This window comes from Streptomyces sp. NBC_01537 (genome assembly GCF_045040445.1).
Taxonomy (GTDB): Bacteria; Actinomycetota; Actinomycetes; order Streptomycetales; family Streptomycetaceae; genus Actinacidiphila.
Genome location: NZ_CP109392.1, coordinates 4,713,138 through 4,825,538, shown reverse-complemented (window position 1 = coordinate 4,825,538; position 112,401 = coordinate 4,713,138). Strand labels below are relative to the sequence as shown.

At 70.9% G+C, this 112,401-nt stretch carries 98 protein-coding genes and 4 pseudogenes (1 of these 102 cut by a window edge); 55 read left to right on the top strand and 47 right to left on the bottom strand.

Translation table 11 applies throughout. From position 1 onward, the window contains the following. The first annotated feature begins 118 nt into the window (after window positions 1-118). The 12 genes from pdhA (OG607_RS22185) (at window position 119) to OG607_RS22130 (ending at window position 13,488) form a co-directional block, all read left to right on the top strand. Window positions 119-1,231 (top strand): pyruvate dehydrogenase (acetyl-transferring) E1 component subunit alpha, encoded by a 1,113-nt coding sequence (gene pdhA / locus OG607_RS22185; RefSeq protein ID WP_405726091.1) that lies wholly within the window; start codon window positions 119-121, stop codon window positions 1,229-1,231. Beyond that, complete coding sequence (locus OG607_RS22180) at window positions 1,228-2,253, top strand: alpha-ketoacid dehydrogenase subunit beta (RefSeq protein WP_405726088.1); 1,026 nt, start codon at window positions 1,228-1,230, stop codon at window positions 2,251-2,253. Before pdhA (OG607_RS22185) ends, OG607_RS22180 begins: the two co-directional genes overlap by 4 nt. Further along, entirely contained in the window at window positions 2,253-3,491 is a 1,239-nt protein-coding gene (locus OG607_RS22175) for a dihydrolipoamide acetyltransferase family protein (protein ID WP_405736965.1), read from the top strand. Before OG607_RS22180 ends, OG607_RS22175 begins: the two co-directional genes overlap by 1 nt. 351 nt (window positions 3,492-3,842) lie before the next feature. Further along, complete coding sequence (locus OG607_RS22170) at window positions 3,843-4,730, top strand: NTP transferase domain-containing protein (protein WP_405726085.1); 888 nt, start codon at window positions 3,843-3,845, stop codon at window positions 4,728-4,730. After that, on the top strand, window positions 4,727-5,908 hold the full coding sequence (locus tag OG607_RS22165; protein ID WP_405726082.1) for a molybdopterin molybdotransferase MoeA: 1,182 nt from the start codon (window positions 4,727-4,729) through the stop codon (window positions 5,906-5,908). The genes OG607_RS22170 and OG607_RS22165 overlap by 4 nt, the downstream gene beginning before the upstream one ends. Next, on the top strand, window positions 5,890-6,915 hold the full coding sequence (locus OG607_RS22160; RefSeq protein ID WP_405726079.1) for a potassium channel family protein: 1,026 nt from the start codon (window positions 5,890-5,892) through the stop codon (window positions 6,913-6,915). Before OG607_RS22165 ends, OG607_RS22160 begins: the two co-directional genes overlap by 19 nt. A 177-nt stretch (window positions 6,916-7,092) precedes the next feature. Next, complete coding sequence (locus OG607_RS22155) at window positions 7,093-8,064, top strand: NAD(P)H-quinone oxidoreductase (RefSeq protein WP_405736963.1); 972 nt, start codon at window positions 7,093-7,095, stop codon at window positions 8,062-8,064. A gap of 80 nt (window positions 8,065-8,144) precedes the next feature. Further along, window positions 8,145-8,459 carry a hypothetical protein gene (locus OG607_RS22150; protein WP_405726076.1) on the top strand — a complete coding sequence of 105 codons (315 nt, stop codon included), beginning with the start codon at window positions 8,145-8,147 and terminating at the stop codon, window positions 8,457-8,459. Between the two features lie 40 nt (window positions 8,460-8,499). Next, the gene (locus OG607_RS22145) at window positions 8,500-9,117 is read left to right on the top strand and encodes a PadR family transcriptional regulator (RefSeq protein ID WP_405726073.1); all 618 of its coding nucleotides are present in this window, start codon (window positions 8,500-8,502) and stop codon (window positions 9,115-9,117) included. 34 nt (window positions 9,118-9,151) lie between these two features. After that, entirely contained in the window at window positions 9,152-9,886 is a 735-nt protein-coding gene (locus OG607_RS22140) for an ABC transporter ATP-binding protein (RefSeq protein WP_405726070.1), read from the top strand. An 86-nt stretch (window positions 9,887-9,972) separates the two neighbouring features. Beyond that, entirely contained in the window at window positions 9,973-12,711 is a 2,739-nt protein-coding gene (locus OG607_RS22135) for an FtsX-like permease family protein (RefSeq protein WP_405736960.1), read from the top strand. 237 nt (window positions 12,712-12,948) lie between these two features. Beyond that, window positions 12,949-13,488, top strand: a complete 540-nt coding sequence (locus OG607_RS22130; protein WP_405726067.1) for a bacterial proteasome activator family protein — start codon at window positions 12,949-12,951, stop codon at window positions 13,486-13,488. A 30-nt stretch (window positions 13,489-13,518) separates the two neighbouring features. Here OG607_RS22130 and OG607_RS22125 read toward each other — a convergent pair whose 3' ends face one another. After that, window positions 13,519-15,246: a protein kinase domain-containing protein gene (locus tag OG607_RS22125; protein WP_405726065.1), complete on the bottom strand. Its 1,728-nt coding sequence runs from the start codon at window positions 15,244-15,246 to the stop codon at window positions 13,519-13,521. Between the two features lie 191 nt (window positions 15,247-15,437). Here OG607_RS22125 and OG607_RS22120 point away from each other — a divergent pair, with 191 nt between their 5' ends. Then, window positions 15,438-17,048, top strand: coding sequence for a protein kinase domain-containing protein (locus OG607_RS22120; protein WP_405726062.1), 1,611 nt, complete (start codon window positions 15,438-15,440; stop codon window positions 17,046-17,048). A gap of 22 nt (window positions 17,049-17,070) precedes the next feature. Here the strand turns inward: OG607_RS22120 and OG607_RS22115 are convergent, their stop codons facing one another. The 3 genes from OG607_RS22115 to OG607_RS22105 all read right to left on the bottom strand — a co-directional run bounded on the left by OG607_RS22115 (window position 17,071) and on the right by OG607_RS22105 (window position 19,285). Then, window positions 17,071-18,114: a phosphotransferase gene (locus tag OG607_RS22115; protein ID WP_405726059.1), complete on the bottom strand. Its 1,044-nt coding sequence runs from the start codon at window positions 18,112-18,114 to the stop codon at window positions 17,071-17,073. 15 nt (window positions 18,115-18,129) lie between these two features. Further along, window positions 18,130-18,537: a pyridoxamine 5'-phosphate oxidase family protein gene (locus tag OG607_RS22110; protein ID WP_405726056.1), complete on the bottom strand. Its 408-nt coding sequence runs from the start codon at window positions 18,535-18,537 to the stop codon at window positions 18,130-18,132. A 73-nt stretch (window positions 18,538-18,610) separates the two neighbouring features. Next, window positions 18,611-19,285 (bottom strand): response regulator, encoded by a 675-nt coding sequence (locus OG607_RS22105; RefSeq protein ID WP_405726053.1) that lies wholly within the window; start codon window positions 19,283-19,285, stop codon window positions 18,611-18,613. Between the two features lie 327 nt (window positions 19,286-19,612). On the opposite strand from OG607_RS22105, the gene pdhA (OG607_RS22100) reads away from it, so the two are divergent. The 8 genes from pdhA (OG607_RS22100) to OG607_RS22065 all read left to right on the top strand — a co-directional run bounded on the left by pdhA (OG607_RS22100) (window position 19,613) and on the right by OG607_RS22065 (window position 28,335). Then, window positions 19,613-20,767, top strand: a complete 1,155-nt coding sequence (pdhA, locus tag OG607_RS22100) for a pyruvate dehydrogenase (acetyl-transferring) E1 component subunit alpha (RefSeq protein WP_405726050.1) — start codon at window positions 19,613-19,615, stop codon at window positions 20,765-20,767. 10 nt (window positions 20,768-20,777) lie between these two features. Beyond that, window positions 20,778-21,752, top strand: coding sequence for an alpha-ketoacid dehydrogenase subunit beta (locus tag OG607_RS22095; protein WP_405736957.1), 975 nt, complete (start codon window positions 20,778-20,780; stop codon window positions 21,750-21,752). Window positions 21,753-21,802: 50 nt separating this feature from the next. Beyond that, the gene (locus OG607_RS22090; protein WP_405736954.1) at window positions 21,803-23,131 is read left to right on the top strand and encodes a dihydrolipoamide acetyltransferase family protein; all 1,329 of its coding nucleotides are present in this window, start codon (window positions 21,803-21,805) and stop codon (window positions 23,129-23,131) included. A 126-nt stretch (window positions 23,132-23,257) separates the two neighbouring features. Then, complete coding sequence (locus OG607_RS22085; protein ID WP_405726047.1) at window positions 23,258-23,452, top strand: hypothetical protein; 195 nt, start codon at window positions 23,258-23,260, stop codon at window positions 23,450-23,452. Between the two features lie 57 nt (window positions 23,453-23,509). After that, complete coding sequence (locus OG607_RS22080; protein ID WP_405726044.1) at window positions 23,510-24,463, top strand: MerR family transcriptional regulator; 954 nt, start codon at window positions 23,510-23,512, stop codon at window positions 24,461-24,463. A 231-nt stretch (window positions 24,464-24,694) separates the two neighbouring features. Beyond that, window positions 24,695-26,317 carry a hypothetical protein gene (locus OG607_RS22075; RefSeq protein ID WP_405726041.1) on the top strand — a complete coding sequence of 541 codons (1,623 nt, stop codon included), beginning with the start codon at window positions 24,695-24,697 and terminating at the stop codon, window positions 26,315-26,317. 78 nt (window positions 26,318-26,395) lie between these two features. Beyond that, window positions 26,396-27,052, top strand: a complete 657-nt coding sequence (locus OG607_RS22070; protein WP_405726038.1) for a GntR family transcriptional regulator — start codon at window positions 26,396-26,398, stop codon at window positions 27,050-27,052. Beyond that, window positions 27,049-28,335 carry a nitrate/nitrite transporter gene (locus OG607_RS22065; RefSeq protein WP_405726035.1) on the top strand — a complete coding sequence of 429 codons (1,287 nt, stop codon included), beginning with the start codon at window positions 27,049-27,051 and terminating at the stop codon, window positions 28,333-28,335. The genes OG607_RS22070 and OG607_RS22065 overlap by 4 nt, the downstream gene beginning before the upstream one ends. 29 nt (window positions 28,336-28,364) lie before the next feature. Here the strand turns inward: OG607_RS22065 and OG607_RS22060 are convergent, their stop codons facing one another. Next, window positions 28,365-29,189: a maleylpyruvate isomerase family mycothiol-dependent enzyme gene (locus OG607_RS22060; protein WP_405726032.1), complete on the bottom strand. Its 825-nt coding sequence runs from the start codon at window positions 29,187-29,189 to the stop codon at window positions 28,365-28,367. A gap of 133 nt (window positions 29,190-29,322) precedes the next feature. Here OG607_RS22060 and OG607_RS22055 point away from each other — a divergent pair, with 133 nt between their 5' ends. Then, a complete protein-coding gene (locus OG607_RS22055; protein WP_405726029.1) occupies window positions 29,323-30,156 on the top strand; it encodes a carbon-nitrogen family hydrolase in 834 nt (277 codons plus the stop codon). Between the two features lie 22 nt (window positions 30,157-30,178). On the opposite strand, the gene OG607_RS22050 is transcribed toward OG607_RS22055, so the two are convergent. The 4 genes from OG607_RS22050 to OG607_RS22035 all read right to left on the bottom strand — a co-directional run bounded on the left by OG607_RS22050 (window position 30,179) and on the right by OG607_RS22035 (window position 34,517). Next, the gene (locus OG607_RS22050) at window positions 30,179-30,829 is read right to left on the bottom strand and encodes a DUF4232 domain-containing protein (RefSeq protein ID WP_405726026.1); all 651 of its coding nucleotides are present in this window, start codon (window positions 30,827-30,829) and stop codon (window positions 30,179-30,181) included. A 119-nt stretch (window positions 30,830-30,948) separates the two neighbouring features. Next, complete coding sequence (locus OG607_RS22045; protein WP_329315280.1) at window positions 30,949-31,170, bottom strand: hypothetical protein; 222 nt, start codon at window positions 31,168-31,170, stop codon at window positions 30,949-30,951. Window positions 31,171-31,272: 102 nt separating this feature from the next. After that, complete coding sequence (locus OG607_RS22040; protein WP_405726023.1) at window positions 31,273-32,565, bottom strand: M18 family aminopeptidase; 1,293 nt, start codon at window positions 32,563-32,565, stop codon at window positions 31,273-31,275. A gap of 116 nt (window positions 32,566-32,681) precedes the next feature. Beyond that, window positions 32,682-34,517, bottom strand: a complete 1,836-nt coding sequence (locus OG607_RS22035) for an acyl-CoA dehydrogenase (RefSeq protein ID WP_405726020.1) — start codon at window positions 34,515-34,517, stop codon at window positions 32,682-32,684. Window positions 34,518-34,725: 208 nt separating this feature from the next. Here OG607_RS22035 and OG607_RS22030 point away from each other — a divergent pair, with 208 nt between their 5' ends. After that, the gene (locus OG607_RS22030; RefSeq protein WP_405726017.1) at window positions 34,726-36,060 is read left to right on the top strand and encodes a glycosyltransferase 87 family protein; all 1,335 of its coding nucleotides are present in this window, start codon (window positions 34,726-34,728) and stop codon (window positions 36,058-36,060) included. A gap of 9 nt (window positions 36,061-36,069) precedes the next feature. Here OG607_RS22030 and OG607_RS22025 read toward each other — a convergent pair whose 3' ends face one another. The 4 genes from OG607_RS22025 to OG607_RS22010 all read right to left on the bottom strand — a co-directional run bounded on the left by OG607_RS22025 (window position 36,070) and on the right by OG607_RS22010 (window position 40,307). Further along, window positions 36,070-36,609: a Uma2 family endonuclease gene (locus OG607_RS22025; protein WP_405726014.1), complete on the bottom strand. Its 540-nt coding sequence runs from the start codon at window positions 36,607-36,609 to the stop codon at window positions 36,070-36,072. A 55-nt stretch (window positions 36,610-36,664) separates the two neighbouring features. Further along, entirely contained in the window at window positions 36,665-37,615 is a 951-nt protein-coding gene (locus tag OG607_RS22020; RefSeq protein ID WP_405726011.1) for a pirin family protein, read from the bottom strand. Between the two features lie 115 nt (window positions 37,616-37,730). Continuing rightward, entirely contained in the window at window positions 37,731-38,162 is a 432-nt protein-coding gene (locus tag OG607_RS22015) for an SseB family protein (RefSeq protein WP_405726008.1), read from the bottom strand. Window positions 38,163-38,240: 78 nt separating this feature from the next. Continuing rightward, entirely contained in the window at window positions 38,241-40,307 is a 2,067-nt protein-coding gene (locus OG607_RS22010; RefSeq protein WP_405726005.1) for a SpoIIE family protein phosphatase, read from the bottom strand. A 117-nt stretch (window positions 40,308-40,424) separates the two neighbouring features. Between OG607_RS22010 and aspS the strand changes: the two genes are divergently transcribed. Beyond that, window positions 40,425-42,197 carry an aspartate--tRNA ligase gene (gene aspS, locus OG607_RS22005; protein ID WP_405726002.1) on the top strand — a complete coding sequence of 591 codons (1,773 nt, stop codon included), beginning with the start codon at window positions 40,425-40,427 and terminating at the stop codon, window positions 42,195-42,197. A 58-nt stretch (window positions 42,198-42,255) separates the two neighbouring features. Here aspS and OG607_RS22000 read toward each other — a convergent pair whose 3' ends face one another. Then, window positions 42,256-45,378, bottom strand: a complete 3,123-nt coding sequence (locus OG607_RS22000) for an FG-GAP-like repeat-containing protein (protein ID WP_405725999.1) — start codon at window positions 45,376-45,378, stop codon at window positions 42,256-42,258. A gap of 83 nt (window positions 45,379-45,461) precedes the next feature. Continuing rightward, the gene (gene metG / locus OG607_RS21995; RefSeq protein ID WP_405725996.1) at window positions 45,462-47,180 is read right to left on the bottom strand and encodes a methionine--tRNA ligase; all 1,719 of its coding nucleotides are present in this window, start codon (window positions 47,178-47,180) and stop codon (window positions 45,462-45,464) included. Between the two features lie 308 nt (window positions 47,181-47,488). Here metG and OG607_RS21990 point away from each other — a divergent pair, with 308 nt between their 5' ends. After that, a complete protein-coding gene (locus tag OG607_RS21990; RefSeq protein ID WP_329315262.1) occupies window positions 47,489-47,722 on the top strand; it encodes a DUF397 domain-containing protein in 234 nt (77 codons plus the stop codon). 19 nt (window positions 47,723-47,741) lie between these two features. On the opposite strand, the gene OG607_RS21985 is transcribed toward OG607_RS21990, so the two are convergent. Further along, window positions 47,742-48,254, bottom strand: coding sequence for an ATP-binding protein (locus OG607_RS21985; RefSeq protein ID WP_405725992.1), 513 nt, complete (start codon window positions 48,252-48,254; stop codon window positions 47,742-47,744). 191 nt (window positions 48,255-48,445) lie between these two features. Here OG607_RS21985 and OG607_RS21980 point away from each other — a divergent pair, with 191 nt between their 5' ends. The 3 genes from OG607_RS21980 (at window position 48,446) to OG607_RS21970 (ending at window position 51,498) form a co-directional block, all read left to right on the top strand. Continuing rightward, on the top strand, window positions 48,446-49,342 hold the full coding sequence (locus OG607_RS21980) for a helix-turn-helix domain-containing protein (RefSeq protein ID WP_405725989.1): 897 nt from the start codon (window positions 48,446-48,448) through the stop codon (window positions 49,340-49,342). Window positions 49,343-49,416: 74 nt separating this feature from the next. Further along, window positions 49,417-50,892, top strand: coding sequence for an aldehyde dehydrogenase family protein (locus OG607_RS21975; RefSeq protein WP_405725987.1), 1,476 nt, complete (start codon window positions 49,417-49,419; stop codon window positions 50,890-50,892). Between the two features lie 261 nt (window positions 50,893-51,153). Beyond that, entirely contained in the window at window positions 51,154-51,498 is a 345-nt protein-coding gene (locus OG607_RS21970) for an anti-sigma factor antagonist (RefSeq protein ID WP_405725985.1), read from the top strand. A gap of 4 nt (window positions 51,499-51,502) precedes the next feature. Here the strand turns inward: OG607_RS21970 and OG607_RS21965 are convergent, their stop codons facing one another. Next, entirely contained in the window at window positions 51,503-51,946 is a 444-nt protein-coding gene (locus tag OG607_RS21965; RefSeq protein ID WP_405725982.1) for a CBS domain-containing protein, read from the bottom strand. A 132-nt stretch (window positions 51,947-52,078) separates the two neighbouring features. Here OG607_RS21965 and OG607_RS21960 point away from each other — a divergent pair, with 132 nt between their 5' ends. Next, a complete protein-coding gene (locus tag OG607_RS21960; RefSeq protein WP_405725979.1) occupies window positions 52,079-52,348 on the top strand; it encodes a DUF1876 domain-containing protein in 270 nt (89 codons plus the stop codon). Between the two features lie 64 nt (window positions 52,349-52,412). Continuing rightward, complete coding sequence (locus OG607_RS21955) at window positions 52,413-54,440, top strand: autotransporter (RefSeq protein ID WP_405725976.1); 2,028 nt, start codon at window positions 52,413-52,415, stop codon at window positions 54,438-54,440. A 424-nt stretch (window positions 54,441-54,864) separates the two neighbouring features. Here the strand turns inward: OG607_RS21955 and OG607_RS21950 are convergent, their stop codons facing one another. After that, a complete protein-coding gene (locus tag OG607_RS21950; protein ID WP_405725973.1) occupies window positions 54,865-56,028 on the bottom strand; it encodes a magnesium and cobalt transport protein CorA in 1,164 nt (387 codons plus the stop codon). A 145-nt stretch (window positions 56,029-56,173) separates the two neighbouring features. On the opposite strand from OG607_RS21950, the gene OG607_RS21945 reads away from it, so the two are divergent. Then, the gene (locus tag OG607_RS21945) at window positions 56,174-58,219 is read left to right on the top strand and encodes a transglycosylase domain-containing protein (RefSeq protein ID WP_405725970.1); all 2,046 of its coding nucleotides are present in this window, start codon (window positions 56,174-56,176) and stop codon (window positions 58,217-58,219) included. A 13-nt stretch (window positions 58,220-58,232) separates the two neighbouring features. Here the strand turns inward: OG607_RS21945 and OG607_RS21940 are convergent, their stop codons facing one another. The 3 genes from OG607_RS21940 to OG607_RS21930 all read right to left on the bottom strand — a co-directional run bounded on the left by OG607_RS21940 (window position 58,233) and on the right by OG607_RS21930 (window position 61,841). After that, entirely contained in the window at window positions 58,233-59,429 is a 1,197-nt protein-coding gene (locus tag OG607_RS21940; protein WP_405725967.1) for a hypothetical protein, read from the bottom strand. 210 nt (window positions 59,430-59,639) lie between these two features. Continuing rightward, window positions 59,640-60,392 (bottom strand): polysaccharide deacetylase family protein, encoded by a 753-nt coding sequence (locus OG607_RS21935; RefSeq protein ID WP_405725964.1) that lies wholly within the window; start codon window positions 60,390-60,392, stop codon window positions 59,640-59,642. A 135-nt stretch (window positions 60,393-60,527) separates the two neighbouring features. Beyond that, the gene (locus OG607_RS21930; protein WP_405725961.1) at window positions 60,528-61,841 is read right to left on the bottom strand and encodes an MGDG synthase family glycosyltransferase; all 1,314 of its coding nucleotides are present in this window, start codon (window positions 61,839-61,841) and stop codon (window positions 60,528-60,530) included. Window positions 61,842-62,029: 188 nt separating this feature from the next. Here OG607_RS21930 and OG607_RS21925 point away from each other — a divergent pair, with 188 nt between their 5' ends. Both OG607_RS21925 and OG607_RS21920 read left to right on the top strand, forming a co-directional pair. Next, entirely contained in the window at window positions 62,030-62,389 is a 360-nt protein-coding gene (locus OG607_RS21925) for a BlaI/MecI/CopY family transcriptional regulator (protein WP_405725958.1), read from the top strand. Window positions 62,390-62,407: 18 nt separating this feature from the next. Beyond that, entirely contained in the window at window positions 62,408-63,505 is a 1,098-nt protein-coding gene (locus tag OG607_RS21920; RefSeq protein ID WP_405725955.1) for a M48 family metalloprotease, read from the top strand. Here the strand turns inward: OG607_RS21920 and OG607_RS21915 are convergent, their stop codons facing one another. Next, window positions 63,506-64,726 carry a Tm-1-like ATP-binding domain-containing protein gene (locus tag OG607_RS21915; protein ID WP_405725952.1) on the bottom strand — a complete coding sequence of 407 codons (1,221 nt, stop codon included), beginning with the start codon at window positions 64,724-64,726 and terminating at the stop codon, window positions 63,506-63,508. It abuts the gene before it with no gap. Window positions 64,727-64,869: 143 nt separating this feature from the next. On the opposite strand from OG607_RS21915, the gene OG607_RS21910 reads away from it, so the two are divergent. Further along, complete coding sequence (locus OG607_RS21910) at window positions 64,870-65,706, top strand: patatin-like phospholipase family protein (RefSeq protein ID WP_405725949.1); 837 nt, start codon at window positions 64,870-64,872, stop codon at window positions 65,704-65,706. A gap of 103 nt (window positions 65,707-65,809) precedes the next feature. Next, window positions 65,810-66,766 carry an IS481 family transposase gene (locus OG607_RS21905; RefSeq protein WP_405723995.1) on the top strand — a complete coding sequence of 319 codons (957 nt, stop codon included), beginning with the start codon at window positions 65,810-65,812 and terminating at the stop codon, window positions 66,764-66,766. Here the strand turns inward: OG607_RS21905 and kstD are convergent. After that, the gene (gene kstD, locus OG607_RS21900) at window positions 66,763-68,529 is read right to left on the bottom strand and encodes a 3-oxosteroid 1-dehydrogenase (RefSeq protein ID WP_405725946.1); all 1,767 of its coding nucleotides are present in this window, start codon (window positions 68,527-68,529) and stop codon (window positions 66,763-66,765) included. The two genes, OG607_RS21905 and kstD, sit on opposite strands and share 4 nt — an antisense overlap. Before the next feature lie 191 nt (window positions 68,530-68,720). Between kstD and OG607_RS21895 the strand changes: the two are divergent. Further along, window positions 68,721-68,906: pseudogene (locus OG607_RS21895) on the top strand (organic hydroperoxide resistance protein); the annotation flags it as partial. A gap of 5 nt (window positions 68,907-68,911) precedes the next feature. Here the strand turns inward: OG607_RS21895 and OG607_RS21890 are convergent. Continuing rightward, complete coding sequence (locus OG607_RS21890; RefSeq protein WP_405725943.1) at window positions 68,912-69,856, bottom strand: GlxA family transcriptional regulator; 945 nt, start codon at window positions 69,854-69,856, stop codon at window positions 68,912-68,914. 103 nt (window positions 69,857-69,959) lie between these two features. Here OG607_RS21890 and OG607_RS21885 point away from each other — a divergent pair, with 103 nt between their 5' ends. Beyond that, a complete protein-coding gene (locus tag OG607_RS21885; RefSeq protein WP_405725940.1) occupies window positions 69,960-70,397 on the top strand; it encodes a hypothetical protein in 438 nt (145 codons plus the stop codon). A 92-nt stretch (window positions 70,398-70,489) separates the two neighbouring features. After that, on the top strand, window positions 70,490-71,314 hold the full coding sequence (locus OG607_RS21880) for a VOC family protein (RefSeq protein ID WP_405725937.1): 825 nt from the start codon (window positions 70,490-70,492) through the stop codon (window positions 71,312-71,314). On the opposite strand, the gene OG607_RS21875 is transcribed toward OG607_RS21880, so the two are convergent. Both OG607_RS21875 and mptB read right to left on the bottom strand, forming a co-directional pair. After that, window positions 71,277-72,314 carry a glycosyltransferase 87 family protein gene (locus OG607_RS21875; protein WP_405725934.1) on the bottom strand — a complete coding sequence of 346 codons (1,038 nt, stop codon included), beginning with the start codon at window positions 72,312-72,314 and terminating at the stop codon, window positions 71,277-71,279. The two genes, OG607_RS21880 and OG607_RS21875, sit on opposite strands and share 38 nt — an antisense overlap. A 44-nt stretch (window positions 72,315-72,358) precedes the next feature. Beyond that, the gene (mptB, locus tag OG607_RS21870; RefSeq protein ID WP_405725931.1) at window positions 72,359-73,651 is read right to left on the bottom strand and encodes a polyprenol phosphomannose-dependent alpha 1,6 mannosyltransferase MptB; all 1,293 of its coding nucleotides are present in this window, start codon (window positions 73,649-73,651) and stop codon (window positions 72,359-72,361) included. 99 nt (window positions 73,652-73,750) lie between these two features. Here mptB and OG607_RS21865 point away from each other — a divergent pair, with 99 nt between their 5' ends. Then, a complete protein-coding gene (locus OG607_RS21865) occupies window positions 73,751-75,262 on the top strand; it encodes a PstS family phosphate ABC transporter substrate-binding protein (protein ID WP_405725928.1) in 1,512 nt (503 codons plus the stop codon). A gap of 21 nt (window positions 75,263-75,283) precedes the next feature. On the opposite strand, the gene OG607_RS21860 is transcribed toward OG607_RS21865, so the two are convergent. The 3 genes from OG607_RS21860 to OG607_RS21850 all read right to left on the bottom strand — a co-directional run bounded on the left by OG607_RS21860 (window position 75,284) and on the right by OG607_RS21850 (window position 78,723). After that, window positions 75,284-75,634, bottom strand: a complete 351-nt coding sequence (locus OG607_RS21860) for a VOC family protein (RefSeq protein WP_405725925.1) — start codon at window positions 75,632-75,634, stop codon at window positions 75,284-75,286. Window positions 75,635-75,722: 88 nt separating this feature from the next. Next, complete coding sequence (locus OG607_RS21855) at window positions 75,723-77,957, bottom strand: YncE family protein (RefSeq protein ID WP_405725922.1); 2,235 nt, start codon at window positions 77,955-77,957, stop codon at window positions 75,723-75,725. A gap of 163 nt (window positions 77,958-78,120) precedes the next feature. After that, entirely contained in the window at window positions 78,121-78,723 is a 603-nt protein-coding gene (locus tag OG607_RS21850; RefSeq protein ID WP_405725919.1) for a helix-turn-helix domain-containing protein, read from the bottom strand. 78 nt (window positions 78,724-78,801) lie between these two features. Between OG607_RS21850 and OG607_RS21845 the strand changes: the two genes are divergently transcribed. Further along, a complete protein-coding gene (locus tag OG607_RS21845; RefSeq protein WP_405725916.1) occupies window positions 78,802-79,689 on the top strand; it encodes a class I SAM-dependent methyltransferase in 888 nt (295 codons plus the stop codon). Between the two features lie 71 nt (window positions 79,690-79,760). Further along, the gene (nagB, locus tag OG607_RS21840; RefSeq protein WP_405725913.1) at window positions 79,761-80,543 is read left to right on the top strand and encodes a glucosamine-6-phosphate deaminase; all 783 of its coding nucleotides are present in this window, start codon (window positions 79,761-79,763) and stop codon (window positions 80,541-80,543) included. A 28-nt stretch (window positions 80,544-80,571) separates the two neighbouring features. On the opposite strand, the gene OG607_RS21835 is transcribed toward nagB, so the two are convergent. The 4 genes from OG607_RS21835 to OG607_RS21820 form a co-directional block, all read right to left on the bottom strand. Then, window positions 80,572-80,967, bottom strand: a complete 396-nt coding sequence (locus OG607_RS21835) for a molybdopterin-binding protein (protein ID WP_405725910.1) — start codon at window positions 80,965-80,967, stop codon at window positions 80,572-80,574. Between the two features lie 31 nt (window positions 80,968-80,998). Then, window positions 80,999-85,120, bottom strand: a complete 4,122-nt coding sequence (locus OG607_RS21830; protein WP_405725907.1) for a molybdopterin-dependent oxidoreductase — start codon at window positions 85,118-85,120, stop codon at window positions 80,999-81,001. A gap of 167 nt (window positions 85,121-85,287) precedes the next feature. Further along, the gene (locus OG607_RS21825; RefSeq protein WP_405725904.1) at window positions 85,288-86,373 is read right to left on the bottom strand and encodes a hypothetical protein; all 1,086 of its coding nucleotides are present in this window, start codon (window positions 86,371-86,373) and stop codon (window positions 85,288-85,290) included. Then, window positions 86,370-87,527 carry an SPFH domain-containing protein gene (locus tag OG607_RS21820; RefSeq protein WP_405725901.1) on the bottom strand — a complete coding sequence of 386 codons (1,158 nt, stop codon included), beginning with the start codon at window positions 87,525-87,527 and terminating at the stop codon, window positions 86,370-86,372. The genes OG607_RS21825 and OG607_RS21820 overlap by 4 nt, the downstream gene beginning before the upstream one ends. 103 nt (window positions 87,528-87,630) lie before the next feature. Between OG607_RS21820 and OG607_RS21815 the strand changes: the two genes are divergently transcribed. The 4 genes from OG607_RS21815 (at window position 87,631) to OG607_RS21800 (ending at window position 90,203) form a co-directional block, all read left to right on the top strand. After that, complete coding sequence (locus OG607_RS21815) at window positions 87,631-88,452, top strand: ArsR/SmtB family transcription factor (protein ID WP_405725898.1); 822 nt, start codon at window positions 87,631-87,633, stop codon at window positions 88,450-88,452. 161 nt (window positions 88,453-88,613) lie between these two features. Next, a complete protein-coding gene (locus OG607_RS21810; protein ID WP_405725895.1) occupies window positions 88,614-89,000 on the top strand; it encodes a hypothetical protein in 387 nt (128 codons plus the stop codon). Between the two features lie 16 nt (window positions 89,001-89,016). Further along, complete coding sequence (locus OG607_RS21805; RefSeq protein WP_405725892.1) at window positions 89,017-89,772, top strand: caspase domain-containing protein; 756 nt, start codon at window positions 89,017-89,019, stop codon at window positions 89,770-89,772. Window positions 89,773-89,795: 23 nt separating this feature from the next. Then, complete coding sequence (locus OG607_RS21800; protein WP_405725890.1) at window positions 89,796-90,203, top strand: YncE family protein; 408 nt, start codon at window positions 89,796-89,798, stop codon at window positions 90,201-90,203. On the opposite strand, the pseudogene OG607_RS21795 reads toward OG607_RS21800, so the two are convergent. Further along, window positions 90,169-90,405, bottom strand: a pseudogene (locus OG607_RS21795) (sensor histidine kinase); the annotation flags it as partial. The gene OG607_RS21800 and the pseudogene OG607_RS21795 sit on opposite strands and share 35 nt — an antisense overlap. Before the next feature lie 199 nt (window positions 90,406-90,604). Here OG607_RS21795 and OG607_RS21790 point away from each other — a divergent pair. Both OG607_RS21790 and OG607_RS21785 read left to right on the top strand, forming a co-directional pair. Beyond that, window positions 90,605-91,624: a permease gene (locus tag OG607_RS21790; RefSeq protein ID WP_405725887.1), complete on the top strand. Its 1,020-nt coding sequence runs from the start codon at window positions 90,605-90,607 to the stop codon at window positions 91,622-91,624. Further along, on the top strand, window positions 91,621-92,334 hold the full coding sequence (locus tag OG607_RS21785; RefSeq protein WP_405725884.1) for a TIGR03943 family putative permease subunit: 714 nt from the start codon (window positions 91,621-91,623) through the stop codon (window positions 92,332-92,334). Before OG607_RS21790 ends, OG607_RS21785 begins: the two co-directional genes overlap by 4 nt. A gap of 6 nt (window positions 92,335-92,340) precedes the next feature. Here the strand turns inward: OG607_RS21785 and OG607_RS21780 are convergent, their stop codons facing one another. Further along, complete coding sequence (locus tag OG607_RS21780; RefSeq protein WP_405736950.1) at window positions 92,341-94,590, bottom strand: MMPL family transporter; 2,250 nt, start codon at window positions 94,588-94,590, stop codon at window positions 92,341-92,343. A 56-nt stretch (window positions 94,591-94,646) separates the two neighbouring features. Further along, entirely contained in the window at window positions 94,647-95,234 is a 588-nt protein-coding gene (locus tag OG607_RS21775; protein ID WP_405725881.1) for a TetR/AcrR family transcriptional regulator, read from the bottom strand. 115 nt (window positions 95,235-95,349) lie between these two features. On the opposite strand from OG607_RS21775, the gene OG607_RS21770 reads away from it, so the two are divergent. Together OG607_RS21770 and OG607_RS21765 are read left to right on the top strand one after the other, a co-directional pair. Continuing rightward, complete coding sequence (locus OG607_RS21770) at window positions 95,350-96,114, top strand: phosphatase PAP2 family protein (RefSeq protein WP_405725878.1); 765 nt, start codon at window positions 95,350-95,352, stop codon at window positions 96,112-96,114. Window positions 96,115-96,151: 37 nt separating this feature from the next. Further along, window positions 96,152-96,994, top strand: a complete 843-nt coding sequence (locus OG607_RS21765; RefSeq protein WP_405725875.1) for an oxaloacetate decarboxylase — start codon at window positions 96,152-96,154, stop codon at window positions 96,992-96,994. A 122-nt stretch (window positions 96,995-97,116) separates the two neighbouring features. On the opposite strand, the pseudogene OG607_RS21760 reads toward OG607_RS21765, so the two are convergent. Further along, window positions 97,117-97,731 (bottom strand): annotated as a pseudogene (locus OG607_RS21760) (RNA-guided endonuclease InsQ/TnpB family protein); the annotation flags it as partial. A gap of 61 nt (window positions 97,732-97,792) precedes the next feature. On the opposite strand from OG607_RS21760, the pseudogene OG607_RS21755 reads away from it, so the two are divergent. Next, window positions 97,793-97,903: pseudogene (locus tag OG607_RS21755) on the top strand (IS200/IS605 family transposase); the annotation flags it as partial. A 136-nt stretch (window positions 97,904-98,039) separates the two neighbouring features. On the opposite strand, the gene OG607_RS21750 reads toward OG607_RS21755, so the two are convergent. The 3 genes from OG607_RS21750 to OG607_RS21740 form a co-directional block, all read right to left on the bottom strand. Next, on the bottom strand, window positions 98,040-99,509 hold the full coding sequence (locus OG607_RS21750; RefSeq protein WP_405725872.1) for a DEAD/DEAH box helicase: 1,470 nt from the start codon (window positions 99,507-99,509) through the stop codon (window positions 98,040-98,042). 174 nt (window positions 99,510-99,683) lie between these two features. Then, window positions 99,684-99,887 (bottom strand): cold-shock protein, encoded by a 204-nt coding sequence (locus OG607_RS21745; protein WP_329315148.1) that lies wholly within the window; start codon window positions 99,885-99,887, stop codon window positions 99,684-99,686. 193 nt (window positions 99,888-100,080) lie between these two features. Continuing rightward, window positions 100,081-100,398 (bottom strand): MerR family transcriptional regulator, encoded by a 318-nt coding sequence (locus OG607_RS21740; protein ID WP_405725868.1) that lies wholly within the window; start codon window positions 100,396-100,398, stop codon window positions 100,081-100,083. A gap of 167 nt (window positions 100,399-100,565) precedes the next feature. On the opposite strand from OG607_RS21740, the gene OG607_RS21735 reads away from it, so the two are divergent. The 4 genes from OG607_RS21735 to OG607_RS21720 all read left to right on the top strand — a co-directional run bounded on the left by OG607_RS21735 (window position 100,566) and on the right by OG607_RS21720 (window position 105,323). Next, window positions 100,566-101,813, top strand: coding sequence for a PP2C family protein-serine/threonine phosphatase (locus OG607_RS21735; RefSeq protein ID WP_405725864.1), 1,248 nt, complete (start codon window positions 100,566-100,568; stop codon window positions 101,811-101,813). Window positions 101,814-101,822: 9 nt separating this feature from the next. Further along, window positions 101,823-102,353 (top strand): GNAT family N-acetyltransferase, encoded by a 531-nt coding sequence (locus tag OG607_RS21730; RefSeq protein WP_405725862.1) that lies wholly within the window; start codon window positions 101,823-101,825, stop codon window positions 102,351-102,353. Between the two features lie 87 nt (window positions 102,354-102,440). Continuing rightward, complete coding sequence (locus tag OG607_RS21725) at window positions 102,441-103,274, top strand: glycoside hydrolase domain-containing protein (RefSeq protein WP_405725859.1); 834 nt, start codon at window positions 102,441-102,443, stop codon at window positions 103,272-103,274. A gap of 66 nt (window positions 103,275-103,340) precedes the next feature. Continuing rightward, window positions 103,341-105,323, top strand: a complete 1,983-nt coding sequence (locus OG607_RS21720; protein ID WP_405725856.1) for a primary-amine oxidase — start codon at window positions 103,341-103,343, stop codon at window positions 105,321-105,323. Here the strand turns inward: OG607_RS21720 and OG607_RS21715 are convergent. Together OG607_RS21715 and OG607_RS21710 are read right to left on the bottom strand one after the other, a co-directional pair. Next, the gene (locus OG607_RS21715) at window positions 105,306-105,890 is read right to left on the bottom strand and encodes a DUF4328 domain-containing protein (protein WP_405725853.1); all 585 of its coding nucleotides are present in this window, start codon (window positions 105,888-105,890) and stop codon (window positions 105,306-105,308) included. The two genes, OG607_RS21720 and OG607_RS21715, sit on opposite strands and share 18 nt — an antisense overlap. A gap of 335 nt (window positions 105,891-106,225) precedes the next feature. Then, window positions 106,226-107,284: a YeiH family protein gene (locus OG607_RS21710; protein ID WP_405725850.1), complete on the bottom strand. Its 1,059-nt coding sequence runs from the start codon at window positions 107,282-107,284 to the stop codon at window positions 106,226-106,228. A gap of 90 nt (window positions 107,285-107,374) precedes the next feature. Between OG607_RS21710 and OG607_RS21705 the strand changes: the two genes are divergently transcribed. After that, entirely contained in the window at window positions 107,375-108,271 is an 897-nt protein-coding gene (locus OG607_RS21705; protein ID WP_405725847.1) for a LysR family transcriptional regulator, read from the top strand. A 13-nt stretch (window positions 108,272-108,284) separates the two neighbouring features. On the opposite strand, the gene OG607_RS21700 is transcribed toward OG607_RS21705, so the two are convergent. From OG607_RS21700 to OG607_RS21680, 5 genes are all read right to left on the bottom strand, one after another. Continuing rightward, on the bottom strand, window positions 108,285-108,824 hold the full coding sequence (locus OG607_RS21700; protein WP_405725844.1) for a Uma2 family endonuclease: 540 nt from the start codon (window positions 108,822-108,824) through the stop codon (window positions 108,285-108,287). 39 nt (window positions 108,825-108,863) lie between these two features. Continuing rightward, window positions 108,864-109,709, bottom strand: a complete 846-nt coding sequence (locus OG607_RS21695; protein ID WP_405725841.1) for a MurR/RpiR family transcriptional regulator — start codon at window positions 109,707-109,709, stop codon at window positions 108,864-108,866. Window positions 109,710-109,726: 17 nt separating this feature from the next. Next, window positions 109,727-111,220: an aromatic amino acid ammonia-lyase gene (locus tag OG607_RS21690; protein ID WP_405725838.1), complete on the bottom strand. Its 1,494-nt coding sequence runs from the start codon at window positions 111,218-111,220 to the stop codon at window positions 109,727-109,729. Window positions 111,221-111,335: 115 nt separating this feature from the next. Then, a complete protein-coding gene (locus OG607_RS21685) occupies window positions 111,336-112,274 on the bottom strand; it encodes a glycine betaine ABC transporter substrate-binding protein (RefSeq protein ID WP_405725835.1) in 939 nt (312 codons plus the stop codon). 44 nt (window positions 112,275-112,318) lie between these two features. Beyond that, window positions 112,319-112,401, bottom strand: the end of a protein-coding gene (locus OG607_RS21680) for an ABC transporter permease (protein ID WP_405725832.1). Its footprint extends 607 nt past the window's final position; only the last 83 of its 690 coding nucleotides appear in the window; its start codon lies off the right edge, out of view; it ends in the stop codon at window positions 112,319-112,321.

The window sequence follows — 112,401 nt, the reverse complement described above, 5'->3', positions numbered from 1 at the left end:
CCTGTAGCCAAATTGCATCGACGACCGAACAATCGGTAGGGAGCGGATACCCGCTCTCCGGCCCTGTCACGTCGTTACGTCGAGGGCATTCGAACACGCCCACGAGGAGGTGCTCGCGATGACCGTCCTGGACCAGCCCGTCTGGCACCCGCGCACCGAACCCGCGCCGCTGCTGCCCGACGCGGAGCCGTACCGCCTGCTCGGGACGCCCGCCGCCCGCGCGCTCGACCCCGGTCTGCTCACCGGGCTGTACGGGCAGTTGGTGCGCGGCCGCCGCTACAACCGGCAGGCGACGGCCCTCACCAAGCAGGGGCGGCTCGCCGTCTACCCCTCCAGCGTCGGCCAGGAGGCCTGCCAGATCGGTGCCGCGCTCGCGCTCCGGCCGCAGGACTGGCTCTTCCCCAGCTATCGCGACACCCTCGCCGTCATCGCCCGGGGCGTGGACCCCGTCCAGGCGCTCACCCTGCTGCGCGGCGACTGGCACTCGGGCTACGACTCCCGCGAGTGCCATGTCGCTCCGCTCAGCACCCCGCTCGCCACCCAGCTGCCGCACGCCGTCGGGCTGGCGCATGCTGCCCGGCTCAAGGGCGACGACGTGGTCGCCCTCGCCATGGTCGGCGACGGCGGCACCAGCGAGGGCGACTTCCACGAGGCGCTGAACTTCGCCGCCGTGTGGCGGGCGCCGGTGGTCTTCTTCGTGCAGAACAACGGCTTCGCCATCTCCGTGCCGCTGGCCAAGCAGACCGCCGCGCCGTCCCTCGCCCACAAGGCGGTCGGCTACGGGATGCCGGGCCGGCTCGTGGACGGCAATGACGCGGCGGCGGTGCACGCAGTCCTGACCGAGGCGGTAGGACGGGCGCGGGGCGGCGGCGGGCCGACGCTGGTCGAGGCGGTCACCTACCGGATCGACGCGCACACCAACGCCGATGACGCCACCCGCTACCGGGACGACGCCGAGGTCGAGACCTGGCGCGAGCACGACCCGATCGCCTTGCTGGAGCGGGAGTTGCGGGCGCGCGGGCTGCTCGACGAGACACTCATCAGCGCGGCCGAGGACGAGGCCGAGCGCATGGCGGCCGATCTGCGCGACCGGATGAACGAGGAGGCGGCGCTCGACCCGATGGAGCTGTTCACCCACGTCTACGCCGAGCCGACGCCCCAGCTGAGGGAACAGGCAGCGATGCTGCGCGCCGAGCTGGATGCCGAGAGGGACGCGGGGGCAGGGGCATGAGCACGGCTGTCGCGGCGGAGCGAAGGGCGGATAGAAAATCCGCCACCATGGCGTACGCGCTCAACCGCGCGCTGCGTGACGCTCTTGCCGACGACCCCTGCGTGCACCTGCTGGGCGAGGACATCGGCACGCTCGGCGGGGTCTTCCGCATCACGGACGGGCTCGCCAAGGAGTTCGGCGACAGCCGCTGCACGGACACGCCGCTGGCGGAGGCGGGCATTCTGGGCACGGCCGTCGGAATGGCGATGTACGGGCTCCGGCCGGTCGTCGAGATGCAGTTCGACGCCTTCGCGTACCCGGCCTTCGAGCAGCTGGTCAGCCATGTCTCGCGGATGCGCAACCGCACGCGCGGTGTGCTGCCGCTGCCGATCACCATCCGGGTGCCGTACGGCGGCGGCATCGGCGGCGTCGAGCACCACAGTGATTCGTCGGAGGCCTACTACCTGCACACACCCGGGCTGCACGTCGTCACCCCGGCGACGGTGGCGGACGCGTACGGGCTGCTGCGCGCGGCCATCGCCTCGGACGACCCGGTGGTCTTCCTGGAGCCGAAGCGGCTGTACTGGTCCAAGGACGACTGGTCCGCCGATGAACCGGCCGTTGTTCCGGGGCCGGGGCGCGCGGTGGTGCGGCGCGCGGGGCGCTCCGCGACGCTCATCACCTACGGGCCGTCGCTGCCGGTGTGCCTGGAAGCGGCCGAGGCGGCGGGCGAGGAGGGCTGGGACCTGGAAGTCCTCGACCTGCGGACCCTGGTCCCCTTCGATGACGAGACAGTGGCCGCGTCGGTGCGGCGGACCGGTCGGGCTGTCGTCGTCCACGAGTCGGCGGGCTTCGGCGGGGCCGGCGCGGAGATCGCGGCGCGGGTGACGGAGCGGTGCTTCCACTGGCTGGAGGCACCGGTGCTCCGGGTCACCGGCTTCGACATCCCGTATCCGCCACCCATGCTGGAGCGGCACCATCTGCCGAGCGTCGACCGGATCCTCGACGCGGTCGGCCGGCTGCAGTGGGAGGGCGGTGCGTGATGGCTGTCGTGCGGGAGTTCGTCCTTCCTGACCTGGGCGAGGGGCTCACGGAAGCCGAGATCGTGCGGTGGCTGGTGCGGGTCGGTGACGTCGTCGCCGTCGACCAGCCGGTCGTCGAGGTCGAGACGGCGAAGGCGGTGGTGGAGGTGCCGTGCCCCTACGGGGGTGTCGTCACAGCCCGGTTCGGGGAGGAGGGCGAGGAGCTGGGTGTCGGGCGTCCGCTGCTGACCGTCGCGGTCGGGGCGAGCGACGATTCCCCTTCCGGTTCTGATTCCGGTTCCGGTTCTGGTTCCGGCAATGTCCTGGTCGGCTACGGCACGGGTGCGCCTGCCGCGCGACGGCGGCGGGTGCGGGCACCTGCGGTGGGCGGTGCCCTCGCGGTGGATGACGGGCGGGTGGCTGTCATCTCGCCCCTCGTGCGGCGGGTCGCGCGTGAACATGGCGTTGACCTGCGGTCACTGACGGGGTCCGGGCCGGATGGGCTGATTCTGCGGGCGGACGTCGAACGGGCGATCGCGGCGCCGGTTCGTGTCGCCGAGCCGGTTTCCGACGGCTCCCGGATTCCCCTGCGGGGGGTGCGGGGCGCTGTCGCGGAGAAGCTCAGCCGGAGCCGGCGTGAGATCCCCGACGCCACGTGCTGGGTGGACGCGGACGCGACCGAGTTGCTGGCCGCGCGGGCCGCGATGAACGCGGGCGCCACGGCCAAGGTGTCTGTGCCGGCACTGCTCGCACGGATCTGTACGGCGGCGCTTGCCCGCTACCCCGAGCTCAACTCGACGGTCGACGTCGAGCGGAACGAGGTCGTACGGCTGGCCGGGGTGCATCTCGGCTTCGCCGCGCAGACCGAGCGCGGCCTGGTCGTGCCGGTGGTGCGGGACGCACAGGCGCGGACGGTCGAAGGGCTGGCGGAGGAGATGGCGCGGCTCACGGAGGCCGCGCGGGCCGGGAAGCTGACGCCGGGTGAGCTGACCGGGGGGACGTTCACGCTCAACAACTACGGCGTCTTCGGGGTGGACGGCTCCACGCCGATCATCAACCACCCGGAGGCGGCGATGCTCGGAGTCGGGCGAATAGCGCCCAAGCCGTGGGTGTGGGAGGGCGAGCTGGCGGTCCGGCAGGTCGTGCAGCTGTCCCTGACCTTTGACCACCGGGTGTGCGACGGGGGCACGGCGGGCGGGTTCCTGCGGTTCGTGGCGGACTGCGTGGAGCGGCCTGCGGTGCTTTTGCGGAGCGTCTAGGGCCTGTCTTGTGGATCTCCGTGGGTGAAGGAGCGGCCCGCCGCGCCAGCGGCTGATGTCACTGCGGCGCCTGCGGTCGCAAGGCGGAGGAGGGAGGCAACGCGGTGGGGGCACCTCCCAGCGTCTAGCTGGGGGACGTTGTCGACCGACGACAACGCCGCGAGCGCTGGTGCCAGGGCACGCGACGCCACGGCCACGCCGCGCCAGCGGCACATGGACCGCAGCCACAAGACAGGCCCTAGCTCTGCTGGGCGCCGGGGCTCCGCCCCGGACCCTCCCCCAAGCACTTCGTGCAGGGGGTACCCCCACTCCTCAAACGCCGGAGGGGCCGATTGCTGGGAAACTCGCCGCATGACACAGCACGCAACATACGACGCCGTGATCCTTGCCGGTGGTGCCGCGAAACGTCTCGGAGGGGCGGACAAGCCAGGGCTGGCCGTGGCGGGGCGGGCGATGGTGGAGCGCGTGCTGGAGGCGTGTGCGGGGGCCGGCCGGACGGTGGTGGTGGGGCCGCGCAGGGGGACGGGCCAGGCGGTGGTGTGGGCGAGGGAGGAGCCGCCGGGGGGTGGGCCGTTGGCGGCGCTGGCGGCGGGAGTGCGGGAGGTGACGGCGGAGACGGTGGTGGTGTTCGCGGCGGATCTGCCGTTTGTGACCCGGGAGGTGGTGGAGGGGCTGCTGGCGGAGCTGGACCCGGCGGCCGAGGGCGTGGTGCTGACCGATCCCGGTGGGCGGGACCAGCCGTTGGCGGCGGTGTACCGGACGGAGGCGCTGCGGCGCGAGCTCGCGCTGATCGCGGCCGAGCACGGCGGCGTGGCGGGGCTGCCGCTGCGGCTGCTGACGGCCGAGCTGGTGCTGCGCCGGCTGCCGGACCCGACGGGGGCGGCGTCGTTCGACTGCGACACCTGGGAGGACCTGTCCACGGCACGGGCACGGATCAGGGAGCATGGGCACGTGTTGGATGAATGGATCGCCGCAGCCAAGTCCGACCTCGGGATCGATCTCGACGTCGATGTCGCCGTATTGCTCGACCTGGCCAGGGACGCCGCGCACGGAGTCGCCCGCCCGGCGGCCCCGCTGACCACGTTCCTGGTCGGTTACGCGGCCGCACAGGCGGGCGGTGGCCCGGAGGCGGTGGCGGAGGCGGCCCGGAAGGCCACGGCTCTCGCCGAGCGCTGGGTCGCGGAGGCCGCGGAGGCCGAAAAGGCCGCCGAGGCCGAAAAGGGCGAAGAGGGCAAGTGAGCGGTTCCACGCCGTGGCCCGACGCACGGCGGACCGCCGGCCTGGCCGGGACGCCGCTGGCCAGGCTGAACGTGCCGCTCGGCGAGGCGCTCGGGCATGCGCTGGCGGAGCCGCTGACGGCGCTGACCGACCTGCCGTCGTTCGACACGTCGGCCATGGACGGGTGGGCGGTGGCGGGCCCCGGCCCCTGGCGGCTGTCGGGCCAGTTGCTGGCGGGGCAGCACCCCGGGGAGCCGCTGCCGGACGGGCACGCCACGGGGATCGCGACCGGGGCCGCGCTGCCGCCCGGGGCGACCGCCGTACTGCGGCGCGAGCACGGCCGTACGGGCCCCGACGGGATGCTGCACGCCGTGCAGGGCCCGCCGGGGCCCTGGCAGGACGTACGCCCGCGCGGCCAGGAGTGCCGGGGCGGGGACGAACTGCTGGCCACGGGCGCGCTCGTCACCCCGGCCGTGCTCGGGCTCGCGGCGGCGGCGGGCTATGACGTGCTGGCGGTGACGGTCCGGCCCCGGGTCGATCTGCTCGTACTGGGCGACGAGTTGCTGGACCGGGGCCCGCCGTACGGCGGTCGGGTGCGGGACGCGCTGGGCCCGCTGCTGCCCGCCTGGCTGCGGGGGCTGGGGGCGGAAGTGGTGAGCGTACAGCGGCTCGTCGACGATGCCGATGTGCTGTACGAGGCCGTCACCGGCTCCACCGCCGAGCTGATCGTGACCACCGGCGGCACGGCCGGCGGCCCGGTCGACTTCGTGCACCCCGTCCTGGACCGGATCGGCGCCAAGCTGCTGGTCGACGGCGTCGCGGTGCGCCCCGGGCATCCGATGCTGCTCGCCGAACTGCCCACCGGGGGCCACCTCGTGGGTCTGCCCGGCAATCCCCTCGCCGCCGTCTCCGGCGTACTGACGCTGGCCGCACCGCTGTTGCGCACGCTGACCGGGCGGCCCGGCCCGACTCCGTACGCGGCCCGGCTGACCGCCGCCGTGCCGGGGCATCCGGCCGACACCCGGCTGGTCCCGGTGATCTTCGACGAGGAGTCGAAGGTCGTCCCGCTGCACTTCCACGGGCCCGCCATGCTGCGCGGCATCGCCGCCGCCGACGGCATGGCCGTCATCCCGCCGGGCGGCTTGGCCGAGGGCGCGCAGACCGCGGTGCTCCGCATGGAATGGGGTGCCGGGAGTTGACGCCCGCCGCTTCCCTGTCCCTCCCGCGCGCGCCCGTCGGGTCGCCGCTGCGCCAGGTCGTACGGCGGCTGGTCATGGCGCTGGCCTGCATGGCCGCGACCGTCGGCATCGTCTACGCCGACCGGGGCGGCTATCACGACAACGCCGACGGGACGGTGTCGTTCCTCGACAGCGTCTACTACGCGACCGTCACCCTCTCGACCACCGGCTACGGCGACATCGTCCCCTACAGCGCCAGTGCCCGGCTGAGCAATGTGCTGCTTGTGACGCCGCTGCGCGTACTGTTCCTGATCATCCTGGTCGGCACCACGCTGGAGGTGCTCACCGAGCGCACCCGCGAGCAGTACCGGCAGCAGCGCTGGAGGTCCGCCGTGCGCGACCACACCGTCATCGTCGGATACGGCACGAAGGGCCGCGCGGCTGCCCGGACCCTGGTCGCCCATGGCGTCCGGGCCGGGCAGATCGTGGTCGTCGACCCCGACCCCGTGGCGGTGGAGGCCGCCCTGGCCGACGGGTTCGCGGGGGTGGCCGGGGACGCGACGCGCAATGACGTGCTGCTGCAGGCCGAGACGCAGCGGGCGAAGGATGTGGTGATCGCCGCCCAGCGGGACGACACGGCGGTGCTGGTCGCACTGACGGCGAGGCAGCTGAACGCGCGGGCGACGATCGTCGCCTCCGTGCGGGAGGAGGAGAACGTGCCGCTGCTGCGGCAGTCGGGTGCCAGCGCAGTTGTCACGAGCTCCGGCGCGGCCGGCCGGATGCTGGGGATGTCGATGCTCAGCCCGAGCGCCGGGCGTGTGATGGAGGATCTCATCACGTACGGGAGCGGGCTCGATCTCGTCGAGCGGCCGGTGACGAAGGCGGAGGCGGGGCGGTCGCCACGTGAGCTGCGGGATCTGGTGGTCGCGGTCAAGCGGGGGCATCGGCTGCTCGACCACGACGATCCGGAGGCGGCGGTGCTGGAGTTGACCGACCGGATCATCGCCATCCAGCGGGCGGGCGCGTAGTGCGGTGACCGGAATGGTTTGCCGGGTCCGTCCGGCGGCCGGTTCCGTCCTCAATCGCCGGACGGGCTGAATTCAGCCCGTCCGGCGATTGAGGACAAAGCGCAGCCGGCGGGCTGCGCAACCCGGCGAACGTTCCCGGCCACAGCACTAGCGTCCGTTAGCGTCGGCCCCATGGCTATGCATGCGATCACGATTCCTGAGCCCGGCGGTCCCGAAGCGCTGGTGTGGGCCGAGGTCCCCGACGCGGTGCCCGTGGAGGGCGAAGTACTGGTGGAGGTGGCGGCCGGCGCCGTCAACCGGGCCGATGTGCTGCAGCGGCAGGGGTTCTACAACCCGCCGCCGGGCGCTTCGCCGTATCCGGGGCTGGAGTGCTCCGGGCGGATCGCCGCGCTCGGGCCGGGGGTGACCGGGTGGGCGGTCGGCGACGAGGTCTGCGCGCTGCTGGCGGGCGGCGGTTACGCGGAGCGAGTGGCCGTCCCGGTGGGGCAGTTGCTGCCGGTGCCCAAGGGGGTGGACCTCGTCACGGCCGCCGGGCTGCCCGAGGTCACGGCGACGGTGTGGTCCAACGTCTTCATGCTGGCCCACCTGCGGCCCGGCGAGACCTTGCTGGTGCACGGCGGCAGCAGCGGGATCGGCACGATGGCGATCCAGCTGGCGAAGGCGGTCGGCGCGCGGGTGGTGGTGACGGCGGGGAGCGAGGCGAAGCTGGAGCGGTGCCGGGAGCTGGGGGCGGACCTGGCGGTCAACTACCGCGAGGCCGATTTCGTGGAGGCCGTGCGGGGCGCGTACGGGGGTGCTGATGTCGTGCTCGACATCATGGGCGCGAAGTATCTGGAACGGAATGTGGATGTCCTGGCCGTCAACGGGCGGCTGGTGATCATCGGGCTGCAGGGCGGGGTCAAGGCCGAGCTCAATCTGGGCAAGCTGCTGGCGAAGCGGGCGGCTGTGGCGGCCACGACGCTGCGGGCGCGGCCGCTGGACGAGAAGGCGGCGATCGTGGCGGCTGTGCGGGAGCATGTGTGGCCGCTGGTCGAGGCGGGGACGGTACGGGCGGTTGTGGACCGGGTCCTTCCGATGAGGGACGCGGCTCAGGCGCACCGGGTTGTCGAGGCCAGTGAGCACGTCGGGAAGGTGCTGCTCGCCGTGTGACGGTGCGGTTTGCGCCGCGCAGCCGCCGGCTGCGGTTGTCCTCAATCGCCGGACGGGCTGAGATGTGTGAGTCTGGCGGCATGAACTGGGCCATTTCGGTCGCACTCGTATGGGTGCTCGCGGTGCCCGGGCCTGGGCCCGGGCCGAACGCCGGGAGTGTGGCCGGGGTGGGGCGGGCGCACCCGGGGCGGAGTGTGTCGCCGGTGCTGGAGGTGCCGGTGGTGCCCGGGGTGGCGCCCGCCGTGGTGCAGGTTCCGGAAGACGATCCGGGTCCGGCGCAGCCGCGTCGCGGCGGGGTGGTGCTGGAGGTGCTGCCGCTCGGGGCGGGGTTCACCCTGATGGGTGTCGGGCTGGGGTTCATCGGGCTGAGGTTGCGGAGGGGACTTCTCCGGTAACGCTTGCCGGGCGGGTGCATACTCGGTATACATACTCGGTATGTCGATCCGTCACGGGCTACTGGCCCTCCTCGACCGAGGTCCTCGCTACGGCTACCAACTGCGTACGGAGTTCGAGTCACGCACCGGTGCGACCTGGCCGCTGAATGTCGGCCAGGTCTACACGACGCTGGCCCGGCTGGAGCGGGACGGGCTGGTTGTGCCGGCCGGTGAGGACGACGGCGGGCATGCGGTGTACGCGATCACGGATGAAGGACGCACGGAGCTGCGGGAGTGGTTCGCGCGGCCGGTGGACCGAACGAGCCCGCCGAGGGATGAGCTGGCGATCAAGCTGGCGATGGCGGTGGGGTCGCCGGGGGTGGACATCCGGGCGGTGATCCAGGCGCAGCGGCTGCACACGATCCGGGCGATGCAGGACTACACGCGGCTGAAGGCGCAGGCCGTCGAAACGGGCCCGACCACCCGTGACGAGGTCGCGTGGCTGCTGGTCCTGGAGCAGTTGATCTTCTCCGCCGAGGCGGAGGCCCGCTGGCTGGACCACTGCGAATCACGGCTTGTGCGGCTCGCCGACTCGCTCGGTGACCTCAGTGAGGACGCGGGCGCCGGCGCGGGCGAGCAGAGCGCGAGCGTCACCAGTAATCGCCCGGCGCGTCGGTAGAGCGCCGGGACACTTATCTGTAGGGGGAAAGACCATGCAAGAGGCTCAACCTGTCCTGCGGTTGCAGGAGCTGACCAGGGTGCACGGCAGCGGGGCGACCGAGGTGCACGCGCTGCGGGGGATCGATCTGGATGTGTTCCCGGGCGAGCTGGTGGCGGTCATGGGGCCGTCCGGCTCGGGGAAGTCGACGCTGCTGACGATCGCGGGGGGCCTGGACACGCCGACGTCGGGGCGGGTGCTGGTGGAGGGCACCGACATCGCGACGGCGGGCAGGAAGCAGGTCGCGGCGTTGCGGCGGCGGTCGATCGGCTATGTCTTCCAGGACTACAACCTGATACCCGCTCTGACGGCCGCCGAGAACGTGGCGCTGCCGAGGGAGCTGGACGGCATGTCCGCGCGCAAGGCCCGCCGGGAGGCTGTCGCGTCGCTGGAGGAGATCGGACTGGCGGAGCTGGCCGACCGCTTCCCGGACGAGATGTCCGGCGGGCAGCAGCAGCGGGTGGCGATCGCGCGAGCGCTGGTCGGCGACCGGCGGCTGGTGCTGGCGGACGAGCCGACGGGGGCGCTGGACTCGGAGACCGGGGAGTCGGTGCTGGCGCTGCTGCGGTCGCGGTGCGACGCGGGGGCGGCGGGGGTGCTGGTGACGCATGAGCCGCGGTTCGCGGCGTGGGCGGACCGGGTGGTGTTCCTGCGGGACGGTTCGGTGACGGACACGACGCTGCGCTCGTCGGCGGAAACGCTTCTGCCGGGCGGGGTGGCCGCGAAGTGAGGCTGCTGCATTCCTGGCGGGCGGCGGTACGGATCGCCCGCCGTGACGCCTGGCGGTTCAAGGGCCGCAGCGCGCTGGTGCTCGCCATGATCGCTCTGCCGATCGTGGGGGTGAGCGCCGCCGACATCACCACTCGCAGCTCGGAGCTGACGGCGGAGCAGCAGGTGACGAGGGACATCGGAGCCGCCGACGCCCGGCTGGAGGGCACGGGGAACGGCAACACGCCGATCTACCAGGGTCTGAGCGACCACGAATACGCATCGGTGGACGAAGACGCCCCCTATACGTCCGCGCCCACGGACATCAGCCGGGCCTTCCCGGCCGGGGCGCGGACGCTCACCGACACGACCGGCCCGGCCAAGTCCCGTACGGAGCACGGGCTGCTGGACGTCGATGTGCGCGAGCTGAAGGCCGCCGACCCGATGGCGGCCGGGATCATGACGCTCAAGAGCGGGCACTTCCCGGCGAAGGCGGGGGAGCTGGCCGCGTCGACCGCGTTCCTGGAGCAGAGCGGGCTGAAGGTCGGCTCGGAGGTCGAATTCCGGGACTTCGGGCAGAAGTACACGATCAGCGGGGCCTACGAACTGCCCGACGAGCTGGACAGTGTGCAGCTCAACGCGCTGCCGGGGGCCTTTCTGAAGCCGTACGCCCAGGCGCTGACGGCCAAGGGCCTGTCGGTGGGCGACGCCGACACCGAGTACCTGGTCGGTGTCGGAGGTGGTCATGGTTTCACGTGGAACATGGTGAAGCAGGCCAACGCCAAGGGCGTCTACGTCACTTCGCGGGCCGTCGCCATCGACCCGCCCCGCGAGGACGAAGTACCGCTCTACACGAAGCAGGACGGCTACCGGATGGGCGGGTCCGGCGGCTTCGCCGGGCACACCGCGGAGCTCACCGCGCTGGCGACCGTCGTCGGTCTGGCCATGCTGGAGATCTGCCTGCTGGCCGGCCCCGCCTTCGCCGTGGGCGCCCGGCGTTCGCGCCGGCAGCTCGGCCTGGTCGGTGCCAACGGTGGCGACCGGCGGCACATCCGGGCGATCGTGCTGGCCGGCGGCGGGGTCATCGGGGCGGTGGCGGCGGTCGTCGGGACCGTGCTGGGGCTCGGGCTGAGCGTGGCGCTGCGGCCGCTGCTGGAGGACTACGCGGGCAAGCGCTTCGGCGGCATCGAGCTGCGGCCGCTGGAACTGACCGGCATCGCACTGCTGGCCCTGGTCACCGGACTGCTGGCGGCGGTCGTGCCCGCCGTGGTCGCCTCCCGGGAGAGCGTGCTGGCCTCGCTCACCGGCCGTCGCGGAGTGCGCCGGGCCAACCGAGTGCTGCCGGTGTTCGGGGCGGCGGCGGTCTGCCTGGGCGCGGGAATCGTGATCTTCGGTGCGGCCGACAGTGACAACACCCTCGCGGTGGGCGGCGGTTCGGCCATCGCCGAACTGGGCGTGGTGGCGCTGACCCCCACCCTGGTCGGCCTCTTCGGACGGCTCGGCCGCTGGCTGCCGCTGTCCCCCCGGCTCGCGCTGCGGGACGCCGTACGCAACCGCGGCCGTACGGCTCCGGCGGTGGCCGCGGTGCTGGCCGCCGTCGCGGGCACGGTCGCGATCGCCACGTACATGGCCAGTTACGACCAGCAGAGCAGGGACGGCTATGTCGCGGCCCTGCCGAGCGGCGCGGTCAGCCTGACCGTCGACACCGCGGGCAGCCGGGAGCTGGGCGGAGTGAAGGCGGCGGTGGAGAAGAACTTCCCCACGTCCGGGGTCGCCGATGTCAGCCGGATAGTGGTGGGCGAGAAGACCTGCGACGTGTGGCAGAGCGACAAGGGCTGCGGCACCTCGCAGCTGGTCACGCCCAAGGCCAACGAGTGCGCGCTGAACCGGGAGGACAGCGACGATCTGAGCGCTGCCCAGCGGCGCAAGTGGGTCAAGGACTGGCGCTGCGCCCAGAACCGGGGGCCGGCCTCCTTCGACACGGAGACCGGCATCCTGATCGGCGGCGCCGGCATCCTCACCGGGCTCGGCATCCATGACCCGGCCGCCGAGAAGGCACTCGCCGACGGCAGGGCCGTGGTCTTCGACAAGCGGCAGGTCGGCGGGGACGGCCGGATCACGCTCGCGCTGATCCAGGACAACTCCGGCACCGACACGGACCTCGCCACAGCCCCGCACCGGACCTTCGCCGCGTATCAGCCCAAGGCCGGGACCAACGCCTACGGCCTGACCGCTGTCCTCCCGCCGGCCGCCGCGAAGGCCGCCGGGCTGCGGACCGTCCCGTACGGGCTGCTGGTCAGCACGGTCAGGACGCCCGGCAGCGAGGAGCGGCAGGCGCTCGACGGGGCGCTGGACAAGCTGGGCGTGCAGGCCGACATCCATGTCGAGGAGGGCTACGTCAGCGAGAACAGCGTCACCATGCTGGCCCTCGCCATCTTCGCCGGGCTGATCACGGTCGGCGCCGCCGGCATCGCCACGGGGCTCGCCCAGGCGGACGCCGAGCCGGATCTGCGGACGCTGGCGGCGGTGGGCGCGGCTCCGCGCGTACGGCGCACGCTCTCGGGCTTCCAGTGCGGTGTGGTGGCCGCGATGGGCGTGCTGCTCGGCTCCGCGGCCGGCGTCCTGCCGGCGGTGGGGCTGCGGAAGGCCGAGGCACGGCAGGAGTGGAAGTACTACCGCCAGTCCCTCACGGAGGGTTGGATGGGCATGGACCTGCCGCATGTGCCGATCGTGGTGCCGTGGGGGACGCTGGCGGCACTGATCGTGGTCGTACCGCTGGGGGCGGCGCTGCTTGCCGCGCTGGTGACGCGGTCCCGGCCGGGGCTCGCGCGGCGGGCGGCGGACTAGGGCCTGTCCGGCGGATCTCCGTGGCGTCGCGTGCCCTGGCACCAGCGCTCGCGGCGTTGCCGAAACGCCCACAGGAAACCACCCTGTGGGCGCTCCGGCGCCTTGCGATCACAGGCGCCAGACCCCGCTCCTTATCCCACGGAGATCCGCCGGACAGACCCTGGACGCGTGGGGGCGGCTGCGCCCGCAGCCGCCCCCACGCGTCAGGGAGTGCTCGAAGTCGGTAACAATGGCAGCATGGAGATGCCGATGAACGAACGGTCGCAGGAGAGCCCGCAAGTCCTGGTCGTCGGCCCGGACGGGATGGCCCTCGGCGGAGATTCGCAGCGCGAGGTTCCCGTGACGGAGATGGTTGAACAGCCGGCCAAGGTCATGCGGATCGGCAGCATGATCAAGCAGCTCCTGGAGGAGGTCCGGGCGGCGCCTCTCGACGAGGCCAGCCGGGTGCGGCTCAAGGAGATCCACCGCAGCTCGGTGAAGGAGCTGGAGGACGGGCTCGCGCCGGAGCTGGTGGAGGAACTGGAGCGGCTCTCCCTCCCGTTCACCGACGAGACCATCCCCACGGAGGCCGAACTGCGCATCGCGCAGGCGCAGTTGGTGGGCTGGCTGGAGGGCCTCTTCCACGGCATCCAGACCGCCCTGTTCGCCCAGCAGATGGCCGCCCGCGCCCAGTTGGAGCAGATGCGCCGCGCACTGCCCCCGGGAGCCGGCGGTCACGAGGAGCTGGAAGACGAGGCCGGTGCTCACCAGGGCGCCCGGTCGGGGCCGTATCTGTAGGACTGCCTCAGGGCCGGACGGGCTGGATTCTCAGCCCGTCCGGCCCGTGGAGACCCAGATGGTGACCGTGTCGTTCTCCGGGTCGAGGTCGCTGATGGCGTCGGGTTTCTGCTGGACCACCGCGCCCTTGCCGAAGGTCGTCTCGTCCAGGTACTTGACCGTGTAGTTCCAGCCGGCCTCGTCCATGCAGGACTTCACCGAGTCGACGTACTTGGCGTAGAAGTCCGGCATCAGTACGTCGCCCTCGGTCAGGTAGCTGCCCGTGGCGTCCGTGCACTGTGCGGCGTCGATCGTGCTGGTCCGGTCGGCCTGGGTGACGTCCGCCTCCGATGTGGCGGCGACGGTGGTCGCGGTGCTGTCGCCGGAGGCGTTGCTGCCGTCGTCGGTGCTGCTGCCCATGTGCGCGAGCAGGATGAGAACCACGATGACCGCGATCACGGCGACCACCGCGCCGAGGGCGAGCACCACGGTGGAGCCCCCGCCGCCGCGGTTGCGCTGCGGCGGCATCGGTGCGGTCGGCCGCATGGCGTAGGGCGGCGGGGTCTGCTGGTGGGGGTAGGCGTACGCGGGGCCCGGGGGCGGGGTGTGGGCCGGGGCGGCGCCCCAGCGCTGGGGCGGCAGGGGCTGGGGAGTCGCGTAGGGCGGCGGGGTCTGTGGTGCCTGTGGTGCCTGTGGTGCTTGCGGCGCCCGCTGGGGCAGGGGTGGTACCGGAGGTGCCTGCGGTGCCTGGTACGGCTGTTGCACCTGCGGCGGCGGGGTGTGCAGATCGCCCTGCACGGACGGGAAGACCGCCGACGAGGCGCCCTGACCCCGACCCCGTGCGCGCGGCCCCTCGCCGATGATCAGCGGAGTGGCCGGGCCGCCCCCGGCCTGGGCCTGCTCGCCGCGGACCACCCGGTCGGACTCGTCGCGCATCGCGTCGGCGGAGGGGAAGCGTTCCGCCGGGTTCTTCCGCAGCGCCCGCGCGACCAGCGCGTCCACCGCGGGCAGCACCGCCCGGTTGAACTGCGACGGTGAGGGCGGGGCCTCCTGGACATGCTGGTAGGCGATCGACAGCGGCGAGTCCCCGTCGAAGGGCAGCCGGCCGGTCAGCAGCTCGAAGAGCAGGCAACCCACCGAATACAGGTCGGAACGCTCGTCCACGCCCCGCCCCAGCGCCTGTTCCGGCGACAGGTACTGCGGGGTGCCGACCACCATCCCGGTCTGCGTCATCGACGTGACGCCGGACTGCATGGCCCGCGCGATGCCGAAGTCCATGACCTTGACCACGCCGCGCTTGGTGAGCATGACGTTGCCCGGCTTGATGTCCCGGTGCACCAGGCCCACGCTGTGGCTCTCCGAGAGCGCCGCCAGCACGTCGCCGCAGATCTTGAGGGCCTTCTCGGCGGGCATCGCGCCGAACTGCGCGACATCCTCGTCGAGCACCGCGCGCAGCGGCTTCCCCTCGACGTACTCCATGACGATGTACGGCACCATCGCACCGTCGATCGTGTCCTCGCCCGAGTCGAAGACCGAGACGATGTTGGTGTGGTTCAGCTTGGCGACGGCCTGGGCCTCGCGCCGGAAGCGCTCGCGGAAGGAGGCCTCCCGGCCGAGCTCGGAGTGCAGCGTCTTGACGGCCACCGGCCGATCGAGCACGGTGTCGTGAGCCAGGTGGACGGCGGCCATGCCGCCCTGGCCGAGCAGGTCGCGCAGCACGTAGCGTCCGCCGCCGACCGAGCGTCCGGCGTAATTCCCCCGCGCGTCTTCCCCGCTCATCAGTGCCGCTTCCCCCTCGGGATCAAGTCCGGTCGCCCAGTCTGCCCTAGGACTTACCGGGGTCAAGTTCGTTGACCTGTTCGTCACCGGATGCGTATGAAAGGGCCGCAAACCCGGTCCGTCACAGCACCGTCACAACGGAACGCGGTAGCGTGGCCAATCAGAGGTGTCGAGAGCGACGGCGAGGACTGATGGCACAGACAACAGCCGCCGGGGGCCCGAACGAGCCCTCCGCAGACGGCCATGGCGTGCCCGGTTCGCACGATTCGCCTGAGCAGTGGGGCGCCAACGGAGTGGTCGGTGACGGCCGCTACCGGCTCACCCACCGCCTCGGGCGCGGCGGCATGGCCGAGGTCTTCGCCGCCGAGGACGTGCGCCTGGGACGCATCGTCGCCGTCAAGCTGCTGCGCTCCGACCTCGCCGAGGACCCGGTCTCCAAGGCCCGCTTCACGCGCGAGGCCCAGTCCGTCGCGGGGCTGAACCACCACGCCGTCGTCGCCGTCTACGACTCCGGCGAGGACCTGGGGCCGTCCGGCGCCGTTCCGTACATCGTGATGGAGCTGGTCGAGGGCCGTACGATCCGCGAGCTGCTGGTCGAGTCCGACGAGCCACCGGTGGTCGAGGAGGCGCTCGTCATCGTCTCCGGCGTGCTGGACGCACTGGCCTACAGCCACCAGCACGGCATCGTCCACCGTGACATCAAGCCGGCCAACGTGATCATGACCCACGCCGGCCAGATCAAGGTCATGGACTTCGGCATCGCCCGGGCGCTGCACGGCGCGTCCACGACGATGACGCAGACCGGCATGGTCATGGGCACGCCGCAGTATCTGTCGCCCGAGCAGGCGCTCGGCAAGACCGTGGACACCCGCTCCGACCTCTACGCCACCGGCTGTCTGCTCTACGAACTGCTCGCGCTGCGGCCGCCCTTCGTCGGTGAGACGCCGCTCGCGGTCGTCTACCAGCACGTCCAGGACGAGGCCCGGCCGCCGTCCACCATCACCGACCGCGTCCCGCCCGAGCTCGACGGGCTCGTCATGCGGGCGCTCGCCAAGCACCCCGACGACCGCTTCCAGACGGCCGAGGAGATGCGCGGCGTCGTCCAGTACGCCCTGGCCATGCTGCGCGAGCAGGGCGGCTACACGGGCACCTGGAGCACCGGCTACGTCGCCCAGCCGGGCCACACCGGGGCCTCCACCCCCGCCATGGGCGTGCCCGGCCAGACCCAGGGCACCCGCCGCCTCCCCGAGCACGCCACCGCCGAATTCGGCGCCCCACTGCTGCTCGGCGCCCCCGGCGACACGATGCCGCCTGGCAGCGGCCCCGGCGGCGGTTACGGCGGGGGCGGACGCGGGGGCAACCGCTGGGTCAAGCCCGTGCTCTTCCTGCTGGCGGCCGCGCTGGCCGTCTCGCTCGGCGTCTACTTCGCGATTGCCAACACGGGCAATTCCGACAAGGACAACCCCGTCACCCCGACCCAGTCCCAGACCACGCAGGCGCAGACCACGGAGCCGTCGAACGAGGACACGTCCACCAGCTCGGACGACTCGGCCAGCCCCTCCTACTCGTACCAGCCGACGCAGTCCGCGACGCCCTCCGTGACACCTTCCGCCACGCCGAGCGCCTCGGCGACGCAGTCCGCGTCGCCCTCCGCCTCGGCGAGCGCGTCGGCGTCGCAGAGTTCGCCGGCGGCGAGCGCCTCCGCCTCCGGCGAGACGGACGCGGGTGCCGACGGCGACGGGGGTGGGGGTAGCGCGGGTGCGGCCGCCGCGGGGCTCACCCTGGGCACGAACGGCGGCTGAGCCGTCGCGGGGCCCGGGGCCCTCAGTCCGTGAACGCGTCCCTCACCGCTTCGTACGCCCCGGTCCACCACACCGCCAGTGCCGACGACGCCGGGAAGAGCGGATCCGCGCGGCGGTCGCGGCGCTGGTAGCGCCAGCGCAGCATCCAGAAGTCGTTGAGGCGTTCCCACCAGACGCGGTGGACGGCGGCGGCGAGTTCGTCGGGGGGCGCGTCGGCGGCCTGGCGGTAGGCGCGGGCGTAGGCGGCGGTCTTGGCCAGGTCGAGGGTGCCGGAGGGCTGGACGAAGAAGATCGCGGCGGCGCGGACGGCTTCCTCGGCACGGGGCTGGACGCCGAGGCGGTCCCAGTCGATGATCGCGACGGGTTCGTCCTCGCGGTAGAGCAGGTTGAGCGGATGGAAGTCACCGTGGACCCAGCCGGTGACGGCCTCGCGGGCGTCCGGGGGGCGGCGGTGCGCGTGCCGTTCGAGCAGGGCCCGGCGCTCCAGGAGGCGGTGCTCGGCCAGCTCGTCGAAGGTCTCGCGGGGGCGGTGCCCGCGCACCTGCTCCAGGAGCTCGTCGATCAGCTCGAAGGTCCGCGCGGGGTCGGCGCTCGCGTGGTGCGGCCGGCCTTCGGCGGGCGGCGGCTGCGGCGGCTGGACCTGTTCCAGGCGGGTGTGCACGAGCCCCAGCAGCGCCCCCAGCCGGCGCGACTGCCCGGTGGTCAGCTCGGCGCCGTCGCGGTGCCGGCCGTCCACCCACGGGTACAGCGCGAAGCAGCGGCCCCCGAGGACGGTGACCGTGCCGCCGTCGGCGTCGGGCAGCGGCGGGGCGACAGGCAGGCCGAGCTCGTCCAGGCGCTGGGTCGCACGGTGCTGGCGGGCGATGACGGTGCGGTCGGCGGTCGCGCTGTCCACGTAGAGCTTGAGGAAGAACCGGCCCCGGGTGGTGGCGAGGCGGTAGCCGCGGTTGAGCAGACCCTCGGCGACGGGCTCACACGACAGCGGCGAGCCGGCGTTCTCGTATCGGCGCAGCAGCGCGTGCAGCGTCTCGCCGGTTGGCGGCGCCGTCGCCGTACTCCCGATCACCAGGCTGATGCTAGATCACTGCGGCAGGCCCGATACCCGATACGACGTCGCATAGCCCGGTTCGATGCGTAGGTACACCGGTTCGAACGGCACCCCGTCGGCGGCGGCCGGCTGCTCGCCGAAACGCTCGCGCTGCGCCCGGCTCGGGATCATCGCGTACGCGGTGCCGGTGAGCTGGACGACCCATGCCTCCGGCTGTCCGCTGGCGGTGTTGTCGGCCACGTACGCCACGACGGCGCCGTCGGCGGAGCGGTGGATGTCCCAGCCCTTGTGCGTACGCAGGATCAGGTGGCCGTCGGGGGTCACGATGTGCCGGGTCACCGCCATGTGCGGGAGCGCCTCGCGGGTCAGGGCGAGGCGGCCGTACGGGACGGCGGCCAGGAGGGCGAGGGCGGCCTCGTGCTCCGCACGGGGTGTGGACATGCGTTCACTTTGCGGGGTCGGAGCGCTTGCGGGACAGGGGCTCCGGCCCTCTTGGGGTGGGCCATAGGTCCTGTCAGTGACCACGCTCCGCCTGTGCGCGCGCCACGTACGCCGCCGCCTGGGTGCGGCGTTCCATGCCGAGCTTGGCCAGGAGCGAGGAGACGTAGTTCTTGACGGTCTTCTCGGCGAGGTGGAGGCGCTCGCCGATCTGGCGGTTGGTGAGGCCTTCGCCGATGAGGTCGAGGATGCGGCCCTCCTGGTCGGTGAGGCCGGGGGTGGTGGGGGTGGGTTCGGAGGCGGCGCGCAGGCGTTCCAGGACCCGGGCGGTGGCGACGGGGTCGAGGAGGGAGCGGCCGGCGGCGACGTCGCGGACGGCGCCGATGAGGTCGCTGGCGCGGATGTCCTTGAGGACGTAGCCGGCGGCTCCGGCCATGATGGCGTCGAAGAGCGCCTCGTCGTCGGCGTAGGAGGTGAGCATGAGGCACCGGGCCGACGGGAGCCGCGCGCGGATCTCGCGGCAGACCTCGACGCCGCTGCCGTCGGGGAGGCGTACATCCAGGACGGCGACGTCGGGGTGGGCGGCCGGGAAGCGGGCCAGGGCCTCGGCGGCGGAGCCGGCCTCGCCGACGACGGTGATGTCGGGCTCGGAGGACAGCAGCTCGTGGACACCGCGGCGGACGACTTCGTGGTCGTCCAGTAGGAAAACCCTGATTTCATTGTTTGTGCCGTTTTTTACGTTTTCGCTCACGACTTCAGCGTCGCACAGGATTGGATCTCCCGGCCCCTTACGCAGATTCCGTCCTCGGGATACCGTGCCGTTGTCCCGGCTACCCACGGCTGGCCTGCGAGAACACCAATTTACTAGGAAATCCAAGCAAAACCGCAGGTAGGACACCCTTCGCACATATGTGGAAGGTGTGGGTAACGTTCGTTTTGCAAGGCTGACAGCCGGGGCACAATCAAGTCACTCCCGGCCCGGCCGAGCCGCACACACCCCGTGCGCCGTGTCGAGGCGGGTAGGAGCCGCACTGGCCACCGGCGGATCCCGGGGGCCGGACAGACGGAGGAGCGAAGCGTGAGCGTGAAGAGCACTGCCGCGAAGCCCCGTACGCCCCGTACGGGCACGGGCACGCGCGGCGGCGTGAAGCGCCGAGGCAGCAGTGACGAGCCGGAGCTCGTACAGTTGCTGACCCCCGAGGGCGAGCGCGTACAGCACAGTGAGTACTCCATCGACCTGAGCCCCGACGAGCTGCGCGGCCTGTACCGCGACATGGTGCTGACGCGCCGGTTCGACGCCGAGGCGACCTCGCTGCAGAGGCAGGGGGAGCTCGGGCTGTGGGCGTCACTGCTCGGCCAGGAGGCCGCCCAGATCGGCTCGGGACGGGCCACCCGCCCCGACGACTACGTGTTCCCCACGTACCGCGAGCACGGCGTCGCCTGGTGCCGGGGCGTGGACCCGGCCAATCTGCTGGGGATGTTCCGGGGGGTCAACCACGGAGGCTGGGACCCCAACGAGAACAACTTCCACCTCTACACGATCGTGATCGGCTCGCAGACGCTGCACGCGACCGGCTACGCGATGGGCTGCGCCAAGGACGGCACGGACTCCGCCGTCATCGCCTACTTCGGCGACGGGGCCAGCAGCCAGGGCGATGTCGCCGAGGCCTTCACCTTCGCCGCCGTCTACAACGCGCCGGTCGTGTTCTTCTGCCAGAACAACCAGTGGGCGATCTCCGAGCCCACCGAGAAGCAGTCCCGCGTCCCGATCTACCGCCGCTCCGAGGGCTACGGCTTCCCGGGCGTCCGGGTGGACGGCAATGACGTACTGGCGGTGCTCGCCGTCACCAAGGCCGCCCTGGAGCACGCCCGCTCCGGCCAGGGCCCGATGCTGGTGGAAGCTTTCACCTACCGCATGGGCGCGCACACCACCTCCGACGACCCCACCCGCTACCGCCTCGACGAGGAGCGGGAGCAGTGGGAGGTCAAGGACCCGATCATCCGGCTGAAGACCTACCTGGAGAAGGAGGGCTTCGCCGACGCCGCCTGGCTCGCGGAGATCGAGGCGGAGAGCGAGGCCCTGGGCAAGCGGGTCCGCGAGGCCGTACGGACCATGCCGGACCCGGACACCATGGCGATCTTCGAGAACGTCTACGCCGACGGGCACGCGCTCGTCGACGAGGAGCGGGCGCAGTTCGCCGAGTACCTCGCCGGCTTCGAGGGGGGTCACTGACATGGCTGACATGGCAACGATGACCATCGCCAAGGCCCTCAACGAGGCCCTGCGCAAGGCCCTGGAGACCGACCCCAAGGTGCTCCTCATGGGTGAGGACATCGGAAAGCTCGGCGGCGTCTTCCGGATCACCGACGGGCTGCAGAAGGACTTCGGCGAGGGCCGGGTCATCGACACCCCGCTCGCCGAGTCCGGCATCGTCGGCACCGCCATCGGGCTCGCCCTGCGCGGCTACCGGCCGGTCGTGGAGATCCAGTTCGACGGCTTCGTCTTCCCGGCCTACGACCAGATCGTCACCCAGCTCGCCAAGATGCACGCCCGCGCGCTCGGCAAGATCAAGCTGCCGGTCGTCATCCGGATCCCCTACGCGGGCGGCATCGGGGCCGTGGAGCACCACTCCGAGTCTCCCGAGGCCCTCTTCGCGCACATCGCGGGCCTGAAGGTGGTGTCCCCGGCGACCCCGCAGGACGCCTACTGGATGCTGCAGCAGGCCATCGACTGCGACGACCCGGTGATCTTCTTCGAGCCCAAGCGGCGCTACTGGGACAAGGGCGAGGTGGCAGTGGACGCCATCCCGCACCCGCTGCACGCCGCCCGTACGGTCCGCGAGGGCACCGACCTCACGCTCGTCGCCTACGGGCCCATGGTGAAGGTCTGCCTGGAAGCCGCCGCTGCCGCCGCCGAGGAGGGACGTAGCCTGGAGGTGGTGGACCTGCGGTCACTGTCGCCGGTGGACTTCGACACCCTCCAGGCCTCGGTCGAGCGGACCGGGCGGCTGGTGGTGGTGCACGAGGCGCCGGTGTTCGTGGGAATGGGCGCGGAGATCGCGGCCCGGATCACCGAGCGGTGCTTCTACCTGCTTCAGGCCCCGGTGCTGCGCGTGGGCGGTTTCCACGCGCCGTATCCGCCGGCCCGGCTGGAGGAGGAGTACCTGCCCGGTCTGGACCGTGTGCTCGACGCCGTCGACCGCGCGCTGGCGTACTGAGGGAGAGGGTCGTGACAACTGTGACCGCACAGCGCTTCCGTGAGTTCAGGATGCCCGACGTGGGCGAAGGGCTCACCGAGGCCGAGATCCTCAAGTGGTACGTCAAGCCCGGCGACACCGTCACCGACGGCCAGGTCGTGTGCGAGGTCGAGACCGCGAAGGCGGCCGTCGAGCTGCCGATCCCCTTCGACGGCGTCGTGCACGAACTGCACTTCGGCGAGGGCGAGACGGTGGACGTCGGCTCGGTGATCATCGCCGTCGACACGGAGCCCGGTTCCCCGGAGGCGTCGGAGCCGGTCGTGGCTTCCGAGCCCGCGCCTGCGCCCGAGCCGGTCAAGGCCCCCGAGCCCGAGGCGCCCGCTCCCAAGCGGCAGCCGGTGCTCGTCGGCTACGGCGTCGCCACGTCCTCGACGAAGCGCCGCCCGCGCAGGACGCCTCCGGTCGTACCGGCGCAGTCCGCCCAGCCCGCGCCCGACCTCAACGGTCACGGCGTCGTGCACCCGCTCGCCAAGCCGCCCGTGCGCAAGCTTGCCAAGGACCTGGGCGTGGACCTGGCCACGGTCACCCCGACCGGGCCCGGCGGCGTCGTCACCCGCGAGGACGTCCAGGCGGCCGTCGCCGTCGCCGTCGTAACGCCGCCTGCGCAGGAAGCGCCCGCCCCCGCCTCCGTTCCGGCTTCGCTGGAGACCCGGGTGCCCATCAAGGGCGTACGCAAGGCCACCGCCGCCGCGATGGTGTCCAGCGCCTTCACGGCGCCGCACGTCACGGAGTTCGTGACCTTCGACATCACGCGCACGATGCGTCTGGTCTCCGAGCTGAAGACCGATCCGGCCTTCGCCGGTCTCAAGGTCAGCCCGCTGCTCGTGGTCGCCAAGGCCCTGCTCGTCGCGATCCGCCGCAACCCGGAGGTCAACGCCGCCTGGGACGAGGACCGCCAGGAGATCGTCCACAAGGGCTACGTCAACCTGGGTATCGCCGCCGCCACCCCGCGCGGCCTCATCGTCCCCAACATCAAGGACGCCCACGCCAAGACCCTCCCCGAGCTCGCCGCCGCCCTCGGCGACCTCGTCGCCACCGCCCGCGACGGGCGCACCGCGCCCGCCGACATGCAGGGCGGCACCGTCACCATCACCAACGTCGGCGTCTTCGGCATCGACACCGGCACGCCGATCCTCAATCCCGGCGAGTCCGCGATCCTCGCCTTCGGCGCGGTCAAGGAACAGCCCTGGGTCCACAAGGGCAGGGTCCGAGTCCGCCAGGTCACCACGCTCGCGCTGTCCTTCGACCACCGGCTCGTCGACGGCGAACTGGGATCCAAGGTCCTGGGCGACACGGCGGCCATCCTCGAATACCCGAAGCGGCTGATGACCTGGGCCTAGCGCGCCGATGCCGTGTGCGGGGCCCGGACGCGTACGTACGTCCGGGCCTCGCGCTATGCGTGGCTCCGCCATCCCGTGGGTGATTCGTGCGGTCATGTACGGAGAAACCCTTCGGGAGGTATCGCCGTGGCCGTATCCATCTCCGTGGTCCTGCTGCTCGTGGTCCTGGCCCTCGTGCTGCTTCGCAGCAAGGCCCTCAAGTTCTCCCACGCGCTGCTCTGCTCGCTGCTCGGCTTCTGCCTGGCCGGCACCAGCCTCGCGCCCACCATCCAGTCGGGCCTCATCGCCACCGCCGATGTGGTCGGTAGTCTGCATCCCTGACCTGAGGTTGACCCTCGACCTGGTCGAGCCCCCACAGTCCTCGGTGTGGAGAGCGACATGCGCAGCATCGGTGAGATGGCCCGGGACAGCGGGTTGTCCGTCAGCGCGCTGCGGTTCTACGACGGGGCCGGCGTGCTGGCCCCTGCCTGGACGGACCCGCAGACCGGGTATCGGTGGTACGACGACGGCCAGGTGGGCGATGCCCGGCTGGTCGCGCGACTGCGCCGGGTGGGGATGCCGCTGCCGGAGATCCGGCGGGTGCTCGACGAACGGGATGGCCGGCTGCTCGACGCGCATCTGCGGCGTCTTGAGGTCGGACTGGCCGATGCGCGGCGTGAGCTCTCCTCCGTACGAGCCCTACTCGAACCGGAGGACATGACAATGACCCGACTGAAGGTTCCCGCACCGGAACTGGCGTCCGCGCTGGACGCGGTGCGGTTCGCCGCGAGCAGTGATCCGGAGCGGCCGTCGTTGTGCGGTGTGCTGTTCGACGTGGAGGACGGTGTGCTGACGCTGGTCGCCACGGACCGCTACCGGCTCGCGGTGTCGCGGGTGTCGGTGATGGAGCCGGATGCGGCGGTGCGCGTGAGCGTCATCGTGCCGGTGCCGCTCGTGGACGAGATCCGGGCTCTCGCCGATGCCGGTGACGTCGAGCTGGCCTTTGACGGCAAGGACGTTGCCGCCACCGCGGCGGGGCGTCGGGTGGCGGGCGAGCGGCTGGACCACGACTTCCCGGACTACCGGCAACTGCTGCGGGTGGAGACCACGCACCGGGTCACCGTCCGGACGGCGGAGCTGCGCGAGAGGGTGGCCGCCGGGCCGGAGGTGAGCGTGCTGGATCTGGTGCCCGAGCTGCGGGTGGCCGTGAACAGGGAGTTCCTGCTCGATGCGCTCACGGCGGCGGACGGGGGGCAGCTCGTGCTGGAACTGGGCGGCCCCATCGCCCCGCTGGCGATCCGTTCGCCGGACCGGGAGGGCACGATGTCGTTGCTGATGCCCATCCGCCGCTAGGGCGGTGGCCGGGTACGTTCGCCGGGTTGCGCAGCCCGCCGGCTGCGCTTTGTCCTCAATCGCCGGACGGGCTGAGTTCAGCCCGTCCGGCGATTGAGGACAGAACCGGGCCCCCGAACTAGCGTGCTCCCACTGTGAAGCCGCTGTGAAGGTGGGCCTATGATTCGCCTCATTGACCTCGCTGGTGAGTAGCAGTAACACCGGCAACAGCAGTTCCGTGGGGGAAATCGTATGAAACTCAAGACTGCCGCGCTGGCCTGCGCGTCGACGGCCGCGATGCTGATAGCCGGGCTGGCCCCGGCCGCGTCGGCGCTGCCCGTTGCGGTCGCGCCGACGCTGCTGGAGGCCGGCAGTGTGCAGGACGACAACGGCGTACTGGCCGTGTCGGCCACGTCGGACAGCGCCATCACGCAGATCACGGCGCACTTCTTCCCGCAGTCGGACGACGACACCGCGTCCGAGGCCGGGGAGACGCAGGACTTCACGCTGCACTCGGGGACGGCCGACAGTGGCGTCTGGTACACCTCGCAGCCGGTGCAGCTGGCGGAGCTGGGCGACTACCGGACCGTGATCGAGCTGACGGACGCGGACGGGGACCGCACGGAGGCGGCGGGGAGCGTGCTCGACTACAACTACACGGCCCTCTTCCAGTCGTTCACGGCCACCCCGGCCGCGCCGGACTACTTCCACCAGGAGGTGACGGTCGGCGGGCGCCTGGTCGTACGGCACCCGGGGACCCGGGCGCTGTACCCGAGGCAGGGGGTCCCGGTGCAGCTGCTCGGGCTGGACGAATCGGGTGCGGCGACGACCGCGACGACGGACGCGGACGGCCGCTTCAAGCAGGTCTTCGTGCCCCGGCACGACGGCGGGGTGTCCGCGTACATCACGGGCGCCCAGACGGGGTCGCCGGTGCGGATCACGATCGCGCAGTCCGCGACTCGCGTGACGCTGGACGCGAAGGACGTCGACATCAAGCCCGGCCAGTCCGCGAAGATCAGCGGCAAGGCCGAGGTCCAGGCCGCCGGGGGCGTGTGGAAGCCGCTCGCCGGGCAGACGGTCACGCTGGATCCGCAGGGTTCGGGCGACGCCTCGACGACCGCCGTGACCGGAGCGGACGGCCGCTTCACCGGGACGGCGGCCCCGCAGAGCAGCAAGGCCGTGAACGTCACGGTGGGCAGCGACTACGAGGGTTTCCTGGCCGCGAGCGCGGTGCAGGTCGCGCGGGTGCATGTGGCCGCCACGACCTCGATCACCGGCTTCACGGCCTCCCTCGACCAGCTCTCGCAGCTGACCGTCGGCGGGACGCTCGAGACCGGCGACCGGCAGCCCGACTCCTCGAAGGCGGACATCGAGTACTCCAAGGACGGCCGCACCGGCTGGAAGACCGTCAAGACGCTCACGACGGGCGTGGACGCCGACCCGGGCTCCTTCGCGGGCGTGTTCGCGGCGCCGGGCAAGGGCTACTGGCGGGCGCACTACAAGGGCACCCCGGACTTCGGGGCCTCGTACAGCAAGGTCCTGCACGTGGCGCGGACGGCGACCCGGATCACCGGTGCCAACGCCTCCCCGGAGCCGGTGAAGAAGGGCAGGACGATCACCGTCACGGGCAAGCTGCAGCAGCAGCTCGCCTCCGGCGCCTGGAAGGCGTACGGCTCGCAGAAGGTCGCGATCCTGTTCAAGGCCAAGGGCGCCACCACCTGGCAGGTGCTGGGCACGGCGGTCACCAAGGCCGACGGCACGTTCAAGAAGGGCTTCACGGCCAAGAAGGACGGCACGTGGCAGCCGGTGCTGCTCTCCCCGGACAGCGCGCACCTGGTGTCGTACGGCAGTGAGGACTTCGTGGACGTGAAGTGATCCACTGAGAGGCAGCCCCGTCCGTATCGCGGACGGGGCTGTTTCGTGTATGGCACTTGTATCTATGATGTGCTCATCATGGATGCGCCTACGGTCGTCAAGCAGCCCCCCGCCGCCGAGCGGGTCTACACCCACGTCAAGCAGGCGGTCCTGGACCGCCGTTACGAAGGCGGGATCCTGCTCAGCGAGGGCGAGCTCGCCGAGGCCGTGGGGGTGTCGCGTACGCCCGTGCGCGAGGCGCTGCTGCGGCTGGAGGCGGAGGGGCTGCTGAAGCTGTACCCGAAGAAGGGTGCGCTGGTGCTGCCGGTCTCCGCGCAGGAGATCGCCGATGTCGTGGAGACCCGGCTCCTGGTCGAGCGGCATGCCGCGGCCAAGGTGGCACCGGCGGCCCCGCAGTTGGTGGCGCGGTTGGAGGAGCTGCTGGAGGAACAGCAGGGGCACGCGGCGGCCGGGGATCTGGCGGCGTTCGCGGTGGCGGACCGGTGCTTTCACGCGGAGATCGTGCGGGCGGCCGGGAATCGCATCCTGGCGCAGCTCTACGACCAGTTGAGGGACCGTCAGCTGCGGATGGGGGTCGCGACGATGCACGCCGACCCGGGCCGGATCGCCAAGAACATCGCGGAACACACGGAGTTGCTGGGCGCACTGCGGGCCGGGGACACCGGCGCCGCGCTGGCCCTGGTCGAACAGCACGTCAGCTGGGTCAAGTTCATCGTCAGGGGGGAATCCGCGTGACCACCGAGCCGCCCGGCGGACGGCAGGCCGTCGCCGTCTGGTCCATCGGCACGCTCGTCTACATGGTGGCCGTCGTCCACCGCACCAGCCTCGGCGTGGCCGGCATCGACGCCGCCGCCCGCTTCCACATCGGCGCCTCGGCCCTGTCCACCTTCTCCATCCTCCAGGTCCTGGTCTACGCCGGCATGCAGATACCGGTCGGCCTGATGGTGGACCGGCTCGGCACCAAGCGGGTGCTGACCATCGGGATCGTCCTGTTCACCCTCGGCCAGCTCGGCTTCGCGCTCTCCCACTCGTACGGCATGGCGCTGGCCTCCCGCGCGGTGCTGGGGTGCGGCGACGCCATGACCTTCGTCAGCGTGCTGCGGCTGGGCTCGCGCTGGTTCCCGGCCCGGCGCGGTCCGATGATCGCCCAGGGCGCGGCGCTGTTCGGGGTCGCGGGCAACCTCATGAGCACCGTGCTGCTGGCCCGGCTGCTGCACTCGGCCGGGTGGGCGCCGACCTTCGTCGGCACGGCGCTGGGCGGCGCGCTCGTGCTCGTCCTCGTCCTGCTCTTCATGAAGGACCACCCCGAGGGCTTCGAGCCCGCGCCCGCCGAGCACCACGGCCGGGCTTATGTGAAGCGGCAGATCGCGGCGTCCTGGCGGGAGCCGGGGACCCGGCTGGGGATGTGGGTGCACTTCACGACGCAGTTCTCCGGCATGGTGTTCCTGCTGCTGTGGGGCCTGCCGTATCTCGTCGAGGCCCAGGGCATGTCACGGGAGGCGGCCGGCACGATGCTGACGCTGGTCGTGATCGCCAACATGGTCTTCGGGATGCTCTTCGGCCAGGTCATCGGCCGCCACCACGGCGCGCGCATGCCCCTCGCCCTGGGCGTCATCGCCGCCACCGCCGCCATGTGGGCGGTCGTCCTGGCCTGGCCGTCCCCGCACGCCCCCCTGTGGCTGCTGGCGCTGCTCTGCGTCGTCCTGGGGTCCTGCGGTCCGGCCTCGATGATCGGCTTCGACTTCGCCCGCCCGGCCAACCCGCCGGAGCGCTTCGGCACGGCGACCGGCATCGTCAACATCGGCGGCTTCACCGCCTCGATGGCCGCGCTGCTCGCGATCGGCGTGCTGCTGGACGCCACCGGCGACAACTACCGCATCGCGTGGAGCAGCGTCTTCGTGCTCCAGGCGATCGGCGTCTCGCAGATCCTGCGGCTGCGCGGCCGCGCAGCCCGCCTGGAACGGCAGCGGGTCGCGGTCAGCCGCGTGGAGAGCGTTCACGTCCCGGCGAAGGCGTGAACGCTCCTCCGAGCGTCGTCAGAGCGTCGTCAGGGCGTTACGGCGAAGTGGGCGAGGATCTCCTCCGCGAGTGCCTCGTCGCCCTCGACCTTGAACCGGTCCGCGACCGACTGCGGGCGCACCCGCCCGCAGGCCAGCCGTACGAACGTCTCCCAGTCCAGGGTCAGCGTCACCGCCGGGCCGAGCGACACGCTGCCGTCTATCGTGCCGTGTCCCTGGTCGTCGACCCGGACCGTGCGCATGAACTCCACCGGGCCGTGCACATCGATGACCACCGCCGAACCGGGCTTCGCGCCCGCGTCCTTGGCGATCACCTTCGGCATCGCCGCCAGCAGCCAGTCCCGCGCGTAGAGCGCCCCGGGCGAGTCCAGATTCCCCGGCTTGCCCAGCGCGCGGCGCAGGTCCTGCTCGTGCACCCAGACGTCGAACGCCCGCTGCCAGAGCTGGTTCTCCAGGCTCATCTCGCCGAAGACCGGGCTGCGCACGGTCGTTTCCGGGTCGCGCGCCTCGTTCCGCAGCTGGCGGGAGCGGCGGATGATGACGTACTCCAGCTCGGAGGTCATCTCCGGCGCGGTGTGGTGCCGCCGCTTGTCGACCGGCACCTCCATGTAGCGCTTGAACTCGCTGGTGATGTGGCGGAGGTCTATCGGCAGCGTGTGGATCGGGCGCGGGTCTCCGAGGAGCTCGCACTCGATGCCGATGACATGCGACACGACGTCACGCACCGACCAGTACGGGCACTCGGTCGGCCGGTTCCACTCGCCTTCGACGAGCGGGCCCACCAGTTCGGATATGGAGTCTATGGAGTGGGTCCAGGCGTCGATGTACGGCTGGAGCTTGCTGTGGACGGTCACGGGACCCCTCGACGGTCGGGCGCGGTCGTAGTGGTGTGCGCCTAAATTACGCTGCGCAGTGACACCACGGGAGTGCTTTCGTGTGACGATCGTAGGCCTGTATGCATGTCCGGAACCTATGGACGGTGGTACCGTGCGCGTTTCTCTGCTCCAGATCGACGTGGACCCGGCCGAATCGGTCGAAGCCCGGCGCGACCGGGTGGCCGAGCTCGTACGTGCCCAATCCGCCTCTGACCTGGTCGTTCTACCCGAACTGTGGACGGTGGGCGCCTTCGCCTCCGACCTCTTCGCCGCCGAGGCGGAGGCCGCCTCGGTGGATGCCGGCCCCACCGCCGGACTGATGTCGGCCGCCGCGGCCGAGGCGGGCGTCTGGTTGCACGCCGGTTCGATCCCCGAACGCACGGCCGACGGATCGCTCTACAACACCTCCCTTCTGTTCTCCCCCGACGGCCGGCTCCATCGCACCTACCGCAAGATCCACCGCTTCGGCTTCGACCGCGGCGAGGCCGTCCTCATGTCGGCGGGCGAGGAGATCGTCACCGCCGAGCTGCCCGGAGCGGCCGTTCTCGGCCTCGCCACCTGCTACGACCTCCGCTTCCCCGAGCTCTTCCGGCTCCTCGTCGACGCGGGTGCCGGCATTTTCGTCATCCCCGCGGGCTGGCCCGAGCGCCGGCGCGAGCACTGGACGCTGCTCGCCAAGGCCCGGGCCATCGAATCCCAGGCCTATGTCCTGGCCGTCGGCACCGCCGGTACGCACGCCGGCGTCGAGCTGGCCGGGCACAGCATCGCCGTCGACCCCTGGGGCGCGGTCCTCGCCGAGGCCGGGCCGGGCGAGGAAGTGCTCACGGTCGACCTCGACCCGGCGCTCGTCGCCAAGACCCGCGCGGACTTCCCCGTCCTGCGGGACCGGCTGCTGGGCCTGCCGTCCCCGGACCTGGGATCCCGTAGGGCGCAGGGGCTGCCCTAGGGCCTGTCCGGGCGGACAGACCCTAGCTGCCGATCGGGCCGACGTACGTGCCCGGGTGGGTGGCCCCGTCCTGCAGGAGGACCGGGCCCCAGGGCCACGTGAGGGTCGTGGGCGTCGTGTCGTCGGGCAGGATTACCACGGCCGTGGTGGGCTGGAACCTGGTCCCGCTGCCCTTGGTCCACGGCAGGTATGTGATCGTGAACTCTACGGAGACCCCAGGCTCGGCGTCGACCTTCTGCGGGGTCTGGCCGGTGCGCGCCAGCGGCCAGTCGACCGAGCCGCCCTTGAGGTCCAGGCCCGGGAAGCCCTTGAGGGTGCAGGTCTTCTTGGTTTTGTTCGTGATCTCGACGTACGTCTTGGTCTGGCCGGTGGTGCCGGGCTTGGCGTCGTCGCCGGTGGCGAACGCGATCGTCACGTCCGAGGCGCGGCAGCGGCTGCTGCTCGCCGTCGTTGAGGCTGCGTTGTCCGCCGTCGTGGTCGGCGTCGAGGCCGTGGGCGTCGTCGCCGATGACGCAGACGCAGAGGCAGCAGTAGACGCAGACGCCGACGCGGACGGCGAAGCCGACCCGGCCACATTGTCGCTTCCGCCGCCGTCACCGCCGCACGCGGTCAGGGTCAGTGCGGCGGCGGCGGTCAGACCGAGGACGGTGGCAGGCAGGGTGCGGGAACGCATGACGGTAAATCCCCCCGTTGGTGATCTTTGCGTACCCGGCGATTGTAAAGCTTGTTCACAGACGTCCGTGTGACGTCAAAGCCCCAGGAATGTCCCGGCGCTGTCACCGGCCGTCTCACTCACATGTGCGGGTAGTGCCGGGAGCGCTCCTCCATGACCGGCATGGGTTCCACGACCCGCCGCTTCTTGAAGATGCTGACGTACGAGGCCAGTCCGATCATCCCGACCGCCATCATGATCAGGCCCACGAGGTCGAGATTGACTCCGGCCATGTGCCAGTCCACCGCGAAGGTGAGGATCGCCCCCACCGCGAGAAGTCCGATGCAGCCGCCGATGCCCATGATGTCCGCCTCCAACTGGTTGGCTCTCCGGGCTCGTTCGTGCGTTCACGCGTTCGTGCGCGTATGGCTTCGCCTACCCGGGGACGGCCATCTCATGACTCGTCAGCCTTCCAGGAACGCCTTGAGCGCGCTGGCCAGCAGATACGGGTCGGCGACGCCGCACAGTTCGCGGGCGGAGTGCATCGACAGGATCGGTACGCCGACGTCCACGGTCGTGATGCCGTGCCGGGCGGCGGTGATGGGGCCGATGGTGGTGCCGCAGGGCATCGCGTTGTTGGAGACGAAGGTCTGCCAGGGGACGCCGGCGCGGTCGCAGGCGGCGGCGAAGATGCCGCGGCCGGTGCCGTCGGTGGCGTAGCGCTGGTTGACGTTGACCTTGAGGATGGGGCCGGCGTTGGGGAGGGGGCGGTGGGTGGGGTCGTGCTTCTCGGCGTAGTTGGGGTGGACGGCGTGGCCGGTGTCGGCGGAGACGCAGACGGTGCCGGCGAAGGCGCGGGCGCGGTGGTCGTAGGAGCCGCCGCGGGCGAAGACGGAGCGCTCCAGGACGTTGCCGAGGAGGGGGCCGCCGGCGCCGGTGTCGGACTCGCTGCCGTTCTCCTCGTGGTCGAAGGCGGCGAGGACGGGGATGTACGGCAGATCGGGCTGAGCGGCGGCCGCGGCGAGGGCGGCGGTGCCGGCGTGGACGGAGAGCAGGTTGTCCAGGCGGCCGGCGGCCAGGAACTCGCCGTCGAGGCCCAGATAGGCGGGGGGCTGGACGTCGTGCGTCATGAGGTCCCAGCCGACGACATCCGCGGGGTCGACGCCGGCCTCCTCGGCGACGATCCGCACCAGGGCTCCCTCGTCGAGCTCGCCGAGGCCCCAGACGGGCTGCATGTGGCGCTGCTTGTCGAGCTTGAGCCCGCCTTCGTTGACCCCCCGGTCCAGGTGGACGGCGAGCTGCGGGACGCGCAGCAGCGGGCGGTCGAGGTTGACCAGCGCCGTGCTGCCGTCGCGCAGCACGATCCGGCCGGACAGGCCCAGGTCGCGGTCGAGCCAGGTGTTGAGCAGCGCCCCGCCGTAGATCTCGACCGCGATCTGCCGCCACCCGTACGAGGACGTGTCGGGCACCGGCTTGACCCGCAGATTGGTGGAGTCGGTGTGCGCCCCCACGATCCTGAACGGGGTCTCCGGCCGGGCGCCGCCGGGCACGTACCACCCGATGATCGCGCCGCCCCGCAGGACATACCGCCCGCCCGCCTCACCGTCCCAGGCGTCCGTCTCGCTGACCTGCCGGAATCCGGCCTTCTCCAGACGCTCGGCGGCACTGGCGACCGCGTGGTACTGCGACGGACTGGCCGAGAGGAAGGCCGCGAGGTCGTCGGTGTGGGTGCGGTCGAAGTGAGGGTGCGCGCTCATGCGTCAAGGATAGGTAAGCGCGTTGACACCGCTTCACGGCGGCGCGGAAAGTGCCCGATGGCCGGAAGGGCCCCCGCCGGAGCGGGGGCCCTTCCGTTTGCTGCGGTGCGGCGTCCTCAGAACGCCTCCTCCGGGAGCTCCATGACGTCCAGCGTCACGCTCTCGGCGATCGAGCGCGCGACGGAGACCTGGGGCAGTACGGTCTCGGCGAAGAACTTCGCGGCGGTGATCTTGCCGGTGTAGAAGGGGACGTCCTTCGCGGCGGCGTCCGGGAGCGCGGCCGCGGCGACGGCGGCGCCCTTGAGCAGCAGGTAGCCGACCACGACGTCGCCGGAGGCGAGCAGCAGGCGGGTGCCGTTGAGGCCGACCTTGTAGATGGACTTGACGTCCTTCTCGGTGGCGGCGAGGTCGTTCAGCATGGTGCCGACGATCGCCTCCAGGTCGACGGCGGACTTGGCGAGCTGCTCGCGGGCGGCGGCCAGTTCCTCGCCGCCGACGGCGTCGGCGAGGAACTTCTTGATCTCGTCGGACAGGGCGGTCAGGGCGGCGCCCTGGTTGCGGACGATCTTCCGGAAGAAGTAGTCCTGGCCCTGGATGGCCGTGGTGCCCTCGTAGAGGGTGTCGATCTTGGCGTCCCGGATGTACTGCTCGATCGGGTACTCCTGCAGGTAGCCGGAGCCGCCGAAGGTCTGCAGGGACTGGGCCAGCTGCTCGTAGGACTTCTCCGAGCCGTAGCCCTTCACGATCGGCAGGAGCAGGTCGTTGAAGGCGACCAGCTTCTTGATCTCCGCCGGGTCCTCACCGCTCGTCTCGGCGACCTGGATCGCGTCCTGGATGGAGGCGGTGTAGAGGACGAGGGCGCGCATGCCCTCCGCGTACGCCTTCTGGGTGAGCAGCGAGCGGCGCACGTCCGGGTGGTGGGTGATGGTGACCTTGGGGGCGGCCTTGTCCATGAACTGCGACAGGTCGGTGCCCTGCACGCGCTCCTTGGCGTACTCCAGCGCGTTGAGGTAACCGGTGGAGAGGGTGGCGATCGCCTTCGTGCCGACCATCATGCGGGCGAACTCGATGATCAGGAACATCTGGCGGATGCCGTCGTGCTTGTCGCCGATCAGCCAGCCCTTGGCGGGGTGCTGGTCGCCGAAGGTCATCTCGCAGGTGTTGGAGGCCTTCAGGCCCATCTTGTGCTCGACGTTGGTGGCGTAGACGCCGTTGCGCTCGCCCAGCTCACCGGTCTCGAAGTCGAACTCGTACTTCGGCACCATGAAGAGGCTGAGCCCCTTGGTGCCGGGGCCGGCGCCCTCGGGGCGGGCCAGCACGTAGTGGATGATGTTGTCGGACATGTCGTGCTCGCCCGAGGTGATGAAGCGCTTGACGCCCTCGATGTGCCAGGAGCCGTCCTCCTGCTCCACGGCCTTTGTGCGGCCCGCGCCCACGTCCGAGCCGGCGTCCGGCTCGGTGAGGACCATCGTGGAGCCCCACTGCTTCTCGACCGCGATCGCGGCGATCTTCTTCTGGACCTCGTTGCCCTCGGTGAAGAGGATGCGCGCGAAGGCCGGGCCCGAGGAGTACATCCATATGGCCGGGTTCGAGCCGAGGATCAGCTCCGCGTACGCCCAGATGAGGGACGCGGGCGCGGTGGTGCCGCCGATCTCCTCGGGCAGGCCGAGCCGCCAGTACTCGGCCTCCATGAAGGCCTGGTAGCTCTTCTTGAAGGTGTCCGGGATCGGCGCGGTGTTCGTCTCCGGGTCGAAGACGGGCGGGTTGCGGTCGATGTCGGCGAAGGATTCGGCGAGCTCGTTCTCCGCGAGGCGGTTGATCTCGCCGAGGATGTCCTTGGCGGTCTCCACGTCCATCTCGGCGAAGGGGCCGGTGCCGTAGAGCTTGTCGCGTCCGAGCACCTCGAAGAGGTTGAACTCGATGTCGCGGAGGTTTGACTTGTAGTGGCCCATGGCGACGGCTCCGTCGGGGTCGAGGGGAGGGCGTGAACGTGTGGGTACGCAGTCCTCGCAGCTTTATCACTTACCAGTCGGTAATGATGCTACCCGTCGGTAATAAGGCGCAACCCCAAACCTGTCAGATGTGACGGACGTCCTGTGCCCGCGCGCGGTTGCGCTGGAAGGCAACCTGCACGGCGAATCGCCCCTCTTCCCTTCCGGCATGGCGCTCTTGTGGAAGGCGGAGGCGACGGTGGCGAAAGCGCCGGTGGATATCAGACCGATCCGTACGCGGACGGCTTCGGTGGCGGTTGCTCCGAAAGCACGCCCGGTACTGCTGCGGCCCCGCACCTGGACGGAGCAGTGGCTCGGCCTCGTCGCCTACTGGGTCTCCAGCCGGGTGGTCATGCTCGCCCTCCTGCGCAAGGGGCGCGGTGACATCGCCCGCGAGGTGCACTCGCTGTATCGCCACTGGGGCCACCTGCTGGCCCACGGCAGCTATCCCGTCGGCGACGTCACCTGGCAGTATCCGCCCGGCGCCGGCCTCGTCATGGTCGCCCCGAAGCTGCTGCCCTTCCTGAGCTATCTGCAGGCGTTCGTCGTCCTCGTCCTCATCGCCGATGCCCTGACCACGGCCGCCCTGCTGCGGGCCGGCAGCGGCGGTCCCGCGCGCAGCCTGGCGGGCGCCTGGTTCTGGGTGCTCGGGCTGCCGCTGATGATGCAGCTGGCGTACGCCCGCTTCGATGTCCTGGTCACCGCGGTCGCGGTCCTCGGCCTGCTGGCCCTGCCACGCCATCCCCGGGTCGGCGGGGCGCTCGTCGGGCTTGCCGCGATCATCAAGGTCTGGCCCGTCCTCACCGTCCTCGGCACCCCCCGGGGCCGCACCTCCCGCGAGGCGTGGCTCGCGGTGCTCGCCTCGGCCGCCGCCCTCTCCCTGCTGCTCGCGACGGTGTTCCGCGGCGCCTTCGGCTTCCTGTCCGAGCAGAGCCGCCGCGGCATCGAGGTCGAGTCCTTCGGCGGGACCGCCCTGCAGCTCGCCAAGCTCCTCGGCTGGTCCGGGCACGCCACCACCCGCTACGGCTCCGTCGAGTACGTCGGGCCGTACGTCGGCACCGTCTCCGCCCTGGCCGTGCTCCTGACGGCGCTCTCCTTCGCCTGGCTGCTGCTCTGGCGCCTCAAAGCCCGCCGCTGGACCGGGGCCACCCCCTACGACGCGGCGCTCACCGCCGTCCTGCTCTTCACCGTCACCAGCCGGGTCATCAGCCCCCAGTACATGATCTGGCTGATCGGCCTCTCCGCCGTCTGCCTCACCGTCCGGGGGACCACCCAGCGCCCGGTCGCGGGCCTGCTCCTGCTGGCCACCGGTGTCACCACCGTCGACTATCCGGTGTTCTTCAGCTCCGTCACCCACAGCACCTGGCACGGATTCGCCGTCATGGCCCTGCGCAACGGCCTGCTCCTGGCCGCCGCGCTGCTGTCCTGCGTCCGGCTGTGGCGCGCGAGCGCGGTTGCCCTCCGGGCGGCCGATTCCACGCCGGTGGTGGAGCGGGCGGCCTGACGCGGGTGGTCAGGCCTCGCGCGAGGGAAAGGTGCCGGTGTCGACCTTGACGCGCTCACCGGTGGCCAGCGTGAAGACGAGGCTCTCCCCGTACGGGATTTCCTTCGTCTGCCCGTACCCGGCCGCGTGCGGTTCGGACTTCAGCGTGACGATCCTCGTGAAGGGGTCGGCGATGATGTAGAGGTCGATGCCGAAGCGCCCGTACTTCTGGACGTTCCGGACGTAGTCCTTCTGGTCGTCGGGCTCGGAGGTGACCTCGACGACGGCGAGGACGTCCACGCATGCGTAGCTGTTCTTACGGCGCTCGGCGTCGGACCTGACGATGGTCAGGTCCGGTGCCGCATCGTTCTCGCCGGGGAAGGTGATGAGCACGTCCGCGAAGATCCGCTCACGTGCGATGCCCGCTGCCTTCGCGGCGTCCCTGACATCGGAGACGGTCCAGTCCTGCTCCGGGCTCTGAGGCGTCATGATCACCATTCCGTCGAAGACCTCGACCTTGTAGCCCTCCGGAATGCCGCCTCGCTCGATCAGGTCGCTCATGACAGTCATCTCGGCCACACCTCCTGCACGGATTATGTCAGGACACGTGCCGCCCCGGAGCGGGTCACGCCCCCGCGGGGATCGTGCCGAGCTTGCCGGCCTGGAAGTCGTCGAAGGCCTGGGCGAGTTCGGCGTGGGTGTTCATGACGAAGGGGCCGTACTGCATCATCGGCTCGCGGATGGGGAGCCCGCCGAGGAGGACGACCTCGAAGTTGGGGCTGCGGGATTCCTGGGTCTCGTCGGCGCGGATGGTGAGGGAGTCGCCGCGGCCGAAGATGACCGCCTGGCCCATGCGGAAGGGGCGGTTGTCGGGGCCGGCGAAGCCGCGGCCGGCGAGGCCGTAGGCGAGGGCGTTGAAGTCGGCGCGCCAGGGGATGGTCAGCTCGGCGCCGGGGTTGACGGAGGCGTGGATCATGGTGATGGGGGTGTGGGTGGCGCCGGGGCCGGTGTGGCCGTCGACCTCGCCGGCGATGATGCGGATGAGGGCGGCGCCGTCGGCGGAGGCGAGCAGCTTGATGTTGCCGCTGCCGATGTCCTGGTACTTCGGCGGGATCATCTTGTCGCGCTTGGGGAGGTTCACCCAGAGCTGGAGGCCGTGGAAGAGGCCGCCGGACATGACGAGGGACTCGGGCGGGGTCTCGATGTGGAGGAGGCCCGACCCGGCGGTCATCCACTGGGTGTCGCCGTTGGTGATGGTGCCGCCGCCGCCGTGCGAGTCCTGGTGGATGAAGGTGCCGTCCATGATGTACGTGACGGTCTCGAAGCCGCGGTGGGGGTGCCAGGCGGTGCCCTTGGGCTCTCCGGGGGCGTACTCCACCTCGCCCATCTGGTCCATCATGATGAACGGGTCGAGGTTCTTGTAGTCGATGCCCGCGAAGGCGCGGCGGACGGGGAAGCCCTCGCCCTCGAAGCCGCTGGGGGCGGTGGTCACCTGGAGCGCGCGGCGCGCAGTCGCATCCGCGGGGGCCGATACGCGGGGGAGGGTGAGCGGGTTCTCTACGGTCACGGCGGGCATCGGGAGCCTCCTGGGTCCGGGTTGTTCAAGCTTCAACTAGTTGAATGCTGAACTTCCGGCGATTATTCCGGGCTGTTGTTCCGGGCTGTTCTAGCCGTCTGCGAAGCAATGGCGTCTAGCCGTACATGCGGCGCATCGTGAAGTCGACCATCTGTTCGACGGCCTTCGCGTCGAAGACCATCCGGTGCTGGCCCTCCATGTCGAGGACGAAGCCGTAGCCGGTCGGGAGGAGGTCCAGGACCTCGGCGCCGGTGATCACGAAGTACTTGGAGTCCTTGCCGGCGTAGCGGCGCAGCTCCTTGAGCGAGGTGAACATCGGGATCACCGGCTGCTGCGTGTCGTGCAGCGCCAGGAAGCCGGGGTTGTCACCGCGCGGGCAGTAGACCTTGGACGAGGCGAAGATCGCCTGAAAGTCCTCGGCGGACATCGAGCCGGTGGTGAACGCGCGCACGGCGTCCGCGAGGGAGGGCGGGGAGGGCTCGGGGTAGCCGGCCCCGGCCATGGGTGCGGCGCCCTGCGGGTTCACGTTCTGGTCGTAGCCGTACACCCGGTCAGCGTACCGCCCGGCTCAGGGCCTGTCCGGCGGATATCCGTGGCGTCGCCACGGCTATCCGCCGGACAGGCCCTACCTCTCGTAGAGCTCGAACCAGATGGCCTTGCCGTCGCCGTGGGGGTCCACGCCCCAGGCGTCGGCGAGGCTCTCGATGAGGATGAGGATGAGGCCGCGGCCGCCGGAGGCCATCTCACCGGGGGTGCGGCGGTGGGGCATGTCGTCGTTGCGGTCGTGCACGTCGATGCGCAGGCGGCGGCCGCCGGGCATGCCCAGGATGCGGGCGGTGAGGACGGCGTCCTCGTCGGTGTGGACCAGGACGTTGGTGACCAGCTCGGAGACCAGCAGCATCGCCGCGTCCACCTGGTCCTCGACCTGCCAGTCGTGGAGCAGGGCGCGGATCTCGTGCCGGGCCGTGCGGATCTGGCGGGGGTCGGTCTGGGAGACGGTGAGTACGGTGCGGCGTACCGGGAGGTCGCAGGTGGGGCCGCCGGGCTCGCGGCGCAGCAGCAGCAGGGCGATGTCGTCCTCGCGGCGGTCCGAGAGCGGGCCGGTGGTGCGGTGCGAGAGGGGACCGTGGACGGCCTCGACGAGGGTGTCGGCGAGGATGTCGAGGCTGCCGTCGATGAGGCCGGTGCTCAGGACGGCGTTGATGCGCTTGAGGCCGGTCTCCAGGTCGTGGCCGCCGGTCTCGATGAGCCCGTCCGTGCACAGCAGCAGGATCTCGCCGGGGGACAGCACCAGCCGGGTGGTCGGGTAGTCCGTGTCGGGGAGGATGCCCAGCGGCAGCCCGCCGGCGGTGTGGCGGGGCAGCGTGGTGCCGTCGGTGAGCCGGATGACGGGGTCGGGGTGGCCGGCCCGGACGACGTCCAGGGTGCCGGTGGCCGGGTCGATCTCGGCGTACAGGCAGGTGGCGAAGCGCTCCTGGTCGAGCCCGGCGAGGAAGCGGGAGGTGCGGGACATCACTGCGTCCGGGCCGTGGCCCTCGGCGGCGTACGCGCGCAGGGCGATCCGGAGCTGGCCCATGATGCCGGCCGCGCGTATGTCGTGGCCCTGGACGTCGCCGATGACCACGGCGGTGCGGCCGGAGGGCAGGTCGATCACGTCGTACCAGTCGCCGCCGACCTGCAGGCCGCCGCCGGTGGGGATGTAGCGGGCGGCGAGCGACATGCCGTCGACGCGGGGCGCGGCGCCGGGCAGCATGGTGCGCTGCAGGCCGTCGGAGAGCTCGCGCTCGGACTCGTGCAGATGCGTACGCGACAGGGCCTGGGCCAGCATGCGCGCGACGGTTGTCAGCACCGAGCGCTCGTCGGGGGTGAAGGTGACCGGGTACTTGAAGGCGGCCAGCCAGGCGCCGATCGTGCGGCCGGTGACGACCAGGGGGAGGAAGGCCCAGGACTCCCGGCCGAATCCCTCGGCCAGCGGCCAGGTCGCCGGATAGCGGTCCTTGTACTCCTGCGGGGTGCGCAGGTACACGGCGTGCCCGCTGCGCACCACCTCGGCGGCCGGGTAGTCCGTGATCAGCGGCATCTCCAGGAACGGCAGCTCGTCGCCCGGCCGCTGCCCGTGATGCCCTATGACCGACAGCCGGTCGCCCTCCACCCCGAAGACCGCGAACCCGTCCGGCTGGAACCCCGGCATGGCCAGCTGGGCCGCCACGCGCAGCACATCCTCCGTGCTCCCCGCCTCCGCCAGGGCCCGCCCCGCGTCCAGCAGGAACGCCTCGCGGGAGCGCCGCCAGTCCTTGCGGCCGCCCTCCGTGACGGCCGCGGGCGCCAGCTGCTCGGGGCTGGTCCGCACCTCGTGCACGGTGCCGACCATCTCCGACGGCCAGCCTTCCGGCCCAGGCACGGCCCAGGTCCGCATCATCACGGTGCGCAGGACGGTGTTGTCCTTGTCCACGACGCGCAGCATCGTTTCCGCCACCGTGCGTTCGACGATGGCCAGTGCCACGGCGGCCAGCATCTCCACATAGTCCGAGGCGTGGTAGCAGGCCCGGACAGATCCGACACGGACGGTCACGGCGCCATCGCCGCTGATACCCAGGAGCCGGGCGGTGACGGCGTCGAGGTACACGTCGTCGTCGTTCTTCCACCGCCAGACCCCGGTGTCCACGGCGGCGAGCACGTCCTCGGTGCGCATTGCTCCACTTTATGGCGATTTGTTCTGATCATACGAATGGGGCTCGCTGGGCCCTCACCGGTAGGCTATTAGCGCCCTGCTGCGAAATCCACGAATCCGACGACTTGGACGAACGAGATGCATCGGTACCGATCCCACACTTGCGGCGAGCTGCGCGCCACTGACGTAGACGCCACTGTGCGCCTCAGCGGATGGCTGCACAATCGTCGCGATCTGGGCGGCATCCTCTTCGTCGACCTGAGGGACCACTACGGTCTCGTCCAGCTGGTCGTCCGGCCGGGCTCGCCCGCGTACGAGGAGCTGAGCGGCCAGTCCAAGGAGTCCGTGATCCGCGTCGACGGACGCGTGCTCGCGCGCAGCGCGGAAAACGTCAACCCCGAGCTGCCGACCGGCGAGGTCGAGGTCGAGGTCTCCTCCTTCGAGGTGCTCGGCGCGGCCGACCCGCTGCCCTTCCCGGTCTTCCCGGAGGACAACGCCAACGAGGAGGCGCGGCTCACCAACCGTTTCCTCGACCTGCGCAGGCAGCGTATGCACCGCAACATCATGCTGCGCACGCAGGTCATCTCCTTCCTGCGCAGGGAGATGACGGCGCTGGGCTTCAACGAGCTCGCGACCCCGATCCTGTCGGCCACCTCGCCCGAGGGCGCACGCGACTTCCTGGTGCCCTCGCGCGTGCACCCCGGCAAGTTCTACGCGCTGCCGCAGGCGCCGCAGCAGTTCAAGCAGCTGCTGATGATCGCCGGCTTCGACCGCTACTTCCAGATCGCGCCCTGCTTCCGCGACGAGGACTCGCGCGCCGACCGCTCCCCCGGCGAGTTCTACCAGCTCGACGTCGAGATGAGCTTCGTCGAGCAGGAGGACGTCTTCGGCGTCATCGAGAAGGTCATGACCGACCTCTTCGAGGAGTTCGGCAACGGCCGGCACGTCACCTCGCCCTTCCCGCGCATCCCGTTCCGCGAGTCGCTGGTCAAGTACGGCAACGACAAGCCCGACCTGCGCGCGAAGCTCGAGCTCGTGGACGTGTCGTCGGTCTTCGCCGGCTCCGGCTTCAAGGCCTTCGCCGACAAGCACGTCCGCGCGCTGCCGGTGCCGGACACGGCGGGCCAGAGCCGGAAGTTCTTCGACCAGATGGGTGACTACGCGGTCGAACAGGGTGCCAAGGGTCTGGCCTGGGTCCGGGTCGGCGACGACCTGAGCCTGACCGGCCCGATCGCCAAGTTCCTCACCGAGGACGACGTCAAGGCGCTGCTCGCGGCGACCGACGCCAAGCCGGGGCACGCGATCTTCTTCGGCGCCGGTGAGTTCGACGAGGTCTCGAAGATCATGAGCCCGGTGCGCGTCGAGGCCGCCAAGCGGTCCGGGCACTTCGAGGAGGGCGTCTTCCGCTTCTGCTGGATCGTCGACTTCCCGATGTTCGAGAAGAACGAGGACACCGGGCAGATCGAGTTCTCCCACAACCCCTTCTCCATGCCGCAGGGCGGCCTGGAGGCGCTGGAGACCAAGGACCCGCTGGACATCCTGGCCTGGCAGTACGACATCGTCTGCAACGGCGTCGAGCTGTCCTCGGGCGCCATCCGGAACCACGAGCCCGACGTCATGTACAAGGCCTTCGCCATTGCCGGCTACGACCGCGACACCGTCGAGCACGAGTTCGGCGGCATGCTCCGCGCCTTCCACTTCGGCGCCCCGCCGCACGGTGGCATCGCCCCCGGCGTCGACCGCATGGTCATGCTGCTGGCCGACGAGCCGAACATCCGCGAGACCATCGCCTTCCCGCTCAACCAGCACGCCCAGGACCTGCTCATGGGCGCCCCGAGCGAGGTCGACGAGGCGCGGCTGAGGGAGCTGCACCTGTCGCTGCGCAAGCAGGCGGCGAAGCCGGCGAAGTAACGCCGCACGCGCGACAGCGCCCCCGGAAGCCTGAGGCCTCCGGGGGCGCTGTGGCGTTTCAGAACAGGCCCTTGTAGCTCCCCCAGCCCGTGCTGATCTTCGTACGGCCGCCGAAGGACCCGGCGCCGTTGCCGGCGTTGCGCCAGAGGGTGCCGGAGGTGTCGCGGGAGACGAGGTCGGCCTTGCCGTCGTCGGTGATGTCGTTGACACCGATGATCACGTTGTAGGAACTGCCCCAGTCGTTGAAGACCTTGGCCTTGGCGCCGAAGGTGCCCGCGCCGGTTCCGTAGTAGCGCCAGAGCTCATTGGACTTGTCCTGGGCGAGCAGGTCGCCGCGGCCGTCGCCGTTGAGGTCGCCGGCGCCGATGATCTTCTTGTAGCCCTTCCAGTTGGAGTAGAGCTTGACGCGGGCGGACAGCTTGCCGGCGCTGGTGGCCTTGTAGAGGTAGATGGCGCCGGTGGAGGAGTTGCGGGCGATCAGGTCGGCGCGGCCGTCGCCGGTCAGGTCGCCGGGGGAGGTGAGGATGTCGTACTGGTTCCAGCCCGTGCCGAGCGCGGTGTACGCGGTGCTGGGCTTGGGCGCGCTGCCGCAGCCGGGCTTGTAGAGGCGCAGGGCGCCGCTGGCGAGGCGGACGAGCAGGTCGTTGCAGCGGTCGCCGCTGAGGTCCCCGAAGGGGACGGCCTTGATGGTGCTGGGCCAGCCGGAGCCGGCCCGGGGCTCCGTGAACTTCGTTCCGAAGCGGTAGGTCAGCGCGCCGGAGGAGCTGAGGGTGATCAGATCGCCCCGCCCGTCGACGCCGTCGATGCTGCCGTAGTCCCGCCGGACGGCCGCGCCGCCCGACATGAACGCGGACCCGGATTTCACGGCCGCCGCACTGCTGCTGCCGAGGCCGGTGGCTTTGAGCTTCCAGGTGAACTCCCCGTTGGGGAGGTATGCGCCGGAGGCGGTCTTTCCGTTCCAGGCGGCCGACACATAGGCCGTGGCCGGTCCGCCGGTGACGGTGTGCGTGACGCCGCCCTGGAGCGAGGTGAAGGTCACGCTCCAGGAGGAGACCGGCCGGGACAGCAGCCAGTAGCCGTTCCAGGTCTTCTCGTCGGTGTCGGAGACCTTCGGCGATATGTAGTAGTCGCCCTGGGAGGTGTACGCCGTCGGGTTGGAGGCGGTCACACCCGTCGTGGTGATGTGGACCTGTTCCAGGGCACCGACCCAGGCGACCAGCCCGGTGTACTCGTCGACCGTCCAGCGGTAGCGCCGGTCGGCGGCCAGGCCGCTGTCGGGCACGGCGCTGACGAGCACGCTCGTGGCCGCTGTCGAGGCGTCGGTGAGGACCAGGGTGTCCGCGGTGTGGTCGTGGCGGACGGTGAAGCCGTCGCCGAGCAGTACGTCGCCGGGGGTCACGGGCACCGAGGTCTTGGCCGTGGTGTCGTACACCCCGGCTGTGCCGGCGGTTGTGCAGCTCCAGTACACCCAGTGCCCGACGGCCTGGAGTTCGTCCGGTACGCAGCCGGATCCGGTCGAGACCGTGCTCAGGGTCTTGGACTCGGTGAGGCTGTACGAGGTGAGCTGCCCGGCGGTGGCGGTGGCGCTCCACAGGGTGCCCCCGTTCAGGGCGGCGGCGCGGACGCTCCGCTTGAGGATCTGGCCCTGGCCGAACTCGCCGACGTACTGCATCGGGGAGGTGCCGCCGGAGTTGTAGACGGCCCACTTGTCGGAGACGTCCACGATCGCGCCGCCGCTGGTGCCGAAGTCCAGCGACTGGCCGCCGCCGGTGCTGTCGTCGTTGAAGGTCCCGAGCACAGCGCTGGAACTGAGGAACACGTCCCCCTCGACCGCGTTGCCCCAGATCCAGAGGCAGTCGATCTCGCTCGACGCGTACGGGCAGGCGCCCGACATGGTGTGGCCCGCGACCGGCTCGGACGCGGTGAGTCTGCCGTCCGTGACGGTCAGTGTCCGGTTGGTGGTGGTGGCGTTGCCACCGCTGCCGACGGCCTTCGCGATGCGCAGGTGGCCACGGCTCAGGGCCAGGCCCGAGGTGTCCTTCTCGTACGGGGGAACCTTGAGCACCTTGGTCAGCTGCAGGGTGCCGTCCGCGCCCTGGGTGATCCGCTGGACCCACCAGTCCGCTGCGCCCGTGCCGCCCGCGACGAGCGCGCCGCCGTCGGGGGTCGCGAGCGGGTTGCCGTAGGCACTCGACAGCAGCGTCCGGGTCGAGCCGTCGGTCAGGGAGACGGCTTTGACGCTCGTGTTCGCCGAGCCGTTGTCCGGCTCCAGCAGCAGCCAGTTCCCGACGAGCACCGGTCGGCCGCCGGTGGTGGCACCGGGCGCGACCGGGACCGTCTCCTCGGCGGCGAGGTCGGTGCGCGGCTTGAGGTGGAGGCCCGACGTCGATGTGTACCAGCCCACGCTGTCGTCGGTCAGCACGCCCGCCGCGGAGTTGTCGGCCCCGGCGAAGGCATCGGTGAAGGTGCCTGCGGCGAAGTCGAGGTAACCGATTCGGGTGACCTCGTCCAGGATGTACATGATCAGGGCGCCGGACTCGTCACCGCCGAGGAACCCGGCCACCCTGCCGGCCGTCGGAAAGCCGGTCACCGAGCGGGTCCGCTGTTCCCCGTCCAGGAAGTCGTTCAGCTCCAGCAGATCGCCGCTGGGCTCGGCCGAGCCAAGGGCGATGACGGTGCTGCCGAAGGTGCCTAGGTACTGGGTCGTCTGCTCGCTGACGGATGAGTAGAGACCGATGGTTCTCAGCCCGGCCGAGCCCGGGGTCCACAGGGCAACCCCGGAGCGGCCGTTCGGCAGCGCGACGGTGTCGCCGCCCTGTCCGTACCAGCCGGAGCGGCAGGTCTCGTAGATGTCGTAGCACGGCGATTCGGGCTCGTAGACCCCGTCCGGCCCTTCGACACTGACCGTGGTCCCGTCCGCGTAGCTGGTCCACAGCAGTCCGTCGATGTCTCCCTGCCGGTGCAGGAAGCCGGTTTCCCCGGCGGCGAGCAGCCGTTCTTCACGTTGGGGCTCGGTCTTCTGCGGAGTGTCGACCACGATCTGCGACCTCGTCGATTCGGCGGCCTGCGCCGTGCCGGCCGCCGAATCGACGAAGAGCGGTATGAGTCCGGCCACGACGGCCAGCGATGTGATGGAGACGGCGGCCGCAAGGCGGCCGCGTCTCAGGGCATGACGGCCCACGGTGAAGGTCCCTCCCCTTGATCCTCGGGAGGGTCCCCGCCCTCGCACAAGTGCGCGGACTTTACCAGATCTTGGTCATCGGATTACTGGTCGGGGTCGCCGCCGAAGCGCTCGCGGTAGGAGTCGAGGTCGTCCTCGGTGATCTTGGCGAAGAGGACCGGCGGGACGGTGAAGGGGGTCCCGGCCGGGACCGAGGCGAGGGCGCGGGCCTCGTCGGGGCCGACCCAGGCGGCGGTGTCGCCGGGCAGGGCGAAGGCGCCGCGCATCGCGGCGGCCGTGGCCGGGATGAAGGGCTCGGAGACGACCGCGTAGAGGTGGATGAGGTTCATCGCGGTGCGCAGGGTCAGGGCGGCGCCGTCGGGGTCGGTCTTGATCTCCAGCCAGGGGGCCTTCTCCTCCAGGTAGGAGTTGCCGGCGCTCCACAGGGCGCGCAGGGCCTGGGCGGCCTTGCGGAACTGGAGGGCCTCCATGTGGCCCTCGTACTCGGTGAGCAGTTCGGCGATCTGCTCGCCGAGCCTGGCCTCGGCGTCGCCGGGGGCGCTGCCGGCCGGGACGTCGTCGCCGAAGCGCTTGCGGGAGAAGGACAGGACGCGGTTGACGAAGTTGCCGAGGGTGTCGGCGAGGTCCTTGTTGACCGAGGAGGCGAAGAGCTCCCAGGTGAAGGAGGTGTCGTCGGACTCGGGGGCGTTGGCGATGAGGAAGTAGCGCCAGTAGTCGGCGGGGAGGATCTCCAGGGCGGCGTCGGTGAAGATGCCGCGGCGCTGCGAGGTGGAGAACTTGCCGCCGTAGTAGTTCAGCCAGTTGAAGGCCTTGACGTAGTCGACCTTCTTCCACTTGTCGCGGGTGCCCAGCAGGGTCGCCGGGAACATCACCGTGTGGAAGGGGACGTTGTCCTTGGCCATGAACTCCGTGTAGCGGACGTCGGTGTCGACGTCGTACCACCAGGACTTCCAGTCGCGGTTGGCCGGATGGAGGTCCGCCCACTCCTTTGTCGAGCCGATGTACTCGATGGGGGCGTCGAACCATACGTAGAAGACCTTGCCCTCGGCCGCCAGCTCGGGCCAGGTGTCGGCCGGGACGGGGACGCCCCAGTCGAGGTCGCGGGTGATGGCGCGGTCGTGCAGGCCTTCGCTGAGCCACTTGCGGGCGATCGACGACGCCAGCACCGGCCAGTCCTTGCCGTGCTCGTCGACCCAGGCCTCGACCTCGTCGGCCAGCTTGGACTGGAGGAGGAAGAGGTGCTTGGTCTCGCGGACCTCCAGGCGGCTGCTGCCGCTGATGGCCGAGCGCGGGTCGATCAGGTCGGTCGGGTCCAGGACGCGGGTGCAGTTCTCGCACTGGTCGCCGCGGGCCTTGTCGTAGCCGCAGTGCGGGCAGGTGCCGACGATGTAGCGGTCGGGGAGAAAGCGGTCGTCGTCCAGGGAGAAGACCTGGCGGATCGAGCGCTCCTCGATGAAGCCGTTGGCCTTCAGCTCGCGCGCGATGGTCTGGGTGATCTCGAAGTTCTGCGGGGAGGAGCTGCGGCCGAAGTGGTCGAAGGCCAGCGCGAAGCCGTCGTAGATCGCCTTCTGGGCGTCGTGCTGCTGGGCGCAGAACTCGGCGACCGGCAGCCCGGCCTCCTTGGCGGCGAGCTCGGCGGGGGTGCCGTGCTCGTCGGTGGCGCAGATGTAGAGGACCTCGTGGCCGCGCTGGCGCAGGTAACGGGAGTAGACGTCGGCCGGGAGCATGGACCCCACCATGTTGCCCAGGTGCTTGATCCCGTTGATGTACGGAAGGGCGCTGGTGATGAGGTGTCGAGCCATTGCCGGCTGCTCCCAAGTCGTTACTGTGGGTGAGGATTTCCTCTACGGACGGTCAATATCGTATCGGACCCGGGAAGTGTGACGCTCCGCACTTTCCGCTCGCCGACGGGAGAATCCGCGTCCAGTGAACCGTTCTTGAGGTGTACGCGTCTCATATGCGGGCACGCGTGCAAACGCTTCCAGCTTTTTCACAGGTTATCACTCTCGGTAACTGCACGTGCACTTGCACGTGCAGATGCACAGGTTTTCTTTCGTGGCTATCATCTGCCCCATCTGGTACGGCAGTTCACTCCTCACTGGAGAGTCATATGCGCCACACGTATAACGGCATCGCGGCATCCGAGCTCCAGGACGCCGTCTGGCAGAAGAGCAGGCACAGCAACGCAAACGGCACTTGCGTGGAACTGGCCGCATTGCCCGACGGTGATGTCGCGGTACGGAATTCACGCTTCCCGGACGGGCCTGCGCTGGTATACACGCGGGCCGAGATCGAGTCGCTCATCCTCGGTGTGAAGGACGGGGAGTTCGACCACCTGATGTGAGGCCGGACGTGACGAAAAGTTACGGTCGGTCGCTCTCCGGCGTTTTCTCCGGTAGTCGGAAAAGCGCCCAGACGACCTTCCCGGCACCGCCTATGGGGTGCCATCCCCAGGTTTCACTGAAGGATTCCACGAGGTGCAGTCCGCGGCCTGATTCGGCGACGTAGTCGGCCATCCTGGTAATCGGGCCGTGGCTGCTGGGGTCCCGCACGGCGCAGACCACGCGCGTGGACCATCTGACAAGACTGAGACGCACGGGGGCCTCGGCGGGGGCCTCCGGCGGCAGGTTCGGCGCCATGTCCGGTACGCCGTAGCGCAGCGCGTTGGTGACGAGTTCGGAGGCGACCAGCTCGACGCCGTCGAGGATGCCCTCCAGGCCCCAGTGGTGCAGGGTGGTGCGGGTGAACCGCCGTGCGTCCCTTACGGCTTCGAAGCGGGGCGGGAGCGCGCAGGAGGTGGCGCTCGACGACGACAACCGCTCGGGGACCAGCCCGTTCCATAACGGCTTCGACACTGTCGCGCCCTCAGACCACATGTGCACCACCCGATATCAGCACGTAGGTCATAGTCTCCGATCGCGCAGGCGCGATGCAAGGGTGGATGCACGTGCATTTGCAAGACTCGATGCACGTGAGGACGTTGTGTCGATCGAGGGTGACCGTTCAAGTACTCAACGCAGCCTTTAAGTGGCAGACTGCTGGAGCCACGGGGAGAAGGTGGGCGTGAATGGTGACAGATCAGCCGGGGAGCGGGAGCGGCGGCAGCGGCAGCGGCAGCGGGTCCATGGTCCGCCGTATCCTCCTGGGTTCGCAGCTGCGGAGGCTGCGGGAGGCCAAGGCCATCACCCGTGAGGCCGCGGGCTATTCCATCCGCGCGTCCGAATCCAAGATCAGCCGGATGGAGTTGGGGAGGGTCAGCTTCAAGGAGCGCGATGTCGCTGACCTGCTGACTCTCTACGGTATCAACGACCCCTACGAGCGCGACGCGTTGCTCGGACTGGTCCGCGAGGCCAATATCGCCGGCTGGTGGCACGGGTACGGCGACGTGCTGCCGCAATGGTTCCAGACGTACATCGGGCTGGAGGAGTCGGCCTCCGTCATCCGCATCTTCGACGTGCAGTTCATCCCCGGTCTGCTGCAGACCGAGGAGTACACGCGAGCGATTTGTTCACTCGGTCACCCCGCGGGCACCACGGAGGAGATCGAGCGCCGGGTCGAGATGCGCCGGGAGCGCCAGAAGCTGCTCGTCTCGGAGCGGGCGCCGCGCATTCTGGCCGTCGTGGACGAGGTGGCGATGCGTCGCCGGATCGCCGGGCCCAGGGGGATGCGGGCACAGCTGGAATACCTGCTGGAGATCAGTGAGCGGCCCAATGTGACGCTGCATGTGCTGCCGCTGGAGTTCACAGGGTATCCGGCCGCGGGCGGATACCCCTTCACGATGCTGAGCTTTCCGGAGCCCGATATCGGCGATGTCGTATATGTCGAGCAGCTCACCGGCGCGATGTATATCGACAAACGGGAGGAAACCGCCCAGTACGGAAAGGCTATGGAGAAGCTGTGTTCCGACAGTCTGACTCCCGCCAAGACTGTGGAACGGCTACGGAATATCCTGCGTGACACCTGATCGGACGCAGCGCGCGTAGCATGACTGAGAGTCAACTCGCGTGCTGTACCCGGGGGGTTCGCGAAAGGGATGCGATGGCCGATTTCATAGACTTCACAGACCTGTCCGGTCTTGCCTGCCAGTACATCGACGGGCAGTGGCTGCCGGGCGGCGGATCCTGGGACATCGTCGACTTCAACCCCTACAGCGGGGACAAGATCGCCTCCATCACGGTGGCGACGGTGGCCGAGGTGGACCGCGCCTACCGGGCGGCCGAGCGGGCCCAGCGGCAGTGGGCGGCGGTCGGCCCGTACCAGCGGCGGCTGGTCCTGGAGCAGGCGCTGCGCGCCGTGGAGGACCACGAGCGGGAGATCACCGAGCTCATCGTCGCGGAGATCGGCGGTACGCGGCAGCGGGCGGCGTTCGAGATCGGGCTCGTCAGGGACATGCTGCGGGAGGCCGCGCAGATCGCACTGCGGGTCGAGGGGCGGATCCTGCCCTCGCCCAAGGAGGGCAAGGAGAACCGGCTCTACCGGATACCGGTCGGTGTGGTCGGGGTCATCAGCCCCTTCAACTTCCCGTTCTACCTGGCACTGAAGTCGGTGGCGCCCGCGCTGGCGCTCGGCAACGCGGTGGTGCTCAAGCCGCACGAGAACACCCCGATCGCCGGCGGCACGCTGATCGCCAGGATCTTCGAGGAGTCCGGGCTGCCCGCCGGTCTGCTGAATGTGCTGGTCACCGACATCGCCGAGATCCACGACGCCTTCATCGAGCACCCGGTGCCCCGGGTCATCACCTTCACCGGCTCGGACACCGTCGGCCGGCATGTCGCCTCGGTGGCGGCGGGCCACTTCAAGCGCACGGTGCTGGAGCTGGGCGGCAACAGCGCCCTCATCGTCATGGCCGACGCCGACCTGGACTACGCGGTGGACGCCACCGTCTTCAGCCGCTTCGCCGACCAGGGGCAGGTGTGCATGGCGGCGAACCGGGTGCTCGTCGACCGTGCGGTCGAGGCCGAGTTCACCGAGCGCTTCGTCGCCCGGGTCGCCGCCCTGCGGGTCGGGGACCCGTCGGACGAGGACACGCAGATCGGCCCGCTCATCGACCAGACCCAGGCCGATGCCATCACCGCCCAGATCGACCAGGCCATCGCCGACGGCGCCGAGGTCCTGCTGCGCGGCACGGCGGACGGCACGCTGGTCTCCCCCACGATCCTGACCGGGCTGTCGGCGGACTCGCCGGTGCTGCGCATGGAGCTCTTCGGTCCCGTCGTGCTGATCGTGCCCTTCGACGGCGAGGACGAGGCCGTGACGATCGCCAACGACACCCCCTTCGGGCTGAGCGGGGCGGTGCACACCGCGGATGTGGAGCGGGGCGTACGGATCGCCCAGCGCATCGAGACCGGCATGATCCATGTCAACGACACCACGATCAACGACGAGCCGATCATCGCCTTCGGCGGCGAGAAGCAGTCCGGCATGGGCCGGCTGAACGGCGAGTCCGCGGTCGAGGTGTTCACCACCACCAAGTGGATCTCCATCCAGCACGGCCGGAGCCGCTTTCCGTTCTGAGTGATCAGAGAGGCCGCGCCGATGGGGCGCGCGGCGTCGCGGGGCGATGGGCGGCGCCTGGCGGCGTTGTCGTCGGTCGCCGCAGCTCCGCTGCGCCTCCCTCCTCCGCCTTGCCAGACTTGCCCCTCACCCCGCTCCTTCACCCGCGCTCCCCATCGGCGAGGCCTCTATGCACCTCTTCACTCGATCGAGTGAAGAGGTGCTTGACAGACTGTCCTCGCGCCCCCTTCCGGTGATCTCATCCACGGGATGACCCGGTACATGCGCACCTATCAGAGGCACGGGTGCCTTGTGGTGGAGCTGAGCGGCGAGATCGACGTGGAGGCCGCCGCCGCCATCACGCCGGACCTGGACACCCTCACCGACCGCCCGGGCCCCGATGTCGTCATAGACCTCGGGCCCATCGACTTCATGGACTGCTCCGGACTCGCCATGCTCTGCCGCGTACGCCGCCGGGTGCTCGGGCACGGCGGGCGGGTGCACCTGGTCTGCGTCCACCCGATGACGCTGCGGATCCTGCGCGCCACCGGACTGTCGGCGGTCTTCCGGCCGGTGCCGACCGTGGAGGAGGCGCTGGCCGGCTACGATCCACAAGACAGGCCCTAATTCCTTACGCGGGCTGCGGCTCGGCGCAGACCGCCGTCACCAGCTCCGCGATCCGCTCGTCCGACAGGTGCCGGGCCACATCGGCCTCGCTGATCATCCCGACCAGCCGGTGCTCGGGGTGGCTGATCACCGGCAGCCTGCGGATCTGGTGCTCCTCCATCAGCCGCAGGACGTCGTCGATGTCGTCCTCGGCCTCGACGAGCAGCGGCCGGCCCTGCGCCAGCTCGCCCGCCGTCATCGTCTCCGGGTCCCGGCCCTCCGCGACGCACTTCAGCACGATGTCCCGGTCCGTGATGATGCCGATCAGCACATCGTCGTCACCGCAGATCGGCAGCGCGCCGACATGCTCCTGCCGCATGATCCGCGCCGCGTCCGCCAGGGACTCCCGTTCCCCGACGCACAGGGCGCCCGTGTGCATGATGTCCAGAGCGGTGGTGTTGGTGGTCATGGTGGGCCTCCCGGAATTACGCGTGGCCACTTGTCTCTCCATCGTGTTCCTCCGCGGTCCGATCCGCCATCGGGTCGCGGCCGGGGCACTCGCGGGAGCACTCTGGAAGCGGAACCACTGGAGGTGGTCGCCATGCAGACCCTCGTGGGCTGGCACATCGAGATGGACTTCCGGGAGGACGGCGCCAGGACCAAGGCCGCCGCAATGCTGCGCCTTCCCGACGGCACCGAGCTGAGGTCCCACGGGCACGCGAACCGGCACCCGCACGACCCCGAGCAGGAGCGGGTCGGCGAGGAGCTGGCGGCCGCGCGCGCCCTCAACGACCTGGCCCGGCAGCTGGTCGGCAAGGCCGCGCACGAGATCGAGGACGTCACGCACATGCCGGCGCACCCGAGACTCTGAATCTCCTCAGGGAATCCTCGGGGATTTCCGTTATCGGAGGGCGCCGCCGTACGTCTCCTGTGGCGTGACGGCAAGAGTACGAGTACGCGTTATCGCGGCAGCGGCAGCCCTGGCGACGCTCGCCCTGACCGATCTGGCCCTGCCCGCCACCGCCCGGGCGGCGTCCGGCGGGGACATCACGGCCGACATCCGGGCCAACCGCGATGTGGCCCTCGCCGGGGACGCCGTGGTGAAGGTGCCGGCCGGCACCACCACGTACACCGGGGTCATCAGCGGCACCGGCACCCTGACCGTGCGGGGGACGGGCACGCTGATCCTCACCAAGGACAGCACCTTCACGCTGCCCAGGGCCCGGCAGCACCAGAGCGTGACGGTGCCGGGCGGCAACCACCCGTACGCCGTCATCAGCAACCCGGACGCGCCGGCCATCACCGTCGAGCGCGGGGCGACCCTCCAGTACGGCACGGGCGGCGGCACCGGGCTGATCGGGAGCTTCCCGTACAACACCCCGGGCTATGCGCAGAACCAGGACAACATCCGGGTCGACGGCACCCTGCGGCTGTCGCTGACCCGCGCCTTCAACCTGGGCATCATCAGCGGATCCGGCCTGGTGACGCAGCCGCGCAACATGTGGGGGACGCTGCAGATCGCCGGCAGCAACCCCTTCACGGGCGTCTTCGACAACGGCACGGGTGTGGCGTTCGGCAACACCAACGCCTGGGCGGCGCTGCCTGGCGCCCGCAAGGTCCTCAACCAGGGCTCGTGGATCATCGACGAGCCGCTGTACCAGACGATCACGCAGCGGCAGGTCTTCTACAACCGCCAGTACGGCAGCGACATCAACGTCCACACCCGGCCCGGCAGCAGGGTGGTCCTCACCGGCTACTACAGCTGGAGCGACGGCGGCAGCGACACGAATCCGACCCTGAGCACCCCCTCCCTCAACTGGAAGCCGGTCGCCCACCAGCTCAACAAGCGCGGCACCAACATCGAGGGCGCCGACGTCCAGTGGGGCGACGGCACCACCCACCAGATCTTCATGCCCGGCACCGCCGAGACCGTCTACATCAACCTCCACGTGGCCAGCGGGCGCCGCTCGAAGCTCACCTTCGCCTACAACGCCCCCGTCACGCTGGGCGCGCCGATCGGCGGCGGCAAGTACCACGACACGCTGGCCGCGCCGGGCGCCGGGGACATCGTCATCAAGGGCGTCGCCGGCAATGACGTCACCTTCGCCGCCGCCCAGTACTACGACGGCTCGACCACCATCGAGAAGCGGGCCACCCTCCACCTGGGCAGCGGAAAGGCCGGCGGCGACGGCAGCCTCTACCGGGGCGGCCTGTACAAGGTTGTCGACAACGGCTCGCTCGTCGTACGGAACCGGACCAAGGCCCTGACGCTGAACCGCGTCAGCGGCACCGGCTCCTTCACCCAGGCGGGCACCGCGCCCGTGACGCTCAGCGGCTCGGTGAGCTGGACGGGCACGACCACGGTCGCCAAGGGCATGCTGTCGCTGGGCTCCGGGGCGAGCCTGGGCAGCAGTAGCGGCGTGCGGCTCACCGGGTCCGGTGCGGTGCTGGACATGCGCCGGGCGCGGGCGCGCACGCTGAAGGCGCTGAGCGTGGGCAAGGACACCACGCTGCGGCTCGGCTCGAAGCCGCTGACGGTGAGCGGGAAGGTCGCGCTCGGCGGGGCGGTGGAATTCGACCTTGAGCCGGAGAAAGTGCTGACACTCATAAAGAATTCCGGAAAGGACAAGGTCAGCGGGGTCTTCGAAGGCCTTCCTCAGAACAAGAACGTCACGGTGGCCGGAAAGCAGTACCACATCAGCTACACCGCGGGCGACGGCAATGACATCGCCCTGATCGCGGGCGCCGCGAAGAAGAAGTCCCTGGCCACGGCAACCGCCCGCGCGGCCTCTCCCTCGTCCTCCGGCACCGTCGTCACCGACACCGCCGTCCCGACCGCGAGCACCGGCACGCCGCCCTGGCGGGCCGCCCTGTTCTGCCTGTTGGGCCTGGTCGGAGTGGGTGCGTACGCCGCCCGGCGCGGCGGTGGCCGCCGCAAGCAGCGCAGGCACGCGAGGAGTTGAGTGGCCATCAGGACGCAGACGGTTCAACTCCGGTTCCAGAAAAGGAGTGAGAAGAAGTCTCACTTCGGCTTCACGGGCATCTCAAGTTCGGTGCGTAGTGTTTTCCACGTCAAGCCGAACGAAGCCCTTGGAAAGGGGAACATCATGAGCCTGAAAATCCTGACCCCGGTCGCCAAGAAGAAGGTCGTGCCGCCGAAGCCGGTCGCGAAGAAGAAGCACAAGAAGGTCGTACACCGCCCCATCGGCGGCTGATCCCGCGCGGCTGACCCGCACAGCAGGGCCGACGGTCAAACCCCCTGGGCCGTCGGCCCGCTGTCGTTTCCGGCTCCCCGGATACCTGGTCCGGCGGCTCCCCGGCCCGACGGCCGGAGGCCGGCGCAGCCGTCCGAAGCAAGCGCAGCGCCCGCGAGGGCGGCGTTGAGAATCAGAGCCAGCCGCGTCTTTTGAAGATGAGATAGAGGCTGCCGCAGACGACCGCCATGAGGAAGATCGCGAAGGGATAGCCGAAGACCCACCCGAGCTCGGGCATGTGGACGAAGTTCATTCCGTAGATCGTCCCGACCAGGGTCGGGGCGAAGAGGATGGCGGCCCAGGAGGAGATGCGCTTGATCTCCTCGTTCTGCTCGAAGCTCGCCTCGGTGAGGGCCTTCATCTCCGCGTTCTGCTGCTGGGCGACGAGCGTGGCGTTGACCGTGAGCATGTCGGAGAGCTGGAGCCGGAAGCCGTCGACGCGCTCGATGGTGTGCAGCACGTGGTCGGCGACGTCGCGCAGGTAGCGCTGCAGCTCCTCGTCGGTGCCGTATTTCGCGAAGCCGGCCGTCAGCCCTTCGAGCATCGGGGCCAGGGGACGGGTCGCGCGCTGGAATTCCAGGACCTCCTGGGAGAGCTCGTAGATCCGGCGGGAGACCTGGGGGTCCCCGCTGAAGACCTGGATCTCGCTCTCGTCGATGTCGTTCTCGACGCCGGCCACGACCGGGGCGTAGCCGTCGACGACCGTGTCCAGTATCGCGTAGAGCACTGCCTCCGGGCCGAGTTTCAGCAGCTCGGGGGTGCTTTCCATGCGGCGGCGGACGGCGGACAGGTCGGGGGACTTGCCGTGCCGGACGGTGAGGACGAAGCCGGGGCCGACGAAGATGTGCAGCTCGGCGAAGTCCACTTCCTCGGGGGCGTCGAGATAGCGGGCGGCGCGCAGGACGACGAAGAGCGTCTCGCCGTAGCGCTCCAGCTTGGGCCGCTGATGGGCCTGGATCGCGTCCTCCAGAGCGAGGGGGTGGAGGTCGAATTCCTTCGCCAGGGACACCAGCTCGGGCTCGTTGGGCCGGTAGAGCCCGATCCAGGCCATCGCGCCGGGTTCCTGGCGCAGCTGGGTGTACGCCTCCGCGAGGGTCGACGGGGTGCTCACCCGCCGCCCGTCCCGGTACAGGGCGGCGTCGATGACGCTGCCCGGCGGCGCGTTGTTCTCCTCGCTCGCAGGATCCGGCACCACCGAGGGCGCCGGGGGCGGCGGCTCGGCGGCGGCGCGGCGGTTACGGCGCTTCGCTGAACTCCTCAGCGCGCGCAGGGCACGGTTGCGACGCTCGGAAGACACGAGCGCAGCGTAACGCGCCCAGGTGTACGGATCCGGTCACCGCGAGCCGATGCCGGTGGGGCGCCGCTCATAACAATGAGATATACGTTCTACGGGGGAATCGTGGAGACGACGGGGCGGACTGTGGCTTGGGGGCTAGTGCGGTATGAGCAAGCACCGGCATGCGCGGAAGCGGCCGGGGCGGCTGAGGAAGGCGCTGACCACGCTCTCCTTATCCGCTGCGTTATCCGCCGGACGGGCATGGGCCCGGGTCGCGCCGTACGCGCGCCGTCTGCGCTGGGAGTACCCGCGCCCGGCCCGTGAGGGCTGGCGGCGCTGGGTGCTGTCGTGGCGCCAGTTACTGGCGCTGGGGCTGTTCGCCTTGGCCGCGCTGACGGCGGTGGTGGGGGTCGCGTACGCCACCACGGACATACCCAGGGACCTGAACTCCTTCGCGACCCAGCAGGACAACGTCTACTACTGGGCCGACGGCGCCGAGATGGCCAGGACCGGGCAGGTCAACCGGCAGGAGATGCCCCTGTCGAAGGTGCCGGTGCCGGTGCAGGACGCCGTCGTGGCGGCGGAGAACGAGAGCTTCTGGACGGACTCCGGGGTGTCGCTGAAGGGCATCAGCCGGGCCGTGCTGGGGATGGGTGACGCGGGCGGCGGCTCGACCATCACCCAGCAGTACGTGAAGAACGCGTACCTCAACCAGGAGCAGACCGTCTCCCGCAAGGTCACCGAGATATTCATCGCGATGAAGCTCGACGACAGGATGACCAAGAAGGAAATCCTGCAGGCCTATCTCAACACCAGCTGGCTCGGCCGTGGCGGCTACGGCTTCCAGGCCGGGGCCCAGGCGTACTACGGCAAGGACGTCACCGAACTCGACGTCAGCCAGGCCGCCTTCCTCGCCGCGCTGCTCAAGGGCGCCGGGCTCTACGACCCGGCCGTCAGCAAGGCCAACCACGCGCGGGCGGTGGAGCGGTGGAGCTGGATCCTGGACCGGATGGTCGACACCGGCAAGCTGACGGCGAAGCAGCGCGCCAAGTACACCAAGTTCCCCGAGCCGCAGGACCCGCCGAAGATCGAAGGCCTGGAGGGCCAGACCGGCTATCTGGTGGAGACGGCCAAGGCGTACATCACCGCCCACACCGGCATCGGCGACGCCGAGTTCGCGCTCGGCGGCTACCAGGTGCACACCACCTTCGAGAAGCCCAAGGTCACCGCGCTCGCCAAGGCCGCCAACAAGGCGCTGGCCAAGGCCGACGCCGCCGCCAAGGCCAAGAAGAGCTCCGCCGACAGCCATCTGCGGGCCGGCGCCGCCTCCGTGGCCACCGACGGCCGGATCGTCGCCCTCTACGGCGGCCGGGACTACCTCAAGCAGGGGTTCAACGACGCCAACTCCTCGATCGTGCCGGCCGGTACCTCCTTCACCCCCTTCGTCTACGCGGCCGCGCTCACCGACGGTATCCAGAAAGTCCGCGGCGAACGCCGCACCGCCGTCACCCCGTCCACGACCTACGACGGCAACGACGACCTCCAGGTCACGACGCCCGAAGGCCTGTACTGGGGCCGTGACGGAAAGATCGCGACCGGCCACAACGACAACGGCCGCGACTGGGGCACGATCACCCTGCGCCAGGCCCTGGCACAGTCCGTCAACACGCCCTTCATCCAGCTCGGCATGGACGTCGGCCTCGACAAGGTGGCCGCCACCGCCACCGCCTCCGGGCTGCTGGACGAGAGCCTCGGCGCCCGCGTCCCGGCCTTCTCCCTCGGCAACTCCACGCCCAGCCCGATCCGGATGGCCGACGCCTACGCCACCCTGGCGGCCGGCGGCGTGAAGACCGAGCCCTACTCCGTGACCCGGGTGACCAAACACGGCGGGACCGCCTTCGCACAGCAGGCCGCCCAGCAGCGCGCGATCAGCAGCTCGGTCGCGTCCGACGTGACCGACGCGCTCCAGGCCTCGGTGTCCTACGGCGCAGGGCACACCGCCCCGAAGGGCCTGGCGGCCAAGCCCGGGACGACGGAAGACCGGACGGCGGGCTGGTTCGCGGGGTACGGCACGACGGGCACGAAGGTGTCCACGGCCGTGGCCGTCTTCCGCGTCGACCCCGCGAAGCAGGAGCTGCTGCCGCTGCGCAAGGCCGTGATGACGGACTACCCGGCGCAGATCTGGACCGACTATGTGAAGGCGGTGTCCTGAGCGGTCTCCTGAACTACTTCTTGATGTAGGTCTTCCAGTCCGGGGACTGCGCCGGGTCCAGCAGGCGCAGCTTCGCCAGCACGGCGGGGTCCTGCGCGTCCATCCAGTCGGCCATCTCCTCGAAGGACACGCAGCGCACGCCGTCGCGCTTGCAGACGCTCTTCATCACGTCCTCGACGGCCTGCATGTAGATGCCGCCGTTCCACTCCTCGAAGTGGTTTCCGATGAAGAGCGGCGCCCGGCTGCCGTTGTAGACCCGCTCGAAGCCGTTGAGGTAGGTGTCGCGGGCCTCCTTCTCCCAGGTCCCGTACATCAGCGGGTTGCCGTCGGTGCCGCCGTCGCCCTGGTTGGCGAGCAGGTTGAAGTCCATGGAGACGACCTGGAAGTCCTTGCCGGCAAAGGGGATCAGCTCCAGCGGGAAGTTCCAGATGCCCTCGGCGGTCTTGGACGGCCAGATCTGGAACTCGCCGGGGGAGCTCGCGTCGTAGCGCCAGCCGAAGGACTTCGCCGCCTTGAGGAGGTTCTTCTGGCCTTCGAGGCAGGGCGCGCGGCCGCCGGTCAGCGTCTTCGCGAAGTCGAAGGGCAGCGGGTCGATGTCGTTCCAGCCGGTGTTGGTCTTCCAGTTCTCGACGAAGGAGTACGCCTGCTCGATCTCGCTCTTCCACTGTGCGACCGACCAGTCGCCGCCGCCCTTGGCGTCGCAGAAGTGGCCGTTGAAGTGGGTGCCGATCTCGTCGCCGTCCTCCCAGGCCGCGGCGAGCTGGGCGAGGGTGTCCTTGATGTGCTGGTCGGTGGCGAAGGAGATGGCGGCGCTGCCCGCGCTGTGCATCGGCGGCTTGTAGAGCTTCCGCTTGGACTTGGGCAGCAGATACATGCTGGTGAGGAAGAAGGTCATGTGGGCGTTGTTCTCCTTGGCCACCTCGCGGAAGTGGGAGAACAGGTGGTCGTCGCCCTCCAGCGCGCCGTCCCAGGAGAACACCACGAACTGCGGGGGCTTCTCGCCCGGCTTGAGCTTCTCGGCCTTCGGCCGGTCCGGCTGCGTACCGGTGTCGGAGGTCGAGCCGTCGCCTAAGACCCTGGTCTTGCCGGTTTCTTTCGGCGTCGCCTCCTGCGATGCCTTGGTGCTCGCCGACGCGGCTGCGGCGGCCGACGCCGTGCCCCCGCTGTCCCCGCTCGAGCCCACGGCCGCCACGACCAGCGCCAGTGCCATGGTTGCCCCCGCCGTGACAACCGCCGTCGCTCGCGGCACCGGTATCGACTTCGCTCTTTTCCTGCTGGCCCTAGTGGCCCTCGTGGCCCTCGTGGTCACCCTTGTTCCCCCTGGAACGTGGTATTCGTGCAGCTGGTCGGGCTGTCGGGGGGCCAGTATCACAGGCGGGTATAGGAGGGGTTACGGAATCAGCCACTCCATTCGGGGTGGTCAATGGGCTGTTCTCGCCGAAATCGACGCTCCGTGCTCGCGCAGGGGGCCGACGTTCAGATTGCGCTCCTCGCAGAAGTCCAGGATGCGCGGCAGTGCGCCGAGCGCGGAGCGCCATGCCCCGGGGGCGGAGGTGCAGTCGGAGTCGTGGAGCAGCACGGTGCCGCCGCCGCGCAGGTCGGCGGTGACGGTGCGGTGGACCGACTCCGGGGTTGCCCTGGCGGTCCAGTCCTCGCCCCACGCGGTCCACAGGACGGGGGTGAGGTCCAGGCGAGCGGCGGAGAAGTGCGCGGCGGTGCTCATCACGCCGTACGGCGGCCGGAAGAGGGCCGGCGGCCGGCCTGTGATGTCGGCGACGGTGTCGCGGGCGCGGGCCAGGTCGTCGTACGTGGCGCGGGGGCCGCGCAGGAGGAGCGGGCGGTGCAGCCAGCCGTGGATCGCGATCTCGTGGCCTGCGGCGGCGATTTCCCTGACGAGGGTGGGCGTGCGGTGGGCGGCGTGGCCGAGGAGGAAGAAGGTGGCGTGGACGCGGCGGTTCTCGAGTGCGCGCAGGAAGAAGGGGGTTGAGAGGGGATCCGGGCCGTCGTCGAAGGTCAGGGCGATGTGGCTTGGATGTCCCTGTCCGGCGAGGCGGGGCATGAAGCGGTTGCGGAGCGGGCCAAGGGTGGAGACGACGGGGGCGGCGTAGGCGGCGGCCGCGACTGCGGTGGCGGCGGCGCCGATGGCGGCGTACGTGAGGCGGTTCATGGTCATGGGCGGGTCCTTGTAGGCGCGGGGCGCGCTCTGTTGGGTGCGTGAGTCGGGGGCGGGGCGGGATTGGCCCTAGCGGACGGCTATCCTCGCCGACCCCGTTCCTCGCTCGCTCGGAACTGGGCCGTCTGCGTCGCTTTAGTGTCCGTACGGACCAACCCCGCCCCACCCCCTGCCGTCCGTTGGCGGCTGCGGGCGCGTGGCGGATTCGTCGTGGTGGGTGGTGGCCAGCCCGGTGCCGACGGCTGTCGCCCAGAGCGTGGCGGCCAAAGTGGTGGTGACGGCGAGTCTGCGCAGGGCAGGGGCCCGGCGGGGGCGGAGCGCCGTCGTGGGCTGCGGGGCGGAGCTGTGGCAGGCGCGGCGGATCTGGGCCACGGGGCCGTTGTGCGGGTCCTCCGCGAGGAGGGCGAGGGCTGTTTCGCGTTGGGCCTGGCCCAGGGGGCCTTCGAGCAGGTCGGTGAGGACCGGCTTGAGGTCGGCGGGGTCCCGGATCCAGGTGGCGAGGCCGGCGGCGTGGAGGGCGGCGGCGTTGGTCCGGCCGTGCCCCGGTATGCAGCGGTAGCTGGCCACGGGCAGGCCGGCGGCGAAGGCCTCGAGGGAGGTGAGGCCGCCGGCGTTCTGGACGAGGAGGTCGCAGGCGTGCATGAGGCCGGGCATGTCGTCGACCCAGCCGTGGGTGTGGTCGATGCCGGCGGCGCGGAGGCGGGCGGCGAGGGTCTCGTTGCGGCCGCAGACGACGACGGGGACGGCGACGCCGCTGTCGCGGATCTCGGCGGCCACCTGCTGGACCGGGCCGACGCCCCAGGACCCGGCGACGAGCAGGGCGAGCGGGGCGTGCGGCGGGAGGCCGAAGCGGGTGCGGGCGGCCTGGCGCCGGCCGGGGGCGGCGGGGGTGAAGCGGGGGCCGGCGACGGGGCCGGAGGCGATGGCGTGGGCGGCGCCGTGGGCGCGGGCCTCGGCGGCGGGGATGGGGTGGGCGGCGAGGTGGAGGTCGACACCGGGGGCGACCCAGAAGGGGTGGACGGAGAAGTCGGTGAGGTAGGTCAGGACGGGGACGTGCAGGCGCCCGGAGAGCCGGAGGGCGCCGAGGACCTGGCTGGCTCCGGGATAGGTGGAGACGACGGCGCGGGTGTCAGGCGGGAGGACGCGCAGGGTGCGTTCCTCGGCGCTGCGCAGCAGGGCCCGTACGGCCGGGCTCGCGGTGCGGCGGCGCTCGGTGCTCGCGTACATGCGCTGGTATGCCCACGGAGCGAGGGTCAGCAGCCGGTGGTAGCTGCCGCTGACCAGCGGGCCGAGCCGGGCGGGGAAGAGGTCGAGCAGGTCGTGCCGGTCGACGGGGTGGCCGGCGGCGCGTAGGCGGGCGGTGAGTTCGGCGGCGGCGCCGTCGTGGCCGGCTCCGACGCTCGCGGAGATGATCACGACGCGGCCGGCGCGGGCAGGGGGAATCGTCACAGCTGTTCAGCCTCCGGACGTCGAGGAGCGCGCCGCGTTACGGAGGCGGGATGCCGTGCGGGCGGGGGATACTCTACAACGTGTAGTAGGTAGGACCGTCTGTTGCTCCGGTCACGTTTTCCTACAGGCGGTAGATTTGGGCGTCGCCGGGCAGGCGGCGCGATGAACGACAGAAGGCGGTGGCGTCCATGGGCCACAGACGGGCCCCCGGAGAGCTGGAGAGCGGTGTACTGGCCACGCTGTGGGCGGCGGACGGGCCGCTGACCGCCGCCCAGGTCGGCGAGCGGCTGCCGGGCGACGACCTCGCGTACACCACCGTGCTGACGATCCTGTCCCGGCTGTTCGACAAGGGCATGGTCATGCGGCAGCGGGCGGGCCGCGGTTACGCCTACGAGCCCGCGCGGGACGAGGCCGCGCACACCGCCGAGCGGATGCGCGACCTGCTCGACGGGGGCTCGGACCGAGCCGCCGTGCTGTCGAAGTTCGTCTCCGAGCTGTCCGCCGAGGACGAGCGGCTGCTGCACGAGCTGCTGGGCGACGGCCGGTAGGCGGGGCGGGCGGCGGCCGTGCGGATCAGTGTCTACGTGCCCTTCGCGGTCAGCGCCGTGCTGGCCGTGCTCGGGCCCCGGCTCGCGCACCGGCTGCCGCCGCGCCGGGCGGCCTGGGCGCTGGTCTGCGCCGCGCTGGTGACGACGGCCGGCTGGCTGGGCGCGCTGGCGCTGCTGGCGTTCACCGCCTTCGCCCGGATACCGGAGATCGCGGAGGAGGGTGCGTGGTCCGTCGCGGTGCTGAGCGCGGTCGAGCCGGTGCGGCTCTTCGTGGGCGTGGCCGGGGTGGCCGGGCTGCTCGCGGCCTGTACGGGGCTCGCCGTCTCCTGCGTACGGCAGGTCCGGGCCGTGCTGCGGGTCCGGCGGGAGTGCGCACGGCTGCCCGGCGACGGTGAACTCGCGGTCCTGGACGACGCCTCGCCGGAGGCCTTCGCGCTGCCCGGGGGGCTTCGCCGACCCGGGCGGATCGTGGTGTCGCGCGGCATGCTGAGCTGCCTCGACGGCCGGGAACGCGAGGCGCTGCTCGCGCACGAGCGGGCCCATCTGCGCGGCCGGCATCACCTCTTCCAGGCCGTCTGGCGGCTGTCCGCCGCCGCCAACCCGATGCTGCGGCCGCTGGCCGGATCCGGCTGCTACGTCCTGGAGCGCTGGGCCGACGAGGAGGCCGCCGACCGCGTCGGCGACCGCTCGGTCGTCGCCCGCGCCGTGGCCCGCGCGGCCCTGGCCGCGTCCGGCGCTCCCCACCGCTCCCTGGCCGCCACCGGCGGCGCCGTCCCCCGCCGGGTCAAGGCTCTGCTCGCGGCTCCGCCGAGGCAGCGGCGGCTGCCGCTCCCGCTGCTCGCGGGCGGGCTGCTGCTCGCGCTGTGCTGCGGCAGTCTGGCCGACGCCACGATGGACAACGAGGAGATCGTCGAGACGGCGATGTACGCGGCCTGCGCTCCGGCGGTGCCCGCCGCGCACATCGCACACCACGGGGACCTGGAATGCCGCCGGCCCCGTGACATGCCCCTCCGGCAGAAGGGCCGTGACACGGGGGCCGGTGGTTCACAGGTCGGCGACCTGCACCAGCATCTTCCCGGATATCTCACCCGCGACTGTGAGCTCCTGAAGCCCTGATCAAGCGCTGATCATCGTGTGCAATCGGTCGGCGGCAGCCCGCCCGAAGGCCGGGTCGTTGATGTGCGTGTCGAACTCCAGCAGTTCGACGGCGCTTCCTCGCAGCCCCTCCCGCAAGGCCGTGAACAGCGTTCCGTCCACTACCGGGTCGTGGTAGACGCCGCCGGCCGCACCCAGCGACGACAGCCCGCGCAGCGGCAGGCACAGCGCCGTCGGGCCGGTCGCGGCGCGCAGCTTGGCGGCGATGCCGCGGCCGAGCTGCGCGCACTCGGAGGCGTTGGTGCGGATGACCGTGACCGCCGCATTGTGTACGTGGACATGCCGGGCCCTGAACCGCTCCGGCAAGGACGCCAGCGGCCCGAACTTCACCATGTCCAGTGCCCCCGGGCTGACCACCTGCGGCACCCCCTCGCGGCCCGCCGTACGCAGCCGGTCCGGCCCCGCCCCGAAGTGGCCGCCCACCAGGTCGTCCGCGAGCTCGCTCAGCGTCAGATCCAGCACCCCGGCGAGCAGTCCCTGCCCGGCCAGCGCCTCCAGGGTCCGGCCGCCCGGGCCGACGGTGTGGAACACCAGCACCTCGTAGCCGAGTTCGGTGAGCCGCTCACGGGCGGCGTCCACGCCGGGGGTGGTGACCCCGGCCATGGTGGCGGCGACCAGCGGCCGTCCGCCGGGGGGCGCGGGAGCCGCCGCCGCGTACCCCTTGGCCATTCCGGCGATCGCGTCGGCCGCGTTGGCCAGGATCGGGGCGGAGATCCGGTTCACCCCCGCGATGTCCACGACGCTGTACATCATCGCGATGTCCGCCGTCCCCACGAACGGCCCCACATCGCCCGCCGCCATCGACGACACCATCAGCTTCGGCACTCCCAGCGGCAGCCCCCGCATCGCCCGCGTCGCGATCGAGGTCCCCCCGCTCCCGCCCAGCGCCAGCACCCCGTGCAGCCGCCCCTGCCGGTGCAGCCGCCGGGCGATCTCCTCCGCGCCCTTCGCCATCTCCGTCACCGATGCGCCCCGGTCCGCGTCCGCCCGTAAGCGGCCCAGGTCGGCCCCCGCCGCCCTCGCGACCTCGGCGCGCGTGATGTCGGCCAGGATCCGGGGCTCCCCGGCGACCCCGGCGTCGATGACCAGCACGTCCACGCCCGTGCGTAACAGGCGCTCGCGCAGCCAGCCGTACTCCACACCCTTGGTGTCCAGCGTTCCTATGAGCGCAACCACCGGCATATATAGGAGTGTTCGTCGGATTTTCATCCCGGGCAAGACCGCCTCGGCTGTCGCCGTCCCGGAACCCGCCGGGCGGCTCGATCGTACGTAAATCGCGGGCAGAGGTGACCACTTGACGCGACTTGATGCGAAGGAGCAACGGGATGACGACGACGCGGGCACTCGTCCTGGGCGGCGGCGGGCTGGCGGGGATCGCCTGGGAGACCGGGGTGCTGGCAGGGCTCGCGGAGGAAGGGATCGACGTCGCGGCGACGGCCGACCGGGTCGTGGGGACCTCGGCGGGGGCGGCCGTGGCCGCGCAGCTGAGCAGCGGGCTGACGCTGCCGGAACTGCTGGCGCGGCAGGCCGACCCGGCGCTGCAGAACGAGGAGCTGCCGCCGACGGGGACGTCGGTCGCCGAGCTGCTGGACCTGTGGGCCAAGCTCGTCGCCGAGATCCCCGACCCCGTCGAACTGCGCCGCCGCCTCGGCGGGCTGGCGCTCGCCGCGCCGACCGTGCCCGAGGCGGCCCGGCGCGCGGTGATCGCCGGACGGCTTCCCCGGCACGAGTGGCCCGAGCGGCCCCTGACCCTGGTGGCCGTCGACGCCCGCACAGGCGGTACGCGGCTGATCGACCGGCACTCCGGGGTCGGCCTGGTGGATGCCGTCGCCGCGAGCTGCGCGGTGCCCGGCATCTGGCCGCCGGTGACGATCGACGGGATCAGATACGTAGACGGCGGCATCCGTACGTCCAACAACGCCGACCTCGCGGCCGGCCACGACCACGTCCTGGTCCTGGCGCCCCTGGCCGACCCCGCCCTGGAGGCCGAGGTCGCCGGCCTGCGCCGCACCGGCCGGGTCGCGGTCATCACCCCGGACGAGGCGGCTACGGAGACCTTCGGCACGAACCCGCTGGACCCGGCGGTCCGTACCCCCGCCGCGCAGGCGGGACTGGCGCAGGGGCGGCGGGAGGCGACGGCGGTCGCGGAGGCCTGGGCCTAGATGTATTGATCACGAGCGTTGTTGACACGTGTCGTGCTTGATCAAAGGTGAAGACCTCCGGTGTGGTGGAGCTGTCTAGGACCGCACCACACCGGAGGTCTTCGTGTCCCACCGTAATGCCCGGCTGACCGTTCACGGCAGGCGACTGCTGGTCGAGCGTGTCACCTCGGGCCGGCCCGTCGCCCACGTGGCCGCTGAGATGGGTGTCTCCCGCGCCACCGCCCACAAATGGGTCCGCCGGTGGCGGGCCGAGGGCGAGCCGGGCCTGCACGACCGGCCCAGCAGTCCCCGCACGACCCCGCACCGCACCCCGGCCGCGACCGAGCAGGACGTCTGCCGTCTGCGCCGCGAGCGCAAGCTCGGCCCGGCCCGCATCGGCCCGATCCTGGGCCTGCCCGCCTCGACCGTGCACCGCATCCTGACCCGCCACGGCCTGCACCGCCTGGCCTTCCTGGACCGCCCCACCGGCCAGGTCATCCGCCGCTACGAACGCGACCGCCCCGGCGAGCTCATCCACGTGGACGTGAAGAAACTCGGACGGATCCCCGACGGCGGCGGCCACAAAACACTCGGCCGCCAGGCCTCCCGCGCCACCAAGACCGGCGTCGGCTTCGACTACGTCCACTCCGCCGTCGACGACCACACCCGCCTGGCCTACAGCGAGATCCACCCCGACGAGAAAGCCGCCACCTGCGCCGACTTCCTCCGCCGGGCCGCCGCCTTCTTCACCACCTGCGGCATCCACCGCATCGAACGCGTGCTGACCGACAACGCCTGGTCCTACCGCAAAAGCACCCAATGGAAGCAGGCCCTCACCGACCTGGACGCGACCGGCAAACTCACCCGCGCCTACCGGCCCCAGACCAACGGCAAAGTCGAACGCTTCAACCGCACCCTGCTCGACGAATGGGCCTACCTACAGCCCTACACCAGCAACGACCAGCGCACAGCCGCCCTGACAGACTTCCTCCACAGCTACAACCACCATCGCAGCCACACCGCACTCAAAGGCCAGCCCCCGATCAGCCGCGTCAACAACCCTGCGGGTCAATACACCTAGACCGTGTTCGCGATGTCGTTGGCCGCTATGTAGCCGAAGGTCATCGCGGGGCCGATCGTCGATCCGGCCCCCGCGTAGCTGTGGCCCATGACGGCCGAGCTGGCGTTCCCGGCGGCGTACAGGCCGGGGATGACCGTGCTGTCGGGGCGCAGGACGCGGGCGCGGGCGTCGGTGGCGAGGCCACCCTTCGTGCCGAGGTCGCCGGGGACGATGCGGAAGGCGTAGAAGGGGGCGAGCCACAGGGGGGCGAGGCAGGAGTTGGGGAGGATGGCGGGGTCTGTGTAGTAGTGGTCGTAGACGCTGTCGCCGCGGTGGTGGTCGGAGTCGGTGCCGGTGGCGGCGAGGGAGTTGAAGCGGGCGACGGTGGCCCGCAGGGTGGCGGGCGGGACGCCGATGTCGGCGGCGAGGAGGTCCAGGGTCCAGGCCTTGTGGACCGCGCCGGAGGTGTACCAGGCGTCGGGGAAGGCGAGGGTGGGGGCGACGTCCTTGAAGAGGTAGCGGTTGCGGTAGTTCTGGTCGACGATCAGCCAGGCCGGGATGTCGGGGTCGGTCGGGTTCTTGGCGTACATGGTGTGGACGACATCGCTGTACGGGGCCGCCTCGTTGACGAACCGCTTCGCGGCGGCGTTGACGATCAGGCCGCCGGGGAGGGTGCGCTCGGCGAGGCAGAAGTAGGGCTGGTCCGGGAGGGGGATGGCGGGGCCCCACCAGGCGTCGTCCATCAGGGACAGGGCGGCCCCGGCGCGGGCGCCGGCCTGGATGCCGTCGCCGGTGTTCTCCTTCGCGCCGACGGTCCAGGCGGTGCCGATGGGCTGCTGCTGGTACTGGGCGCGCATGGCCGCGTTGTGCTCGAAGCCGCCGGAGCCGACGATGACGCCGCGCCGGGCGCGTACGAGCCCCGCGGAGCCGTTCTTCGTCACGACGACGCCCGTTACGGAGCCGGACTCGATGTTCAGGTCGGTCAGCGGGGTGTTCAGCCACACCGGCACACCCGCCGACAGCAGCCCCGCGCGCAGCCCGGCGGCCAGCGACTGGCCCATGGTGAGCGGCTTCTGGCCCAGCAGCGCGGCCTTGGTGCCGCGCGCGAGGCACTCCGTGGCGACGGCGAGGCCCTTGGCGCTGACGAGGGAGAGGTTGAGCCACTTGTAGTCGGCGCTGAAGACCACCATGCCGTCGGGGACGGCCATGTAGGGCGGGTTGAGGTTGGCCAGCTCGCTGCCGAGGATGTTGCCGTCGAGCTGGTCGGGCTCCATGGAGCGGCCGTTGGGCATTCCGCCGGTCAGGGCCGGGTAGTAGTCGCTGTACCCCTCCATCCAGCGGAAGCGCAGCGGGCTGTTGGCCATGACGGAGGAGATCATGGCGGGGCCGTTGCTCAGGAAGGCCTGCTGCCGAGCCAGGGGGACGTCCGCGCCGACCACCGCCGCGAGATACGCCGCCGCCTTCGCCGGGGTGTCCGGCACCCCGGCGGCCAGGATCACCTCGTTGCACGGGATCCAGATCCCCGCCCCGGACCGGGCCGCCGACCCACCGAAGGTGGGCGCCTTCTCGACGACGACGCAGCTCAGCCCGCGTTTGGCGGCGGTGAGCGCGGCGGTCATCCCGGCGGCGCCGGAGCCGACCACGACCACGTCGTACGTGCCGATGAGCGGCAGGTCGGCGGCGTACGAGGCCGCCGCACCACCGCTCAGCGCGAGCCCGGCGCCTGCGGCGGCAGCGGCGCCGGTGAGCACGACCTCGCGGCGGGAGGGGGTTCTTATGGGCATGGCGGCACACTCCCGGCGGGTCGGCAGGTCAGCGGAAATCTGATGATGCGTCAGGAATGTGATCCCGGGATCTTGTGAAGTCAAGAGACGCGGGAACCGGGAGGCTAATCGCACCCATGTTCCTACCGGCCGGTAATCTGTGGGGCATGTCCGACACCGAAACCGATCGCCTCGCGCGCCGGCCGACGAAGATCGTGTACAAGGTCGGCATCGGCCCCAATGACGCCAAGGGCTACGGCCTCGCCGTCGCCGTCAACGTCTCGCTGCCGCTGCTCGACCAGGAGCTGGCCGCGCGCTTGGTGGACGCGGCGCACGAGGTGTGCCCGTACTCCAACGCCACCCGGGGCAACATCGACATCTCGATCATGCTCAGCTGACACCCTCAGCTGAGCTGGAAGGCCCGGCGGTAGGCCTGCGGGCTGGTCCCGACGATCTGCCTGAAGCGCTCCCGGAAGGCGGTCGGCGAGCCGAATCCCGCCTCGCGGGCGATCCGTTCGACCGGGTGGCCGGTGGTTTCCAGCAGGTGCTGGGCGCGGCGTACGCGGGCGTGGTGCAGCCACTGCAGGGGCGTGGTGCCGGTCTGCTCGCGGAAGCGGCGGCTGAGGGTGCGCGGGCTGAGCCGGGCCTGGGCGGCGAGGTCGGCCAGGGTGAGGTCGCGGGCGGCGTTGGCGGCCATCCAGCGCAGCAGGGGTTCCAGGGTGGCGCCGCCGTCGGCGGCCGGGGGCTCATGGACGATGAACTGGGCCTGGCCGCCGTCCCGTTCGAGCGGCATGACGCATACGCGGCCGGTGTCGGCGGCCACCGCCGATCCATGGTCGCGGCGGATCATGTGCAGGCACAGGTCGAACGCGGCGGCGGCCCCGGCCGAGGTCAGGAGCTGGCCGTTGTCCACGTACAGCACATCCGGGTCCACCTCGATCGCCGGGTGCAGGCTCGCCAGGAGCGCCGTCCCCTGCCAGTGCGTGGTCGCCCGCAGCCCGTCGAGCAGGCCCGTGGCGGCGAGCACGAACGCGCCCACGCAGATCGACGCGATCCGGGTGCCGTCGGCCGCCGCCTTGCACAGCGCGTCGATCACCTGCTCCGGGACGGGCCCGGCGGGGTCGGCGGTGCCGGGCAGGACGATCGTGTCCGCGTCGGCGAGGGCGTCGAGCCCGTACGGGGCGCGCAGTGCGAACGACCCGGCGTCGATCTGCGGCCCGGGTGCGCAGACCCGTACCTCGTAGGCGGGGCGGCCGCCGGGCAGGCGGGCGAGCTCGAAGACCTGGACGGGGATCGAGAGGTCGGCGGGGATGACGCCGTCGAGGGCGAGCACGGCCACGGTGTGCATGGGGCCACGGTAGGCCTGTCGGGGCGCCGTAGGCGAGAATCCGTTGAAGCATGGCATTCTCGCCACTCCTCCTAGGGCCCGCTGATCACTACCGTCGGGTCACATGACGAAATTCCTGCTCGCCGTCCATGTCCTCGCCGCGATCATCGCCATCGGGCCCGTGACCGTCGCGGCCAGCATGTTCCCGGCCGCTGTCCGGCAGGGCTCCGCCGGTGTCCACACCCTGCACGGCATCTGCCGGGTCTACGCGGGTGTCGGGATCGCGGTGCCGGTGTTCGGGCTGGTGACAGCCCAGTCCATGCACGTACTCGGCCAGATCTGGCTGATCGTGTCCATGGCGCTGACCACGGTGGCGGCCGGGGTGCTGATGCTGCTCGTCCTGCCGGGCCAGGAGGTGCTGGTGGCGGCGCTCGACGACGGCAAGGAGATCGAGCGGCGGGCGACGGCGCGGCTCGCGATGTACGGCGGGATGTTCAACCTGCTGTGGGCGACAGTCACGGTCCTGATGATCATCCGCCCGGGCTCGACCACGGGGGCGTGAGCGCAGCTCGTAAGCGCTCGGGGGGCGAGCGTCAGTGCTCGGTGGGAGGCTGAGTGCATCAGGGATCCAGTGGTCCGCGAAGGGAGATCGCCATGATCACCACTGACTTCGTCACCGGCTCACCGTGCTGGCTCGACCTCGGCGCCCCGGATGTCACCGCCGCCGCCTCTTTCTACGGCACCGTCTTCGGCTGGGACTTCGAGCGGTACACCGGCGACGACGCGCCGGAAGGGATGGAGTACGGCACCCTCAAGAAGGACGGCCACGCCGTCGGCGCCATCGGCAAGCTCACCGAGGAGGGCGCCCGCCCGGCCTGGATGCTCTACTTCGACACCCCCGACGCGGACGCCACCGCCCAGGCTGTCGAAAAGAGCGGCGGCTCCGTCCGCGTCCCGCCGATGGACGCCGGGGACGCGGGCCGCATGGCCCAGTTCACCGACCCCCAGGGCGGGCAGTTCGCCGTCTGGCAGCCGGGCAAGGACCGGGGGCTGGAAGTGGTGGACCAGCCGAACAGCCTCTGTTGGGCCGAGCTCTGGACCACCGACTCCTCGGCCGCGAAGGGGTTCTACAGCAGCCTCTTCAACCTGCAGACCCAGGACATGGACCTGCCCGAGGGCTCCGGCACCTACTCGGTCATCGGCCCCGAGGGCATGGGCGAGGACCGGATGCACGGCGGCGTCATGGAGGTCCCGGCCGAGGCGCTCGCCCTCAGCGGCGGACGCCCCGAGTGGCACCCGGTGTTCGCCGTGGCCGACTGCGACGCGACGGCCGCCAAGGTCACCGGCAACGGCGGCACCCTCCAGATGGGCCCGGAGGACATGCCGGGCGTCGGACGCCTCGCCGTCTGCGTCGACCCGTCCGGCGCGGACTTCGTGCTGCTCAAGCCCGACCCCGGCACCGGCGGCTCCTCCGGTTGAGGCGTCCCCGATGTAGTACGTGGCGCGGACTGATCAGCAGCCACAGCGACAGCCATACGTACGTGTTGGAGCCCAGGAAGCCCGTGACACCGGAGGCGTCGAAGCGCCACAGCCACACCACGCTGCTGCACAGCACGACGTACGCGACCGCCGACCGCGCCAGTACGAGGGCCGGGAGCAGCCAGACGAGGTGGTGCACCCAGGTCACCGGGCTGACCAGGCAGGCGGCGGCGCCGGTGAGGGCGAAGGCGCTGAGCTGGTCACCCTCATCGTCCTGGTCGGCCAAGCGGTAGCTCCGGTACGCCCAGACGCCGAGCACCGCCAGCACGAGCAGCGGCCACAGCCAGCCGCCGCCCGGGTCGCCGAGGCGGGCCAGCATGCCGCGCAGCGACTGGTTGGAGACGTACGCGGCATCGCCGACCCTGCCGGTGTCCCACAGGGCCCCGGTCCAGTAGCGCCGCGACGGCCCGGGGGCCAGCAGCCAGCCCCCGGCCGTGGCGGCCACCGCGACCCCCGTCGCCGTGGCCGCCGCCCGCCACCGCCGGGCCAGCAGCAGCGAGCCGATGAACAGGGCGGGCGTGAGCTTGACCGCCGCAGCCAGTCCGATGCCCACACCCGACAGCCGGTGCGGGCGCAGGTCGGTGAGGACCAGCGCCAGCAGCAGCAGATTGACCTGCCCGAGGCTGAAGGTGTCCCGTACCGGCTCCAGCATCACGAACAGGCACACCGCGACCACCGGGGGCCACCCCGGTACCAGCCGCCGCAGGACGTACACCGAGGCGGCCGCGTTCAGCGCGAAGGCCACGGCCACCGCCACCCCGCGCGGCACCAGCGCCATCGGGAGCATGCACAGCGCGGCGAAGGGCGGGTACGTGAAGCCGTACGGCGTGCCCGGCAGCACGTAGTCGTAGATCCGGCCGCCGTGCCGGAGCCAGTCGTCGAGCGTCCCGTAGTAGACGTACAGGTCGAACCAGCCCCGGTAGTACGGCACCGTGAGCATGAAGAGCAGCGTGAACCCGACGAGGGCCGCCTGGCCTCGTCGGGTCAAAGCGCTGTACGCACGCACAGCAGAGCCACCGCCGCCGCCACCCCACCGCACACCGCGAGCAGCAACTGCCCGCCCGACGCCGCGAAGCCGCTCGGCAGCACCGCCAGCGTCAGCACCGCGCTGAGCGCGGCGACCCATCTGCGTACCCGCCCGTACGGGGCCGGGGCGGCGGCGGCGATGAGGAAGCAGCCCCACAGCACGTACCAGGGGCGGATCGCCGGGCCGAGCAGGGCGATCGCGGCGAGGCTTATCCCGAGCGCGTAGACCGGCCCGAGCCGCAGCCTGCGCTGCCACGCGTACAGCATCACCGCGCCCGCCGCTGCGAGGCCCAGCCACCGCCAGAACAGCAGCGCGCCGGTCAGCCGGCCCAGCGTGGTGGTGAGCGACCAGGTGTAGCTGGCGGCGGGCGTGCCGAGGGCGCCGAGCCAGCCGTATCCGGTGCCGGTGAGCGCGGTGACGGCCACGGTCACCGTCCCGGCCACGGCGGCCGCGTACAAAGCCGCCCGGGCCGTCCGCCGGCGCCCGCCCAGCCGCCCCGACCACAGCGACGCGACCACCAACAGCCCCAGCGCCGCCGGGGCCTTGACCAGCGCGGCCAGCGTCACGAGCGCGGCCGCGCACACGAACCACCCGCCCAGCGCCGTCACCATCCCGGCGCCGAGCAGCCCCAGCATGACGGCGTCGTTGTGCGCCCCCGCGATCAGATGCAGCAGCACCAGCGGATTCAGCCCGCCCAGCCACAGCGCCGCCGCCGGCGGCACCCCGCACCGCCGCGCCAGCACCGGCAGCAGCCCGATCATCAGCCCGACCCCCGCCAGCGCCACCAGCCGCATCCCGGTGATCCCGGCCGGCGCCAGCACCGCCGCCAGCCCCAGGAACACCGGCCCGTACGGGGCCGGCGTCCGCTGCCAGACCGGCGCCACCTCGGCTGCCAGCGGCCCGCCGAGCCGGTCGGGACCGTACGCGTAGACGTCGATGTGGGCGTGCACCATCGCCCCCTGCGCCAGATAGCTGTACACATCCCGGCTGAACAGCGGCGGCGCCAGCACCAGCGGCGCCGCCCACACCGCCAGCGTCACCAACAGCTCACGGCACGACGGCGGTTCCTCCGACCGGACCTCCCGCCCGAGCCGCCACCACGCCCCGATCAGCAGCACCAGCCCGAAGTACGCCACGAACAGCCCCACCGACGGATGCCGCACCCCCGCCGTCAACGGCAGCGCCCCGGCCCCGCCGACCCCGCCGAGCGCGAGCGCCGTCGTACCCGCCAGCCCCACCCACCTGTGCACGCCAGCAGCCTGACCGGCTCAGACGAACCCCCGGCGAACATCTGCCGACCGCCCGGCGAAAGCCCATCCGCCGCTCAGTCCGCTTCCTACCGTGGCGCCATGGACGACTGGCTGAGCGCCGACAACACAGTGGCCGTACTCACCGCCCTGCTCGGTGTCGCCGTCTCCTTCGGCGTCGTCTGGTACGAACGCCGCGTCCCGCGCCGCAAGCGCATCGGCTACCGCGTCCAGATGGACACCCCCATCGGCAACGACGACCCCGACGGCGAGGGCGACGGCGCCCCCAACGTCCGGCTCGGCCTCTTCAACGACCTCGACGACATGAACGACGCCACCCTCGTCCTGCTCCGCATAGAGAACGACGGCGGCGAGTCCATCGCGGAGCACGACTACACCAACCGCGACCCCAACCCCGCGCTCACGGTCGTCTTCTCCGGCCGCACCGTCAGGGGCGTCGCCATCACCCAGTCCAACGCGCGCCATCTGCGGGACCACTTCGTGGACGTCCGCCACTCCGGCAGCCAGATCCACCTGCCACGGGTGCCCCTCAACCGCGGCCAGTACTTCAAACTCCTCGTCGCCCTCAACCGCGGCCACGTCGGCGACGCCGTCCGCATCGACGGCAACATCCGCGACGGCGACATCGTCCCCAACGCCGCAGTGCCCGTCGACAGCAAGCCCCCGCGCTTCAGCCGCTCCGCCCGCCTGATCACCATCCTGCTCACGGTCTGCGTCACCGTCCTCGCCGGGATCATCGTCGCCGGTGAGGACGCCCCGCCCCCCATGGGCTGCGCCACCGGCAGCCTCACCCTCATCGGCTCCACCGCCTTCGCCCCCGTCCTCGACGACCTGTCCACCCGGTACGAGAAGGACTGCCCCGACTCCGCGATCAGCGTCGACGCCCATGGCAGCAACGAGGGCGTACGGCAGGTGGCCGAGGCCCCCTCCGCCACCATCGCCTTCTCAGACGGCGCGAAGCCGGACGGCTACCCGCAACTGACGGAGAACCGCGTCGCGATCTCAGCGTTCGCGCTGGTGGTCAACGACCGCGTCAGGACGACGAATCTGACCGTCGCCGACATCCGCCGCATCTACCGAGGCGACCTCCTCAACTGGAAGCAGCTCGGCGGCCCCGACCTCCCCATCCTCCTCGTCAGCCGCAACGCCGACTCCGGCACCCGCGACCTCTTCCGCCGCCACCTCCTGGCCGGCGTCGGCGAGCCCGCCTTCACCTCCCGCGACTGCCTGCACCGCAACTCCCCCCAGGACAAGGTCATCCGCTGCGAACTCGACAGCACCGACCAGGTCCTCGCCACCGTCGCCCGCCTCCCCGGCGCCATCGGCTACAGCGAACTCCGCGCCGCCACCACCACCGACGGCCTCCACACCCTCCGCATCAACGGCCGCCAACCCTCCGTCCAGACCATCGGCGACAGCACCTACCCCTTCACCGAGATCGAGTACGCCTATACCTACGGCTCCCCGTCCCCCAGCTCGCTCGCCGCCAGCTTCCTCAACTACACCCTCCGCGGCGCCGGCCAGACCATCATGGAAGCCCACGGCCAGCTCCCCTGCTACAAGCCCGAGGGCCTGCAGCGCTGCCAGACGTAACCCCCTCCGCCCGGCCCGCCCTCACAGGTCGGTGGCTCGCTCATGGCGGGGCTCGTACATGCCGACCTCGCCGCCGCCCGGCAGACGGAACCTGGTCAGCCGTCCCCAGCCCGCATCGGTGACCGGCTGGGTGAACTCGACGCCCTTCGCGGCCAGGTTGGTCACGGTCGCATCGACGTCGTCGCACATCAGATAGAGCTCCTGCGACTCCGGGCCGTCCGTGGGATGCACGGCGATCTCCGTCGGCGGAAGCTTGAAGATCAGCCAGCCGCCTCCCGCGTCGACATGCGGATACTCCAGCACATCCTTGAAGAAGGCCCGGTCCGCTTCCGCATCACGGCTGTAGACGATGACGTGTGCACCATTGATCACGCGGCCAGGGTAAATCCTCACGACGGCAACGCGACGGAGGCCGCCCCGATGTTCTCGGGGCGGCCTCCGTCGTGGATTCTGCTGTGCGTCAGTTGGTGAAGTAGACGTACTTCCAGGACCCGTGGGTCGTGGTGTTCACGCTGTCACCGGAGCCGCCCTTGATGTACGAGGCGCGGACCCGGGCCCGGACGCCGGACTCGCCGGGTCCCTCGATGCCGACGGCGGACTTCCCGTGGGAGTTCAGCGCGAAGTAGTCGGAGCCGGCGTCGTACCAGCGGCCCTGGTAGTAGACCTGGAGCTGGAGCAGCTGGGCGCGGCCCGGGTAGTAGCTCATCGTCGTGGTGAAGACCGACGTGTTGTTCTTGTGGAAGTAGTAGTACTTCGTGGAGCCGATCTTGCCCGTCTTGTAGTACTTGGAGACGGCGGTGGAGACGTTCACCTTCGTACCGACCGAGCGGGTGGCGGTCTTCGGCGCGTAGCGGGCATCGCCGGTGAAGGTGGTGGAGAAGGTCGTGTTGCGGGTCAGCCTGTACTTGACCGCCAGGTTCCCGGAGGAGTTGACGGTGCCTGTCTTGAGCAGCTTCTTCGTGCCGCCGGCCGGCTTGGCGTAGATCGACAGCTTGCGGTTCTTGTACGTCTTGCCCAGGTGGGCGGTGACGGTGACCGTCTTGCCGTACGAGTACGTCGAGGCGGAGGTCTTCACGGTGACCGTGGGCGTGGCGCGGGAGACCTTGACGGTGTCCTTGCCGCTGCCGGCGGTGTGGGTGGCGTCGCCCGCGTAGGTGGCGGTGTAGGTGACGTCGCCGCCGGTGACCGGGGTGTCGGTGAAGCTGAACTTGCCGTTGGAGGCGACCGACTTGGAGCCGAGGGACTTGCCCTTGGGGTCGGTCAGGTCCTTGCGGGTGACGGTGACCTTGGCGCCGGCGGGGAAGGCCACGGTGGCGGTGAGGGTGCCGGTGACGGTGAGCTTCTTGGCGCGGGTGGCGGTGGCCGGGGCGCTGACGGTGACCTTGCTGACGGCCTTCGTGGCGTCGTTCAGGACGCGGAGGGTGGGGTAGTCGCCGTAGACGTCAACGGTGATGGCGAAGAGCCGGCTGCTGTCGGGAGCCCAGGCGAGGCCCGAGCTGAGGAGCTCGGAGGAGTAGCCGGGGCTGCCGACGACACCGAAGTCGTAGTTGCGGATCTGCTTGTCGACGCCCTGCTTGAAGACGTAGATGTCCGGCTCGTAGGCGCCACTGATGCCCGCGGCGATCGTGCCGCCGGGCGCGACGGCCACGGCGTTCGGGTACGAATCGGTCGTGTACTTGCCGTCGTCGGCGAGGTCGGAGATCCGGTACGCCTGCTGGTAGTACGGGGCTCCGCTGGCGGTGATCAGCTGTGTGCCGTCCGCGGTCACGGCCATGTCCGCGGGGCTGGCCACGCCGTCGCGCTCCGCCTGCGTGGTCGGAGTGCCCGTGGACAGGTCGTAGACCCGCAGGGTGGACGGGCTGATGCCCGAATCGGCGGCCACGAGGGTGTTGGAGTCGCCGGAGGCGGTGGCGGCGAGCAGCGGGCCGGAGTACCAGTCGTCGGCGAGGTCGAGCGTGACCACGGCGCCGTTGGTGGTGGTGACGTCGGCGGAGGCCTCGTCGGCGGCGTCGGCCGTCTGCGTGCCGGCGGTCTCGGTGGCCGATTCCGTGACGCTCGGGGATTCCGACGGGCTTTCGGAGGGGCTTTCGGAGGGCGACTCCGACGCGGACTCGGTCGGCGTGGCCGTGTCGGTCGCCGTCTCGGTCGGGGTGACCGACTCCGTCGGGCTCGGCTCGGCCGTCTCCGTCGCGGTCTCCGTGGCCGTCGGCGTCGGCGTCGGGACGACGACCGGGTCGAGGTCCAGGGAGCCGAGGTTGCCGTCGCCGCCGGAGCCGTAGCCGAACCAGATCTTGCCGCCGGCCAGGGCGAGGCTGCTGGGAGCGGCGGTGCCGAGGTCGTAGCGGGTGGTCTCGGCGAGTGTGGCGGTGTCGATCGCGGAGATCGCGTCGGCCGTGCTCAGCGCGACGTACACGGTGCTGGAATCGGCGGAGAGCAGGAGGTCGGAGGCGCCCTGCTCGGAGGCGATCTTGCCGACGACGGTGCCGCTGTAGTCCGTCACGAGGACGGCGCTGTCGGCGGCGCTGCTGATGAAGACCCGCTTGTGGACACCGTCGACGACGATGTCCGAAGGCGAGGTGAGCGGCAGGGCTTTGGTGGTGTCGGCGACGGCCGGAGCGGCCGTGACGCCGAGCAGGGTGGCGGAGCCGAGCAGCACGGACAGGGCCGTGCCACTGGCGATGTGGCGGGTGCGCAAGCTGGTTCCCCCCAGGCAGGCGAATGAAGTTAGGTGAGGCAAGTACGGATCGTGCGACGCGGGGTGCGGCTGTGCGGGCGCGCTCGGCGCGGCTCTGCGGGCGGCCTCCGCTGTCGTACAGGTGAACGCTACGTCATGCCTATGACAGTCGACGACTTCAATATCAAGCTGTGACCTGTGTGGTCTTCGGCTTGGCCCGTACGTGCATCCGCTCGCCCTGCGGCCCGAAGATGCTGAGCACCTCCACCGGGTGCTCGTCCGCGCTCAGGAAACAGTGCGGCAGGCGGGTGTCGAACTCGGCCGCCTCGCCGGCCGGCAGCACCAGGTCGTGGCCGGCCAGGATCAGCCGCAGGCGGCCGGAGAGTACGTACAGCCACTCGTACCCCTCGTGGGTCTTCGGCTCGTACGGCGCCCGCGTGGCGGGGATCACCAGCTTGAACGCCTGCAACGACCCGGCCGAGCGGGTCAGCGGGACCGCCGTCAACCCGTTGACCTCGCGGGCGGGCATACGCACCCGGGGGTCGCCGACCTCGGGTGCGCCGACGAGTTCGTCCAGGGGGACCCGGTGGGCCTGGGCGATCGGGAGCAGCAGCTCAAGGCTGGGGCGGCGCCCGCCGGATTCGAGGCGGGACAGGGTGCTCTTGGAGATGCCGGTGACCTCGGCGAGCGCGGTCAGGGTGACGCCGCGCTGCGTACGGAGCCGCCGCAGACGGGGGCCGACCTCGTTGAGCACGTCGGTGATGTCCGTGTCCTTTTCCCTGTCCATGCGGCCGATGGGAGCACCTTTTCCCGGAACCGGCAACAAATGTTGCCGGACCCGGGAAGCCGGGAGCAGTCTCCGGCCATGACCACTCATCAGCATCAGCACGGCCACCATCACCACCACGGCACCGACGACGTCGACTGGCAGGCCATGGGCGACATGCTGGAGCGGGGCGGCGACCTCACCGCCCCCTCCGTCGAGCAGACCGCCGCCTGGCTGCGGGGCCTCCTGCCTGCCGCCCCCGCCCGGATCCTGGACATCGGCAGCGGCCCCGGCGTGGCCGCCTGCCTGCTCGCCCACGCCTTCCCCGACGCCGAGGTCGTCGCCGTGGACGGCGCCGAGCCCCTGCTGGAGCGGGCCCGCGCCCGCGCCGCCGCCCAGGGCCTGGGCGACCGCTTCCGCACCGTCCAAGCCGAACTGCCCGACGGCCTGGACGCCATCGGCACCGCCGATCTCATCTACAGCAGCCGCGCCATCCACCACGTCGGCGACCAGCAGCTCGTCCTCACCCGCCTCGCCTCCGCCCTGCGCCCCGGCGGCCTGCTCGCCGTCGTGGAGGGCGGTCTGCCCGCCCGCTTCCTCCCCCGGGACGACGCGGGCGCCGGTCGCCCCGGCTTCCAGGCCCGCCTCGACGTCGCCGCCGAGGAGTGGTTCGCCGCGATGCGGGCCTCCCTGCCCGGCTCCGTACGCACTCCCGAGGACTGGCCCGCCCTCCTCACCGGCGCGGGCCTCGCCCCGGCGGGCTCCCGTACCTTCCTCACCGACCTCCCGGCCCCCCTGAACCCGTCGGCCCGCGCGTACATCCACGACCGCCTCGCCCTCACCCGCGACCAGTTCGCCCCTGGGCTCGCCCCCGACGACCGGCAGACCCTCGACGACCTCATCGACGGCGACACCGCCACCGGGATCCTCACCCGCCCGGACGCCTTCTACCTGGAGGCGACCACCGTCCACACCGGGCGTCGGTGAGCCCCGGGGAGCGCCTGGTAAATTGGTCTACACCAGTACCGGTGTGTGTATCCAGAGGGGCAGGGGCCAGCATGGAAGTTGTCATCGTTCCGGACGCCGTCGCGGGCGGAGAGCTCATCGCCGAGACGATCGCCGCCCTGCTGACCCGCAAGCCCGGCGCTCTGCTCGGCGTTGCCACAGGCTCGACCCCGCTGCCGATCTACCAGGCGCTGGCGGCGAAGGCCGCCGCCGGTGCGGTGGACGTCTCGCGGGCCCGGATCTGCCAGCTCGACGAGTACGTGGGCCTGCCGGCCGGGCATCCGGAGTCGTACCGCTCGGTGGTGCTGCGGGAGGTCGTACGGCCGCTGGGGCTGGGCGAGGACGCGTTCATGGGGCCGGACGGGGCTGCGGGGGACATCGCGGCGGCGTGTGCGGAGTACGACCGGGCGCTGGCGGAGGCGGGCGGGGTGGACCTGCAGCTGCTGGGGATCGGGACGGACGGGCACATCGGCTTCAACGAGCCGTGCTCGTCGCTCGCTTCGCGTACGCGGATCAAGACGCTGACCCGGCAGACCCGGCAGGACAACGCGCGGTTCTTCGACAGCCTGGAGGAGGTGCCGCATCACGTGATCACCCAGGGGATCGGGACGATCCTGGAGGCGCGGCACCTCGTGCTGCTGGCCACCGGGGAGGCGAAGGCGGAGGCGGTGGCGCTGGCCGTGGAGGGGCCGCTCGCGGCGGTGGTGCCCGCGTCGGCGCTGCAGCTGCACCCGCATGCCACGGTGGTCGTGGACGAGGCGGCGGCGTCGGGGCTGAAGCTCGCGGGCTACTTCCGCGACACGTACGCGGCGAAGCCGGACTGGCAGGGCATCTAGGCCCTGTCCGGGCTCGTGAGTCAGCCGACTACGTACGGTCGATGTGCACGTTGGTCGACTTCACCCGGGCCGTGGCCTCCATGCCGACTTCCAGGCCCAGTTCCTCGACGGCCTCGCGGGTCAGCAGGGAGACCAGCCGGTGCGGGCCGGCCTGGATCTCGACCTGGGCGGCGACGTCGCCGAGCTTGACGGCGGTGACGATGCCGGGGAAGGCGTTGCGGACGGAGGTGTAGGAGGCGGCCTCGTCCTCACCGCCGGTCCTGGCCAGCTCCACCGAGAACGCGGCGAGGTCGCGGCCGTCGATGAGACGCCGGCCGCCCTCGTCGCGGTGGGTCGCGACCCGGCCGGCGTCCGCCCAGCGGCGGGCGGTGTCGGGGCTTACGCCGAGCAGGCGCGCCGCCTGGCCGATCGTGTAGGACTGCATGGCCTGAAGATATCCCGCCACCCGTGCGCGATCAGTACACGTCCCGTACGTAGCGCTTGTCCGCCGCCAGCTGCTTGACGTACGCGGCCGCCTCGCCCTCCCCCAGGCCGCCGTGGACACCGGCGATCTCCAGCAGGGCCTGGTCGACGTCCTTGGCCATCCGGGAGGCGTCGCCGCAGACGTAGAAGTGGGCGCCGTCCTGGAGCCAGGACCAGAGCAGGGGGCCGTGCTCGCGCATGCGGTCCTGGACGTAGACCTTGGCGCGCTGGTCGCGGGAGAAGGCGAGGTCGAGGCGGGTGAGGGTGCCGTCGGCGAGGTGGGCGGCGAGCTCGTCCCCGTAGTAGAAGTCGGTCGCGCGGTGCTGCTCGCCGAAGAACAGCCAGTTGGGCGCCCGGTGGCCCCGGGCCCGGCGCTCGTCGAGGAAGCCGACGAACGGCGCGACGCCGGTGCCGGGGCCGACCATGATCATCGGTGTGGCGGGGTCGGCCGGGGGCCGGAAGTGCGGGGAGCGCTGCACATGGACGGGCACCGGTGTGCCGGTGGCGGCGTCGGCGAGGAAGGGCGAGCAGACGCCCTTGCGGGGGCGGCCGTTCCGGCTCTCGTACCGGACGACGGAGACGGTGAGCGACACCAGATCCGGGTCGGTGAGAGGGCTGGACGAGATCGAGTACAGCCGTGGCTGCAGGCGGCCCAGGACGCCGACCCAGTCCTGCGCGGAGGCGCGGACGGCGTGCTCGGCGACGACGTCGACGGCCTGCCGGCCCCAGGACCACTTGGCCAGCTCGCCCTTGTTGTCCGGGCGGAGGAGCTTCTTCAGCTCGCGGGGGTCGTGGAAGCGCTCCATGACGAAGCGCAGCAGGTCGGGGCTGATGCGGGTGATGTCGAGGTGGCCGCTCAGCGCCTCCAGGAGCGAGACCTCGCCGACTCCCTTCACATCCACCGCCGTTGCCGCGTTCAGCCCGGTCACCGCCAGCCATTCCGCCACCAGGTCCGGGCAGTTGACCGGGCGTACGCCGAGCGCGTCCCCCGCCTCGTAGACCAGCGGCGTCTCGCTCTCCCGGGTGTCGAACGTGAACCGGTGCACCTCCTTGCCCGCTCCGGGCAGGCTGAGCAGCCGGTTGCCGGTCAGGCGGGCGGTGACGGGGGCGGGCTTGCGGGACTTCGGCTTCAGTACAGGGGCGGCGGGGGCGACAGGGGCGGCGGGCGCGGCTTCCCCGGTCAGGGCCGTCACGACCTGGTCGAGCCAGGCCTGCGCCGACGGCTCGTAGTCCGGTTCGCAGTCCGTACGCGGGGCCAGGCGCAGCGCGCCCAGCTCGTCCATGCGCTGGTCGAGCCGGCGGCCGTACCCGCAGAAGTCGTCGTACGAGGAGTCGCCGAAGGCCAGCACCGCGTACCGCACACCCTCCAGGCGGGGGGTGTCGGGCGCGGTGAGCGCGTCCCAGAAGCCGGAGCCGTTGTCGGGGGCGTCGCCGTCGCCGAAGGTGCTCGTGATGATGAGGAGATCGGCGGCGGGCGGCAGCGCGGCGGGGTGCGCGTCGTCCATGCCGACGAGCGTCGCCTTGTGGCCGCTCGCGGCGAGGTGGTCGGCGGCGGCCAGCGCGAAGTCCTCGGCGTTGCCGGTCTGCGAGGCCCAGAGGACGACGACCTCGCGGGTGGTGGCCTGGGGCGCGGGGGACTGCTCCGCCGGTCCGGAGGCCGTACGCGAATACATCCCGGCCAGTACGCCGTTCACCCACAGCGCGTGCTCGGGCGAGAACGGCGCGCCCGGCGGGAGCACCGGCACGCCGGGGGCGCCGGACGGGATCCCGGCGAGGAATCCGACCAGATACTGGCGTTCGTGCTCGGCGAGCACGGGCGGCGGGGCGGCGGGCAGCCCGAAGGCACCGATCGGCGCGGGTACGTGCACGGTGACCGGTGCCTGTGCCTGTGCGTGTGCCTGCGCCTGCAACGGTGCGGGCGCCTCCGGGGCTGGCTGGGCCGCCGCCACCCGCGTAAGCGACACCGCGCAGACCTTGAACTCCGGCTGGAACGACAGCGGATCCACCGCATCGCTCGTCACCGCGTTGACGCTCAAATACTCGCCGAACAGGTCGTTCCAGTGGAACGGCGCGAACACGCACCCCACCCGTACCCGGTCCGTCACCACCGCCGGCAGCACCGCCCGCCCGCGACGCGACGCGACCTCCACCGAGTCGCCCTCCGCGATGCCCAGCGCCCGCGCGTCGTCCGGGTGCAGCTCCACGAACGGCCCGGGGTTCAGCTTGTTGAGCTTGGCGACCTTCCCCGTCTTGGTCAGGGTGTGCCACTGGTGCTGCAGCCGCCCGGTGTTGAGGACGTACGGGAAGTCGTCGTCGGGCATCTCGGCGGCCGGGATGTGCGGCCGGGGGAAGAACACCGCCCGCCCGCTCGCCGTGGGGAAGACCGGCCCGTCGCCCTCCTTGCCCCCCTTGCCCTCCTCCACGTACCGGATCGGGTTGCGGTCCGGCCCGTCCGCGCTGGGCGCCGGCCACTGCACGGACGTGCCCCGCAGCCGCTCGTACGTCACGCCCCGCAGGTCGTAGCCGGTTTTCGGGTTGGCGGCCCGCTTGATCTCCTCGAAGACCTCTTCCGCGTCGGCGTACGTGAACCCGTCCGCGTACCCCATCTCGCGGGCGACGGCCGCGATGATCCGCCAGTCGGCCATCGCCTCGCCGGGCGGGTCCACGGCCTGCTGCGCCAGGGTGAGGTTGCGCTCGCTGTTGATGAGCACGCCCTCGCTCTCGGTCCACATGGCGCCGGGCAGCACCACATCCGCGTAGGCGTTGGTCTCCGTGTCGGCGAAGACGTCCTGGGTGATGACGAACTCCGCCGCCTCCAGCCCCTCTATCACCGTGCGGCGGTTGGCCACCGAGGCCACGGGGTTGGTGCAGATGATCCAGCAGGCCTTGATCTCGCCGTCGGCCATCTTCTGGAACATCTCGACGGTGCCCTTGCCGACCCCGTCCTTCCTGACCGTCCCCGGCTCCAGCCCCCACAGCTCCTCGATGAAGGCCCGCTCCCCGTCGACCAGAACTGTTCTCTGCCCGGGGAGCCCGGGTCCCATGTAGCCCATCTCGCGGCCGCCCATGGCATTGGGCTGGCCGGTCAGCGAGAAGGGGCCGCTGCCGGGGCGGCAGATCGCGCCCGTCGCCAGATGCAGGTTGACCAGGGCGTTGGTGTTCCAGGTGCCGTGCGTGGACTGGTTGAGCCCCATGGTCCAGCAGCTCATCCACTCCCCGGCCTCGCCGATGAGCCGGGCCGCCTCCCGGATGTCGTCCTCCGGGATGCCGGTGATTTCGGCGACCGTGGCGGGCGGGTAGTCCGCCAGGAACTCCGGCATCGCCTCCCAGCCCTCGGTGTGCCCGGCGATGAAGGACGGATCCGTGTGCCCGGCCTCGTGCAGCAGGTGCAGCAGGCCGTTGAGCAGCGCCAGGTCCGTCCCGGGCCGGATCTGGAGGAAGAGGCCGGCCTTGTCGGCGGTCGCGTTGCGCCTCGGGTCGACCACGATCAGCTTGGCGGCGCCCGCCTTGACCCGTTCCATCATGCGCAGGAAGAGGATGGGGTGGCAGTCGGCCATGTTCGAGCCGATGACGAGGAAGACATCCGCCTTCTCGAAGTCCTGGTACGACCCGGGCGGGCCGTCGGCGCCCAGCGAGAGCTTGTAGCCGGTGCCGGCGCTGGCCATGCACAGCCGCGAATTCGACTCGATCTGGTTCGTCCGTACGAAGCCCTTGGCCAGCTTGTTCGCCAGGTACTGCGCTTCCAGGCTCATCTGCCCCGAGACATAGAAGGCGACCGCGTCCGGCCCGTGCTCGTCGATGACCGCCCGCAGCCGCCGCGCGGTCTCCCTCACCGCCGCGTCCATCCCGGTCGGCTCCGCCTCCGCCCCGCGCTCGGCCCGCACCAGCGCGGTGCTCAGCCGCCCGGGCGCCGCCAGCATGTCCGCCGTCGTCGCGCCCTTGGTGCACAGCCGCCCGAAGTTTGCGGGGTGTGCCTTGTCGCCCGAGGCCTTCAGGACCGTACGCCGCCCGTCGGGGCCGAGGCCGACGTCGAGGAGCATGCCGCAGCCCACACCGCAGTACGAGCAGACGGTGCGCACCTGCTGCGTCGTGCTCGCGGTTGTGCTTGTGGTCATGGCGGCCCTCCGTTCCCACTCACGACCGTACGAAATGCCCATTACGTCGAGGTCACGTGAGCCGATCATCAGGAGTTACGCCCGCCACACACCGGTGCGCCGGGCGGTGTGAGCGTGTGACGCGGGTCACCGCAATCGCGTCTAGGTCCTGTCCGCCCGGACAGGGCCTAGTGGCGGTAACGCAGGTATAGCCACACCGCCGCCCCGATGACCAGCGCCGCCGCGAGCGAGGCGGCGACGATCTTGGGGACGCTGTACGGCCGCTCGCCGATGACCTCGGCGGTTCGGGCGTTGACCATGACCTGCCAGGTCTTGCCGTGGTGCAGGTAGCTGAGAAACCAGACCGGGAGCAGCATCAGCTTGAAAGTGAGATCGGCGTAGCTGGTCGCCACCTTGTGGACGCGCTGCTCGTCGCCGCCGATCTGGCGCTTGGCCTGGCTGCGGATGGCGGCGTCCATCCGCTTCTTGGCCGTCTCGAAGCCGCTCTCGGGCTCGATGTCGTAGCGGACCGTCTGGAAGCCGGCCAGGTACTCGTCCTGATACGGCTTCGCCCGGTCCAGCGGCCAGGGCTCCAGCTTGTCGAGCTGCTTCTCCTCGACGTGGGTCGTGCCGGCCACGAGCAGGTCGTCGAAGGAGAGGGTGACGCTGCCCGACACCGAGGTCCAGCGGGTGTGGCGGACCTGGCGGGTCTGGGTCTTGCCGTTGCTGTCGGTGTAGGTCTGAGTGACGTAGTAGTGGTCGCCCCGCTGGCCGGTGTAGTTGGAGAAGGTGTTCGCGTCGTACGTCCAGTGCGGCAGATAGCTGCCCTTGGTCGTCTCGGCCTCGGTCACCTTCTTCAGGTCCGAGGGTGCGAACCAGCGGGACGCGGTCCACTTGCGCAGTGCCTTGCGGGTCGCGGACCGGTCCAGCTCGAAGGGGACGACGGCCTCCGGGACTACGCGCTCGGTCCGGCTCGGGTCGGCGACGAGTGCGGCGGCGCAGAACTGGCAGCGGTCGGAGAGGGTGTCGGTCTCGGTGACGGCCTGGCAGTTGGGGCAGCGGAAGGCGTTGGGGGCGCGCTGGGCGGCGGTCTGCTTGAGCGGAAGGGTGGCGAGCGTCGCGTAGGCGTGCTCGCGGACGGCCCGGCCGACGGGCGTGATCGGCTGCTCGGTGGCGCAGTGCGGGCAGCGGAGGGTGTCGGTGCCGGGTGCGTACTCGGCGGTGGCACCGCACACTTCGCAGGCGAAGGAGCGCGCGGATTCTGCGGCGGTCATGACTGCGGCGGGAGCGGCGGGAGCGGTGGCGGGACGGCGGCGAAGAGCCGTTCCAGGGCGGGCAGTTCGCCCGCCGAGGTCCAGGCCGCCATGCCGGCCTGCCATACGAGGGTGGCGCGGGTCAGCGTCCCCTCCGCGACCATCGCGGCGAGGCGGACGGAGTCGTACGGGCCCTCCTGGCGGCCGCCGAGGCCCACGTGCCACTGCCCCTCGGTGACGGGAAGCGGCGGCGGCACGGACAGTGCGTCCACCGGGGCCGCTGGGGCTGCTGGGGCTATCGGGGCCGCCGGGGCAGGCTGCGGGGCAAGCGCCCCCGCCATCCGCTGCCCCGCCGCCAGGCCGAGCCCCAGGCCGAGGCCCTCGCCGGCGCCGCCGCCGGGGTTGGCGGCGGCGTCCCGCATGGCGTCGGCCGCCTGGAGCTGGGTGTAGCGGTTGAGGTCGCCGACGATGTTCATCCGGCCGGCCGTGTCGACCGCCTTCTCGACCTCCTCCGGCAGCGAGATGCTCTCGATCACGAACTTCGGCACCGCGATGCCGACCGCCGCCAGCTCCTCGGTCAGGATCCCGGCCAGCTCCCCGCCGAGGCGGTCCTGCTGCGCCGCCAGGTCCAGCACCGGCACGCCCGCCTCACCGAGGGCGCCCGCCAGCCGCCCGACGATCAGCTGGCGCAGATACTCCTGCACCTCCTCCGTACGGAACTGCGGGTCCGTCCCCGCCAGCTCCCGCAGCAGCGCCGCCGGATCCGACACCCGCAGCGCGAACCCGCCGAACGCCCGCAGCCGCACCATCCCGAACTCGGCGTCCCGGACGATCACCGGAGTCCGCGTCCCCCACTTCAGGTCCGTGAACTGCCGGCTGCTGACGAAGTACACCTCGGCCTTGAACGGCGACTCGAAGCCGTGCTTCCACCCCTTCAGGGTCGACAGCACCGGCAGGTTCTGCGTCCGGAGGGTGTACGTCCCGGGCTGGAAGACATCCGCGATCCGCCCCTCGTTGACGAAGACGGCGGTCTGCGACTCCCGTACGACGAGCTTCGCGCCCATCTTGATCTCGTTCTCGTGCCTCGGGAACCGCCACACGATCGTGTCCCGGCTGTCGTCGGTCCACTCGACGATGTCGATGAACTCGCCGCGTATTCGGTCGAAGATCCCCATCGCGCCCCACCTCGCTCAGTCCTCAGTCGTCCCAAGGGCCCCGACCGTATCAATGGGCACCGACACGCTTGACATGCAACCAAATGGTTGCCATTTTGGAGCTGTGGATGACCCGCTCGACGACATATTCAGGGCCCTCGCCGACGCCAGCCGCCGAAGGCTCCTCGACCGGCTCCACGCCCGCAACGGCCAGAGCCTCCACGAGCTGTGCGAGGGGCTCGACATGACCCGCCAGGCCGTCAGCAAGCACCTGGCCGTCCTGGAAGCGGCCGCCCTGGTCACCGGCGTCCGGCACGGCAGGCAGAAGCTGCACTACCTCAACCCCGTGCCCATCCAGGAGTTCACCGACCGCTGGATCGGCCGGTACGAGCGCGGGCGCCTGGGCGCCCTGACGGATCTGAAGCAGAGACTGGAAGGAGACAGGACCGTGAGCAACACCGGCGGCAAGCCCGCATTCGTCTACGTCATCTACATCCAGACCACCCCTGAGAAGCTCTACGAAGCCCTCACCGACGCCGAGTTCGCCCTCCGCTACTTCGGCGGCTGGGGCCCGAAGTCCGACTGGCGGCCCGGCTCGCCCGTCCTGTGGAAGATGGGCCCCGACGGCGACTACGAGGACCTGGACCAGGAGGTGCTCGAAGCGACCCCCGGCAAGCGGCTCGCCTACACCTGGCACCGGATGATGCCGATGATGCGCGAGCTGTTCGGCTCCGACGAGGAGTACGAGGAGGCGCGCAAGGAGAAGTCGAAGGTCGCCTTCGACATCGAGCCAGGCGAGGAGCCGGGGGTCGGGGTCAAGCTGACCATCACGCACGACGGCTTCGACAGCCCGGAGAGCAAGATGCTGGAGGGCGTCAGCGGCGGCTGGGTGATGATCCTGTCCGGTCTCAAGACGATGCTGGAGGGCGGCAAGCGGGTCGCCTAGGTGCAGGGGCATATGGGCACGGAAGGCGGTCGGCTGAGACGTAGCCGCACGAATCCACGCAAAGGTCTGCCTCGGGGAGCCGACTGACGCCACACTGTTGGCAGGGCGTCGCGACGGATCACGACGGATCGCGACGGGCCGCCGCCGGGGGAGGCACGGGGATGCAGGTCGACGTAACTGTGGTGGTGGCGGTCGATCCGGAGGCGGATCCGGAGGCGGCCGAGCGGTCGGTGTGGCGGCTGCGGGGCGAGATCGAGGAACTGGACGTCGAGTCGGTGCGTCCGGTGGCCGTGGGGGAGGTCCCCGAGGGCGCGAAGGGCGGCGCGGACGTGGTGACGGCGGGGGCCGTGATCGTGGCGCTCAGCGCGTCGGGCGGGGTGTTGCCGGGGCTCGTGTCCGTGGTGAACGACTGGCTCGGCCGGCAGTCCGCGCGGCACCGGGTGTCGGTGACCATCGACGGTGACACGATCGAGCTCGAACGGGCCTCGGACGCCGAGCGGCAGCGGCTGATCGACGCGTACGTACGCAGACACAACACGGCCAGGTAGCGGGGAGCGGACAGCCATGGGCCGCCGACTGGCGCTGCTGATCGCCACATACGACTACCAGGACCCCGGGCTGCGGCAGCTGACCGCCCCTGCGCATGACGCGGAAGGGCTGGCCGCTGTCCTTGAGGATCCCGGTATCGCGGGGTTCGAGGTGACGACGCTCATCAACGAGCCGCACTACCGGGTGGGAGAGGCCATCGCCGACCTCTACCGCGACCGACGGCGCGACGATCTCACGCTGCTGTACTTCACCGGGCATGGGCTGAAGGACGAGGAGGGGCGGCTGTACCTGGCGACGACCAACACCCGGCGCGGCAGCCTGCTGTTCAGCTCGCTCCCGGCCGAGCAGATCGACCAGGCCATGTCCGGCTCCATGTCGCGGCAGAAGGTGCTGATCCTCGACTGCTGCTACAGCGGCGCCTTCCCGGCCGGGCGGATCGCCAAGGCCGACGCCGACATCCACACCCTGGAGCGCTTCCAGGGCCGCGGCCGCACCGTGCTGACGGCGTCCGACGCCATGCAGTACTCCTTCGAAGGCGGTGACCTGCCGCGCGGCGAGGCCGCGCCGCAGTCCGTGTTCACCCGCCATCTCGTGGCGGGCCTTCGGGACGGCAGCGCCGATCTCGACGGGGACGGTGACATCACCATCGACGAGCTGTACAGCTTCGTCTACGACCGCGTCGTCGACGAGATGCCGCAACAGCGCCCCAAGAAGCAGGAGAACGTCGAGGGCCGCACACGGCGACGGGCAAGACCGTCGATCCCCCCATAGCCTCCGGCGACCACACCGGACCCATGGCCGCCGATGCGGACAGCCGCCGTCTCTACGTCCTCACGAGCGACGAGAATTTCCAGGAGACCGCTGTCGCCGTCATCGACACGGGTACGGGCACGGAGGTGGCAGCCGTCCCCCTCGACGACGACGTTCACTTCGGCATCTCGGTCAGCGGTGACGGCCGCCGCGTCTACATCCCGAACCTCTACCTCAGTACGGTCTCGATCCTGGACACACAGACGAACGCGGCCGTCGGCTCGCCCGTCTCCATGGACGGGATCCCCCTGTCCTTGGCCGTCAGCCCGGACAGCAGCCGCGTCTACGTCACACTCAGCGGCGGCGAGGGCAGGATCGCGGTGTTCAAGGCCGCTGACCCGCACTCCGTAACGACCATCACCCTGCGGGCGGGCCGAGACCCGGCAGGCTGACGCTCACCACGAGGCCGCCGCCGTCGCGGGGGCGGGCGGTGACGTCGCCGCCGTGGGCGTGGGCGATGGCGCGGACGATGGAGAGGCCGAGGCCGGCGCCCTTGGCGGTGACGAGGCGGTCGGTGCCGAGGCGACGGAAGGGCTTGAAGAGGGAGGGGATCTCGTACGGGGGGACGGCGGGGCCGGTGTTGGTGACGTCGAGCCCTACGAGGTGGGCGTCGTGCGTGCGGCAGGCGATCCGGTCCGCGCCTCGCGGCTCTCACCTACGGAGGCCTTGGCAATGCCGTAGACAAGTCTTGGGATGTCCGGGATGAGAAGCTGTGCCCGAACCGGCGTACTGGTGGTGGAGGGAAACCGACCCACAAAGCCCCTGCCGTTGCCGTACCGGAGGTACCTCGCTCGTGACCGCCACCGAAGCAGCCCCGACGACCCGGCCTGAGGACCGCAACGCGGAAGAACCGCCCTCGCGGGGCTGGCAGTTCAACTCACCGCTCGTCCTGACGATGCTGCTGATCGTGGTGATCGGACTGCAGGGGCCGGTCCGCCGGGCGTTGTCGGCGCCGGTGATGCAGAGCTGGATGACGGTGTTCGTCGCGGTGGTCGTGCAGGCGCTGCCGTTTCTCGTCCTGGGGGTGCTGCTGTCGGCGGCGATCGCGGTGTTCGTGCCGCCGGCGTTCTTCGCCCGCGCGCTGCCGGACCGGCCCGCCCTGGCGGTGCCGGCGGCGGCGATGGCGGGGGTGGTGCTGCCGGGCTGCGAGTGCGCGTCGGTACCGGTGGCGGGGGCGCTGGTGCGGCGGGGGGTGGCGCCTGCGGCGGCGCTGGCGTTTCTGCTGTCCGCCCCGGCGATCAATCCGATCGTGCTGACCGCGACGGCCGTCGCGTTTCCCAACGACCCGCGCATGGTCCTCGCCCGGTTCGGGGCGAGTCTGCTCGCGGCGTGTGTGATGGGCTGGCTGTGGCAGCGCCTCGGCCGCAACGACTGGCTGCGGCCGCCGGCCCGGCCGTCCTCCGAGGGCCTGGGCAAGGGGGCGGCGTTCTGGGGATCCGTACGGCATGACGTGATGCATGCCGGCGGCTTCCTCGTGGTCGGCGCGATGGCCGCGGCCACACTGAAGGCGGTGGTCCCGGCGAGCTGGCTGCACGCCGCGTCCGTCAATCCGGTGGTGTCGGTGCTGGCCCTGGCGGTCCTGGCGGTGCTGCTGTCCATCTGCTCCGAGGCCGACGCGTTCGTGGCCTCGTCCCTGTCGCAGTTCTCGCTCACCGCCCGGCTGGCGTTCCTCGTCGTGGGACCGATGATCGACCTGAAGCTGTTCGCGATGCAGGCCGGCACCTTCGGGCGCGCCTTCGCGCTGCGGTTCGCCCCGGTCACCTTCGCGGTGGCCGTCCTGACGTCGGTCCTGGTCGGGGCGGTGCTCCTGTGAACCGGCAGGCGCAGGCGGTCGTGCTGTTCCTCGTCGGCGGGGCGATGCTGCACGCCGGCTTCACCGACCTCTATCTGCGGTACGTCAAGGCCGGGTTGCGCCCGTTGCTGCTCGCGGCGGGCGTCGTCCTGATCGCCGCCGCCGTCGCCACCGTCTGGTACGAACGGCGAGGGGGCGAGCACGGGCAGGATGACCACGGACACGTCCACCGCGAGCCACGGGTCTCCTGGCTCCTGGTCCTGCCGCTGTTCGCTCTCATTCTGGTCGCCCCGCCCGCGCTGGGCTCCTACAGTGCCATGCGCACCGGCATGGCACTGCAGAAGCCCTTCGGTTTCCCCGCCCTCCCCGCCGGCAACCCCCTCCCGCTCAGCGTCGTCGACTACGCCGGCCGCGCGGTCTACGACCACGGCCACTCCCTCGGCGGCCGGCGGATCGAGATGACCGGCTTCGTCGCCCTCGACGGCAGCGGCGAGCCCTACCTGACACGTATGGTCCTCAACTGCTGCGCCGCCGACGCCCAGCCCGTCAAGGTCGGCCTGACCGGGCAGATTCCGCCGATCCTGGAACCCGACACCTGGCTCGAGGTCGTCGGCACGTACACCGGCAAGCGGGCCAAGGACCCCGTCAACGGCAGCGTCATCCCGTTCGTCACCGTCAGCCGGGCCCGGGTGGTGAAGGCCCCGTCCGACCCTTACGAGAGCCCGGAGTAGGGCCGGTCAGGCGCGACTGTCCTGCAGTTCGCGCCCGCTCGGCGGCACCGCTTCGCCCGCCGCTGTGTCGAGGTTCCTGCGCAGCTGCTCGCCCTCGATGTCGACGTCGGGCAGGGCCTTGTCGAGCCAGCGGGGCAGCCACCAGGCCGCCTTGCCGAGCAGGGCCATCACCGCCGGGACGATGGCCATCCGGACGACGAAGGCGTCGAAGAGTACGGCGATGGCCAGGCCGAAGCCGATCATCTTGACCATGGCCTCGTGGGCGGTGATGAAGCCGGCGAAGACGGAGATCATGATGATGGCGGCGGCGGTGACGACCCTGGCCCCGTGGTTGAAGCCGGTGACGATCGCCTGGGCGGGCCGCTCGCCGTGTACGTACGCCTCCCGCATGCGGGTCACGAGGAAGACCTCGTAGTCCATGGCGAGGCCGAAGACGACACCGACCAGGAAGATCGGCATCATGCTCATGATCGGGCCGGTCTCCTGGACGCCGAACAGGTTCGCGAGCCAGCCCCACTGGAAGACCGCGACGACCGCGCCGAGCGAGGCGAAGACGGACAGCAGGAAGCCGAGGGCGGCCTTGAGCGGGACCAGGATCGAGCGGAAGACCAGGATCAGGAGGAGGAACGCGAGGCCGACGACCAGCCCGAGGTAGGGAATGAGGGCGTCGCTGAGCTTCTGGGAGACGTCGATGGCCATGGCGGTCTGGCCGGTGACGAGCACCGTGGCACCGGCGGCGGACCCGGCCGCGGCGCCCTTGTCGCGGATGGCCTTGACCAGGTCCTCGGTCGCGGTGCTGGTGGGGCTGGAGCCGGGGATGACGGTGATCATCGCGGTGTCGCCGGCCTTGCTGAAGGTGGCCGGGGTGACGGCGGTGACGTCCTTCAGACCGGAGACAGCCCGGGAGACCTTCGCGGCGGCGGCCTGCGGGTCGTCGGCGGAAGCCGCGTCCACGACGACCATCAGCGGGCCGTTGAAGCCGGGGCCGAAGGAGTCGGCCAGCATGTCGTAGGCCTTGCGCTGCGTGGTGGACGTGGGCTGGGAGCCGTCGTCCGGCATGCCCAGCGTCAGGCCGGTGGCGGGCACCGCGATCACGCCGAGGCCGACGATGGCGGTGACCAGCACCGCGACCGGGCGGCGCAGCACGAAGGAGGCCCATCGGGTACCCATGTTGGGCTTGGCGTCGGCGGCAGCCGGAACGGATCCCTCGTGGGCCTTGCGGGCGTTGCGGGCCTTACGTGTTCTGCGGCTGAGCACCTTGTCCCCGGCGAAGCCCAGCAGCGCCGGGATGAAGGTGAGCGCGACGAGTACGGCCACGACCACGGCGGCCGCGGCGGCCAGGCCCATCTTGGTCAGGACCGGGATGTTGACCACGACCAGCCCCGCCAGGGCGATGACGACGGTGAGCCCGGCGAAGACCACCGCCGAGCCCGCGGTGCCGGTGGCCCGGCCGACGGCCTCCTCGGGGGTGCGGCCCTCGGCGCGTTCGGTGCGGTAGCGGGAGACGACGAAGAGGGCGTAGTCGATGCCGACGGCGAGGCCGATCATCATGGCGAGCGTCGGGGTGGAGCTGTCGAGGTTGAGGGTGCCGCTGAGCGCGGTGATCCCGGCGACGCTGATGCCGACGCCGATGATCGCGATCAGCAGCGGCAGCCCGGCGGCGACCATCGACCCGAAGGTGATGACCAGCACCAGGGCGGCGATGGCGATGCCGACGATCTCGCCGATGCCGTTCTCCGGCTGCGTCTGGAGCGCGTCGCCACCGGCCTCGACGGTGAGCCCGTCGTCGCGGCCGGACTGGACGGCCCCGTCGAGCGCGTCGCGGGCCGCGTCGGTCATCTCGTTGGACTTGACCTTGTACGTGACCTGGGCGTAGGCCGTACTGCCGTCCTTGCTCACCGACTTGGTGACGTAGGGGTCGGTTACGGACGCGACCAGATTCGAGCCGGAGCCCAGTTCGCTGACGACGTCCTCCACGGCGGCCTTGTTGTCGGTCGCGGTGATCCTCTCGCCGCTGGGGGCCTTGAACACCACCCGTGCGGTGGCCCCGTCGGCGCCCGTGCCGGGGAAGCGCTCCTTGAGCAGGTCGAAGGCCTTCTGGGCCTCCGTACCGGGGATGGAGACGGAGCCGGAGGCGGAGGAGGAGCTGGTGGCGGCGCCGACTCCGGCGATGGCCAGGATCGTGATCCACAGGAAGGTGACGAGCCAGCGCCGGCGGAAGGCGGACCGGCCCATCTTGTAGAGGAAAGTGGCCATGGGCAGGGTCATCCCGTCAGGTCAGGAGGTCGGATGAGTCAGGCAAGTCGGATGAGTCAGGTGAGATCGAGCGCGGGCAGGATCACCGCTTCGAGGTAGCGCGTCATGAACTCGGCGTCCGCGTCCCGGTCGTCGAGGATCCGGCGGCCGATCATCGGGCCCACCAGCGCGTACGTCAGGAAGGGCGCGGCCGCGCTGTCGGTGGCGAGTTCGCCCCGCCACACCGCTCTGCGGAGCATGGCGCCGAGCGCGTCGGTATCGGGATCGATGAGCACTTCACGCAGTGCCTCGCGCAGGTCCGGGTTGTTCACGGCGGCCTGGCTCAGCCCGCGCATCAGGTCCACGTCCCGGTTGGACTCGGTGCCCATGCGGCGCACCAGTTCGCGCAGGTCCCCGGCCAGCGACCCGGTGTCGATGTCGGCCGTCAGGACCGGCCGGGTGTGCCGCAGCGCGACGGCCACCAGCCGCGGCTTGCTCGTCCACTGGCGGTAGAGGGTCGCCTTGCTGCACTTCGTACGGGCCGCGACCGCGTCCATCGTCAGGGCGTCGTACCCCTGCTCGCACACGAGCCGGATCGTCGCGTCGCAGATCTCCTGCTCCCGCTCCGCCGTGAGGCGGGAGAGGCGGATGACGTGGTCGGACATGGGACCCCTCCTGGGAACGAAACTGTGTCGTACAGTTCTCAGGCTAGGTTAAGAAAGCATCGAAACGCAAGAGGATCGAAACGGTTGCGTTTTGATCGAGGGAGGGGGGCTCGCCATGGCGACGACGTCATCCATACGGCTCGGCGGAGGGGAAGCCGTCGCCCGTCCACCGCTGGTCCGGGAGCTGCTGCTCGTCGCGGGCCTCTTCCTCGTCTACAAGCTCGGCCGGCAGGCCGCCAACGGCCAGGTCGGCGACGCCTTCGCCAACGCCCGCGGCGTCTGGGGCCTGGAGCGCGCGCTGCACCTGCCCGGCGAGGGTGTCGTCCAGCGGGTCGTGCTGCACAGTGACGCTCTCGTGCACCTGGCCAACACCTACTACGCCACCGTGCACTTCCCGGCGACCGCGGCCTTCCTGGTGTGGATGTACCTGCGCCGCCCCGCGCACTACGTCTGGATCCGGCGGGTTCTGACCGTCCTCACCGTCTCCGCCCTCGCGCTGCACATCCTGATGCCGCTCGCCCCGCCGCGCATGCTCGCCGAAACCGGCCTGATCGACACCGCCGCCGTCTACGGCCCCTCCGTCTACGGCCCGCCCGCCACCGACACTCTGGCCAACCAGTACGCGGCGATGCCGTCCCTGCACGTCGGCTGGGCCCTGGCGGTCGCCATCGGGCTGATCGCCGCGACCCGCGGCCGGTGGCGGTGGCTCTGGCTGCTGCACCCGCTGGTCACCCTGCTGGTCGTCGTCGGCACCGCCAACCACTACTGGCTGGACGGCATCGTCGCCGCCGCCCTGCTGGGTGTCGCCCTGCTCGTGATCCGTGCGCCCATTCGGACGAATCGCCCTTTGCGCCCGTCTACTACAACATGTAGAGATTGACTCATTCACGTCAGTGTCCGACGAAAGGGATGAACACTTGCGCTACGGACAGCTGCTCCGCGAAGAGGTCTCCGCCCCCGGCACCACCCCCCTGATCGGCATCTACGACATGTACTCCGCGTCCATCGCGGCCCAGCACTACAACGGCTTCTTCGTCTCCGGGTTCGGCTTCGCCGCCTCGTACTACGGACTCCCCGACATCGGCTTCATCGCCTGGCCCGACATGGTCGCCTTCGCCGAGCGCCTGCGCCTGGCCTTCCCCGCCCACCACCTCCTCGTCGACATCGACGACGGCTACGTCGACCCCGAGGTCGCCTGCCACGTCGTACGCCGCCTGGAGCGCGCCGGCGTCTCCGGCGTGATCCTGGAGGACCAGAAGCGCCCCCGCCGCTGCGGCCACGCCGACGGCAAGCAGGTGCTCCCCCTCCAGGACTATCTGGACAAACTGGAGCTCGTCCTGCGCACCCGCGACGACCTCCTGGTCGTCGCCCGCACCGACGCCACCGAAGAGGCCGACATCCTGCGCCGCGCCGCCGCACTGGCCGCCACCCACGCCGACGTCGTCCTCGTCGACGGCGTCCGCAGCGTCGACTGGATCCACCGCATCCGCCAGGTCACCGGCGACAAGCCGCTGCTCTTCAACCAGATCGGCGGCGGCAAGTCCCCTCGCCTGTCCCTCCCCGAACTCACCGCCCTCGGCGTCGACGTGGCGATCTACAGCACCCCCTGCCTCTTTGCCGCCCACACCGCCATCGACACCGCCCTCGCCGACCTCAAGCGCGCCGACGGGCGCCTCCCCGAGGCGCCCGTCGGCGTACGCGCCTCCACCGAACTGCTGGAGCGCAACATCAGCCGCCACCACGACCCCGTCCTGGCGTAGGACGGCCGGCCCAAGGCGCGAGGCCGGCGGCCGGCTGTCAGCCCGTGTCGCGCCCGAAGCAGCGCTCCAGCTCCTCGCTCTCGCTCGCTCGTCCACGTCGTAGAATTGACGTGCTCCCCGGCCTAAAGTCCGGGGATTCCTGCCACGGTCGTGTGACCGTCTGGGTGGCTTCCTGCTTCAACGCGCTGTGCCGGGATTCTCGCCCTGGTCTTACCTGCGCTCTGCGAGGCGTTTAGCCTGTCCGCCCGTCCGGCGGCCAGGGTGTTGTGTGCCGCGTTCTCGTCGCGGTCGTGGACGGTCCCGCACTCCTTGCAGGTCCATTCCCTGACGTGGAGGGGTTTGGGGCCGTCCTTGACTCCATACGCGGAACAGACCTGGGAGGTCGGCTCGAACCGGCCGATCTTCCCGAAGTACCGGCCGTGCTTGACGGCCTTGTACTCCAGCATTCTGACGAAGGCGGACCATCCGGCGTCGTGGACGGACTTGGCCAGCCGGGTGCGGGCCAGGCCGGACACCGCGAGGTCTTCCACATACACCGCTTGGTTGTCGCGGATGATCTGTGTGGAGGCCTTGTGGTGCCAGTCCCGGCGCCGGTCGGCCACCTTCGCGTGCTGCCAGGCGACCTTGATCCGGGCCTTGGCCCGGTTCTTCGACCCCTTGGCCTTGCGGCTGAGGTCCTTGTGCAGCCGCTTGGGCAGAGCCGAACGCCTGGGCCAGCGCGGTGCGCTGAGAGGCGTCCGGGTACAGTCGGTAGTTGTAGCGCAACTGCATGTGACCGACGGTACTAGGGTTGGTCTCATGGAGCCAAATGACGGATTTCGGCGCGGCAGACACGTGGTTTCGGCGATGCACGTTCATTTGGTCTTTGTGATCAGATATCGGCGCGGAGTGTTCACCGACGATCTTCTCGTTGTAGAGCATCCGCACCAGGCACGTGCTCCTCTTACGGAACAGGTCGCACTGGATGTTCGCCGCCATCGGCGCGCGGCCGGGGCCGTTCACACGAGTGAACGGCCCCGGCCACAGGGCTTGGAGTCCGCGAGCCTTACGCGGCCCGGGAGTTGCGGCGTGCCTGACCGGCGGGGGAGCGGCGGCCGCGCGAGGAGGCGGAGCTGCGCTTGGGGCGGTCGGGGGCGGCCGGGGCGGTGATGGTGACGGGGATCCCGGAGGGGGCCTGGGCACCGGTGATGCGGGTGAGCTCGGCGTCGCCGGAGCGGACCTGGGTGATGCGCGGGGTGATCCCGGCGGCGCTCATCAGGCGGTCCATGTCGCGGCGCTGGTTGGGCACCACGAGGGTGATGACGCTGCCGGACTCGCCGGCCCGGGCGGTACGGCCGCCGCGGTGCAGGTAGTCCTTGTGGTCGGTGGGCGGGTCGACGTTGACGACCAGGTCGAGGTTGTCCACGTGGATGCCGCGGGCCGCGACATTGGTGGCCACCAGCACGCTGACGTGCCCGTCCTTGAACTGGGCGAGGGTGCGGGTGCGTTGCGGCTGCGACTTGCCGCCGTGCAGGGCGGCCGCCCGCACCCCGCTGGCCAGCAGGTCCTTGGTGAGCCGGTCGACGGCGTGCTTGGTGTCCAGGAACATGATCACCTTGCCGTCGCGGGCCGCGATCTCGGTGGTGGTGGCGTGCTTGTCGGCCGGGTGGACGTGCAGCACGTGGTGCTCCATCGTCGTGATCGTGCCGGCCGAGGGGTCGACCGAGTGCACCACCGGGTCGGTGAGGAAGCGCTTCACGAGCCGGTCGACGTTGCGGTCCAGCGTCGCGGAGAACAGCATCGTCTGGCCGCCCGGCTGCACCTGCTCCAGCAGCTCGGTGACCTGCGGCATGAAGCCCATGTCCGTCATCTGGTCGGCCTCGTCCAGCACCGTGATCTTCACCCGGTCCAGGCGGCAGTCCCGGCGCTCGATGAGGTCCTTGAGCCGGCCCGGCGTCGCCACGACCAGCTCCACGCCACCGCGCAGCACGCTCGCCTGACGGCCGATCGACATGCCGCCCACCACCGTGCCGACCCGCAGCCGCAGCGCCCGGGCGTACGGCGTCAGCGCGTCGGTGACCTGCTGCGCCAGCTCCCGGGTCGGGACCAGGACGAGGGCCAGCGGCTGGCGGGGCTCGGCGCGCAGTCCGGCGGTACGGGCCAGCAGCGCCAGCCCGAAGGCCAGGGTCTTGCCCGATCCCGTACGCCCGCGGCCCAGCACGTCACGGCCGGCCAGGGTGTTCGGCAGCGTCGCCCCCTGGATCGGGAACGGCACGGTCACGCCCTGGGCGGTGAGGGCCTCCAACAGCGCGGCCGGCATGTCCAGTTCGGCGAACGCCGAGACCGCCGGAAGCGCGGGGGAGGTGCCGGTCGGCAGGGCGAACTCACCCTGGAGGCCGGATGCGGGGCGGCGGCCGGAGCTGCTGCCACCGCTGCCGCGGTAGCTGTTGCGGGCGGGGGCGCTGCGGGTGGTGGTGTTGGTGCGCGTGGAGCTGCCGCGGGAATATCGGTCATTGGTGCGGGCAGTGCGGTTCATGCGAAACCTTCCTCGATGCGGCGCGTACCGGGGAAATCCAGGCAGGAATCGCAAGAACGAGCCGAAATAAAGCGGAAAAGCAGGACAACGAAAAAGCACGAGTGAGGGCCCGCACCCATAAGGTGCGGGCCCTCACTACGTTGGACGCGTCAGTCGTGCAGCGCGTCAGTCGCGTCAGGCGGGAACGATGTTCTCGGCCTGCGGGCCCTTCTGGCCCTGCGTGACGTCGAAGTTAACCTTCTGGCCCTCGTGGAGCTCGCGGAAGCCCTGGGCGGCGATGTTCGAGTAGTGGGCGAAGACGTCAGCGCCGCCGCCGTCCTGCTCGATGAAGCCGAAACCCTTTTCCGCGTTGAACCACTTAACGGTGCCAGTAGCCATACTGTGTTCTCCTTCAGGAAATGCCCGGGTTCGCACTGCGCGAGCCCGTGTTCGCGTTGCCGCGATGATTTCCCGATCCGGAAAAAAGTGCCGGAGAACGTGTGCAAAGTCTTTGGGAACCACAACTGCAACTGGGTCAACGGTATCACGGCCCCGGCGAAAACGACGGGTGACTGTTTCTGTAGTCGCCGTGTTAGATATTCCGCAGCTCTTCGTTCACCCGCAGGGCTTCTTCGAGCTGGTCCTCCAGGATCACGATCCGGCAGGCGGCCTCCACCGGGGTGCCCTGGCCGACCAGGTCGCGCGCGCGGGCGGCGATCCGGAGCTGATGGCGGGAGTAGCGGCGATGGCCGCCCTCGGACCGCAGCGGGGTGATCAGCCGCGCCTCGCCCAGCGCCCGCAGGAACGCGGGCGTGGCGCCGATCAGCTCGGCGGCGCGGCCCATGGTGTAGGCGGGGTAGTCGTCATCGTCGAGACGGGTTTCCGCGGTCACGTGAAAAACCCTAACCACAACACTTACGACTGTCTACGACGGCCATGACAGTTTCCGCCGTCCGTGCGATTCCATGCGTTTCATGCCATAGCGGCCGGTACGGCCTATCGTGGGTGGTCAGAGGAAGGGTCTGTCCGACCCGCCGGACAGACCCTAAGGTGGCGGGCGCGTCGAGGCGGCGGCACATGGGCGGTTCGGAGCCGGAGATCGACTACAGGGCGGTCTTCCGCGCCCTGCCCGGGGCGGTGATGGTGATGACGCCCGGCCTGGTCGTCATCGAGGTCAACGAGGCGTTTGTGGCCATGGCGGGCCGCGGGCGCGAGGAACTGCTGAACCGCCATCTCTTCGAGCTCTTCCCCGACAATCCCGCCGATCCCGGCGCGACGGGCGTCCGCAACCTCGAGGCGTCGCTGCGCCGCGTAGTGGAGACGGCCGAGCCCGACAGCATGGCGCTGCAGCGCTACGACGTGGAGATCCCCGGCCGGCCCGGCGTCTTCGAGGAGCGGTACTGGAGCCCGGTCAACGTCCCCCTGCTCGACGCGGACGGCAAGGTGGCGCTGATCGTGCAGCGGGTGGAAGAGGTCACCGAGCTGATCCGGCGCCGCGACAGCCTGGGCGGCGACCCGGACGGCCGGCGCCAGGTCCTGGAGGCGGACCTCTACAGCCGTGCCCGGGAACTGCAGGCCGTCAACGAGCGGCTGCGTCAGGCCCACGCCCGCGAACGCGAGGTGGCCCTGGCCCTCCAGGAAGCGATGCTGCCCCCGCCCCGGCCGGTCGGCCACCGGCCCGTGGCGGTGCGCTACCGGCCGGCCGTCGGCGCCCTCAACGTCTGCGGGGACTGGTACGAGCTGGTCGAGCTCACCGCCGAGGGCGACCGTGTCGCCGTGGCCGTCGGCGATGTCGTCGGCCACGGGCTGTCGGCCGCCTGCGTCATGGGCCAGCTCCGCAGCGCGCTGAGCGCGGCCGTCCGGGCCGCCGACGGGCCCGCCCGGGCCCTGGACGTCCTGGGCCTGTACGCCAGGTGGGTGCCCGGCGCCGAGTCGGCCACCGCCGTCCAGACCGTCATCGACTTCCCCGCGCACACCATCACGTACAGCAGCGCCGGCCACCCGCCCCCGGTCCTGCTGCAGCCCGACGGCACCGTCCACCTCCTCGACCGGGCCACCGACCCGCCGCTGGGCGCCCGCCCCGAACCCGTCCCCCAGCCCCAGGCCACCACCGGATTCGACGACGGCGCCACCCTCGTCCTCTATACCGACGGCCTCGTCGAACGCCGTACCGAGGACATCGACACCGGTCTCGACCGCCTCGCCACCGCCCTCGCCCGGCACGCCCGCCTCGACCCCGAAGCCCTGGCCGACACCCTCCTCGCCGAGCTGTCCCCGCGAGGGGGCCCGACCGACGACACGGCGCTCGTCATCCTCCGCCTTTAGAGTGGAGAAATGGTGGGACAACTGGTCACCGAACGGTTGCTGCTCCGGCCCTGGCACATCGACGACGACGAAGCCGCCCTCGCCATCTACGGCGCCCCCGGCGTCTCGCACTGGCTGAGCCCGGCCATGGACCGCGTCCCCGATGTCGCCGCCATGCGGCTCGTCCTCCAGCAGTGGACCGGCGAGGCCGCCCGGCTCCTCCCACCCGCCGGCCGCTGGGCGATCGAGCTGCGCGAGGAGGCCCGCGTCATCGGCGGCGCCGTCCTCCTCCCCCTCCCGCCGCGCGGCGAGGACCTGGAGATGGGCTGGCAGCTCCACCCCGACGCCTGGGGACATGGCTACGCCACCGAGGCCGGCCGCGCCCTCGCGCGCCGGGCCTTCGACGAGGGCCTCGACGAGGTCCTGGCCGTCGCCCGCCCCACCAACGACCGCGCCGGGGCGACGGCACGCCGGATCGGCATGGAGTGGGTCGGCGAGACCGAGAAGTACTACGACATGCGCCTGTTGGTGTTCCGCCTCCGCCCCGCCGACCTGATGTGAGGCCCGGCCTGATGTGAACCTCGGCCGAACCACCCGCTAATCTGCGCCAGTCGTTTGCTGTGCGTACGTCATGCTGGGGGTAAGGCTTTGTCCGGTCACCGGATTTCGAAGCGGCGGCGGTACGCCGCCTGGTCGGCGGCCGGCGTGGCCGCGCTCATCGGGGGCGCGCTGACGGCCAACGCCGCCACCTCGACGACATCCACGACAAGGCCGGCGCCTTCGCTGTACTCGGGCCGCGCGTTCGACACCTGCACCGCCCCCAAGCTGTCGGCGATGAAGGCGTGGAAGGCCACCAACTTCTACGGCGCCGCCGCCGTCTACGTCGGTGGCAAGAACCGCGGCTGCGCGCAGCCGCAGCTGACCTCGTCCTGGGTGAAGTCGGTGAGCGCCTCCGGCTGGAAGCTCATCCCGCTGTACGTCGGAGCGCAGCCGCCCTGCCAGACCAGCGCCAACCCGGAGAAGCTCACCGCGGCCACCGCGGCCTCCCTGGGCAAGACCGACGGCACGGACGCGGTCGCGAAGGCCGCCGCGCTCGGCATGAAGGCCGGCAGCGCGGTCTACCTGGACATGGAGGCGTACGACATCACCAGCACCTCCTGCGTCAGCGCCGTCCTGACCTACATCCGCGCCTGGGACAAGGCCGTGCACGCCAAGAACTACTGGGCCGGCTTCTACGGTTTCAAGAGCACCAGCGCCGCCGCCGTCGCCAAGGCCAAGGACCGCACGGACCTGCCCGACATCCTCTGGTACGCGTACTACGACAAGGTCAGGACCACGACCACGGACTGGCCGTACGCCTCGACGCTGTACACCGGGCACCGCCGGGGCCACCAGTACCTGGTCAACAGCAAGGAGACGCGCGGCGGGGTCACGATCACGGTCGACCGCAGTGCGTGGGACGCGCCGGTCGCGATCGTCTAGCGCCCGTACGGCGCCCGTAACAAACAGCGGTGACCGGCTGAAATCGGGGCTTTCTACCATCGCGTCATGGATCGCGCCATGGACACCGCACCGACCAGCCCCGCCGCCCACCCCCTGGAGCCGCTCACCCCCGATGAGATCGCCCTGGCCGCCGGCGTGCTCGGCGCGAGCGGCAGGCTGCCCGCCGGGACCCGGTTCGTCTACGTCGAGCTGGCCGAACCGGCCAAGGACCTGCTCCGCGCCTGGCGCCCCGGCACGGAGTGGGACCGGCGGGCGGCCGTGCTGCTGCGCAACCCGAAACTCGCCGCCACCTACGAGGCGGTCGTGTCGCTCAGCGGGGCGGGGTTGGTGTCGTGGCGGACCGTGGAGGGCCGCCAGCCGCCGATGATGTACGAGGAGTTCATGGCCTGCGAGCAGCTGGTCATCGAGGACGGGCGCTGGCAGGCGGCTATGCGGCTGCGCGGGGTCGAGGACTTCTCCCTCGCCATGGTCGACCCCTGGGCGGGCGGCTACACCGGCCCCGAGGACGACCCGTCCCTGCGCCGCATCGCCCGCCCGCTGACCTTCGTCCGCTCCGGCCCCGACGACAACGGCTACGCCCGTCCCGTCGAGGGCCTGATCGTCACCGTCGACCTGGACACCATGACGGTGATCGACGTCGTCGACCACGGCGTCGTCCCGCTGCCGCCCCAGCCCGGCAACTACTACCCCGAGCTGCTGACCGCCCCCGGCAACGTCCCCGCCTTCGACCAGGTGCGCGCCCCCCTCAGGCCCATCTCCATCACCCAGCCCGGCGGCCCGTCCTTCACCGTCACCGGCCACGCCGTCGAGTGGGCCAACTGGCGCCTGCGGATCGGCTTCACGCCCCGCGAGGGCCTGGTCCTGCACGACATCGGCTACGTCGACAAGGGCGTGCTCCGCCCCGTACTGCACCGCGTCTCGCTCTCCGAGATGTACGTCCCGTACGGCGACCCGGCCCCCACCCACTGGAACAAGAACGTCTTCGACATGGGCGAGTACGGCCTCGGCTGGCTCGCCAACTCCCTTGAGCTGGGCTGCGACTGCCTCGGCGAGATCCACTACTTCGACGCGTACGTCAACGACCAGGACGGCGGGCCCGTCCGCATCGGCAACGCCATCTGCATGCACGAGGAGGACGCCTCGATCGGCTGGAAGCACACCGACTTCCGCACCGAGCGCGGCGAGGTGCGCCGCAACCGGCGGCTAGTCGTCTCCTTCATCGCCACCGTCGGCAACTACGAGTACGGCTTCTACTGGAACTTCTACCTCGACGGATCGATCGAGTTCGAGATCAAGCTGACCGGCGTCCTCTCGGTCGGCGCGCTCGCGGACGGCCAGGAGCCCGAGTACGGCACGAAGATCGCCCAGAACCTCTACGCGCCCAACCACGAGCACTACTTCAGCGTCCGCATGGACACCCGCGTCGACGGCGACCGCAACAACCTCTTCGAGGTCGAGTCGGCCGCCGAGCCCACCGGCCCCGGCAACCCCCACGGCAACGCCTGGCGCACCCGCAAGACCCACCTCACCTGCGAAGCCGACGCCCAGCGCCTCCCCGACCCGCTGCGCGGCCGCGCCTGGCTCATCGCGAGCGCCGACACCACCACCGCGCTGGGCGCCGCCCCCGCCTACAAGATCGAACCCGGCGCCTACACCCTCCCCCTCTGGCAGGACGGCTCCCAGCAGGCCAACCGCGGCGGCTTCGCCACCCGCCAGCTCTGGGCCACCCCCTACGACCCCGCCGAGCGCTACGCCGCCGGCGACTACGTCGCCCAGAACCCCGGCCCCGACGGCCTGGTCGCCTACACCGCCGCCAACCGCCCCCTCACCGACGCCGACCTCGTCCTCTGGTACACCATCGGCGCCCACCACGTCGTCCGCCCCGAGGACTGGCCCGTCATGCCCGTCACCCGGGTCGGCTTCCACCTCAAGCCCTTCGGCTTCTTCGACGGCAACCCGATGCTGGACCTGCCGGCCGAGACGCCGTCCTGCCATACGGAGGGCGAGGGCTCAGGCTGTCACTGCTGACGTCAGGTCGCTGAGCGCGGCGCTCTGCAGTTCGGTGATGTGCTGGATCACGCGGATCACGAGCGCCGCCGCGGCGAAGTTGAGCCCTGCCGACAGCACGATGAAGGGCACCGACTTTCCCTGGCCCATCAGCTGGCCCATCGCCGTCACCACCGTGTGCGCGACCAGGAACCCCCACCAGACGTTCACCAGGCCCCTCTTCGGCTCTTTCCCCTCCCCGCCGGCGCTCGCCCGCTGGACGTTGGCAACGAACGCCCTCGGGACCCACAGATTCACCACCGGTATGAGCCAGGCGAAGACGGCCCAGACCCCGGATACGGCCGCGGTACCCGGGGAGAGGAGCTCCGCGTTCCGCCGGCACCGGCTGAGCCAGACCAGGAAGAGCACAGCCGCCGCGGTCATCGCGTAGACGTACACCATCGACGCGAGTCCGGCCCTGACGGCCGTCATCCGGAACACATCGGCGACGACCGCCGCCGCGATCGAGCCCTGCGCGAAACGGGCGAGAAGCCAGGGCGCCTTGACGTTGGCGTTGGCGTTGGCGACAGATTCTGTGGTGGTGGGCATGCCCGGATCATGGCTGGTCCGCACGGATCCTGTGTGTGATCTTTACGCTTCCTTGGCTTCTGACTCCCATGTGCCTGTGCTTCCTGACCAGAGTCACCGCTTCGGGCGAGACGCAGGTCCTTCTGCTCGGAAGAAGACCAGCCTCGGCGCTGTATTCGCGCTCGGGGTGCAGCAGTACGAGCGCAAGAAGCTCACCTTGCATACGGGATCGCAGGATGGGGAGCAGGCTCGGCGGATACTTTCATTGGGCGCAGGATGTCAAGCGCCCAGTGAAAGTAACAATCAGCAGTCGGTTGTTCACCGAGGCGGGAAGCCGAGCGCCCCCAGGTCGTCTTCTACAGCTGGCCCGTCAGGACCTGGAGCCCCAGGCCGGTCGTCGCCACGGCCAGCCACAGCAATGCGCCGAGGAGCAGTGGCCGCACCCCGGCGGCGCGCACCTGCGACAGGTCGAGGCTGAGGCCGATGCCCGTGAGGGCGACGGTGATCAGGAAGGCGCTGAGCGCCGAGATCTGCGGGTGCCAGGAAGCGGGGACGCCGCCGAGGGAGGCGACCGTAGAAGCGGCCAGAAAGGCGAGGATGAAGAGGGGAAAGACCTGCCGGAGTCGTCGTCCGGGAGGTCGACCCTTCGGTCCCTTGCGGGCTTGGAGTACCAGGCAGACCGGCACGATCATGAGGCTCCGGGTCAGTTTGACGACGACCGCGTACGCGCCCGCAGTGGCCCCGTACGCGTAGGACGCGGCGACCACCGACGAGGTGTCGTTGACCGCCGTCCCGCTCCAGAGGCCGAAGCCCTCCTGGGACAGCCCGAGCAGGTGCCCCAGTGGCGGGAACAGCAGCACGGCGGCGATGTTGAAGGTGAAGATCGTCCCGAGCGCGTAGGCGACCCGGTCCTTGGCCGGGCCGGTCACGGCCGTCACCGCCGCGATCGCCGAGGCCCCGCAGATCCCGGTGCCCACTCCGATCAGCAGCGCCGCCTCCCGGTGGACCCCGAGCAGCCGCCCCAGCGCCCAGGCCCCGCCGAGGGCCACCGTCAGGGTGCCCGCCATGACGGGCAAGGACTGGCCGCCGACCCGGACGACCTCGCCCAGGGAGAGCCCCGCTCCCAGCACGACGACGGAGGCCTGCAGCACCTGCTTGCCCGCCGCCGCGAAGCCCGGCAGCAACCGCCGCAGGTGGCGTTCAGGCAGGTGGCGGCGCAGCAGCGGCCCGGCGGCGGCACCGGCCGCGATACCGAAGACGGGGCCGCCGACGACGGGTAGCAGAGCGCCCAGCAGGGCGGCCGGGACGGCGACGAGCAGGGCGGCAGCCAGGCCGGGCAGTACGGGCAGTACGCACCGCAGCGCGGCGGGCAGCAGTACGGCGGGCCGGGCCGGCGGCGCGTAGGACCATCCCATGGAATCTCCTTGACGAGTCCATACGAACGATCGCCGCCGCGCACCCGTCCTGGTAGAGACCAAATCCCGAGGACCTCATAAGCTGGACTGATGACCCTGCCTCCGGGAACCCCCGACCTGAAGGTCCTGGATCTCCTGGTCTCCGTCGCCGAGACCGGCAGCCTCGGCCAGGCCGCCGCCCGGCACGGCATCAGCCAGCCGGCGGCGAGCATGCGGATCCGTGCCCTGGAACGCCGGCTCCGCCTGACCCTCCTCGAACGCGGCCCCACCGGCTCCCGCCTCACCCAGGCCGGTGCCGCGGTCGTCGAATGGGCCATGCCGGTCCTGGACGCCGCCCGCGCCCTCGTCAGCGGCGTCGCCGCCCTCCACGCCGACCAGCAGGGCCGGCTCCGTATCGCCGCCTCCATGACGATCGCCGATCACCGCGTCCCCGGCTGGCTCCTCGCCCTGCGCGAACGCGCCCCCGACATCAAGGTCGCCCTCCGCGTCGGCAACTCCCAGCAGGTCGCCGACATGGTCCGCAACCGCGACGCCGACCTCGGCTTCGTCGAAGGCCCCCACGCCCCCCGCGGCCTGCGCAGCCGCGTCGTCGGTGGCGACGAACTGGTCGTCATCGTCGCCCCCTCCCACCCCTGGGCCACCCGCCGCAAGCCCCTCCCCCTCCCCGAGCTCTCCGCCACCCCCCTCATCCTCCGCGAACCCGGCTCCGGCACCCGCGACGCCGCCCTCCGCCTCCTCTCCCGCCCGGTCCTCCCCGCTGCCGAACTAGGCTCCACCACCGCCATCAAGTCCGCCGTCGCCGCCGGCGAAGCCCCCGCCATCCTCAGCCGCCTCGCCGTCGCCTCCGAACTCGCCGACGGCCGCCTTGTCTCCGTTCCCCTCGAAGACCAGGCCCTCCTCATCCGCCGCTTCCGCGCCATCTGGCCCAGCGACGCCCCTCCGGCGGGCGCGGCGGCGCAGCTGCTCGCGCTGGTCGCGCGTAGGTAGGCCGGCGGGCGCGTCAGCTCTTGCGCTTGAACTTGTCCGTGGGGATCTGCACGGTGCCGCCGTCTGTGAGGTGCAGAGTGACCGTCTCGCCGTAGGCGTACTCCTCGCGGGTCGCGTACGCGGTGTCCTTCGGACGGGTCAGTACGGTGCACCTGGCCCGGAACGGATCGATGATCACGTAGGTGGGGATCCCGAACCGTGCGTATTGCTGCAGCTTGATCGAGTAGTCGTTGTCGTCATCAGGGGTGGAGACGATCTCGACAGCCGCGAGCAAGTCCTCGTACGAGTACGGAGCGGTGGCACCGTCCTCCAGGATCGCGACGTCCGGAGCGCGCGGTGCCTCGCCGGGGAACTGGATCAGCACAGCTGAGACGAGACGCTCCTCAGCGATGCCGGCGGCTTCTGCGGAGTTCTGCACGCGACGAATGGTCCAGCTTTGGATCTCACTCTGCGGCGTCATGACGATCTGGCCCCCCACGACTTCGATCTTGAAGCCTTCGAACGTCGCCGCAGCCTGCTCAGCCACACGCCACAGGTCGTCGTGAACACTCACTTACCGACCTCCTCATCACTCGGGATGTATCAGACAGCCTCATTCCACGAACAGCCCCCGGGCCGCCGCCCGGGCGTCGAATTCCTCCAGGCGGGCCTGGGCGTCCGGGAGGCCGTCGCACATGGCTTCGAGGAGGACCTGGCCCAGCAGCATGGGGGCGGAGACGGTGTCGAAGACGAGGCCGGTGCCGACGGGGGCGGGTAGGAGGAGGTCGCAGTGGGCGGCTACGGGGGCGAAGGCGCCGTCGGCGATGGTGATGACGGTGAGGCCGAGGGAGCGGGCGTAGGAGAGGGCGTCGAGGAGTTCGCGGGGGTGGCGGGGGAGGGCGAAGCAGAGGAGGGCGGTGGCGCCGGAGTGGCGGGCGTGGTCGAGGCGGTCGTGGAGGAGGGAGCCGGCTTCGTCGAGGAGGCGGATGTCGGGGTGGACCTTGGCGGCGAAGTAGGCGAAGGCGCGGGCCTGGGCGGCGGCGGAGCGCAGGCCGAGGACGGGAAGCGGGCGGGAGGCGGCGAGGAGGTGGCCGGCGCGGGTGACGGGGGTGGGGTCGGAGAGGAGTGAGGAGAGGTGGCGCAGGTTCTCGATTTCGGCCTGGATGGCTTCCTGGTACTGGTTGACCGCTCCCCGGGCCGCCGTCTCCGGCCCTGCCGGGGCCGCGTCGCGCAGGTGCTTGCGCAGGGCCGGGTAGCCGTCGAAGCCCAGGGCCACGGCGAAGCGGGTGACCGAGGGCTGACTCACGCCGGCCAGTTCGGCGAGCTCGATGCTGGAGAGGAAGGGGGCGTCGGCGGCCTGGCGGACCATGCAGTGGGCTATGCGGCGCTGGGTGGGGGTGAGGCGGTGTCCCTCGAAGAGTCGGTGCAGGCGGGCGGACGCGTTGGGGCTTGCGGTCATACGGTCCCTCCTGCGGCTCAGAGTTCGGCGAAACGGTCGAGCATCCGGGCCGCGGCCGCCACGTCGTCCGTGAGGGGGCGGTCGGCCATCTCCGGGGCGAGGACCTCGTCGGCGAGGGCGAAGGCGCGGCCGACGGGGAGGCCGGGGTCGGGGCGGAGGTCGCGCTGGCGCAACGCCCGCATGGCGGTGACCAGTTCGCAGCCCAGGACCAGGCGGTAGTCGGCGCCGGCGCGCAGTGTCTGGCGGGCGGCCAGGGAGGCGAAGCTGGCCTGCTCCTCGACGCCGCGGGCCAGGACGGCGTGGCCCAGGGAGGCGGGGGCGGAGGCGGCGCGCAGTTCGCCGAGGGCGGCGCCGGCGGCGTACTCGAGGATCATGACGCCGGAGCTGGCGGGGAGGGGGTCGGCGAGGAAGGGGCGTAGCCGGGTGTAGGCGGGCTCGGAGAGGGCGGACAGCCGGGCGGTGGACAGCCGGGCGGTCTGGAACATGGCCAGGCGGAAGGCGTCCAGGGCCAGGGCCACCTGGGCGAGGTAGAAGTTGCCGTGGTGGTAGGCGGCGTGGTCCGCGACGCAGATCAGCGGGTTCTCGGCGGCGGCGTTGATCTCGACGGTAAGTACGCGGTCCAGCGCGTCGGCGGCGTCCTGCGCGGGGCCGTGGATCTGGGGCAGGCAGCGGAAGCCGTACGGGTCCTGGATCCGGCCCAGCGGAGGGGTGGGCCGGTCGGGCGCGCCGAGCAGGCGGCGCATGCCGGCCGCGACGGAGACGGCGCCGGGGTGCGGGCGGGCGGCGTGGACGGGGGTGGCGTACGCCTCGTACGAGCCGTCCACGGCCAGCAGGGACAGCGCGGCCACTGCGGTGGCGGCGGCCAGGAGGCCGCGCAGTTCGTCCAGGGCGAGGGCGGACTGGCCGAGGGTGAGGGCGTTGCTGCTGATCAGGGCGAGGGCGTCGTTGTTGTCCAGGGTGATCGGGGCGGGCGGGGGTCCGGCCGCCCAGGGGTGCTCGCCGGCCAGGGCCAGGCCGGTCTGGGCGAGGGCGGCCAGGTCGCCGGTGCCGACGGCCCCGTACTCGTTGATGACGGGGTGGGCGCCGGATTCCAGGGCGGCGACCAGCGCGGTGATGACGGCGGGGCGCAGCCCGGCGCCGCCGGCGAGGAGCTGGTTGGCGCGGATCGCGAGCATGGCGCGGGCCTGGCGGGCGGGCAGGGGCTCGCCGATGGCGCCGGCATGGCTTCGCAACAGGCGCAGGCCGTGGTCGGCGTCGTCGGCCGGGACCTCCTCGTGGCGGTTGGCGCCGACGCCGGTGGTGCGGCCGTAGACCCGGCCGCTCATGGCCAGTTCGAGGGCGGTGTGCCAGGAGCGCTCGGCGGCCTCCATCGCCAGCGGGTCCGGCGAGGGACGGCGGGAGCGGTCGGCGAGGCGGACGACATCGGGGACCGTGAGGCTGCGGCCGTCCAGGACGACGGCACGGGCGGGGGCGGTGACCGCTGTGGGGGGCGACATCGGGGACGACATCATGTGCGGACTCCTGTCCTGCTTGCTGCGGTGCTGCGGTGCTGCGGTGCTGCGCTTTGTGCTCGATCGCCGGACGGGCTGAATTCAGCCCGTCCGGCGATCCATTCCGGTCTCCGGACTAGCTGACGAGGCCGGCGTCCTTCAGCCAGGCCTTGGCCACCTCGCTGGAGTCCTCCTTGTCGTTGACGAGCTTCTTCATCATCTCCAGCAGGTCCTCGGTGGTGAGCTTGGCCGAGATCGCGTTGAGCGCTGCCTTGGCCGTGTCGTTGATCGCCGACTTGTAGACCAGGGGCGTGACGTTCTGCGCGGCGAACAGGAACTTGGGGTCCTTGAGCACCACGAGCTTGTCGGCGACGATCGAGGGGTCGGTGGTGTAGAGGTTCGCCGCCTGGACCTTGTCCTTCTTCAGCAGGTCGACCAGCGTGCTCTGGGCGCCCGCGTCGAGCGGCTGGAACTTGCCGAACTCCACGCCGTAGATCTTCTTCAGGCCGACGAGACCCTGCGTACGGGTCTTGAACTCCGAGCCGCCGCCGACAGTCAGCTTGCTCGCGACGGGCTTGAGGTCGGCGAGGGAGGTGAGGTTGTACTTGGCGGCGGTCGCGGCGGTGACCGTGATCGAGTCCTTGTCCTCGGCGGAGGCGGAGTCGAGTATCTCCACGGACGAGGGCAGCTTCGCCTTGAGCTCGGCGTTGACTTCGGTGGTGTTGGTGGCGGTGCTGTTCTTGTCGACCGCCACCGCGAGCAGCGCGCCGTTGTACTCCGGGATGACGTCGATGCCGCCCTTGACGACCTGGTCGTAGTAGACCTCGCGGGCGCCGATGTCGAACTTGCGGGTGACCTTTATGCCCTTGGCCTCCAGGGCCTGGGCGTAGATCTCGCCGAGCAGGGAGCTCTCGGGGAAGTTCGCCGAGCCGACCACGACGGTCCCGCCCGAGCCCGCGCTGGCGCTGTCGCCCGTCAGGGGGTTGCTGCTGCTGTCACTGCCGCCGCAGGCGGTGAGGGAGAGGGCGCCTACGACGAGGCCGGTCGCGGCGCTGAGGAACGTGCTTCTTCTCATGGGTGGTGCCCCTTCGTGGCTTCTTGCTTACTGAGCTTCGCTTTTCAGGAACTGCGCGCCGAACCCAGCAGGCCCGGCGAGACGATGACGCGCCGTAGCACGGTGAAGACGACTTGCACGACCAGGG

What these genes read in the sequence shown, in the direction of transcription:
- pdhA (WP_405726091.1), top strand. Translation starts at nt 119, where the DNA reads ATGACCGTCCTGGACCAGCCCGTCTGGCACCCGCGCACCGAACCCGCG.
- OG607_RS22180 (WP_405726088.1), top strand. Translation starts at nt 1,228, where the DNA reads ATGAGCACGGCTGTCGCGGCGGAGCGAAGGGCGGATAGAAAATCCGCC.
- OG607_RS22175 (WP_405736965.1), top strand. Translation starts at nt 2,253, where the DNA reads ATGGCTGTCGTGCGGGAGTTCGTCCTTCCTGACCTGGGCGAGGGGCTC.
- OG607_RS22170 (WP_405726085.1), top strand. Translation starts at nt 3,843, where the DNA reads ATGACACAGCACGCAACATACGACGCCGTGATCCTTGCCGGTGGTGCC.
- OG607_RS22160 (WP_405726079.1), top strand. Translation starts at nt 5,890, where the DNA reads ATGGGGTGCCGGGAGTTGACGCCCGCCGCTTCCCTGTCCCTCCCGCGC.
- OG607_RS22155 (WP_405736963.1), top strand. Translation starts at nt 7,093, where the DNA reads ATGCATGCGATCACGATTCCTGAGCCCGGCGGTCCCGAAGCGCTGGTG.
- OG607_RS22150 (WP_405726076.1), top strand. Translation starts at nt 8,145, where the DNA reads ATGAACTGGGCCATTTCGGTCGCACTCGTATGGGTGCTCGCGGTGCCC.
- OG607_RS22145 (WP_405726073.1), top strand. Translation starts at nt 8,500, where the DNA reads ATGTCGATCCGTCACGGGCTACTGGCCCTCCTCGACCGAGGTCCTCGC.
- OG607_RS22140 (WP_405726070.1), top strand. Translation starts at nt 9,152, where the DNA reads ATGCAAGAGGCTCAACCTGTCCTGCGGTTGCAGGAGCTGACCAGGGTG.
- OG607_RS22135 (WP_405736960.1), top strand. Translation starts at nt 9,973, where the DNA reads ATGATCGCTCTGCCGATCGTGGGGGTGAGCGCCGCCGACATCACCACT.
- OG607_RS22130 (WP_405726067.1), top strand. Translation starts at nt 12,949, where the DNA reads ATGGAGATGCCGATGAACGAACGGTCGCAGGAGAGCCCGCAAGTCCTG.
- OG607_RS22125 (WP_405726065.1), bottom strand. Translation starts at nt 15,246, where the DNA reads ATGAGCGGGGAAGACGCGCGGGGGAATTACGCCGGACGCTCGGTCGGC.
- OG607_RS22120 (WP_405726062.1), top strand. Translation starts at nt 15,438, where the DNA reads ATGGCACAGACAACAGCCGCCGGGGGCCCGAACGAGCCCTCCGCAGAC.
- OG607_RS22110 (WP_405726056.1), bottom strand. Translation starts at nt 18,537, where the DNA reads ATGTCCACACCCCGTGCGGAGCACGAGGCCGCCCTCGCCCTCCTGGCC.
- OG607_RS22095 (WP_405736957.1), top strand. Translation starts at nt 20,778, where the DNA reads ATGGCAACGATGACCATCGCCAAGGCCCTCAACGAGGCCCTGCGCAAG.
- OG607_RS22090 (WP_405736954.1), top strand. Translation starts at nt 21,803, where the DNA reads ATGCCCGACGTGGGCGAAGGGCTCACCGAGGCCGAGATCCTCAAGTGG.
- OG607_RS22080 (WP_405726044.1), top strand. Translation starts at nt 23,510, where the DNA reads ATGCGCAGCATCGGTGAGATGGCCCGGGACAGCGGGTTGTCCGTCAGC.
- OG607_RS22075 (WP_405726041.1), top strand. Translation starts at nt 24,695, where the DNA reads ATGAAACTCAAGACTGCCGCGCTGGCCTGCGCGTCGACGGCCGCGATG.
- OG607_RS22070 (WP_405726038.1), top strand. Translation starts at nt 26,396, where the DNA reads ATGGATGCGCCTACGGTCGTCAAGCAGCCCCCCGCCGCCGAGCGGGTC.
- OG607_RS22050 (WP_405726026.1), bottom strand. Translation starts at nt 30,829, where the DNA reads ATGCGTTCCCGCACCCTGCCTGCCACCGTCCTCGGTCTGACCGCCGCC.
- OG607_RS22045 (WP_329315280.1), bottom strand. Translation starts at nt 31,170, where the DNA reads ATGGGCATCGGCGGCTGCATCGGACTTCTCGCGGTGGGGGCGATCCTC.
- OG607_RS22040 (WP_405726023.1), bottom strand. Translation starts at nt 32,565, where the DNA reads ATGAGCGCGCACCCTCACTTCGACCGCACCCACACCGACGACCTCGCG.
- OG607_RS22035 (WP_405726020.1), bottom strand. Translation starts at nt 34,517, where the DNA reads ATGGGCCACTACAAGTCAAACCTCCGCGACATCGAGTTCAACCTCTTC.
- OG607_RS22030 (WP_405726017.1), top strand. Translation starts at nt 34,726, where the DNA reads ATGGCGCTCTTGTGGAAGGCGGAGGCGACGGTGGCGAAAGCGCCGGTG.
- OG607_RS22025 (WP_405726014.1), bottom strand. Translation starts at nt 36,609, where the DNA reads ATGACTGTCATGAGCGACCTGATCGAGCGAGGCGGCATTCCGGAGGGC.
- OG607_RS22020 (WP_405726011.1), bottom strand. Translation starts at nt 37,615, where the DNA reads ATGCCCGCCGTGACCGTAGAGAACCCGCTCACCCTCCCCCGCGTATCG.
- OG607_RS22010 (WP_405726005.1), bottom strand. Translation starts at nt 40,307, where the DNA reads ATGCGCACCGAGGACGTGCTCGCCGCCGTGGACACCGGGGTCTGGCGG.
- aspS (WP_405726002.1), top strand. Translation starts at nt 40,425, where the DNA reads ATGCATCGGTACCGATCCCACACTTGCGGCGAGCTGCGCGCCACTGAC.
- metG (WP_405725996.1), bottom strand. Translation starts at nt 47,180, where the DNA reads ATGGCTCGACACCTCATCACCAGCGCCCTTCCGTACATCAACGGGATC.
- OG607_RS21990 (WP_329315262.1), top strand. Translation starts at nt 47,489, where the DNA reads ATGCGCCACACGTATAACGGCATCGCGGCATCCGAGCTCCAGGACGCC.
- OG607_RS21985 (WP_405725992.1), bottom strand. Translation starts at nt 48,254, where the DNA reads ATGTGGTCTGAGGGCGCGACAGTGTCGAAGCCGTTATGGAACGGGCTG.
- OG607_RS21980 (WP_405725989.1), top strand. Translation starts at nt 48,446, where the DNA reads ATGGTGACAGATCAGCCGGGGAGCGGGAGCGGCGGCAGCGGCAGCGGC.
- OG607_RS21975 (WP_405725987.1), top strand. Translation starts at nt 49,417, where the DNA reads ATGGCCGATTTCATAGACTTCACAGACCTGTCCGGTCTTGCCTGCCAG.
- OG607_RS21970 (WP_405725985.1), top strand. Translation starts at nt 51,154, where the DNA reads ATGCGCACCTATCAGAGGCACGGGTGCCTTGTGGTGGAGCTGAGCGGC.
- OG607_RS21965 (WP_405725982.1), bottom strand. Translation starts at nt 51,946, where the DNA reads ATGACCACCAACACCACCGCTCTGGACATCATGCACACGGGCGCCCTG.
- OG607_RS21960 (WP_405725979.1), top strand. Translation starts at nt 52,079, where the DNA reads ATGCAGACCCTCGTGGGCTGGCACATCGAGATGGACTTCCGGGAGGAC.
- OG607_RS21945 (WP_405725970.1), top strand. Translation starts at nt 56,174, where the DNA reads ATGAGCAAGCACCGGCATGCGCGGAAGCGGCCGGGGCGGCTGAGGAAG.
- OG607_RS21940 (WP_405725967.1), bottom strand. Translation starts at nt 59,429, where the DNA reads ATGGCACTGGCGCTGGTCGTGGCGGCCGTGGGCTCGAGCGGGGACAGC.
- OG607_RS21935 (WP_405725964.1), bottom strand. Translation starts at nt 60,392, where the DNA reads ATGACCATGAACCGCCTCACGTACGCCGCCATCGGCGCCGCCGCCACC.
- OG607_RS21925 (WP_405725958.1), top strand. Translation starts at nt 62,030, where the DNA reads ATGGGCCACAGACGGGCCCCCGGAGAGCTGGAGAGCGGTGTACTGGCC.
- OG607_RS21915 (WP_405725952.1), bottom strand. Translation starts at nt 64,726, where the DNA reads ATGCCGGTGGTTGCGCTCATAGGAACGCTGGACACCAAGGGTGTGGAG.
- OG607_RS21910 (WP_405725949.1), top strand. Translation starts at nt 64,870, where the DNA reads ATGACGACGACGCGGGCACTCGTCCTGGGCGGCGGCGGGCTGGCGGGG.
- kstD (WP_405725946.1), bottom strand. Translation starts at nt 68,529, where the DNA reads ATGCCCATAAGAACCCCCTCCCGCCGCGAGGTCGTGCTCACCGGCGCC.
- OG607_RS21890 (WP_405725943.1), bottom strand. Translation starts at nt 69,856, where the DNA reads ATGCACACCGTGGCCGTGCTCGCCCTCGACGGCGTCATCCCCGCCGAC.
- OG607_RS21885 (WP_405725940.1), top strand. Translation starts at nt 69,960, where the DNA reads ATGACGAAATTCCTGCTCGCCGTCCATGTCCTCGCCGCGATCATCGCC.
- OG607_RS21880 (WP_405725937.1), top strand. Translation starts at nt 70,490, where the DNA reads ATGATCACCACTGACTTCGTCACCGGCTCACCGTGCTGGCTCGACCTC.
- OG607_RS21875 (WP_405725934.1), bottom strand. Translation starts at nt 72,314, where the DNA reads ATGCTCACGGTGCCGTACTACCGGGGCTGGTTCGACCTGTACGTCTAC.
- OG607_RS21865 (WP_405725928.1), top strand. Translation starts at nt 73,751, where the DNA reads ATGGACGACTGGCTGAGCGCCGACAACACAGTGGCCGTACTCACCGCC.
- OG607_RS21850 (WP_405725919.1), bottom strand. Translation starts at nt 78,723, where the DNA reads ATGGACAGGGAAAAGGACACGGACATCACCGACGTGCTCAACGAGGTC.
- OG607_RS21845 (WP_405725916.1), top strand. Translation starts at nt 78,802, where the DNA reads ATGACCACTCATCAGCATCAGCACGGCCACCATCACCACCACGGCACC.
- nagB (WP_405725913.1), top strand. Translation starts at nt 79,761, where the DNA reads ATGGAAGTTGTCATCGTTCCGGACGCCGTCGCGGGCGGAGAGCTCATC.
- OG607_RS21835 (WP_405725910.1), bottom strand. Translation starts at nt 80,967, where the DNA reads ATGCAGTCCTACACGATCGGCCAGGCGGCGCGCCTGCTCGGCGTAAGC.
- OG607_RS21830 (WP_405725907.1), bottom strand. Translation starts at nt 85,120, where the DNA reads ATGACCACAAGCACAACCGCGAGCACGACGCAGCAGGTGCGCACCGTC.
- OG607_RS21825 (WP_405725904.1), bottom strand. Translation starts at nt 86,373, where the DNA reads ATGACCGCCGCAGAATCCGCGCGCTCCTTCGCCTGCGAAGTGTGCGGT.
- OG607_RS21820 (WP_405725901.1), bottom strand. Translation starts at nt 87,527, where the DNA reads ATGGGGATCTTCGACCGAATACGCGGCGAGTTCATCGACATCGTCGAG.
- OG607_RS21810 (WP_405725895.1), top strand. Translation starts at nt 88,614, where the DNA reads ATGCAGGTCGACGTAACTGTGGTGGTGGCGGTCGATCCGGAGGCGGAT.
- OG607_RS21805 (WP_405725892.1), top strand. Translation starts at nt 89,017, where the DNA reads ATGGGCCGCCGACTGGCGCTGCTGATCGCCACATACGACTACCAGGAC.
- OG607_RS21800 (WP_405725890.1), top strand. Translation starts at nt 89,796, where the DNA reads ATGGCCGCCGATGCGGACAGCCGCCGTCTCTACGTCCTCACGAGCGAC.
- OG607_RS21780 (WP_405736950.1), bottom strand. Translation starts at nt 94,590, where the DNA reads ATGGCCACTTTCCTCTACAAGATGGGCCGGTCCGCCTTCCGCCGGCGC.
- OG607_RS21775 (WP_405725881.1), bottom strand. Translation starts at nt 95,234, where the DNA reads ATGTCCGACCACGTCATCCGCCTCTCCCGCCTCACGGCGGAGCGGGAG.
- OG607_RS21770 (WP_405725878.1), top strand. Translation starts at nt 95,350, where the DNA reads ATGGCGACGACGTCATCCATACGGCTCGGCGGAGGGGAAGCCGTCGCC.
- OG607_RS21750 (WP_405725872.1), bottom strand. Translation starts at nt 99,509, where the DNA reads ATGAACCGCACTGCCCGCACCAATGACCGATATTCCCGCGGCAGCTCC.
- OG607_RS21745 (WP_329315148.1), bottom strand. Translation starts at nt 99,887, where the DNA reads ATGGCTACTGGCACCGTTAAGTGGTTCAACGCGGAAAAGGGTTTCGGC.
- OG607_RS21735 (WP_405725864.1), top strand. Translation starts at nt 100,566, where the DNA reads ATGGGCGGTTCGGAGCCGGAGATCGACTACAGGGCGGTCTTCCGCGCC.
- OG607_RS21730 (WP_405725862.1), top strand. Translation starts at nt 101,823, where the DNA reads ATGGTGGGACAACTGGTCACCGAACGGTTGCTGCTCCGGCCCTGGCAC.
- OG607_RS21720 (WP_405725856.1), top strand. Translation starts at nt 103,341, where the DNA reads ATGGATCGCGCCATGGACACCGCACCGACCAGCCCCGCCGCCCACCCC.
- OG607_RS21715 (WP_405725853.1), bottom strand. Translation starts at nt 105,890, where the DNA reads ATGCCCACCACCACAGAATCTGTCGCCAACGCCAACGCCAACGTCAAG.
- OG607_RS21710 (WP_405725850.1), bottom strand. Translation starts at nt 107,284, where the DNA reads ATGGGATGGTCCTACGCGCCGCCGGCCCGGCCCGCCGTACTGCTGCCC.
- OG607_RS21705 (WP_405725847.1), top strand. Translation starts at nt 107,375, where the DNA reads ATGACCCTGCCTCCGGGAACCCCCGACCTGAAGGTCCTGGATCTCCTG.
- OG607_RS21695 (WP_405725841.1), bottom strand. Translation starts at nt 109,709, where the DNA reads ATGACCGCAAGCCCCAACGCGTCCGCCCGCCTGCACCGACTCTTCGAG.
- OG607_RS21690 (WP_405725838.1), bottom strand. Translation starts at nt 111,220, where the DNA reads ATGATGTCGTCCCCGATGTCGCCCCCCACAGCGGTCACCGCCCCCGCC.
- OG607_RS21685 (WP_405725835.1), bottom strand. Translation starts at nt 112,274, where the DNA reads ATGAGAAGAAGCACGTTCCTCAGCGCCGCGACCGGCCTCGTCGTAGGC.